Annotated in this window: 119 protein-coding genes (2 of these 119 running past the window's edge); 81 read left to right on the forward strand and 38 right to left on the reverse strand. The window is 71.3% G+C overall.

All coding sequences use genetic code 11. The features are described from left to right. From fliD to LLS1_RS01195, 18 genes are all read left to right on the forward strand, one after another. Window positions 1-50 carry the 3' portion of a flagellar filament capping protein FliD gene (gene fliD, locus LLS1_RS01110; protein ID WP_226653220.1) on the forward strand. The gene continues 1,336 nt to the left of window position 1, outside the view, so the window shows 50 of its 1,386 coding nt (coding positions 1,337-1,386); its start codon lies off the left edge, out of view; the stop codon is at window positions 48-50. Continuing rightward, window positions 47-475: a flagellar export chaperone FliS gene (fliS, locus tag LLS1_RS01115; RefSeq protein WP_226653221.1), complete on the forward strand. Its 429-nt coding sequence runs from the start codon at window positions 47-49 to the stop codon at window positions 473-475. The genes fliD and fliS overlap by 4 nt, the downstream gene beginning before the upstream one ends. Continuing rightward, on the forward strand, window positions 465-827 hold the full coding sequence (locus LLS1_RS01120; protein WP_226653222.1) for a hypothetical protein: 363 nt from the start codon (window positions 465-467) through the stop codon (window positions 825-827). The genes fliS and LLS1_RS01120 overlap by 11 nt, the downstream gene beginning before the upstream one ends. A gap of 88 nt (window positions 828-915) precedes the next feature. Then, window positions 916-2,895: a hypothetical protein gene (locus LLS1_RS01125; protein ID WP_226653223.1), complete on the forward strand. Its 1,980-nt coding sequence runs from the start codon at window positions 916-918 to the stop codon at window positions 2,893-2,895. Between the two features lie 576 nt (window positions 2,896-3,471). Next, the gene (locus tag LLS1_RS01130; RefSeq protein WP_223358623.1) at window positions 3,472-3,813 is read left to right on the forward strand and encodes a flagellar basal body protein; all 342 of its coding nucleotides are present in this window, start codon (window positions 3,472-3,474) and stop codon (window positions 3,811-3,813) included. A 14-nt stretch (window positions 3,814-3,827) separates the two neighbouring features. Next, window positions 3,828-4,220: a flagellar basal body rod protein FlgC gene (locus LLS1_RS01135; RefSeq protein WP_223358622.1), complete on the forward strand. Its 393-nt coding sequence runs from the start codon at window positions 3,828-3,830 to the stop codon at window positions 4,218-4,220. Then, a complete protein-coding gene (gene fliE / locus LLS1_RS01140) occupies window positions 4,220-4,525 on the forward strand; it encodes a flagellar hook-basal body complex protein FliE (protein ID WP_226653224.1) in 306 nt (101 codons plus the stop codon). The genes LLS1_RS01135 and fliE overlap by 1 nt, the downstream gene beginning before the upstream one ends. Beyond that, on the forward strand, window positions 4,525-6,111 hold the full coding sequence (fliF, locus tag LLS1_RS01145; protein WP_226653225.1) for a flagellar basal-body MS-ring/collar protein FliF: 1,587 nt from the start codon (window positions 4,525-4,527) through the stop codon (window positions 6,109-6,111). The genes fliE and fliF overlap by 1 nt, the downstream gene beginning before the upstream one ends. Then, the gene (gene fliG / locus LLS1_RS01150) at window positions 6,108-7,127 is read left to right on the forward strand and encodes a flagellar motor switch protein FliG (RefSeq protein ID WP_226653226.1); all 1,020 of its coding nucleotides are present in this window, start codon (window positions 6,108-6,110) and stop codon (window positions 7,125-7,127) included. Before fliF ends, fliG begins: the two co-directional genes overlap by 4 nt. Next, window positions 7,117-7,740: a FliH/SctL family protein gene (locus LLS1_RS01155; protein WP_226653227.1), complete on the forward strand. Its 624-nt coding sequence runs from the start codon at window positions 7,117-7,119 to the stop codon at window positions 7,738-7,740. Before fliG ends, LLS1_RS01155 begins: the two co-directional genes overlap by 11 nt. Further along, window positions 7,737-9,050: a FliI/YscN family ATPase gene (locus tag LLS1_RS01160; protein WP_226653228.1), complete on the forward strand. Its 1,314-nt coding sequence runs from the start codon at window positions 7,737-7,739 to the stop codon at window positions 9,048-9,050. The genes LLS1_RS01155 and LLS1_RS01160 overlap by 4 nt, the downstream gene beginning before the upstream one ends. Next, window positions 9,050-9,496 (forward strand): hypothetical protein, encoded by a 447-nt coding sequence (locus LLS1_RS01165; protein ID WP_226653229.1) that lies wholly within the window; start codon window positions 9,050-9,052, stop codon window positions 9,494-9,496. The genes LLS1_RS01160 and LLS1_RS01165 overlap by 1 nt, the downstream gene beginning before the upstream one ends. Further along, window positions 9,493-10,146 carry a C40 family peptidase gene (locus LLS1_RS01170; protein ID WP_226653230.1) on the forward strand — a complete coding sequence of 218 codons (654 nt, stop codon included), beginning with the start codon at window positions 9,493-9,495 and terminating at the stop codon, window positions 10,144-10,146. The genes LLS1_RS01165 and LLS1_RS01170 overlap by 4 nt, the downstream gene beginning before the upstream one ends. After that, on the forward strand, window positions 10,143-11,717 hold the full coding sequence (locus tag LLS1_RS01175; protein WP_226653231.1) for a flagellar hook-length control protein FliK: 1,575 nt from the start codon (window positions 10,143-10,145) through the stop codon (window positions 11,715-11,717). Before LLS1_RS01170 ends, LLS1_RS01175 begins: the two co-directional genes overlap by 4 nt. Before the next feature lie 39 nt (window positions 11,718-11,756). Beyond that, window positions 11,757-12,194, forward strand: a complete 438-nt coding sequence (locus LLS1_RS01180; RefSeq protein WP_223358613.1) for a flagellar hook capping FlgD N-terminal domain-containing protein — start codon at window positions 11,757-11,759, stop codon at window positions 12,192-12,194. A 46-nt stretch (window positions 12,195-12,240) separates the two neighbouring features. Further along, the gene (locus LLS1_RS01185; protein ID WP_226653232.1) at window positions 12,241-13,410 is read left to right on the forward strand and encodes a flagellar hook protein FlgE; all 1,170 of its coding nucleotides are present in this window, start codon (window positions 12,241-12,243) and stop codon (window positions 13,408-13,410) included. Between the two features lie 129 nt (window positions 13,411-13,539). Beyond that, window positions 13,540-13,812, forward strand: a complete 273-nt coding sequence (locus LLS1_RS01190; RefSeq protein ID WP_226653233.1) for a type II toxin-antitoxin system Phd/YefM family antitoxin — start codon at window positions 13,540-13,542, stop codon at window positions 13,810-13,812. Next, window positions 13,809-14,201 (forward strand): PIN domain-containing protein, encoded by a 393-nt coding sequence (locus LLS1_RS01195; protein ID WP_226653234.1) that lies wholly within the window; start codon window positions 13,809-13,811, stop codon window positions 14,199-14,201. Before LLS1_RS01190 ends, LLS1_RS01195 begins: the two co-directional genes overlap by 4 nt. Window positions 14,202-14,394: 193 nt before the next feature. Here the strand turns inward: LLS1_RS01195 and LLS1_RS01200 are convergent, their stop codons facing one another. After that, a complete protein-coding gene (locus tag LLS1_RS01200) occupies window positions 14,395-15,702 on the reverse strand; it encodes a sodium:proton exchanger (RefSeq protein ID WP_226653235.1) in 1,308 nt (435 codons plus the stop codon). Window positions 15,703-15,998: 296 nt separating this feature from the next. Then, window positions 15,999-16,439, reverse strand: coding sequence for a DUF2000 family protein (locus LLS1_RS01205; RefSeq protein ID WP_226653236.1), 441 nt, complete (start codon window positions 16,437-16,439; stop codon window positions 15,999-16,001). A 49-nt stretch (window positions 16,440-16,488) separates the two neighbouring features. Between LLS1_RS01205 and LLS1_RS01210 the strand changes: the two genes are divergently transcribed. Then, entirely contained in the window at window positions 16,489-17,232 is a 744-nt protein-coding gene (locus tag LLS1_RS01210; protein ID WP_226653237.1) for an AraC family transcriptional regulator, read from the forward strand. A gap of 9 nt (window positions 17,233-17,241) precedes the next feature. Then, window positions 17,242-17,991 (forward strand): ABC transporter permease, encoded by a 750-nt coding sequence (locus LLS1_RS01215; RefSeq protein WP_226653238.1) that lies wholly within the window; start codon window positions 17,242-17,244, stop codon window positions 17,989-17,991. A gap of 24 nt (window positions 17,992-18,015) precedes the next feature. Here the strand turns inward: LLS1_RS01215 and LLS1_RS01220 are convergent, their stop codons facing one another. Genes LLS1_RS01220 through LLS1_RS01235 form a run of 4 tightly spaced genes read right to left on the reverse strand, consistent with a single transcriptional unit; the run spans window position 18,016 to window position 20,193 of the window. Beyond that, a complete protein-coding gene (locus LLS1_RS01220) occupies window positions 18,016-18,249 on the reverse strand; it encodes a Txe/YoeB family addiction module toxin (RefSeq protein ID WP_226653239.1) in 234 nt (77 codons plus the stop codon). Continuing rightward, window positions 18,246-19,076, reverse strand: a complete 831-nt coding sequence (locus tag LLS1_RS01225) for a flagellar motor protein MotB (protein ID WP_226653240.1) — start codon at window positions 19,074-19,076, stop codon at window positions 18,246-18,248. The genes LLS1_RS01220 and LLS1_RS01225 overlap by 4 nt, the downstream gene beginning before the upstream one ends. A gap of 1 nt (window position 19,077) precedes the next feature. Continuing rightward, a complete protein-coding gene (locus LLS1_RS01230) occupies window positions 19,078-19,896 on the reverse strand; it encodes a motility protein A (protein ID WP_226653241.1) in 819 nt (272 codons plus the stop codon). A gap of 15 nt (window positions 19,897-19,911) precedes the next feature. After that, window positions 19,912-20,193, reverse strand: a complete 282-nt coding sequence (locus tag LLS1_RS01235; protein ID WP_223358601.1) for a flagellar FlbD family protein — start codon at window positions 20,191-20,193, stop codon at window positions 19,912-19,914. A gap of 135 nt (window positions 20,194-20,328) precedes the next feature. Here LLS1_RS01235 and LLS1_RS01240 point away from each other — a divergent pair, with 135 nt between their 5' ends. The 10 genes from LLS1_RS01240 to csrA all read left to right on the forward strand — a co-directional run bounded on the left by LLS1_RS01240 (window position 20,329) and on the right by csrA (window position 28,701). Continuing rightward, the gene (locus tag LLS1_RS01240) at window positions 20,329-21,207 is read left to right on the forward strand and encodes a flagellar motor switch protein FliM (RefSeq protein ID WP_226653242.1); all 879 of its coding nucleotides are present in this window, start codon (window positions 20,329-20,331) and stop codon (window positions 21,205-21,207) included. A 4-nt stretch (window positions 21,208-21,211) separates the two neighbouring features. Then, on the forward strand, window positions 21,212-21,931 hold the full coding sequence (fliN, locus tag LLS1_RS01245; RefSeq protein WP_226653243.1) for a flagellar motor switch protein FliN: 720 nt from the start codon (window positions 21,212-21,214) through the stop codon (window positions 21,929-21,931). 230 nt (window positions 21,932-22,161) lie between these two features. Then, complete coding sequence (locus tag LLS1_RS01250; RefSeq protein WP_226653244.1) at window positions 22,162-22,665, forward strand: flagellar biosynthetic protein FliO; 504 nt, start codon at window positions 22,162-22,164, stop codon at window positions 22,663-22,665. Between the two features lie 62 nt (window positions 22,666-22,727). Continuing rightward, on the forward strand, window positions 22,728-23,549 hold the full coding sequence (gene fliP / locus LLS1_RS01255) for a flagellar type III secretion system pore protein FliP (RefSeq protein ID WP_226653590.1): 822 nt from the start codon (window positions 22,728-22,730) through the stop codon (window positions 23,547-23,549). Next, window positions 23,549-23,824 (forward strand): flagellar biosynthetic protein FliQ, encoded by a 276-nt coding sequence (locus LLS1_RS01260; RefSeq protein ID WP_223358595.1) that lies wholly within the window; start codon window positions 23,549-23,551, stop codon window positions 23,822-23,824. Before fliP ends, LLS1_RS01260 begins: the two co-directional genes overlap by 1 nt. Then, window positions 23,824-24,585, forward strand: coding sequence for a flagellar biosynthetic protein FliR (locus LLS1_RS01265; protein ID WP_226653245.1), 762 nt, complete (start codon window positions 23,824-23,826; stop codon window positions 24,583-24,585). The genes LLS1_RS01260 and LLS1_RS01265 overlap by 1 nt, the downstream gene beginning before the upstream one ends. Further along, window positions 24,582-25,676 carry a flagellar biosynthesis protein FlhB gene (locus LLS1_RS01270; RefSeq protein WP_226653246.1) on the forward strand — a complete coding sequence of 365 codons (1,095 nt, stop codon included), beginning with the start codon at window positions 24,582-24,584 and terminating at the stop codon, window positions 25,674-25,676. Before LLS1_RS01265 ends, LLS1_RS01270 begins: the two co-directional genes overlap by 4 nt. Beyond that, a complete protein-coding gene (locus LLS1_RS01275) occupies window positions 25,673-27,730 on the forward strand; it encodes a flagellar biosynthesis protein FlhA (RefSeq protein ID WP_226653247.1) in 2,058 nt (685 codons plus the stop codon). Before LLS1_RS01270 ends, LLS1_RS01275 begins: the two co-directional genes overlap by 4 nt. Beyond that, on the forward strand, window positions 27,708-28,391 hold the full coding sequence (locus LLS1_RS01280; protein WP_226653248.1) for a hypothetical protein: 684 nt from the start codon (window positions 27,708-27,710) through the stop codon (window positions 28,389-28,391). The genes LLS1_RS01275 and LLS1_RS01280 overlap by 23 nt, the downstream gene beginning before the upstream one ends. Before the next feature lie 73 nt (window positions 28,392-28,464). Continuing rightward, window positions 28,465-28,701, forward strand: coding sequence for a carbon storage regulator CsrA (gene csrA, locus LLS1_RS01285; RefSeq protein WP_223358590.1), 237 nt, complete (start codon window positions 28,465-28,467; stop codon window positions 28,699-28,701). Window positions 28,702-28,810: 109 nt separating this feature from the next. Here the strand turns inward: csrA and LLS1_RS01290 are convergent, their stop codons facing one another. The 5 genes from LLS1_RS01290 to LLS1_RS01310 are packed head-to-tail and all read right to left on the reverse strand — an operon-like array spanning window position 28,811 to window position 35,842. Then, on the reverse strand, window positions 28,811-29,569 hold the full coding sequence (locus tag LLS1_RS01290) for an SDR family NAD(P)-dependent oxidoreductase (protein ID WP_226653249.1): 759 nt from the start codon (window positions 29,567-29,569) through the stop codon (window positions 28,811-28,813). After that, entirely contained in the window at window positions 29,560-30,774 is a 1,215-nt protein-coding gene (locus LLS1_RS01295) for an ATP-NAD kinase family protein (RefSeq protein WP_226653250.1), read from the reverse strand. The genes LLS1_RS01290 and LLS1_RS01295 overlap by 10 nt, the downstream gene beginning before the upstream one ends. Next, window positions 30,771-32,387 carry an aminomethyl-transferring glycine dehydrogenase subunit GcvPB gene (gene gcvPB / locus LLS1_RS01300; RefSeq protein WP_226653251.1) on the reverse strand — a complete coding sequence of 539 codons (1,617 nt, stop codon included), beginning with the start codon at window positions 32,385-32,387 and terminating at the stop codon, window positions 30,771-30,773. The genes LLS1_RS01295 and gcvPB overlap by 4 nt, the downstream gene beginning before the upstream one ends. Next, window positions 32,384-33,796 carry an aminomethyl-transferring glycine dehydrogenase subunit GcvPA gene (gene gcvPA, locus LLS1_RS01305; RefSeq protein WP_226653252.1) on the reverse strand — a complete coding sequence of 471 codons (1,413 nt, stop codon included), beginning with the start codon at window positions 33,794-33,796 and terminating at the stop codon, window positions 32,384-32,386. Before gcvPA ends, gcvPB begins: the two co-directional genes overlap by 4 nt. A 9-nt stretch (window positions 33,797-33,805) precedes the next feature. Further along, entirely contained in the window at window positions 33,806-35,842 is a 2,037-nt protein-coding gene (locus tag LLS1_RS01310) for a beta-galactosidase (RefSeq protein ID WP_226653253.1), read from the reverse strand. A 142-nt stretch (window positions 35,843-35,984) separates the two neighbouring features. Between LLS1_RS01310 and LLS1_RS01315 the strand changes: the two genes are divergently transcribed. Both LLS1_RS01315 and LLS1_RS01320 read left to right on the forward strand, forming a co-directional pair. Then, entirely contained in the window at window positions 35,985-36,644 is a 660-nt protein-coding gene (locus tag LLS1_RS01315) for a GntR family transcriptional regulator (protein WP_226653254.1), read from the forward strand. Between the two features lie 57 nt (window positions 36,645-36,701). Continuing rightward, window positions 36,702-37,061 (forward strand): ASCH domain-containing protein, encoded by a 360-nt coding sequence (locus LLS1_RS01320; RefSeq protein ID WP_226653591.1) that lies wholly within the window; start codon window positions 36,702-36,704, stop codon window positions 37,059-37,061. An 81-nt stretch (window positions 37,062-37,142) separates the two neighbouring features. Here the strand turns inward: LLS1_RS01320 and LLS1_RS01325 are convergent, their stop codons facing one another. The 5 genes from LLS1_RS01325 to LLS1_RS01345 all read right to left on the reverse strand — a co-directional run bounded on the left by LLS1_RS01325 (window position 37,143) and on the right by LLS1_RS01345 (window position 42,273). Next, a complete protein-coding gene (locus tag LLS1_RS01325) occupies window positions 37,143-37,376 on the reverse strand; it encodes a histidine ammonia-lyase (protein ID WP_226653255.1) in 234 nt (77 codons plus the stop codon). Window positions 37,377-37,438: 62 nt separating this feature from the next. Continuing rightward, window positions 37,439-39,115, reverse strand: coding sequence for an amylo-alpha-1,6-glucosidase (locus tag LLS1_RS01330; RefSeq protein WP_226653256.1), 1,677 nt, complete (start codon window positions 39,113-39,115; stop codon window positions 37,439-37,441). Then, window positions 39,112-40,005 (reverse strand): carbohydrate ABC transporter permease, encoded by an 894-nt coding sequence (locus LLS1_RS01335; protein ID WP_223358570.1) that lies wholly within the window; start codon window positions 40,003-40,005, stop codon window positions 39,112-39,114. Before LLS1_RS01335 ends, LLS1_RS01330 begins: the two co-directional genes overlap by 4 nt. Continuing rightward, window positions 40,002-40,967, reverse strand: coding sequence for a carbohydrate ABC transporter permease (locus tag LLS1_RS01340; protein WP_223358569.1), 966 nt, complete (start codon window positions 40,965-40,967; stop codon window positions 40,002-40,004). The genes LLS1_RS01335 and LLS1_RS01340 overlap by 4 nt, the downstream gene beginning before the upstream one ends. A 10-nt stretch (window positions 40,968-40,977) precedes the next feature. Continuing rightward, the gene (locus LLS1_RS01345) at window positions 40,978-42,273 is read right to left on the reverse strand and encodes a sugar ABC transporter substrate-binding protein (protein WP_226653257.1); all 1,296 of its coding nucleotides are present in this window, start codon (window positions 42,271-42,273) and stop codon (window positions 40,978-40,980) included. Between the two features lie 115 nt (window positions 42,274-42,388). On the opposite strand from LLS1_RS01345, the gene LLS1_RS01350 reads away from it, so the two are divergent. The 6 genes from LLS1_RS01350 (at window position 42,389) to LLS1_RS01375 (ending at window position 47,477) form a co-directional block, all read left to right on the forward strand. Then, window positions 42,389-42,979: a cysteine hydrolase family protein gene (locus LLS1_RS01350; RefSeq protein WP_226653258.1), complete on the forward strand. Its 591-nt coding sequence runs from the start codon at window positions 42,389-42,391 to the stop codon at window positions 42,977-42,979. 184 nt (window positions 42,980-43,163) lie between these two features. Then, window positions 43,164-44,738, forward strand: coding sequence for an MFS transporter (locus tag LLS1_RS01355; RefSeq protein WP_226653259.1), 1,575 nt, complete (start codon window positions 43,164-43,166; stop codon window positions 44,736-44,738). Between the two features lie 2 nt (window positions 44,739-44,740). Next, the gene (locus LLS1_RS01360) at window positions 44,741-45,964 is read left to right on the forward strand and encodes a sensor histidine kinase (RefSeq protein WP_226653260.1); all 1,224 of its coding nucleotides are present in this window, start codon (window positions 44,741-44,743) and stop codon (window positions 45,962-45,964) included. Further along, the gene (locus LLS1_RS01365; RefSeq protein ID WP_226653261.1) at window positions 45,961-46,602 is read left to right on the forward strand and encodes a response regulator transcription factor; all 642 of its coding nucleotides are present in this window, start codon (window positions 45,961-45,963) and stop codon (window positions 46,600-46,602) included. The genes LLS1_RS01360 and LLS1_RS01365 overlap by 4 nt, the downstream gene beginning before the upstream one ends. 4 nt (window positions 46,603-46,606) lie before the next feature. Continuing rightward, a complete protein-coding gene (locus LLS1_RS01370; RefSeq protein ID WP_226653262.1) occupies window positions 46,607-47,224 on the forward strand; it encodes a TMEM175 family protein in 618 nt (205 codons plus the stop codon). Between the two features lie 85 nt (window positions 47,225-47,309). Beyond that, window positions 47,310-47,477, forward strand: a complete 168-nt coding sequence (locus LLS1_RS01375) for a hypothetical protein (RefSeq protein WP_223358561.1) — start codon at window positions 47,310-47,312, stop codon at window positions 47,475-47,477. Window positions 47,478-47,482: 5 nt separating this feature from the next. Here the strand turns inward: LLS1_RS01375 and LLS1_RS01380 are convergent, their stop codons facing one another. Continuing rightward, complete coding sequence (locus LLS1_RS01380) at window positions 47,483-48,169, reverse strand: TetR/AcrR family transcriptional regulator (protein WP_226653263.1); 687 nt, start codon at window positions 48,167-48,169, stop codon at window positions 47,483-47,485. Window positions 48,170-48,250: 81 nt separating this feature from the next. Between LLS1_RS01380 and LLS1_RS01385 the strand changes: the two genes are divergently transcribed. Beyond that, the gene (locus tag LLS1_RS01385) at window positions 48,251-49,087 is read left to right on the forward strand and encodes an SDR family oxidoreductase (protein ID WP_226653264.1); all 837 of its coding nucleotides are present in this window, start codon (window positions 48,251-48,253) and stop codon (window positions 49,085-49,087) included. Window positions 49,088-49,127: 40 nt separating this feature from the next. Here LLS1_RS01385 and LLS1_RS01390 read toward each other — a convergent pair whose 3' ends face one another. Continuing rightward, a complete protein-coding gene (locus tag LLS1_RS01390) occupies window positions 49,128-49,349 on the reverse strand; it encodes a hypothetical protein (RefSeq protein ID WP_226653265.1) in 222 nt (73 codons plus the stop codon). A gap of 130 nt (window positions 49,350-49,479) precedes the next feature. Here LLS1_RS01390 and LLS1_RS01395 point away from each other — a divergent pair, with 130 nt between their 5' ends. Beyond that, on the forward strand, window positions 49,480-52,344 hold the full coding sequence (locus LLS1_RS01395; RefSeq protein ID WP_226653266.1) for a hypothetical protein: 2,865 nt from the start codon (window positions 49,480-49,482) through the stop codon (window positions 52,342-52,344). An 86-nt stretch (window positions 52,345-52,430) separates the two neighbouring features. Then, window positions 52,431-54,677 carry a glycoside hydrolase family 3 C-terminal domain-containing protein gene (locus LLS1_RS01400; RefSeq protein ID WP_226653267.1) on the forward strand — a complete coding sequence of 749 codons (2,247 nt, stop codon included), beginning with the start codon at window positions 52,431-52,433 and terminating at the stop codon, window positions 54,675-54,677. Window positions 54,678-54,758: 81 nt separating this feature from the next. On the opposite strand, the gene LLS1_RS01405 is transcribed toward LLS1_RS01400, so the two are convergent. Then, a complete protein-coding gene (locus LLS1_RS01405; protein ID WP_226653268.1) occupies window positions 54,759-55,745 on the reverse strand; it encodes a hypothetical protein in 987 nt (328 codons plus the stop codon). A 235-nt stretch (window positions 55,746-55,980) separates the two neighbouring features. Between LLS1_RS01405 and LLS1_RS01410 the strand changes: the two genes are divergently transcribed. Continuing rightward, window positions 55,981-56,193, forward strand: coding sequence for a hypothetical protein (locus tag LLS1_RS01410; RefSeq protein ID WP_226653269.1), 213 nt, complete (start codon window positions 55,981-55,983; stop codon window positions 56,191-56,193). Further along, on the forward strand, window positions 56,190-56,522 hold the full coding sequence (locus LLS1_RS01415; RefSeq protein WP_226653270.1) for a hypothetical protein: 333 nt from the start codon (window positions 56,190-56,192) through the stop codon (window positions 56,520-56,522). Before LLS1_RS01410 ends, LLS1_RS01415 begins: the two co-directional genes overlap by 4 nt. 86 nt (window positions 56,523-56,608) lie before the next feature. Here the strand turns inward: LLS1_RS01415 and LLS1_RS01420 are convergent, their stop codons facing one another. The 3 genes from LLS1_RS01420 to LLS1_RS01430 all read right to left on the reverse strand — a co-directional run bounded on the left by LLS1_RS01420 (window position 56,609) and on the right by LLS1_RS01430 (window position 57,495). Next, the gene (locus LLS1_RS01420; RefSeq protein ID WP_226653271.1) at window positions 56,609-56,806 is read right to left on the reverse strand and encodes a hypothetical protein; all 198 of its coding nucleotides are present in this window, start codon (window positions 56,804-56,806) and stop codon (window positions 56,609-56,611) included. A 68-nt stretch (window positions 56,807-56,874) separates the two neighbouring features. Beyond that, window positions 56,875-57,180: a hypothetical protein gene (locus tag LLS1_RS01425; RefSeq protein WP_223358551.1), complete on the reverse strand. Its 306-nt coding sequence runs from the start codon at window positions 57,178-57,180 to the stop codon at window positions 56,875-56,877. 102 nt (window positions 57,181-57,282) lie between these two features. Next, window positions 57,283-57,495 carry a hypothetical protein gene (locus LLS1_RS01430; RefSeq protein ID WP_226653272.1) on the reverse strand — a complete coding sequence of 71 codons (213 nt, stop codon included), beginning with the start codon at window positions 57,493-57,495 and terminating at the stop codon, window positions 57,283-57,285. Between the two features lie 144 nt (window positions 57,496-57,639). On the opposite strand from LLS1_RS01430, the gene LLS1_RS01435 reads away from it, so the two are divergent. Further along, the gene (locus LLS1_RS01435) at window positions 57,640-58,566 is read left to right on the forward strand and encodes a phosphodiesterase (RefSeq protein ID WP_226653273.1); all 927 of its coding nucleotides are present in this window, start codon (window positions 57,640-57,642) and stop codon (window positions 58,564-58,566) included. On the opposite strand, the gene LLS1_RS01440 is transcribed toward LLS1_RS01435, so the two are convergent. Further along, window positions 58,550-60,217 carry a stealth family protein gene (locus LLS1_RS01440; RefSeq protein ID WP_226653274.1) on the reverse strand — a complete coding sequence of 556 codons (1,668 nt, stop codon included), beginning with the start codon at window positions 60,215-60,217 and terminating at the stop codon, window positions 58,550-58,552. The two genes, LLS1_RS01435 and LLS1_RS01440, sit on opposite strands and share 17 nt — an antisense overlap. A gap of 75 nt (window positions 60,218-60,292) precedes the next feature. On the opposite strand from LLS1_RS01440, the gene LLS1_RS01445 reads away from it, so the two are divergent. The 11 genes from LLS1_RS01445 (at window position 60,293) to LLS1_RS01495 (ending at window position 69,195) form a co-directional block, all read left to right on the forward strand. After that, a complete protein-coding gene (locus LLS1_RS01445; RefSeq protein ID WP_226653275.1) occupies window positions 60,293-61,054 on the forward strand; it encodes an alpha/beta fold hydrolase in 762 nt (253 codons plus the stop codon). Between the two features lie 198 nt (window positions 61,055-61,252). Continuing rightward, complete coding sequence (locus tag LLS1_RS01450) at window positions 61,253-62,026, forward strand: hypothetical protein (RefSeq protein ID WP_226653276.1); 774 nt, start codon at window positions 61,253-61,255, stop codon at window positions 62,024-62,026. 82 nt (window positions 62,027-62,108) lie between these two features. Beyond that, on the forward strand, window positions 62,109-62,768 hold the full coding sequence (locus LLS1_RS01455) for a hypothetical protein (RefSeq protein WP_226653277.1): 660 nt from the start codon (window positions 62,109-62,111) through the stop codon (window positions 62,766-62,768). Between the two features lie 81 nt (window positions 62,769-62,849). Continuing rightward, a complete protein-coding gene (locus LLS1_RS01460; protein WP_226653278.1) occupies window positions 62,850-63,497 on the forward strand; it encodes a hypothetical protein in 648 nt (215 codons plus the stop codon). Window positions 63,498-63,511: 14 nt separating this feature from the next. Next, a complete protein-coding gene (locus LLS1_RS01465; RefSeq protein WP_226653279.1) occupies window positions 63,512-64,078 on the forward strand; it encodes a hypothetical protein in 567 nt (188 codons plus the stop codon). Next, the gene (locus LLS1_RS01470; protein ID WP_226653280.1) at window positions 64,075-64,725 is read left to right on the forward strand and encodes a signal peptidase I; all 651 of its coding nucleotides are present in this window, start codon (window positions 64,075-64,077) and stop codon (window positions 64,723-64,725) included. The genes LLS1_RS01465 and LLS1_RS01470 overlap by 4 nt, the downstream gene beginning before the upstream one ends. Continuing rightward, complete coding sequence (locus LLS1_RS01475; protein WP_226653281.1) at window positions 64,722-66,167, forward strand: hypothetical protein; 1,446 nt, start codon at window positions 64,722-64,724, stop codon at window positions 66,165-66,167. Before LLS1_RS01470 ends, LLS1_RS01475 begins: the two co-directional genes overlap by 4 nt. A gap of 110 nt (window positions 66,168-66,277) precedes the next feature. Next, complete coding sequence (locus LLS1_RS01480; protein ID WP_226653282.1) at window positions 66,278-67,819, forward strand: hypothetical protein; 1,542 nt, start codon at window positions 66,278-66,280, stop codon at window positions 67,817-67,819. After that, entirely contained in the window at window positions 67,819-68,235 is a 417-nt protein-coding gene (locus tag LLS1_RS01485) for an Ig-like domain-containing protein (RefSeq protein ID WP_226653283.1), read from the forward strand. Before LLS1_RS01480 ends, LLS1_RS01485 begins: the two co-directional genes overlap by 1 nt. Window positions 68,236-68,364: 129 nt before the next feature. Then, entirely contained in the window at window positions 68,365-68,700 is a 336-nt protein-coding gene (locus LLS1_RS01490) for a hypothetical protein (protein ID WP_226653284.1), read from the forward strand. 72 nt (window positions 68,701-68,772) lie between these two features. After that, complete coding sequence (locus LLS1_RS01495; protein WP_226653285.1) at window positions 68,773-69,195, forward strand: hypothetical protein; 423 nt, start codon at window positions 68,773-68,775, stop codon at window positions 69,193-69,195. Here LLS1_RS01495 and LLS1_RS01500 read toward each other — a convergent pair. Next, window positions 69,125-71,572 (reverse strand): HAD-IC family P-type ATPase, encoded by a 2,448-nt coding sequence (locus tag LLS1_RS01500; protein ID WP_226653286.1) that lies wholly within the window; start codon window positions 71,570-71,572, stop codon window positions 69,125-69,127. The genes LLS1_RS01495 and LLS1_RS01500 overlap by 71 nt on opposite strands. 25 nt (window positions 71,573-71,597) lie before the next feature. Continuing rightward, window positions 71,598-74,612, reverse strand: coding sequence for a glycoside hydrolase family 38 C-terminal domain-containing protein (locus tag LLS1_RS01505; RefSeq protein ID WP_226653287.1), 3,015 nt, complete (start codon window positions 74,610-74,612; stop codon window positions 71,598-71,600). Between the two features lie 203 nt (window positions 74,613-74,815). On the opposite strand from LLS1_RS01505, the gene LLS1_RS01510 reads away from it, so the two are divergent. Then, window positions 74,816-75,133 carry a hypothetical protein gene (locus tag LLS1_RS01510; protein ID WP_223358534.1) on the forward strand — a complete coding sequence of 106 codons (318 nt, stop codon included), beginning with the start codon at window positions 74,816-74,818 and terminating at the stop codon, window positions 75,131-75,133. A 42-nt stretch (window positions 75,134-75,175) separates the two neighbouring features. Here the strand turns inward: LLS1_RS01510 and LLS1_RS01515 are convergent, their stop codons facing one another. Beyond that, window positions 75,176-76,264 carry a hypothetical protein gene (locus LLS1_RS01515; RefSeq protein ID WP_226653288.1) on the reverse strand — a complete coding sequence of 363 codons (1,089 nt, stop codon included), beginning with the start codon at window positions 76,262-76,264 and terminating at the stop codon, window positions 75,176-75,178. 273 nt (window positions 76,265-76,537) lie between these two features. Between LLS1_RS01515 and LLS1_RS01520 the strand changes: the two genes are divergently transcribed. The 3 genes from LLS1_RS01520 (at window position 76,538) to LLS1_RS01530 (ending at window position 80,223) form a co-directional block, all read left to right on the forward strand. Continuing rightward, the gene (locus LLS1_RS01520) at window positions 76,538-78,895 is read left to right on the forward strand and encodes a M1 family metallopeptidase (RefSeq protein WP_226653289.1); all 2,358 of its coding nucleotides are present in this window, start codon (window positions 76,538-76,540) and stop codon (window positions 78,893-78,895) included. Between the two features lie 153 nt (window positions 78,896-79,048). Then, window positions 79,049-79,312 carry a Rho termination factor N-terminal domain-containing protein gene (locus LLS1_RS01525; protein WP_223358529.1) on the forward strand — a complete coding sequence of 88 codons (264 nt, stop codon included), beginning with the start codon at window positions 79,049-79,051 and terminating at the stop codon, window positions 79,310-79,312. Window positions 79,313-79,365: 53 nt separating this feature from the next. Beyond that, window positions 79,366-80,223, forward strand: coding sequence for a hypothetical protein (locus LLS1_RS01530; protein WP_226653290.1), 858 nt, complete (start codon window positions 79,366-79,368; stop codon window positions 80,221-80,223). 91 nt (window positions 80,224-80,314) lie between these two features. Here the strand turns inward: LLS1_RS01530 and LLS1_RS01535 are convergent, their stop codons facing one another. The 3 genes from LLS1_RS01535 to LLS1_RS01545 form a co-directional block, all read right to left on the reverse strand. Further along, the gene (locus LLS1_RS01535) at window positions 80,315-81,022 is read right to left on the reverse strand and encodes a hypothetical protein (protein WP_223358527.1); all 708 of its coding nucleotides are present in this window, start codon (window positions 81,020-81,022) and stop codon (window positions 80,315-80,317) included. Continuing rightward, window positions 81,019-82,599: an FAD-dependent oxidoreductase gene (locus LLS1_RS01540; RefSeq protein ID WP_226653291.1), complete on the reverse strand. Its 1,581-nt coding sequence runs from the start codon at window positions 82,597-82,599 to the stop codon at window positions 81,019-81,021. Before LLS1_RS01540 ends, LLS1_RS01535 begins: the two co-directional genes overlap by 4 nt. Before the next feature lie 73 nt (window positions 82,600-82,672). After that, complete coding sequence (locus tag LLS1_RS01545) at window positions 82,673-82,948, reverse strand: hypothetical protein (protein WP_226653292.1); 276 nt, start codon at window positions 82,946-82,948, stop codon at window positions 82,673-82,675. A gap of 171 nt (window positions 82,949-83,119) precedes the next feature. Here LLS1_RS01545 and LLS1_RS01550 point away from each other — a divergent pair, with 171 nt between their 5' ends. Next, window positions 83,120-83,731 (forward strand): flavodoxin family protein, encoded by a 612-nt coding sequence (locus tag LLS1_RS01550; protein ID WP_226653293.1) that lies wholly within the window; start codon window positions 83,120-83,122, stop codon window positions 83,729-83,731. Window positions 83,732-83,753: 22 nt separating this feature from the next. After that, window positions 83,754-84,551 (forward strand): putative protein N(5)-glutamine methyltransferase, encoded by a 798-nt coding sequence (locus LLS1_RS01555; RefSeq protein WP_226653294.1) that lies wholly within the window; start codon window positions 83,754-83,756, stop codon window positions 84,549-84,551. On the opposite strand, the gene LLS1_RS01560 is transcribed toward LLS1_RS01555, so the two are convergent. Both LLS1_RS01560 and LLS1_RS01565 read right to left on the reverse strand, forming a co-directional pair. Further along, window positions 84,523-85,533 carry a CPBP family intramembrane glutamic endopeptidase gene (locus LLS1_RS01560; RefSeq protein WP_226653295.1) on the reverse strand — a complete coding sequence of 337 codons (1,011 nt, stop codon included), beginning with the start codon at window positions 85,531-85,533 and terminating at the stop codon, window positions 84,523-84,525. The genes LLS1_RS01555 and LLS1_RS01560 overlap by 29 nt on opposite strands. Then, a complete protein-coding gene (locus LLS1_RS01565) occupies window positions 85,530-86,162 on the reverse strand; it encodes a DUF3887 domain-containing protein (RefSeq protein WP_226653296.1) in 633 nt (210 codons plus the stop codon). The genes LLS1_RS01560 and LLS1_RS01565 overlap by 4 nt, the downstream gene beginning before the upstream one ends. A 122-nt stretch (window positions 86,163-86,284) precedes the next feature. On the opposite strand from LLS1_RS01565, the gene LLS1_RS01570 reads away from it, so the two are divergent. From LLS1_RS01570 to LLS1_RS01580, 3 genes are all read left to right on the forward strand, one after another. Further along, on the forward strand, window positions 86,285-87,082 hold the full coding sequence (locus LLS1_RS01570) for a tryptophan-rich sensory protein (protein WP_226653592.1): 798 nt from the start codon (window positions 86,285-86,287) through the stop codon (window positions 87,080-87,082). A gap of 159 nt (window positions 87,083-87,241) precedes the next feature. Continuing rightward, complete coding sequence (locus tag LLS1_RS01575; protein WP_226653297.1) at window positions 87,242-88,639, forward strand: APC family permease; 1,398 nt, start codon at window positions 87,242-87,244, stop codon at window positions 88,637-88,639. A 74-nt stretch (window positions 88,640-88,713) separates the two neighbouring features. Next, window positions 88,714-89,838 carry an FAD-dependent oxidoreductase gene (locus LLS1_RS01580; RefSeq protein ID WP_226653298.1) on the forward strand — a complete coding sequence of 375 codons (1,125 nt, stop codon included), beginning with the start codon at window positions 88,714-88,716 and terminating at the stop codon, window positions 89,836-89,838. Window positions 89,839-89,849: 11 nt separating this feature from the next. On the opposite strand, the gene LLS1_RS01585 is transcribed toward LLS1_RS01580, so the two are convergent. Continuing rightward, window positions 89,850-90,404 (reverse strand): tetratricopeptide repeat protein, encoded by a 555-nt coding sequence (locus LLS1_RS01585; RefSeq protein ID WP_226653299.1) that lies wholly within the window; start codon window positions 90,402-90,404, stop codon window positions 89,850-89,852. A 10-nt stretch (window positions 90,405-90,414) separates the two neighbouring features. Next, a complete protein-coding gene (locus tag LLS1_RS01590) occupies window positions 90,415-91,104 on the reverse strand; it encodes a TOPRIM nucleotidyl transferase/hydrolase domain-containing protein (protein ID WP_226653300.1) in 690 nt (229 codons plus the stop codon). A 79-nt stretch (window positions 91,105-91,183) separates the two neighbouring features. On the opposite strand from LLS1_RS01590, the gene LLS1_RS01595 reads away from it, so the two are divergent. After that, the gene (locus tag LLS1_RS01595; protein ID WP_226653301.1) at window positions 91,184-91,465 is read left to right on the forward strand and encodes a hypothetical protein; all 282 of its coding nucleotides are present in this window, start codon (window positions 91,184-91,186) and stop codon (window positions 91,463-91,465) included. Between the two features lie 12 nt (window positions 91,466-91,477). Here LLS1_RS01595 and LLS1_RS01600 read toward each other — a convergent pair whose 3' ends face one another. Both LLS1_RS01600 and LLS1_RS01605 read right to left on the reverse strand, forming a co-directional pair. Further along, window positions 91,478-92,035, reverse strand: a complete 558-nt coding sequence (locus tag LLS1_RS01600) for a hypothetical protein (protein ID WP_226653302.1) — start codon at window positions 92,033-92,035, stop codon at window positions 91,478-91,480. Window positions 92,036-92,063: 28 nt separating this feature from the next. Beyond that, entirely contained in the window at window positions 92,064-92,339 is a 276-nt protein-coding gene (locus LLS1_RS01605) for a TetR family transcriptional regulator (protein WP_223358514.1), read from the reverse strand. A gap of 98 nt (window positions 92,340-92,437) precedes the next feature. Between LLS1_RS01605 and LLS1_RS01610 the strand changes: the two genes are divergently transcribed. Both LLS1_RS01610 and LLS1_RS01615 read left to right on the forward strand, forming a co-directional pair. Further along, window positions 92,438-93,367 (forward strand): aldo/keto reductase family oxidoreductase, encoded by a 930-nt coding sequence (locus LLS1_RS01610; protein WP_226653303.1) that lies wholly within the window; start codon window positions 92,438-92,440, stop codon window positions 93,365-93,367. 84 nt (window positions 93,368-93,451) lie between these two features. Continuing rightward, window positions 93,452-94,663 (forward strand): GDSL-type esterase/lipase family protein, encoded by a 1,212-nt coding sequence (locus LLS1_RS01615; protein ID WP_226653304.1) that lies wholly within the window; start codon window positions 93,452-93,454, stop codon window positions 94,661-94,663. Window positions 94,664-94,737: 74 nt separating this feature from the next. On the opposite strand, the gene LLS1_RS01620 is transcribed toward LLS1_RS01615, so the two are convergent. Continuing rightward, the gene (locus tag LLS1_RS01620) at window positions 94,738-95,646 is read right to left on the reverse strand and encodes a 5'-3' exonuclease (RefSeq protein ID WP_226653593.1); all 909 of its coding nucleotides are present in this window, start codon (window positions 95,644-95,646) and stop codon (window positions 94,738-94,740) included. Between the two features lie 117 nt (window positions 95,647-95,763). Here LLS1_RS01620 and LLS1_RS01625 point away from each other — a divergent pair, with 117 nt between their 5' ends. The 8 genes from LLS1_RS01625 to LLS1_RS01660 all read left to right on the forward strand — a co-directional run bounded on the left by LLS1_RS01625 (window position 95,764) and on the right by LLS1_RS01660 (window position 103,122). Continuing rightward, window positions 95,764-96,210: an SRPBCC family protein gene (locus tag LLS1_RS01625; RefSeq protein WP_226653305.1), complete on the forward strand. Its 447-nt coding sequence runs from the start codon at window positions 95,764-95,766 to the stop codon at window positions 96,208-96,210. A gap of 166 nt (window positions 96,211-96,376) precedes the next feature. Then, window positions 96,377-97,333: a ribokinase gene (locus LLS1_RS01630; protein ID WP_226653306.1), complete on the forward strand. Its 957-nt coding sequence runs from the start codon at window positions 96,377-96,379 to the stop codon at window positions 97,331-97,333. Beyond that, complete coding sequence (locus LLS1_RS01635) at window positions 97,330-98,334, forward strand: ABC transporter permease (protein ID WP_223358509.1); 1,005 nt, start codon at window positions 97,330-97,332, stop codon at window positions 98,332-98,334. The genes LLS1_RS01630 and LLS1_RS01635 overlap by 4 nt, the downstream gene beginning before the upstream one ends. Window positions 98,335-98,431: 97 nt before the next feature. After that, window positions 98,432-99,457 (forward strand): substrate-binding domain-containing protein, encoded by a 1,026-nt coding sequence (locus LLS1_RS01640; protein WP_223358508.1) that lies wholly within the window; start codon window positions 98,432-98,434, stop codon window positions 99,455-99,457. Window position 99,458: 1 nt separating this feature from the next. Then, complete coding sequence (locus tag LLS1_RS01645; protein WP_226653307.1) at window positions 99,459-101,000, forward strand: sugar ABC transporter ATP-binding protein; 1,542 nt, start codon at window positions 99,459-99,461, stop codon at window positions 100,998-101,000. 72 nt (window positions 101,001-101,072) lie between these two features. Continuing rightward, the gene (rbsD, locus tag LLS1_RS01650; protein ID WP_226653308.1) at window positions 101,073-101,528 is read left to right on the forward strand and encodes a D-ribose pyranase; all 456 of its coding nucleotides are present in this window, start codon (window positions 101,073-101,075) and stop codon (window positions 101,526-101,528) included. 50 nt (window positions 101,529-101,578) lie between these two features. Further along, window positions 101,579-102,289: a deoxyribose-phosphate aldolase gene (gene deoC / locus LLS1_RS01655; RefSeq protein ID WP_223358505.1), complete on the forward strand. Its 711-nt coding sequence runs from the start codon at window positions 101,579-101,581 to the stop codon at window positions 102,287-102,289. A gap of 68 nt (window positions 102,290-102,357) precedes the next feature. After that, complete coding sequence (locus LLS1_RS01660; RefSeq protein ID WP_223358504.1) at window positions 102,358-103,122, forward strand: GntR family transcriptional regulator; 765 nt, start codon at window positions 102,358-102,360, stop codon at window positions 103,120-103,122. A 19-nt stretch (window positions 103,123-103,141) separates the two neighbouring features. On the opposite strand, the gene LLS1_RS01665 is transcribed toward LLS1_RS01660, so the two are convergent. Then, window positions 103,142-103,501 (reverse strand): nuclear transport factor 2 family protein, encoded by a 360-nt coding sequence (locus LLS1_RS01665; RefSeq protein ID WP_226653309.1) that lies wholly within the window; start codon window positions 103,499-103,501, stop codon window positions 103,142-103,144. 56 nt (window positions 103,502-103,557) lie between these two features. On the opposite strand from LLS1_RS01665, the gene LLS1_RS01670 reads away from it, so the two are divergent. Continuing rightward, window positions 103,558-103,962 (forward strand): NUDIX domain-containing protein, encoded by a 405-nt coding sequence (locus tag LLS1_RS01670; protein ID WP_226653310.1) that lies wholly within the window; start codon window positions 103,558-103,560, stop codon window positions 103,960-103,962. Window positions 103,963-104,097: 135 nt separating this feature from the next. Here LLS1_RS01670 and LLS1_RS01675 read toward each other — a convergent pair whose 3' ends face one another. Next, entirely contained in the window at window positions 104,098-104,601 is a 504-nt protein-coding gene (locus tag LLS1_RS01675; RefSeq protein WP_226653311.1) for a MarR family winged helix-turn-helix transcriptional regulator, read from the reverse strand. Between the two features lie 97 nt (window positions 104,602-104,698). Between LLS1_RS01675 and LLS1_RS01680 the strand changes: the two genes are divergently transcribed. The 5 genes from LLS1_RS01680 to araA form a co-directional block, all read left to right on the forward strand. Then, complete coding sequence (locus LLS1_RS01680; protein WP_226653312.1) at window positions 104,699-105,268, forward strand: NADPH-dependent F420 reductase; 570 nt, start codon at window positions 104,699-104,701, stop codon at window positions 105,266-105,268. A 114-nt stretch (window positions 105,269-105,382) separates the two neighbouring features. Beyond that, entirely contained in the window at window positions 105,383-106,402 is a 1,020-nt protein-coding gene (locus LLS1_RS01685) for a LacI family DNA-binding transcriptional regulator (RefSeq protein WP_226653313.1), read from the forward strand. A gap of 171 nt (window positions 106,403-106,573) precedes the next feature. Next, on the forward strand, window positions 106,574-108,268 hold the full coding sequence (locus LLS1_RS01690; RefSeq protein WP_226653314.1) for a xylulokinase: 1,695 nt from the start codon (window positions 106,574-106,576) through the stop codon (window positions 108,266-108,268). After that, the gene (locus tag LLS1_RS01695) at window positions 108,265-108,987 is read left to right on the forward strand and encodes an L-ribulose-5-phosphate 4-epimerase (RefSeq protein WP_226653315.1); all 723 of its coding nucleotides are present in this window, start codon (window positions 108,265-108,267) and stop codon (window positions 108,985-108,987) included. The genes LLS1_RS01690 and LLS1_RS01695 overlap by 4 nt, the downstream gene beginning before the upstream one ends. Beyond that, a protein-coding gene (gene araA, locus LLS1_RS01700) for an L-arabinose isomerase (RefSeq protein ID WP_226653316.1) crosses the window boundary here: on the forward strand, window positions 108,987-109,539 show its 5' end (the start). The gene runs 980 nt beyond the window's last position; the window shows 553 of its 1,533 coding nt (coding positions 1-553); the start codon lies at window positions 108,987-108,989; its stop codon lies off the right edge, out of view. Before LLS1_RS01695 ends, araA begins: the two co-directional genes overlap by 1 nt.

Genomic DNA, 109,539 nt, shown 5'->3' on the forward strand with positions numbered 1-109,539 from the left:
CCAATTGGCTGACCGGCCAGCTCTCCTCCCTCTCATCGAGCTCCTCATGACCCTCCTGAACTCCGCCGCCGCCAAGCTCTCCGCCTACAACCGGGACAGCGTGCTCTCCGCGAGCCCCGCCCGCCTCCTGACGATGCTGTACGACCGTCTGGTGCTCGACCTGACCCGTGCGGAGAACGCCCTGGGCTCGGACAACTGGCCGATCGCGTGGGAGAACCTCCGCCACGCCGACCAGATCGTCGCGGAGCTCGCCTCCAGCCTGCGTGTCGAGCTGTGGAGCGGCGCGGACGGCCTCCTGCAGCTCTACACGTATCTCGCCGAGCTGATCGTCGACGTGACCATCGAGCGCGATGCGGCGAAGGTGCGCGAGGCGATCGAGCTCGTGGAGCCGCTCCGCCAGGCCTGGCACGAGGCCGCCGCGTCCATCCCGGCCGTGAACGCCGGAGCCGGCGGGAGCGACCTCGGTGTCGCCTGACCCGGAGGGCGCTGCCGAGGGGACCGGCTCCCCGGAGTTCCTGGACTCCTCCGAGGCCCCGGACTCCGCGGAGTCACTGGGCCCGTGGACGGCGGCGCTCGAGCGTATGGAGGGCGAGCTGCACAGCGCCCTCGCTGGGGCGGACCCCGTTCCGTGGCTCCCGCCGATCGCGCTCGGGCCGCTCCCGGCAGCGCTGCGCGATCGCGCGGCGCGGCTGCTGGAGGCCCAGCACCACACCATCCGCCATCTCGAGGACGTGCGGCAGACGACCGCGAAGCACCTCGCCGTGGTGAAGTCCGTCCCCCGGGCCGAAGATGGTCCGCGGCCGGTCTACTTCGACCTGCTCGGCTGATCGGAGCGGCGCTCTCTGCTCCATTTGGGGCATCTTGAAATCCGGGATGCTCCCGTAGCCTGGGCGCAACACCGGAAAGGGCGCGAGCATGTCGAATCAGAACCCCGTGAGCGCGTCGAGCGACATCGCGACGGCAACGCCAGCGATTTCCGGCCTCGACTATCAAGCCTTTTGGACGACGAGCGCCGGCGAAGGCTGGATGGAATTGGCCCTCGCTCAAGCCGGCGAATGGGTTCGGGATCGACTTGGTCTCGATGTCGACCTGACGAGGAACAACGAAGCGTCAAACCCCTCCCGCACCAAGCGAGTGCAAGTACTTCACAGGCAAGCTGGGCGAGAGGAGGGGGTGCGGCTTCGGGCGTGGAACACGAACCACGGGACCACCTTCACGGTGACCATCCTCGCGGTGAACGGGCCGTCCGGCGGCTGGTTGTTGGTTCAAGCGACATCGTCCGATCGGTCCCGCCGAACGGCTAAGCCCGCGGTAGCCGACCGGATCCTCAGCGTTGTGGACTTCTCGGACGTTGGTCCACTTCGCTCCACTACTCGCCATGTCGGTGCGAGCGGCCTCGATGACCTCGAGGATCTCATCGATGACCCTGACCGCAGGCTACCGGTAATCGTCGCTGCGCCGGTAGAGGGCATCGAGTTCGACCGTTGGATCGCGGCAGTCGACCGGTGGACCACGTACATCGCCGGAATCGCGCATGTTGTTTCGCTCGACCCGAACTCAGCCGCTGAATTCGCGCGCCGTCACGGTCGACGCGCGGTGTTGCCCGCCACCCTCCGAACCTATCCCCCGGGCTCCGACCTCGCCGACCCCGCTGTCGAACAGGCCTCGAAGTGGCTGACCCCTCGATCTCTAGCCGAAGACGATGTGCGCGTGTCGCGCAGCATCGAGACGTTCATCCGGCAGTACCAGGTGTCGCACCCGGTCGCCCTGCCGCCTGCGGTTCGCGAATGGTCGCGGGCTTTCGATCGCTTCGCGGCCCAGCAGCTCCGCGACGCGGTGAGCCCTGTGTCCGCAGAGCTCGACGTGCGCGTGGCGGAGCGTCAAGCGGCCCATCGGGCGCCGACTCGTGCGACTCCGCCTGCAATGCCGCCGGCTGCCAAGCGGATCCGAGAGCATGAGCGCGGTCACCGTCCCGTCGAGGAGATGGCGCGCCTCCGTGCCCAGTTGGAGGAAAGCGAGAGAGCCCGGCAGCTGCTGGAGGAGCAATTGGTGGGGATACAAGACTTCCTATCGTTGACCGACCTGTCCGAAGGCTCCCTTCTCGAGCTGCTGGACGCAGCCACCAGAACGCACCCTGATTCGGGAGCCATTCAGCAGCTCCTCGGAGACAACGAACGACTGCAGAGCCGGGTCGAGGAATTGGAGGACGCTCTCCTCCTGGAGCAGATCAACTACAGCGAATCGGTCGCCGAGCAGGATCGGCTCGAGTACTACTACGAACAGCGCGATCGCGAGGCCGCCTATCTGCGGTCGCGACTCGCCGAGTCCGACACTGCAGCAGCCTTCGGGTGGATCGACGACGGCGGGCCCTCGAACCCCCTCGGCGAGCCGCCAGCGGATTGGGATGCGTTCGTCGCTGATCCGCGCCTGGCGGACAACGGGATCGTCCTCACAGGCAACAAGCGGCGGACAAGGGACCTGGCGGGCCTGGACATCGACGGCTCGGCCCTTCAAGCCGCGTGGGACGCGATGGGAACGCTCGTGTCCTATCGCAGCGCACGGTTGGATGGGACGTGGGAAAGCGGCGTCCATTCATTCTGCGAGGCTGGGCCCCGAGGGGCATTCCATGTTCCGCCCAATCGGCATGCGCAGGATGAGTCGAGCATCACACGGAAGAACAAGAGGCTGGCTGACTATCGCCGCCTACCCGTTCCGGCATCGGTTGACTCGACTGAGCTCGTCCATATGTGGACGCACTTCAAGCCTTTCAGCTGGTCTGCCGACCAGAAGCTCCGGATCCACTACTACGACCAGGTCACCTCGGACGGTCATATATATGTCGGCCACGTCGGAATGCACCTCCCGTCCGGGTCGACAGACAAGATCCACCGATGAGCCGGAGCGGGCGCGCTCGAAGCCTGCTCGGCTGATCGGAACGGTGCGATCTGCTCATATGAGCAGTCGCCGATCCATCCTTCAGGCGCCCTCTCGGGCGTGTCCTCGCCGTCCATCGGGCATTCATGGGCCGTTCACCGCGCGGGGGTGGACCGACGCGTTCACCTTCCTCTGCTCCGCCCACGTTGTCCACCTGTGGATAACTCTGGGGAGAAGTGGTGGATGGAGGTGCGAAACGTGTGGAGGACACGCGCGAGATGTGTGGACACTCACGACACACAGGAAACAGAAATCACATCTGATCAGCAAAAACCTGGCAATTTCGCTCGCGTCGAACATCCCTTCGAAACCACATCCGTGTAATTCACACCCTCGTTCCAGTTGTGGATGAAGCTGTGGGTATACCGCTTCCGGGACCCGGAAATCCACTCTTTCCACACCGCGATCCGCAGGCTGTGGGCAATTGCGCGGACGTCGCTAACGAGCCGCTTCGAACGGCCGATAGAGCAGGCTGAGCACGGATAGCTCACCCACCAGGCCACGGATGCGCCGCCCCGACCCCGATGGAGTGCAGCTGTGCTCGAATCCGTGACCAGTGCCGCCCTGACGAGCGCCCTCGACGGCCTCGCCGCGCGGCAGCGGGCGATCGCGAACAACATCGCCAACGTCAACACCCCCGGCTACACGGCCGAGCGGGTCTCCTTCGAAGACGCCCTCGCCCGCTCGGTGGCCGAGGGCGACGGGCACACCACCGCGACGACGGCGCGCTCGCTCGAGCCGACGCGTCTCGACGGCAACAACGTCAACCTCGACACCGAGACCCTCTCGAACGTGGACACGGTCCTGCGGTTCCAGTTCGCCTCCCAGGCGGCGGGCAACCAGTTCACGGCGATCCGCTCCGCACTGCGGACGAGCTGACGGGAGCACCGGCGATGACATTCGACGCGATCGGGATCGCGGGCACGGGTCTCACCCTGCACCGCAAGTGGCTGGACGCCGTCTCGGACAATCTGGCCAACATCAACACCGCCAAGCCGACGGACGGCGCCGCTTTCCAGGCCCGCTACATCGTGGCGCAGGAGGGGCAGGGGGTCTCGGGGGCGTACGTGGCCGGAGCGGCCTACGGCAGCGCGGAGGGGCGCATGGTCTACGAGCCCGACAATCCAGTGGCGGACGCCGAGGGGTACGTCCGCTACCCCGACATCGACCTCTCGGAGCAGATGGGGGCGCTCATCATGGCTCAGCGCGGCTACCAGGCGAACGCCGCCGTGGTGGACCGCGCCAAAGAGACCTACCAGGCCGCCCTGCAGATCGGAAAGAACTGATGCCCATCTCTGCGATCTCCGCCGTCGGCTCGGTCGGCGGCACCACCTCCGCCGCGGCGGCCGCCGGTACGACCGCGAGCGGGGGAGCGGCCTTCGGCGACGCGCTCACGGGAGCGATCGACAACCTCCAATCGCTCCAGGGGACCAGCGACAAGCTCGCCATCCAGGCCGTCACGGGCAACCTGGACGACATCCATGACGCCACCATCGCCTCCTCCCGCGCCCAGGTGACCCTGGAGCTCGTCGCCGGCGTGCGCAACAAGGCCGTCGACGCGTTCAACGAGATCATGCGGATGCAGGCCTGATGCCCCAGCAGGTGACGAGCTTCTTCCGGAGACTCGGCGACACGGTCCGCGGGTTCTCGATCGCCCAGCGGGTGATCGCGATCATCGGCGTTGCCGTGCTGGCCCTGGGCGTCACCGGCATCGCGCTGTGGGCGTCGCAGCCGACGTACACGCCGCTGTTCTCGGGACTGCAGTCGTCCGACGCCTCGGCGATCGTCGACCAGCTGCGCACCGACGGCGTGCAGTACCAGCTGACCGACGGCGGCTCGACCATCCTCGTGCCGCAGCAGAGCGTCTACGACGAACGGCTCAAGGCGGCCTCGGCGGGGCTGCCGTCGTCGACCACCGGCGGGTACTCGCTGCTCGACAAGATGGGCGTCACCTCGTCGGAGTTCCAGCAGTCCGTGACGTACAAGCGCGCGATGGAGGGCGAGCTCGCCAACACCATCGGCGCGATGAAAGGCGTCAAGACGGCGTCGGTGCGGCTCGCGATCCCGGAGGACACCGTCTTCGCGGCAGAGAAGAAGGACCCGACCGCCTCCGTCTTCGTCGAGACCCAGAACGGCGTCACCCTCAGCCAGGACCAGGTGCAGGCGATCGTCCACCTGACCAGCGCCGCCGTCACCGGCATGCAGCCGACCGACGTCGCGGTCGTGGATGCGAACGGCACGGTGCTGAGCGCCGTGGGCACCGGCGCCGTCGGGGGAGCGGACAAGCAGGCCGGCGACTACGAGACGCGGGTGAAGAACGCCGTGCAGGACATGCTCGACAAGGTCGTCGGCCCGGGCAACGCCACCGTCGCGGTCGCCGCCGACGTGAGCAAGGAGTCCGCGCAGCGCACCGAGGAGTCGTACACCGCGCCGACCGATGCGCCGTCGCTCAGCGAGACCAGCCAGAAGGAGACGTACACGGGCTCCGGCGGAAGCGCCGCGGGTGTGCTCGGGCCCGACAACATCGCCGTGCCCAACGGGACCAACGGCAACGGCACCTTCAACTCCGAGTCGTCGACCAAGGACAACGCGGTCGACAAGGTGACCGAGCAGCGCACCATCCCGGCCGGCGCGATCAACCGGCAGACCGTCTCCGTCGCGCTCAACTCCGACGCCGTCGGCAGCGTCAGTCCCAACGAGATCCGCAACCTGGTGAATGCCGCGGCCGGCATCGACACCAAGCGGGGCGACTCCGTGAGCGTCGAGATGGTGCCGTTCAGCAAGGCGGGCGCCACCGAGGCGGCCAAGGCCCTGCAGGAGGCGAAGGACGCGGCCGCCGCCGACCAGCTGACCGGCATCATCCGCACCTCCATCATCGCCGCGGCCGTGCTGGCCGCTCTGATCATCGTGTTCGCCCTCGTGCGCCGCGGCCGTCGCAAGGCCGCGGAGCAGAGCGAGCTCGAGGAGGAGTCCGTGGCGTTCGAGGCCTCGCCGTTCCCCCTCCCGCTCGAGCAGGCCGCTCCGACCGTGCCGATGCAGCTCGACGCTCCGGACCCGGACGGCCCCGAACTGGAGGCGGAGCGTCGACGCTCCGAGATCGAGGCGCTCGCCGAGCGCGATCCGCAGAAGACCGCCGAGTACCTGCGCAGCCTGATGGATGATCGGGCGGCCGTATGACCGACGCGAAGACACCGCTGACCGGCCCGCAGAAGGTCGCCGTCGTGCTGATGAACATGGATCAGCAGCGCGCAGCCCAGGTGATGAAGCAGTTCTCCGACGAGGAGGCCGACGAGATCACCGCGGAGATCCTGCGACTGCGCCGCGTGGACCCGGGGGTCGCCGAGAAGGCGATGACCGAGTTCCACGACCTCGCGACGCGCGGCGCCGTCTCCACGCGTGGCGGCCGCGAGATCGCGGTCGGGCTGCTGGAGGCCTCCTTCGGCGCCGAGCGAGCCACGGGAGTGATGAACCGTGTGGCGTCGAACATGGCGGGCAAGCAGTTCGAGTTCCTCGACACCGTGGAGCCCGGCCAGGTGCAGATGCTGCTGGCGGGGGAGCTGCCGCAGACCAGCGCCCTCGTGCTCGCGCACCTGCGCGCGGACCACGCCTCTCGCGTGCTGAGCGGCCTCGACGACGAGGCCCGCACCGAGGTCGCGCACGCGATCGCGACGATGGGCTCGCCGAGCCCGGATGCGGTGCGGGTCGTCGCGGACACGCTCAAGCAGCGGGCGAGCGCGGTCGTCGCCGCCCGCACCGCCAGCGACGCGGTCGGGGGAGTGCAGCCCCTCGTCGACATCATCAACCGCTCCGACGCGAGCACCGAGAAGGCGCTGCTGGAGGCGCTGGAGCGCCGCGATCCCGAGCTGGCCGAAGAGGTGCGCTCGCGCATGCTCACTTTCGACGACATCGTGCGCCTGGAGGCCCGTGACGTGCAGCAGGTGCTGCGCGGTGTGGACGTCGCCGTGCTCGCTGTGGCGATGAAGGGCGCGGTACCGGCGGTCGAGGAGATCATCACGGCCAACCTCTCGGAGCGCAACCGCGAGGTGCTCGCCGACGAGGTGCGGATGCTCGGACCGGTCCGCCTCTCCCAGGTCGAGGAGGCACGTGCCGCGGTCGTGCGTGCCATCCGCGATCTGGAGGCGACCGGCGCGATCACCGTGCAGCGCGGCGACGAGGACGCGTATGTCGACTGAGACCGCCTTCGAGCCGCTCGCGATCCCCGTGCTCACGGAGACCGAGCAGGAGCATGCCGCGCTGACGTCGGCGCGCTCCCGCGGCTACGCGACCGGCTACGCGGACGGGCGCAGGGCGGCCGCCGAGGAGCAGCGCGCGTGGCAGGAGGCGGCGGAGCGGTCGCGCGCCGAGCAGGAGGAGCGTGCCGCGCGGCGGATCGCGGTGCTCGCTCAGGCGCTGCGTGCCGCGGCCGTCGAGCTGGGCGAGGCCACCGTGCCGGTGCTCGCCGAGGTCGAGGATGTGCTGGTCGAGGCCGCTTTCGAGTTGGCCTCCGCGGTGGTGGGGGAGGCGCTGGCCGACCGGGTGTCGGCCGCGCGTGCCGCCGTGAGCCGCGCGCTGGCGGCCGAGACCGTCGGAGCGGTGGCCGTCGTGCGACTGAACCCGGAGGACTTGGCTCTCCTGACGGAGGCGGACGCGGGAGCGGGGGGCGCGGCGGCCGGGCCCGCTGCGGCGCCGCGGCTCGTGGCGGATCCCGCGCTCGCGCCCGGCGACGCGATCGGCGAACTGCCCGCGGGCTGGCTCGACGCGCGCGTGTCGACCGCGCTAGCCCGCGCGAGGCAGGCGCTCTCGTGACCGCGACGCTGCCGCGCTGGGCCCGGGCCGTGCGCGAGGCCGCGCCGGAACGCGTCGGCCGGGTGAAGACGGTCATCGGACTGGGCGCCGAGGTCGAGGGTGTCGCCGCCGCGATCGGCGACCTGGTGACCATCGGGGAGGATCCCGGCGTGCACGCCGAGGTGGTCGCGACGACCGCGGACTCGGTGCGCGTGATGCCTTACGGCCGCGTGACGGGCATCGCCGCAGGGGCGCCGGCGCGCGCGGTACGCACGCCGCTGCTCGTCCCGACGGGCCGCGGGATGCTCGGCCGCGTGATCGACGCGCTCGGCCGTCCCATCGACGGCAAAGGCCCCGTCGAGCCCGACGGCTTCGTGCCGCTCGACAACCGTGCGCCCGACGCGATGCGTCGTGCGCGCATCCTGCACCCGCTGGGCCTCGGCGTGCGTGTGCTCGACACCATGGTGAGCGCCGGCCGCGGTCAGCGTCTCGGGCTGTTCGCGGGGTCCGGTGTCGGCAAGTCGTCCCTGCTGTCGATGATCGCGCGCGGCACGGAGGCCGATATCTCGGTCATCGCGCTGGTGGGGGAGCGCGGCCGCGAGGTGCGCGAGTTCCTCGAGGACGACCTCGGCGCGGACGGGCTCGCCCGCTCGATCGTGGTGGTCGCCACGTCCGACGAGCCGGCGGTGATGCGCCTGCGCGCCGCATTCGCCGCCACCCGTATCGCGGAGTCGTTCCGCGACCAGGGCGCCGACGTGGTGCTCATGATGGACTCGCTCACCCGCGTGGCGATGGCGCAGCGCGAGATCGGCCTCTCGGCGGGCGAGCCTCCGGCCACGCGCGGCTACCCGCCCTCGACGTTCTCGCTGCTGGCCCAGCTGCTCGAGCGCGCGGGGACCGGCGAGACCGGCTCGATCACCGGGCTCTACACCGTGCTCGTCGACGGCGACGACCACAACGAGCCGATCGCCGACTCCGCCCGCAGCATCCTCGACGGTCACGTCGTGCTCGACCGCCGGCTCTCGGTCGTCGGCCACTTTCCGTCGGTCGACGTGCTCGGCTCCATCTCGCGGCTGGCCTCGCGTGTCACCACGCCCGAGCAGCGCGCCGCCGCGACCGCGCTCCGTGCCGTGCTCGCCGCCAAAGTGGCCGCGCAGGATCTGCTCGATGTCGGCGCCTACAAGCCGGGCACGAACCCACGGGTCGATGCCGCGGTCGCGAACGAGGACGCCATCAACGCGTTCCTCCGGCAGAGCATCGGCGAGCCGGCGCCGTCGGCGGAGTCCTGGGCACGCCTCGGCGCGCTCGTCGCGACGATGGGAGGGGTGTGATGGCACGCACGTTCCAGCTGGCCGGACTGCTGCGCCTGCGGCAGATCGAGAAGGACCACGCCGCGAGCGACCTCGCGGCGGCCAACGCGCTGCGACGCGATGCGGGGGAGCGGCAGGTGCGTGCGATCGCCGCCCTGCACGCCGTCCCCGTCGAGGCGACCGACGCGAGCACGCTGTTCGCGCTCGCCGCCGCCCGTGCGTCCAGCCGCAGCATGCTCGCCGACCTGACCGCGCTCGCCGCCCAGGCGGAGGCCGACGCCGCGGCGGCGCAGGAGGCGTTCACCGAGGCGAAGAAGCGGGCCGTCGGCCTGGAGAAGCTGGAGGCGCGCCACGCGGCGGAGGTCGTCGCCAGCGATCTCGGTGCGGAGCAGGCGGCCATCGACGAGATCGCGACCGGCGCCTGGCAGCGCGACCGGTCCGCCGACGGACGGGGGAGCGGGTCATGACGGTGACGGACGCGATCGGACGGATCGCGCAGATCCAGGCGACGCTCGTGCAGCTCGACAGCGTCACGACGGGGACGGCGACGCCCGCCGCCTCCACCCGCTCGTCGAGCGGCGCGACCGACTTCGCCTCCGCCCTCACGCAGGCCCTCGGCGGCACGGGCGCCACGACCGACGCCACCACCTCGAGCGGGGGAGTGACCGGTGCAGACGTCGTCGCCGACGCGAAGAAGTACCTCGGCGTCCCGTATGTCTTCGGCGGCACCTCCGCCTCCGGCCTCGACTGCTCCGGCCTGGTGCAGCGCGTCTTCAAAGACCTCGGCATCGACGTCCCGCGCCTGGTCTCCGGTCAGTCGACGGTGGGTACCGAGGTGCCCTCGCTCGCGCAGGCCCAGCCCGGCGACATCATCGTCTGCAACGGCGGCGAGCACATCGTGATCTACGCGGGCGACGGCAAGGTCATCCACGCGCCGAGCGAGGGCCGCAACGTCAGCCTGGTCGACAACTGGCTCAGCGACTCCGACATCGTCACGATCCGCCGGGTGGTGCCGCAGGCGAGCACGGCCGCGTCATCCGCGTCGTCGCTCTCCACGGCTCAGACGGACGCGCTGCGCTCGCTCTTCACCTCCATGCTGCAGGGAGGCTCGCTGTGAGCCCCGCGGCGGTGGGGTCGGCGCCGATGGCGGCGGGGAGTGCTCCGGGGGCCCCGGGTGCCACGTCCGCCCGCTCGGGCACGGCCGGCGGCGACGCGTTCGCCGCGCTCCTCAGCGGTGCGTCTGCGCGGGACGCCGGTCGAGGTGCGCGCGACGCCGCGGGGTCGCGGGATGCCGCCGGCACGCGGGAGGCGCGTCCGTCGCACGAGGCCCGTGCCGCCCAGCATCGCCCCGCCGGGCGCGCATCGTCCCGCGCGGGAGGGCCGGCCGAGGGAGCGGCGTCCGCGACCGCACACTCCGGCGACGTCGGCGCCACGACGGAGGCCGCCGCCGAGCCGGCCGCGGCCTCATCGGGCGCGGCGTCCTCGGCCTCGGCGACGTCGGACGGCCTCGCGGCCCCGTCGCCGATCGCCGCGGGCGTGGCGCTGATCCCGGCTGCGCCGGCGCCGGTCGCGGAGCCGGTCGCGTCGCCTGCCGTTGCCGCGGACGCGGCGAGCGGCGCGACGACCGCCGCCGAGATCGGGGGCAGCGCTGCGGGGGCCACCGGCGAGGCCGCCCCGAGCACCGCCCCGGCCGGGGCACAGGTGCTCGCCGCGTCGGGCGCGGTGTCGTCGACTCGTGATCTCGCCGCGGCGACGTCCCCGGCCGCCGGCGCGCTGTCGTCCGCGGCTCCGGGAGCGCGGGCGGCACACGGACCGACTGCGGACGCGGCCGGGCGCTCCGGCGAGCTGTCCAGTGCCCAGCTGCCGAGCGACCAGCTGTCCACCCCCCAGCTGTCCGGCGCACCGAGCGCCGCTGCTGCAGCGTCCCCGAGCACGCCTGCGCCCGCCATCGCGACACCGGCGACGAACGCGGGCACCGGCCCCGGCGCCGGACCGGCCGGGACCCCGGCGGACGCCGCCCTCGTCGCGGGAGCCCGCACCGGCGAGGGGGTCCAGCGTGCCGTGTCCGCCGAGCCGGCTGCGCGCCCGGGGACCGAGACCGCGCGCGGTGCCGACCCGCAACCCGCACCGGCGGCCGCCTCGCCGGCCCCCGCCACCACGACACCGACGGTCGCCCCTCCCGTGGCCGCACCGCAGCCTCCCGCCGCCACTCCGGCCGCTCCGGCGCCGACCCCCGCCCCGCACACCCCGGCACAGACACTCGACGCGCAACTCGCGCGGCCCGTGTTCACCCTCGCCGCGGCGGGCACGGGCGAACACGTCATGACCGTGCACGTCACCCCCGACACGCTCGGGCCGGTCACCGTCCGCGCCCACGTCGGCGCGGAGGGCGTGCGGGTGGAGCTCTTCGCGCCGACCGACGCGGGACGCGACGCAGTGCGGGCCATCCTGCCCGACCTGCGCCGCGACCTGACCGGCGCGGGACTCAGCGGGTCGCTCGACCTCTCGTCCCAGAACCAGCCGCCGCCGCAGCAGGACTCCTCGCCGCGCGACGGCCTGCGCGGCGGTCCGGCCACGCAGACGGAACCGCCCGGCCGCACCCGCGCCGCAGCCGACCAGCTCTCGGCGGCGATCGCGACCGGCGCTCCGCCCGACGGCCTCGCCCACTCGATCGACCTGATCGTCTGAACCCCGAACCGAACCATCCGCCACCAGAAGGGAGCCACCGTGGTCGACGCCGTCACCGGAACCGACACCGCAACCACGAGCGGGATCTACACCACCGCGCCCACGCGCACGCCCAAGCAGACACTCGACGGCGAGGCGTTCATGCAACTGCTGGTGACCCAGCTGCGCAACCAGGACCCGAGCTCGCCGATGGACACCAACCAGATGATCTCGCAGACCACCCAGCTGGCCGTGATGGAGAAGCTCACCAACATGGACACCACGAGCCAGGAGGGCTTCGCCCTGCAGATGCGCTCCGCCGCGGCCCAGCTCATCGGGCACACGGTCAGCTACCTCGACAAGAACGGCGACACCCGGACCGGCGTCGCCGGCTCCGTCTCGTACGCGGGGTCGGTGCCGATCGTCACCGTCGGCGACGCGAAGATCAACCTCGACGCGATTCTGGGTGTGGTCGCCCCGACGTCCGCCGCCTCCTGAACACCTCCGACTCTCCGCCCCGCAGCATCCACAGAAAGGCAGCGTCATGCTCCGCTCTCTCTACTCCGGAATCTCCGGCCTCCGGTCGCACCAGACCATGCTCGACGTTACGGGAAACAACATCGCCAACGTCAACACCACCGCCTTCAAGTCGTCCGCCGTGCAGTTCCAGGACACGCTCTCGCAGCTCGTCCAGGGTGCGGGCGGCCCGCAGGCGCAGACCGGCGGCACCAACCCGGCGCAGATCGGACTGGGTGTGCTCGTCGCCGGCATCTCCACCAACTTCACCCAGGGTGCCGCCCAGGCGACCGGCCGCTCGACCGACATGATGATCAACGGCGACGGCTTCTTCGTCACCAACGTCGGCGGCGAGACCGTCTACACGCGCGCCGGCTCCTTCGACCCGGACGCCCTCGGCCGCCTGGTCGGCCCCGGCGGCGCGATCCTGCAGGGCTACAACGCGGTCAACGGTGTCATCCAGCAGGGCGGTGCGCTCAGCGACATCACCATTCCGCTGAAGGCCGTCACCCCGGCCTCCGCGACCACCGCCGCGAACGTCAACGGCAACCTCCCCTCGGACGCCGTGACCGGCGACCAGCTCGTGCGCGACATCTCCGTCTACGACGCGAACGGGACGGAGCGCAAGCTCACCCTCACCTTCACCAAGTCCGCCACGGGGTGGGACGTCTCCGGCACCGACGGCACCGCCACGACGACCGGCGCGATGACATTCAACAACGGCGTCCTGGCGACGGGAGGCGCGCTCACCGTAGGCGGCGTCAACGTCAACCTCAGCACGGTGACCGGCTACTCCGGACTCTCGACCGTGGCCTTCAAGGACCAGAACGGCCGCGCCGCCGGCACCCTCGAGTCGTTCACGCTCTCGAAGGACGGCACGATCATCGGCCTCTTCTCCAACGGTGACAAGCAGGCCGTCGCCCGCATCGCCCTCGCGACCTTCGTCAACCCGGGCGGCCTCGAGAAGGCCGGCGGCTCCACCTACCGCGCCACCATCAACTCCGGGGCCGCCCAGATCGGCGGCCCCGGAGAGGACGGCCTCGGCAACATCCAGGGCGGCTCCCTCGAGATGTCGAACGTCGACCTGTCCCAGGAGTTCACCAACCTGATCGTCGCGCAGCGCGGCTTCCAGGCGAACGCCCGCATCATCACCACCTCCGACGAGGTGCTGCAGGAGCTCACGAACCTGAAGCGCTGACCTCTCCGTCGCTGAGGTTCACGACGTTGCGGTCATTCCGACCGGAATCACCGCAACGTCGTGAACTTCGAGCTTCGCTCAGTGAGCGGTCTGCGTAGATATATGTCTACGGTCGCGTAGGATGGAGGCATGACAGCCACGATGGAACGCACGGAGCGAAACATCACGGTCGGGCAGCTCCGCCAGAACCCGACGCGGATGCTGGCCGACGTACAGAACGGAGAGTCGTACGTCGTCACGAGCCACGGTCATCCGATCGCCGACGTGGTGCCGCACACCGACGGAGCGTGGGTGCCGGTGGAACGAGCGCTCGCCGCGCTCTCGAGCTCCGATGCGATTGGCTGGGCCGAGGAGCTCTCCGAGCAGCGCGCCTCCCAAGACCTCCGGGACCCGTGGGGATGAGGGCGGTCGTCGACACCAACGTGCTGATCACCGGCCTGCGCGCAGTACCGCCAGAGATCACGGAGATCGCCGTCTCATCCATCAGCTATGCCGAACTCGAACAGGGGCTCGTGAACCCCGACGTCGCGCCGACGGTGTTGGTCGAACGTCGGCTGCACCTGCTCGAGATCCGGCGTACGTTCGGCCGAGGCCTGCCCTTCGACGACACCGCTGCCGAGTACTTCGGCCGGGTCGTCGAGGCCGTCCACGCCGCGGGGCGCTCGCCGCGCGGTCGGATAGCCGATTTGATGATCGCCGCGACGGCGCGCGCACACGACGCGGTCGTCATCACGCACAACACGGCCGACTTCGCAGGACTCGAACGGATCGTCCGCGTCCTCCCCGCTTGATGACAGCACCGCGGACGACCTCGAAAAGTAGTTTTGAGACGATCCGGCGGGTGCGGACACTTCTTGAGTAGGAGCGGCCCGACGGGCCAGCCCACAGTGTCCCGGACGGCATTCGGCTAAATTCCACCCGGGATGCCGCGTGGGGCCGCGCATCCCGACCGGGGGGTTGTCGGATGCGCGGCCCACGCCTTCCTCAGCCCGCGGCGACCTCCTGCCGGGGGCCGCCGTGCGCGTCGGCGCCGATGTCGTCGTCGTGCGGGAGCGCCCGCCGGAACGGGGCCCGCAGCGTCGGCCACAGACGACGCCACTGGAAAGCGAAGAGCGCCACGGCCAGAACGGCATAGACGCCCGACACGATCCAGCGGGCCTCGGTGCCCGTGAAGACGAACGTCGCGGCGAACAGCACGAACAGCGCGGTCGCCCAGCGGCCCGAGAACCGCAGGCTGAGCAGCATCGCCACACCGAGCAGGGTCTGCGTGGCGGTCAGGACGAACTCCTCCACCTGGCGGCCGTCCATCGGCAGGGCCCAGCCTCCGCCGCCCAGGGCGTGGGCGATCGGCAGCGTCCCCACCAGGGCGGTCCACTGGTTGACCTTGCTCGCGAGCAGGATTCCCACGCCCATCGCCGCCTTGCCGCGCATCGCGAAGATGATCGCGATGACGAACTCCGGCGCCTCCGAGGCGAGCGGCGCGAGCCACTGCACGAGCAGGAAGTCGTCGATGCCCGCGGCGCGACCGCCCTGGATGAGGCTGTGCGCGAACGGCTCGGCGAGCAGCAGGATGACCGCGGCCGACAGCGCGAAGATCGCGATCACCGTGGTGCGCCGGGCGATCGTCGACAGTCCGCCGATCGCGGCCGGGACGCCGACCAGCTCGGGCTCCTCGCTCTCGCCGGTCGAGACCTTCCACAGGTAGTAGACGAACAGGGCGAGGAGCACGACGCCCAGCAGGACGTGGATCTGGCCGGTGAGCGGGATGGTCAGGGTGAGGACCGAGGCGATCATCAGCAGGCCGAGCTCCACCCGGTTGTCGCCGGGGAGGCGCACGGCGAAGGGCCGGCGGGAGACATCCGGGTCGACCGGGCGCTTGCGTGCGCGCGCCGCCCGGTAGACCAGGAAGGCCACGAGCAGGATGAACGGCCAGCCGAAGCCGAGCAGCAACCGGTTCGATCCGGTCATGTTGGCAGCGGCGTACTGCGCTTGGCTCGGGTCGCTGCCCGCGGTGAACGCGAAGTAGAGGTCGATCGCGTACTCGGGCAGGATCGCGATGATCGCGAGCAGGCCGACGGCGAGCCCGCCGGAGATGTCGACCTCGGCCGCCTCGCCCGCCCACGCCAGGGCGAACGCGGCGGCGACGATCGCCAAGCCGAACATGACGATTCCGACGACGGGCGCGGGCTCGATCCCGCTGAGGCGCAGGGCGACGCCTTGCGCCGCGACCAGTCCGACGATCCCGAGCGGGATCACCAGGCGTCGGGCGAGTCCGGTCGTTCGCGTGCTCATGTGGGGCCTTCCGATCGTGACGACCGGGCAGGTACGACGGAGGGGCCCGGCCATCGTGTGCTGATGACCGAAGGTCTCGCTCGCCCAAGAGCTGGGAGGCACGCCGGGCCGCGTCTTCGCGAGCCAGTATGTCGACGTGCCGCGCACCCGGAACCGGATGCTGAGCTACTCCCCTTCGCCCGTCAAATCTGGCAGAAGAGCGCACCCCGATCCCAGCCGGAGAGGCGGATTCCCAGCGTTTCGCGCCCCCTAACTCGCGCGGTAGGCGAGGGGACGGAGAATGTCAGGAGGAGTCTTCATCCGTGCAGGCGAGCGCCCTTCACGATGCGGTCGACGGTGTTGCGTGGCCCGCGGACGGCGATCCCCACCAGGTCGAGGGCGTCGGAGGCGACCGCGGCGACGGCCTCCCGGTTCGCCTCGTCGTGCCCGGTGGCGAAGAGGTCGCGCGTGTAGACGGCGGGCGTGACGTCGCGGGAGGCGGCGCGGACCCGGGCGGCCGCGAGCACCTCGGCGTCGCCGGTCATCACGACGACCGGCTGACGCAGCATCGGGAGGTACTCCGCGCCGTCGCCGTCGCGGTAGGGCTCACCGACGAGGTCGGGGGCGCTGGTCGCGATCCCGCTGATCAGGAAGGCGGTGACGTTGAGCTCCTGCCAGGCGGCGAGATCGTCGGACAGCAGCACGACGATCTTGGTGTCGAACCGGACGGCGGGGGTGGCGGCAGCGGCGGAGGACATGCGTCCAGCCTCCGCCCGCCCCCACACCGTCGTCTTGTACATTCCTTGCATGGTCGAGTCCGTGCGCGCCTGGCATCCGGCGGTGCCGCACGTGCGGGAGGTGCTCCACGCCGATTTCGACCATGCCTACCCCGCCCACACCCACGATGCCTGGACCGTCCTCCTCATCGACGCGGGGGTGGTCGACTTCTCGCTCGGCGGCTCCGAGCACCGCGCCGCGCCCGAGTCGATCGCCCTCCTGCCGCCTGGGATCCCGCACGACGGGCACTCCGCGATCCGCGACAACGGATACCGCAAGCGCGTGCTCTACCTGGAGCCGGACTGGCTCCCGCCGCACGCGCCGTCCGCCGCGGTCGGCCGCCCCACGGTCGTCGCGCGCACCGGGGTCGCCGCCGAGCACTGGATGCTCGCCTTGCGTCACGGCTTGCTCGGCCACCTCGGCGCCGCGCCGGCCGCCACCCCGGATGCCCCGCTCGCCCGCCGGCTGCGCACCCTCCTCGACGATCGGCTGACCGAGACGTTCACGCTCGCGGAGGCGGGGGAGGCCCTCGGCGCGCATCCCAGCCACCTCGTCCGGGCGTTCTCGCACGCCTACGGCATCGCGCCCCACCGCTACGTGACCGGGCGTCGCGTCGACCTCGCGCGTCGACTCCTGCTCGAGGGGCGGACGCCCGCGGACTCGGCCGCGCTCGCCGGATTCCACGACCAGGCGCACCTGACGCGGCACTTCCGCCGCACGCTCGGGGTCACCCCGGGCGCGTTCGCGCGGGCGGGCGGTCCGGCGGCCGCATAGGCTCGGCTCGTGCCAATCGTCCGCGAGCTCGCCCCCACCCTCCTGGGCCTCGCCGTGCTCGCGCTCATCGCGACGGCCGTGCTCGCCCTCTACCGCGTGCCGCACCGCTGGGCGCCGGTGCTCGCGATCGTGCGGGGCGCAGCACAGCTCGCCGTGATCAGCGTGATCCTCTCCGGGGTGATCACCAGCCCGCTCTGGGTGTCCCTCGCCCTGCTGGTGATGTTCGGCGTCGCCGCAGCGACCGCGACGCACCGCGTCGGGTGGAGCGCCGAGCACGCCGGAATGATGGCGGCGGCGATGGCGATCGGCGTCGGCACGACCCTGGTCGTCGTCTTCGCCACCGGCGCCATCGAGCTCAGCGCCCGCTACGCGCTCGCGATCGGCGGCATCGTGATCGGGAACGCCATGAGCATCGCCACCCTCGCCGGCCGCCGCTTCACCGAGACCGTCGACGACCGCTGGGACGAGGTGGAGGGCTGGCTCGCCCTCGGCGCGACCCCGCGCCAGTCGACGCTCGAGCAGGCCCGCGCGGCGGTCTACTCCGCCCTCATCCCCTCCGTGGACCAGACCAAGACCACCGGACTCGTCACCCTTCCCGGCGCCTTCGTCGGCGCGATCTTCGGCGGGGTCTCGCCGCTCGAGGCCGGCCGCTTCCAGGTCGTCGTGCTCGCCGCGATCATGTGCACCGGTGCCCTCACCGCGGTGATCGTCGCCGCCTGGCTCGCCCCGGTACGGGTGCGCCCGGCGCGGCTGCGATAGGGGCCGGGAGGGGAGCACCCGCTCTCACGGGACGTAGTGGTACCGACACTGGGCGATCGGCACCGCATCCTCCGTCACCGTGTAGACGAGCCGATGCTCATCCGTGATGCGCCGCGACCAGAACCCCTGGAACCCGTGCTTGAGCGCTTCAGGCTTGCCGATCCCGGTAGTGCCGGTGCGCCGGATGTCCACCAGGAGCTGGGTGATGCGCTTCAGTACGCGACGGTCCTGCGCCTGCCAGTAGAGGCCCGCGGTCACCCGCCCGACGACGTCGTCCCCGCTGGAGCGGCGCCCGGCTGCAGAGCCTGGGGGAGCAGCTCCCGGATGCGCTCGGGTTGCGACGACAGCACCACGACATCCACGCGGCGGTTCACAGCGAGATCCTGGTCGGAGGTGCTGGTCGCGGTGGCGAGCGGGCGCGCCGAGCCGTAGCTGACGGCCGCGATGCGCTCGGCAGGAAAACCGTTGGACTCCACGAGGTGGCGCAGCACGCTCGTCGCGCGTCCCGCGGAGAGCTCCCAGTTCGTCGGGTACGGAGCCCCCGGCTGGCGCATGTCGGCGTGACCCTCCACCGAGACCTGGTACGCCTCCGGGGCGATGACCGGGCCGATGTCGTCCAGAACGCGGATCGCGGTGGGGCTCAACTCGGCGTGGTTGGAGTCGAAGAACGTGGAGCTGCCGACCAGGCCGATGGTGAGGCCGCGCTCGTCGATCTTCATCTGCACGGCATCCTGCAGCCCGTCGCGGGTCAGCGCCGCCTGGATCGCGTCGCGGATGCGCTCCAGGTTCTGCGCCTCCTGCCTGGCGAGCTGGAGGTCGGTGGTGTCGCCCTTCTGGTCGACCTGCGCGGGCGGGACGACGACACCGCTCGCCGTGTCGATCTTCTCGGTCTTCACCTGACCGAAGCCGGTCGCCAGCGAGTTCTTCAGCGCTTCGAACTTCTTCTGGTCGACGGTCGACATCGCGAAGAGCACGATGAACATGCACATCAGCACGGTGACCATGTCCATGTAGGAGGCCATCCAGCGCTCTTCGTTCTCGTGCTCCTCCGGCTCCTCCTGCTTGCGCCGGCGACGGGCGGACACGTCAGGCCGCTTCTTCGGCGGGGGCCTTGGCCGACGTCTTCGCGGGCTTCGCCGCCTTCTCGGCCTTGGCATCCGCACCGCCCGGCACCATCGCGCGCAGGCGCTCGCCGAGGAGGCGCGGCTGGCTGCCGGCCTGCACTGCGAGAACACCCTCCATCAGCAGGTTCATGCGCTCCACGTCGAGCTCGGAGAGCCTCCGCAGCCGGGCGCCGATCGGGAGCCACAGGAAGTTGGCGGACAGCAGGCCCCAGAGGGTGGCGACGAACGCGCTGGCGATCATTGGGCCGAGGTGGCCGGGGTCGTCGAGGTTCTCGAGCACGTGCGTCAGCGAGACGACCGTGCCGATGATGCCGATGGTCGGCGCGTAGCCGCCCATCGACGAGAAGAACTTGGCGGCGACGCGGCTCTGCGTGGAGCGCGTCGCGATCTCGTCCTCGAGCAGGATGCGCAACTCGTCGCCGTCGGTGCCGTCGGCGATGTTCTGCAGGGCGCCCTTCAGGAAGGGGTCGCTGACGTTCTCGGCCTCCTGCTCCATCGCGAGCAGGCCGTTCGAGCGCGCGGTCTCGGCGAGGCGCACGACCTCGTCGATGACCTGCTGCGGCGGGTCGATCTTGCCGCGGAACGCGCTCGGCAACGCCTTCACCGCGCTGAGGAAGTCCTTGATCGTGCCGCTGGCGATGCCGACGGCGATGGTCGCCCCGAACACCAGCACCATCGGGGCGGGCAGCAGGAGGGCCGTGAGGTGCCCGCCCTCCAGCGTCACCATGGCGACGACGGAGCCGAACGCCAGGACGATGCCGATGATGGTTGCCGGATCCATGGGGGTTCTTCCTCGCTACTTCTTGCGTGCGTGCAGCGGGACGGCCCGCAGGCCCTCCTGCTGCTCCGCGGGGGAGGGCACCGGTCGGGGGCCGGCTGCGGGCAGGTCGTGAGCCAGCGCGATCACGCGGGCCCGGTAGGCGGCGATCTTCTCGATGACCTCCGCCATCGACTCGGTGACGATGAACTTGGCACCGTCCACCATCACGAGAGTCGTATCGGGGCTGGCGTGGATGCGCTCGATCAGATCCGGGTTGACCGCGAACTGGGTGTCGTTCAATCGGGTGACGACGATCATGGGCGCGAATCCTGGTCTCGGCTCCGGGTGAGCCGTCACAGGGGCACTATCGGCGCACCAGCCGTGCACGTTAGAGGACCCACAGGATGCGCACGGTGCCTAACGCCCGCCCCGCGCCTGCCGATAGACCCTCTCGTGACCACCCTGCCCGCCTCCCTCGCGCCCGAGGCGCCGGTGTACGACTTCCGGCGGCCGACCACGCTGGCGCGGGAGCACTCGCGCGTGCTCGAGCTGGCGTTCGAGACGTTCGCGCGGCAGTGGGCGACGCAGCTGACCGCGAAGGTGCGCGTGCTCAGCCAGGTGACGTGCATCTCGGTGCAGATGCAGTCGTACGACGAGTACGCCGCGGCGTTGCCCGCGACGACCGCGATGGTGCTGTGCGAACTCGACGGAGTGGCACCGAAGGGCGTGATCCAGTTCCCGACCGTCGCCGCGCTGTCGTGGGTGAACGCGATGCTCGGCGGGACGGGCGTGCCGATCGCGAACGAGCGGACGTTCACGCAGGTCGAGCACGCGCTCGTGCGCCGGCTGATGGACGACGCGCTCGAAGACCTCCGCTACTCCCTCGGATCCCTGCTGGTCACCCCGATCGCCGTGGACGCCATCCAGTACAACTCGCAGTTCGCGCAGGCCGCGGCCACCGCCGAGCTGATGATCGTGGCGGCGTTCGAGCTGCAGGTGGGCGAGAGCCTCGCCGAGGCGACCGTCGCGCTGCCCGCCGTCGTGCTCCTCCCGCAGCTGGGCGAGACCAACCCGACGCACAGCGCCGAGAACGCCCGGGAGCTGGTGGATGCGCAGCTCGCGCGCGTCCCCGTCGACGTCTCCCTGCGTCTCGCCCCCGCCAGCGTCAAGCCGAGCGTCGTGCTCGGGCTCGCGGTCGGCGACCTGCTGCCCCTCCCGCATCCGCACCACCGACCGTTCGATCTCGCCGTCGGGGGCCACCCCGTCGCCGGAGCAGCGCTGGGCTCCAGCGGCTCCCGTCTGGCGTGCGTGATCGTGAAGACAGAGGACTGAACCGATGAACATCGCCACCGCAACCGGCGCCGCGCTCTCCCTCGCACAGGCGCAGACCGCCGCGCAGGCGCTCGCGGGCGTGCTCCCGACCGGCGCGCCGCTCAGCCCACTGCTCGAGACCGATGGCGCCTTCGCCGGCCAGACCGGTTCGGCCGTCGTCGCCAGTTTCGTGGGCGCGTTCTCGGCCGACCTCGCGGTCGTGCTGCTGGAGGCCCCGGCCCTCGTCGACGAGGGGGCCGACGGCTCGCCTGTCGTGGCGCTGCAGGACGTGCTCCAGCCGGCTCTGGAGGCGGCGAGCGACACGCTCGGCGCCGGCGTGCTCGACGACGCCCGCGTCGAGGAGGCCGGGGAGCTCTTCGCCGACGCCGCGACCACCGTCTTCGCCCTGCACGGGGCATCCGGAGTCGCGGGATGGTTCGCGATCCGGGGACGTGCCGCGCTCGCCGAGCGCCCGCTCGGGTCGGCGGCCATCGCCGGCAAGCTCGCCCGCATCAGCAACGTGGAGATGGCGCTGACCGTGGAGATCGGCCGCACCCGCATGGCCGTGCGCGACGTGCTCGCGATGGAGCCGGGGGCCGTCATCGAGCTGGACCGCTCGGCCGGGTCGCCTGCCGACGTGCTCCTGAACGGCCGCCTGATCGCCCACGGCGAGATCGTCGTCGTCGACCAGGACTACGCCGTCCGCATCACCAAGATCCTCGACGCCGCCGAAGAGCTCGACTAGCGAACATCCCGCGCACCCCTCCTCCCGCGCCGCCGAGACGGCTCGAAATCGCACCAAAAGCGCCGAGACGGCTGACAATTCGCCGCCTCGATGCCGGCGCGGGGCAGCGGCGGTGCGAGGGCGGGGAGATCGGCGGGGGGAGGTGCCTAACGGGTGGAGGAGGGCGGCCGATAGTGCGCTGCGTGACCCTCCGCTGCCCCTCCTCGTCGATCGACGCACGGGGGTAGGCCGTGGAGACCGTCTTCATCGCCCTGCGCGTGCTCGTCGTGCTCGCCGTCATCGTGCTGGTGCTCTGGTACGTGCAGCGACGCGTCACCACGGGCCGCGGCGCCTCCCGGCGCACCAATGCGGTGAACGTCGTCGGCCGTCAGGGTGTCGGGCCGAAGGCGTCGGTCGTGGTGGTGGATGTGGACGGCCACCGGTTCGTGCTCGGGGTCACCGAGCGGCAGGTCAGCGTGCTCCACGCGGGGGACCGTCCGCAGGATGCGGACGTCACCCCGCTGAAGCCCGTGCGCAAGACGTTCGCCAAGGAGCTCCCGGTGCGGCAGGATGCCGCCGAGAGCACCACGAGCTCCACCAGTTCCACCAGCTCCACCAGCACGGACACCAGGCAGGATGCCGACTTCCTCACGGCGCAGGGACGCGCCTCGCTCTTCGACGAGGCACTCAAAGGCTCGATCCTGTCCCCGGCCACGTGGCGGCAGGCGAGTTCGGCGGTGCGGCCCAAGAAGTGACGGCCGCCGCCGACGCGCGCGCCCTGCGTCCGCGTCCCGTGCCCGGTGAGGAGGTCCGCACCGTGCCGCGCGTCCCGCACCTCACGCGCATCCTCGTCGCCGCGCTCCTCGTCGGGCTGATCGCTGCCGCGTTCGTCCTGCTGACCGCCGCGACCGCCCACGCCGAGCCGACGCCCGTCCCGACCCCGAGCGGCCCGGCCGGCCCCGGCGGCACCGGAGGCATCACCGTCGACATCAACGGCCCGAACGGCACACCGAGCGCGGCCGTCCTGACACTGCTCGGCATCACCATCCTGTCCGTCGCGCCCGCGCTGCTGCTGATGATGTCGTCGTTCACGAAGATCTTCGTGGTGCTCGCGATCACCCGCAACGCGCTGGCGCTCCCCTCCATCCCGCCGAATCAGGTGCTCGCCGGGCTGTCGCTGTTCCTGAGCCTGTTCATCATGAGCCCGGTGCTGATCGACATCAACAACCTGGCGGTGCAGCCCTACCTCGCCGGCCACGTCGACTTCACGGCGGCGGTGCACGCGGCCGAGGGCCCCCTGCGCGGTTTCATGGCGGCGCACACGCGGGAGGAGGACATCGCGCTCATGACGCGCGCGGCGGGGCGCCCGAACCCCGAGAACGCGTCGTCCGTGCCGATGCTCACCCTCATCCCGGCGTTCATGATCTCGGAGCTGCGGGCCGCGTTCATCATCGGCTTCGTGATCTTCGTGCCGTTCCTCGTGATCGACATGGTGGTCTCGGCGGCGCTGATGTCGATGGGCATGATGATGCTCCCGCCGGTGATGATCTCGTTGCCGTTCAAGATTCTGCTGTTCGTGCTCGTCGACGGCTGGGGGCTCATCGTCACGAGCCTGATCACGAGCTACCGGGGCGGCTGATGAACGCCAACGCCGTGCTCGACATCGCCATGCAGGCTCTCCTGGTCACGGCGAAACTGGCCGCGCCCATCGTGGTGACGGCGCTCGTCGTCGGGTTCGCCATCTCGCTGATCCAGTCGATCACGCAGATCCAGGAGGTGACGCTCTCGTTCGTGCCGAAGGCGGCGGCGGTCGCCATCGCCCTGATCGTGTGCGGCCAGTGGATGATCGCCGAGCTGATCAGCTTCACCCACGTGCTGTTCGAGAAGATCCCGTCCCTGCTCGGCGGTGGCTGATGTTCATCCCGATCGACCTGGCGATGATCGAGGCGGTGGCGCTCGCCTCGCTGCGGATGGTCGCGTTCCTGATCATCGCGCCGCCGTTCTCGTACAACGGCTTCCCGGCGCAGGTGAAGGGGATGCTGGCGATCGGTCTCGCGATCGCCGTGGCCCCGCGCGTGGGCGCCGGGTACCAGTCGGGTGAGATCGGTGCCTTCCTCCTCGACATGGTGCGGGAGCTCGCTGTCGGAGCGACGCTCGGGTTCCTGGTGTTCCTGGTGTTCGCTGCGATCCAGTCCGCCGGCGCCTTCATCGACCTCTTCGGCGGGTTCCAGCTCGCGCAGGCATTCGACCCCCAGTCGATGATCAACGGCGCGCAGTTCACGCGGCTCTTCCAGTTGACGGCGTTGGCGCTGCTGTTCGCCTCCGGCGGCTACCAACTGATCATCGGCGGACTGGTGCGCACGTTCGACGCCATCCCGCTGGCCGGCGGCGTCGACCTGGCGGATCCGGCGAAGGAGATGGTGACCGGCCTCACGCAGATGTTCATCGCGGCGCTGCAGATCGCAGGGCCGCTGATCGTCGTGCTGTTCCTCGCCGACGTCGGGCTCGGCCTCCTGACCCGCGTGGCACCCGCCCTCAATGCGTTCGCGCTCGGGTTCCCGCTCAAGATCATGCTGACGGTGGTGCTCGCGGGCATCGTCGTGGTGGCCCTGCCGGGCGTCGTCTCGAGCCTCACCGACACCGCGGTCAAGACCATGCTGGGGGTGGGCCGGTGAGCGACGCCCAGGAACGCACCGAGCAGGCCACCGAGAAGCGGATGAAGGAGGCCCGCGAGAAGGGCCGCCTCGGCAAGTCGACCGACCTCACCGCGTGGGTCGGCGTCGGCGCGGCCGCGGTGATGCTGCCATTCACCATCCAGCTCGGCACCACCGCGGCGATCGACCAGATGTACAGCGTGCGCGCGGTGATCGAGGCGCCCGACCCGGCCAAGGCGGTCGCCGCCCTCGGCGCCGGGCTCGGCAGCATCCTGCCGACCATCGGCGCGCTGCTCGTCGTGGGCGCCGTGGCGATCGTCGGTGCGGCGGCGGCGCAGGGCGGCATCCACCTCAAGAAGCTCGAGGGCAAGTACGAGCAGTTCGACATCGTCAAGGGCGTGGGCCGGGTGTTCGGGATGCGCGCCCTGTGGGAGGGGGCCAAGACGCTCCTCAAATCGGCGGTCGTGGCCATCGGCCTCTACCTCGTGGTGCAGGGGCTCATGCCCGTGCTGCTCCTGGCCGGGAGTCTGCCGCTCTCGTCGCTGCTGGAGGCTGCGCAGGCCGGGGCCGGCGGTCTGCTGCAGGCGGCGATCGGCGCCGGACTCGTGCTCGCGGCGCTCGACGTGCTCGTCGTGATGCGACGCAACCGCAAGCAGACGCGCATGACCAAGCGCGAGGTGCGCGACGAGAACAAGAACTCGGACGGCGACCCGCTGATCCGGTCGCAGCGCCGTGCCCGCCAGCTCGCGATGAGCCGCAATCGCATGATCTCCGCGATCGGCGGATCCGACGTCGTGCTCGTGAACCCGACGCACATCGCGATCGCGATCAGATACGAGCCGGGCAAGTCCGCTCCGCGGGTCGTCGCCAAGGGCGCCGGCGTCATCGCCCAGCGCATCCGCGAGAAGGCGGAGGAGGAGCGCGTGCCGATCGTCAAGGACATCCCGCTCGCCCGGGCCCTGCACGCGGGCTGCGCGCTCGGCGACGAGATCCCGGTCGAGCTCTACAACTCGGTGGCGCGCGTGCTCGCCTTCGTCATGTCGCTGAAGGCGCGCGGAGCGGCCACCGGAATCCACACGATGACCCCTGCACCGATAGGAGGGCTCACATGAAGTCACGCAACGGACTGGGCGCCAAGGTCGCCGTGCCGATCGGCGTCGTCGGCATCATCATGCTGCTGGTGGTCCCCGTGCCCGCTTGGCTGCTGGACACCCTGATCATCGTGAACATCATGCTCGCGCTGGTCATCCTGCTGACCACGATGTTCGCCAAGAAGCCGCTCGACTTCTCCGTGTTCCCGTCGCTGCTGCTCGTCGCGACCCTGTTCCGGCTCGGCCTCAACGTCGCGTCGACCCGCCTGGTGCTGGGGGACGGCTTCGCCGGGCAGGTCATCCAGGCGTTCGGGCACGTGGCCGTCGGCGGCTCCATCATCATCGGCGCGGTGGTGTTCCTCATCCTGGTCGTCATCCAGTTCATCGTGGTGACGAAGGGGGCGGAGCGCGTCGCCGAGGTGGGCGCCCGCTTCACCCTCGACGCGATGCCGGGCAAGCAGATGGCGATCGACGCCGATCTCAACGCGGGCCTCATCACCGAGGAGCAGGCGCGTCAGCGCCGCGCGGAGGTCTCCGCCGAGGCCGACTTCTACGGAGCGATGGACGGCGCCAGCAAGTTCGTCAAGGGCGACGCGATCGCGGGCATCCTGATCATCATCATCAACGTGGTCGGCGGCATCGCGATCGGCATGATCCAGCGCGGGATGGAGATCGGCGACGCCGTGAACACCTACACGCTGCTGACCATCGGCGACGGACTCGTGACGCAGATCCCCGCGCTGCTCATGGCCGTCTCGACCGGCATGATCGTCACCCGCTCCAACGCGGAGAGCGACATCGGAACGACCGCGAGCGGCCAGCTCAGCCAGTCGCGCAACGCCTTGACCATCGCGGGATGCGCGGCGATCGTGATGGCGCTCATCCCGGGCATGCCGCCCATCCCGTTCGTGCTCGTCGGAGCGTTCCTCATCCTGGCGGCGCAGCGGCTCAAGACCCGCCAGGCGGAGCAGAAGAAGGCCGAAGCGGCCAAGAAGGCCGTTGCAACGGCCGGAACCGGCGAGACGACCGAGGACCTCATGGACCAGATGCGCGTTCACGCGCTCGAGATCACCCTCGCGCCGGACCTCGTCGACATCGTGAGCGGCGCCTCCGACGACCTCCTTGCCCGGGTGCGGGCGTTGCGCCGCAAGATCGCGCTGGAACTGGGCGTGATCGTGCCGCCCGTGCGCACGCGCGACTCGGCGGAGTTGCCGTCGTCGACCTACGTCATCAAGATCGCGGGGGTGGAGGCCGGGCGGGGCCAGGCGCCCTCCGGCCGGGTGCTCGCGCTCGGCGAGGCCCTCGACGCGCTCCCGGGCACGCCGACCATCGAGCCGGTGTTCGGCCTCCCCGCCAAGTGGATCCCGAGCGAGATGCGGCACAGCGCCGAGCTCGGCGGCGCCACGGTCATCGATCGTGTCAGCGTGCTGATCACCCACCTGTCGTCCATCATCACCGCCAACGCAGGCCGACTGCTCACCCGGGAGGACGTGCGCCAGCTCACCGAGGGTGTCAAGCAGGTCAACCCTTCCGCCGTGGAGGAGCTGGTGCCCGGTCTGCTGTCGCTCGCCGAGGTGCAGCGCGTGCTGCAGGGGCTGCTCGCCGAGCAGGTGCCGATCAACGACCTCCCGCGCATCCTGGAGGCGCTCGCGCTCCGGGCCAAGGTCTCGAACGATCCCGAGGGGCTCGTCGAGGCGGCGCGCTCGGCGCTCGGCCCCGCGGTGGTGGCCCCCCATCTGGACGGCGACCTGCTGCGGGTCATCATGATCGACCCGGTCGTCGAGCAGTCGATGCTGGAGGGGTTGCGGCCGTCGGAGGCGGGCACGCAGATCGTGCTCGACCCGGCCCGCCTCGAGGCCGTGATGGGCTCCATCAAGCAGACCGCCGGCCAGCTCGACGACCTCGGCGTCTCCGCGGTGCTCGTCTGCGCTCCCGCGCTGCGCCCGGCCATCCGCCGGCTCGTCGCCGGTCAGGTGAGCGGGCTCGCCGTGCTGTCGTACCAGGAGGTCACGGCCGTGCAGGCGAACATCGAGACCGTCGGGGTGGTGAGAGGTGCCGAGTCGATCGCGGCCTGAATGGCTGGGACCCGAGACGGACGACATCACGCCCGCCGTCTCGACGTCGTCGCACGCCTTCCAGGCGATCCTCGACGACCTCGTCCGCACCGTGGACCTGCCGATGCCGTCGATGGATCCGGTGGCGCCTGCGGCAGCACCGTCCGCCTCCATCGGCCTCGACGACGTGACGCCCGCCGGGCTCCCGTCGCCGGCGGAGGCCGACGACGCCGCCCTCGTGGGGCCGCCGCCCGCCCGGTTGCAGGGCAAGGGCGACCTCACGCTGGTGATCGGCTTCGGCCCCGACGCCCGGGAGGCCGCGCGCATCCTCGCCGACGGCGTCTCCGGCGACGTGCGTCCGGTCGCCGACCGCCGGGATGCGCTCGCCGCCCGCGCCGACGGCGTGCGCCGGGGCTGCGCGGTCGTGGCCCCAGTCGAGCTGGACGCCGTCGACGCCGTGCCCGCCCTCGCGGCGCGCCTCGCCGCCCTCGCTCCCGACCAGGTCTGGGTCGCCGTCGATGTCTCCCGCCGCCCCGAGGACACGCTTCGCTGGGTCGCCCAGGTCGACGCCGTGCTCGCTGTCGACGCCATCGCCGCCACCGGCGCCCGCCGCACCGCGGGTTCGCACGGCCTCGCCTCCCTCGCCCGCCCCCTCCTCTGGCTAGAAACCCGCGAAGGGTGAGTCGTTGCGGGTATTTGGGGGGAGTACCCGCAACCACTCACCCCTCGAAGGCGCACCCGGCTAGGCTGAAACAATGCTGGTACTGACGCGCAAGCCGGGCGAGCGGGTGCTCATCGGCGACGACATCGTCGTGACGATTCTCGACGCGCGCGGCGACGGCGTCCGCATCGGGATCGACGCCCCGCGCGGCATCCGCATCCAGCGCGACGAGGTGGTCAAGGCCGTGACCGAGGCCAACCAGGAAGCCACCGAGCAGGCCGCGGGCACGGCCGATCCCGAGGCGCTCATCAAGAAGTCCCTGGGGCTCTGAGCCGGCGGCGGACGGAGGATGCCGCGGCCGACACGCCGCGGGCAGACGGGAACGGAGGAGTTCCGGGTCATCACGCCCCGAAACTCCTCCGGTGGACACCGGCCGATCGCTACGCGATCCCGCCCCCGTCGACGACCATCGCCGACCCCGTCACGTACGACGACTCGTCGCTCGCGAGCCACACCACGGCCGCGGCGATCTCGGTCGGCTCGCCCATGCGGCGCAGCGGGCGGTCGGCGGCCTCGGCGAGGAACGATCCGGTCTCCTGCCCGAGCTGACGGGCCTCGTCGCGCAGCATCCCGGTGTTCACATCGCCCGGGTTGACCGAGTTGACGCGGATGCCCTGCGGGCCGTGGTCGATCGCGAGGGCGCGGGTCATGTTGACGACCGCGCCCTTCGAGGCGCAGTAGGAGATCGCCTGGCCGCCGCCCTTGAGGCCCCAGCCGCTGCCGGTGTTGATGATGGAGCCCTTCCCGGCCGCCGCCATGACGGGTACGACGTGCTTGCACATGAGGAAGATGCCGCGCACGTTGACGCCGAAGACGCGGTCCCACTCCTCGACGGTCGTGTCGACCGCGGTGGTGCGGCGGATGATGCCGGCGTTGTTGAACGCGATGTCGAGTCCGCCGAAGGCCTCGACCGCGGCGGCGACCGCGCGCTCGACGTCGGCCTCGGCGGAGACGTCGGCCGCGATCGCGACCGCGTCGCCTCCGGCCGCACGGATCTCGGCGGCGACGGCCTCGGCCGCCTCCTGCTGCAGGTCGACGACGGCGACGCGGGCACCCTCCGCGGCGAAGGCGAGGGAGGTGGCGCGGCCGATGCCGCCCGCTCCTCCGGTGACGATGGCGGACTTGCCAGCTAGACGCATTCGGGATCTCCTTCGATGGGGGCCGCGGTGGCGGCACTGACAGGGTAGATGCTCGCCGCGGCGGGCCCGGTGACCACCGTCAGGTGGCCGGCCAGCCGCGCGTCGAGCGCGGGGTCGCCGGTGTCGACCAGCAGGGGCCGGCCGGCGAGGTCGATGAGTTTCTGCTCCGTGGCGACCACGAGCAGGGGATGCGGCCCGAGCGCCGCGACCACGCGCGGGGAGAGCTGCTGGTTGCCACGGCCGAGCACGAACCCCTGGCCGCCGATGACGGTCACGACGGCCCGGGCGGTGTGCCCGGCGATCGCGGCGAGGGCCTGGTCGGCGGTCACGTCGCGGGCGAGCATGCGGCCGTCCTCGATGACGTCGACGCCGAGGGGTGTGGTGTCGAGGCCGAGCACGCGGCCCACCTCGGCTGTGGTGCTTCCCGGGCCGAGCAGATAGCGCGTGCCCGGCCGCAGCTGTTCGACGGCCCCGACGGCGGCGCGGTGCACCGCCTCCCGCTCGCTCGCGGGGGTGGAGGCTTTGCGCGCCTGGGTGCGACCGGGCGCGGCGGGAACCGGAACGAGGGCGAAGAGCCGCGGGTCGGGCCGCCCGGCGCGCAAGGTCTCCTCGTCGAGATCGAGCACCTCGGCCTCAGCGGTGGGGAGGGGATGGTCGGTCCAGGCGGCGGCCAGCGCCCCGGCCGCGGCGGGCCCGACCGCGAAGCAGCCCGAGTACATCTTGACCCCGGCCGGGATGCCGAGCATCGGGACTCCCGCCGGCACGCCGCGCGCCACATCCCGGGCCGTGCCGTCGCCGCCCGCGAAGAGCACGAGGGTCGCCCCGGCGGCGCCGAGGGCCATCGCCGCGCGCGCCGTGTCCTCCCCGGATGTCCCGCCGTCCAGGGGCGACTCGTTGCGGTCATCCGCGCCGAATGACCGCAACAACGCGCCCCTCGACGCCGGGACAGGTCGCGAGTACACGACTCGAGGGGTCAGGCCGGCGGCGCGCACCGCGTCCTCGCCCATCGGGCCTGCGGCCGTGAGCACCTCGGTGCCGGGATGCGCCGCCGCGAGCACGGCCAGCGCCTCCCGCGCCCGCTCGGACGCGCGCGGACGGCCGCCGCGGCGCAGCGCCTCCCGCTGCACCGCGGCGCCGTCGCTCCCGGCCAGACCCGCGGGCCCGCCGATCCCCGCGATCGGGTTCACGACGAGCCCGATGCTCACGCGGCGGCGTCCTCGTCGGTGGCCGCGCCCGCGGGAGCGACCGCCGTCTCCCCGCCGAAGTACTTGCGCTGGTACGCCCGCCAGGTGACCGCCCAGCGGGCCGGGTCGTCCAGGTCGTCGTGGTGGGTGTGGTGCACGGTCTGGTTGTGCGGGGCGGTGCGGACGACCTCCGGGGTCTCCCGGGCCTCCCGCGCCACCTCGGCCAGCACGGCCGCGTACTCGTCCAGCTCGGCCATCGAGTACGACTCGGTCGGCTCCAGGGTGAAGGGCTGAGGCACCACGTAGGGGTGGTGGCTGGTCCAGTAGTGCATCCCGAAGTCGGCGGCGCGGATGCCGATCTCCTCTGAGCTGATGCCCGTCTCCTCGAACAGCTCCTGCCACGAGTAGCGCACCTGCTCGATGCGGCGGCGGCCGGTCGCGTAGGGGGCACTCGCTCCCGGGATCTCCAGGATGCGCTTCATCAGGTAGTTGTTGTTGAGCACGGCGGTCTCGGCCACCGCGCGCAGCCCGGGGGCGCCGAGCGCGCGGATCCAGGCGTAGGTGCGCACGATGTTCGGGATGACGCCGTAGAACGGCGCGACGGAGCCGATGGACTGCGGCCGGTCGCCGTCGAGCACGTACCGGTCGCCCACTTTCTCGACCACCGGCCCCGGCAGGAACGGCACGAGCGCCTCCGACACCGCGTTGGCGCCGGACCCCGGGCCGCCGCAGCCGTGCGGAGTGCCGAAGGTCTTGTGGAGGTTGAAGTGGCACACATCGAAGCCGGCGTCGCGCGCCCGCGTGATCCCGAGGATGCCGTTCGCGTTCGCCTGGTCGTAGGAGGCGAGGGCCCCGACCGAGTGCGCCAGCTCGACCCACTCGCGGATGCGCGGGTTGTAGATGCCCGTGTCCTCGGGGTTGGTGACCATGATCGCGGCCGTGCGGGGCGAGATCGCCGCGCGCAGCGCCTCCACGTCGGGGTAGCCGTCGGCGTCGGGGAAGATCGTGATGACCTTGTAGCCGGCCATCTTCGCCGCCGCGGCGTTCGAGGGGTGCGAGAAGATCGTCGTGATGACCTCGTCCCGCTGCTCGGCCTCGCCGCGCGACGCGTGGTAGGCGCGGATCATCGAGATGTTGGCCCAGATCGCCTCCGAGCCGCCGCTGGTCTGCAGCGAGACGCGGCTCATCCCCGAGATCTCGGCGAGCATCCGCTCGGTGCGCCAGACGATCTCCAGCACCCCCTGGGCCGACGCCGGGTCCTGCAGCGGGTGCAGGTCGGTCAGGTCGGGGGTGCGGATGATCGTCTCGTTGACCTTGGGCGCGTACTTCATGGTGCAGGTGCCCTGGCCCACGTCGACGTTGAGGTCGGCGCCGAGGTTCTCCTGGCTGAGGCGCAGATAGTGCTTGAGCACGCGCATCTGGCCGATCTCGGGGAGGGCCGGGGGCGCGCTGCGGCGCAGGGAGGCCGGGAGGGCGGAGACGACGTCGCCGACGGCCTCCCGCACCTCGGGCTCGACCTGCGAGGGCATGACGCCGCGCTCGCCGGGGGTGTGCAGCTCGAAGACGATCGGCTCGTCCCAGCGCGCCTGGTGGAACCGGCGCAGGGCGGGCTTGGGGGCGATGGGGAGGCTCATGCGGCGTGCTCCTCGGTGGTGGTGGCGGTGGTGGATGCTGTGGATGCCGTCAGCGCCGCGCCGAACGCGGCCGCGAGGTCGTCGATGTCCGAGCGTGTGTTCTGCTCGGTGACGCACACCAGCAGGCGGGCGTCGTCGAGCGCCAGCCCGGGCTCGAACCCCTCGACGCGCAGTGCGGCGACGACCTCCGGAGCCGTCAGCGCGGCATCGTTCAGGTCGAGCACGAACTCGCGCAGGTGTGCGGCGCCGTCGCTGTCACGGACTCCCGGGAGCGCGGTCAGCGCCTGCCGGGCGTACGCCGTGCGGGCGAGGAGCGTCTCGCCCAGCTCGGCCATGCCCTGCGGGCCCATCAGCGCTAGGTGCACGCCGGCGGCGATGCCCCAGAGCGCGGCGGCCGTGCCGACCCACTCCTTCCCTTCCTCGCGCAGTGCGAACGAGGTGCGGTCGTAGGCGACGTCGCCGAAGCCGTACTCGCCAGGGACGTCCGTCGACGCCAGGCCGAAGAGGCGCGACGGCATCTCCATCACGAACCGGGTGTCGTCGCGCACGGCGATGAACCCGGCGTGCGCGCCTCCGTACCAGGGGTGGAGGCCGAGGGACTGGATGTCGCCGTGCACGATGTCGGCGCCGGCATCCGCGGGGGAGGCGAGCACACCCAGCCCGACCGGGTCCGTCCCTGCCACCAGCAGGGCGCCTGCGGCGTGGGCGGCCTGCGCGAGCTCCGCGACTGCCGTCTCCAGGGCGCCGTGGAAGCTCGGGGTCTCGACCCACACCGCGGCGGTGTCGTCGCCGATCAGCGCGCGTGCCGTGGCGACATCGGCGACGCCGTCCACGGTCGGGACGATCGTCAGGTCGGCGATCGGCTGCACATAGTCGCGCACCTTGCTCAGCTTGTCGGGGTGCGCGTCGCTGACCAGCAGGATGCCGCGGCGCCCGGTGATGCGCGTCGCCATGGCGAGCGCCGTCGCCGCCGACTGGTAACCGTCATAGGTGGGCACGTTCACCACGTCGAGGTTCAGCAACTCCGCCATCAGCGACTGATACTGGAACAGCGCCTGGAAGCGCCCGTGGTCCTCGTACGGCTCTCCGGCGTAGGCGGTGAGGAACTCGCTGCGGTTGATGATCTCGTCGACGACGGCCGGCACCGCGTGGTTGTACGTGCCGGCGCCCAGGAAGAGGCGGCCCGGCTCGACCGCGCGGTTGCGGCGCAGCAGGCCGCCGACGTGGCGCACCAGGTCCTGCTCGGCGACCAGCGGCTCCGGGAGGTCGAGGTCGCGGCCCAGCCGCAGGTCGGCCGGGACGTCCGCGTAGAACTCCTCGACGCTCGCCGCACCGACGGCGTCGAGCATCGCCTGCCGCGACGCGGGCGCCGTGTTCGGCACATAGGGGTGGACGAAGGGGTGGGTCATGCTTGCCTCTCAGTTGGTCGCAGGGCGGTTCGCGGGATGCGCCACCACGGCGACGCCGAACGCGTCCAGCGGCAGGCCCGCCCCGGCGTCCGCGCCGGTGAGCAGGTCGGTGCCGCCCGGGATGCGCGGCGCGTTGCGCGCCTCCCGGCCGTGGTTGAGCACGAAGGTGTAGTCGGTCTCCCCGTCGGTGCGGGTCACGATCTCGAGGGCGCTGTCCGGTTCGCGGGCCGCCAGCCCGGCCGCGGCGAAGACGGAGGAGAGCACGGCGCGCATCCCCTCGTCGTCCAGTCCGGCTGCGAGGTACCAGGCGGCACCGGCACCGTGGGAGCGGCGGGTGACCGCGGCCAGCCCGGCGAGCTCGCCGTCGGCGAAGCGGCCGAGCACCTCCGTGCCGTCCGCAGTCTCGATCCATTCGCCCCAGACCCGGGTGGAGTGCACGACACCGCCGAGCTCGACGGTGCGGTGCCCGCCGTCCGGCAGCGGCCACCACTCGTCGACCTCGACACCGAGCAGGGCACGCAGCGGGCCGGGCGCCCCTCCCGGGTGGACCTGTTCGCGGTGGTCGACGACGCCCGAGAACGGGCCGACGACCAGCTGGCCGCCCGCCGCGACGAACGCCTCCAGCGCCGCCGCCTGCTCCTCCGTGGCCGCGTAGAGGTTCGGGACGAGCAGCACGCGGTGCTCGCCGAACGGTCCGGTCGCGCGGGCGACGTCCACCGGCTGTCCCAGGGCGAACGCTGCCGCGTGCCAGGCCCGCGTCTCCGTCAGCCAGTCGAGGCGCTGCGACGGCATCGACTCGCTCTGCGTCAGTCCCCACCATGCGTCCCAGTCGGCGACGAGCGCGACCTCGGAGCGGACGCGCGCGCCGCGCACCGGCTCCAGCCGCTTCAGCTCCGCGCCGAGCGCCTTCGTCTCCTGGAAGCTGCGGCTGCGCTCGCCGCGGTGGCCGAGCATCGCGGAGTGGAACTTCTCCGGCCCGAACTTCGCCTGCCGCCACTGGAAGAACATGACGCCGTCGGAGCCGTGGGCGACGGCCTGAAGGCTGCCGAGCCGCATCTGCCCGGGCGCTTTCGGCACGTTCACGTCGCGCCAGCTGACCGCGCTCGGCGCCTGCTCCAGGAGCAGCCAGGGGCGGCCGTCCTTGAGGCTGCGCATGAGGCCGTAGTTGAGGGCGGCGCCGACGTGGGCGAGGGGATCGGCGGGGTCGGGATACGCGTCGTCGGTGACGAGGTCCTCCGCGTCGGCGAACCGCCAGTAGTCCAGCTCGCGGAACAGGCTCATGAAGTTCGTGGTGACGGCGATCTCGGGCGTGACCTCCCGCAGCACGTCGACCTCCGCCTGGAACAGCTCCAGCAGTGCGTCCGACGAGAACCGCTCGAAGTCGACGAGCTCGGCCGGGTTGATCGGGCCGGTCGCTGTGCGCGGGGGCTCGATCTGGTCGAAGCTCAGGTAGTTCTGGCCCCAGCAGCTCGTTCCCCACGCCGCGTTGAGGCCCGCGATGTCGCCGTAGCGCGCTTCCAGCCAGCGGCGGAAGTGGCGGGCCGACTCCGGGCACCAGCACCGCGAGACGTGGTCGCCGTACTCGTTCGAGACATGCCAGAGCGCGAGTGCGGGATGCTCGCCGTAGCGCTCCGCGAGGGCTCGCGTCAGTCGCAGGGCGGCCTCCCGGAACACCGGCGAACTCGGGCAGTACGTCTGCCGTGAGCCGAACTCGAGCCGCACGCCGTCCGCGTTCCACGGCAGCACCTCGGGATGCTCGCGCACCAGCCAGGCCGGCGGCGTCGCCGTCGCGGTCGCCAGGTCGATGCGGATGCCGTGCGTCCAGAGCAGGTCGATCACGCGGTCCAGTCCCGCGAAGTCCCACACTCCCGGCTCCGGTTCCAGCAGCGGCCACGAGAACACCGGCAGCGTCACCAGGTTGACCCCCGCCTCCACCATCAGCCGCGCATCCTCCGCCCAGACCTCTTCCGGCCACTGGTCCGGGTTGTAGTCGCCTCCGTAGGCGAGCGCGTCGAGCCGGATGCTCCGGGGTGCGGGGATCGTCATCGGTCTCCTTGGACGTCGGTCGGGGGCGGTCTCTTGTGTCGATTCAGTGTCGACTGTATTCTGTATACAGTAACGCTAAAGCGATCGTCGCGGCGGGTCAACCCCTAAGCTGGCGACCACGAGTCCGGCCGGGAGGGGTCACATGGCGATCGAACGCAAGAATCTGCGTTCCCAGGTGCGGGAGGAGCTCATCGCCCGGATGCGCGCGGGGGACGTCCACCCCGGCGAGAGCATCAACGAGGTGCAGCTCGCCGCCGAGCTCGGCGTCAGCCGCACCCCGCTGCGGGAGGCCCTGATCGCCCTCGAGAGCGAAGGCCAGATCGAGAGCGAGAACGGCAAGGGCTTCCGTTTCGTTCCCCTCAGCGCCCGCGAGTTCGAAGAGCTCTGCCCGATCATCGTCACCCTCGAATGCCTCGCCCTCGACCTGTCGCCCCTCGACGACCTCGCCGCCCTCGGCACCCGTCTCGCCTCCCTCGCCGCTGACTTCTCCGACGACGTCGCCCAGCACGCGGTCGTCAACCGCAAGGACGACGAGTGGCACAACCTCATGCTCAGCGCGTGCCCGAACCGCACGCTCCTGGAGCAGATCACCCAGGTGCGCAGTGCCATCCACCGCTACGAGTCCCTCCTCGTCGGCGGGGAGGTCCTCGTGGAGCGCTCCGCCGCCGAGCACGCCATCATCGCCCGGCACCTCGTCGAGCGCGACGTGCCCGCGGCCAAGGCGGCTCTCGCGGAGAACTGGACGAACGGCGTGCGGCGGCTGCTGGCGGACGCGGGGATCAAGTGGGAGCGGTTGGGGTAGGGGCTGTCCGAGTACCCGATCGCTGAGTTCGGCTTCCCCGGCCCCACGAGGGACCGCCTGGTTGCCGCCATCCTCGCCGGCGAGAAGACGGCGACCACCTCGCTGCTCATCGAGTACGAACGTGAGAGCGAGCCGCTTCCGGAGGTCGGAGACCGTCAGGCGGTCATCGACTCGGAGGGCGTCGTGGTCGCGACGATAGAGATCACACGCGTGGACATCCTCCCGCTCGGCTCCGTACCTCTCTCCCACGCCGTCGCCGAGGGCGAAGGATGTCTCACTGTCGAAGAATGGCGCGCTCAGCACGACGCCTTCTGGTCGAGCGCGGAATTCCTCGACGGCCTCGGTGCGCCGTGGCCGGTCATCGACGACGACGCAGTTTCCGTGCTGGAGCGGTTCGCTGTGGTGGCGCGGGCGTGAAGGTGTGGACCGGGGTCGCATGCTGCAGCGACGAGTCGCGCTCGCGGTGCTGATCGCTGCAGCTGCTGCCGCCGGCCCCCGTCAGTCCGCCGGACTGCCCGGAGCGAACGCGTTGCCGGGCCCGTGGATGCGCCCCGTGGAGGGGTCGACCCAGTTGCCCGACCCGGTGGCTCGGTGCCAGCGTTTGTGGAAGGCGAGATCGGTATCGGCGGCGTCGACGACGGCCGCACCGCACAGGTCGCAGATGCGCAGGATGACGATGTCGCCGTCCGCGGTCGTGACCGAGACCGTGCCTTCCGGGAATGCGACGCCCATCGAGTCCCCCTGTCTGTGACCGACCATCGTGGTCAGGTTCCGAGACTGCCACAGCCGGAGCTCTACCGCGACACCTGCACCGCCAGATCCACGAACAGCGCCGCCGACCACCCGAACGCGGTCGTGGCCGTGCGCGCCTTCTGTCCCGTCGCCGGGTTGAAGTACTCGTGCGGCCCGCCGCCGTGGATCACGAGCCGCAGCGTCTGCTCGATCAGCTCCCGCGCACGCTCGGCCTGCCCCGACACGGCGAGCCCCTCGGCCAGCAGCGCGTTGACGTTGAGCCATACCGGGCCGCGCCACATGCGCTCGTCGGAATATGACGGGTCGCGGCGCGCAACGGTCGGCACGCTCCAGGTCGTCGCGAAGCGGTCGGGGTCGTCGAGGGCGGCGAGGATGCCCGTGACGTACCGGCCCGGAAGTCGGCCCGTGAGCAGGGGCAGCAGGGAGACGACCGCCTCCGCCTCGACCGGCGTCCCGGCGCCCGCCGAGCGGAAGAACCCGGCCGACTCGTCCCACATGCCCTCCAGCAGCTCCAGGGTGCGCGCCGAGCGGACGGCATGCCGGGAGGCACCCGCGGCGTCGCCGACGGACCGCGCGCGCGTCGCCAGCAGGTCGTCCTGCAGGATCAGGTAGGCCGCGAGGTCGGGGGAGGCCACGGGCAGCTCGGCGTCGAAGACGGGGCTGTCGTCGAGACCGGAGGAATAGGGGTGGCAGTACTCGGGCATCCCGTCGCCGTCGAGGTCGGAGTGCGCGAACCACCAGTCCTGGCTGCGCGCGACGGTCGCCCAGGCGGCGTCGAACCAGGCCGGGTCGTCGACGAAGGCCTCCAGGCGGCGCAGTGCCCAGGCGGCGAGCGGCGGCTTGGTCAGGGGGATGGGCGCGGACGGGTCGGCGATGGCGGAGCCGGCGCGGCGCAGGTTGTCGCGGTCGCCGGGCGGGAGGTCGTCGCTGGAGGCGAGCACGCCCTCGTCGTGGACGACGTCCGGCAGCTGTCCCTCGGCGGTGGGGAAGGCGAAGGCGAGCTCCAGCTGCTCGCGGGCGAGCTCGGGGTCGCCGTGGCGGAGGCCGGAGGCGATGAAGTAGGCGTCCCACTGCCACAGGCCGACGTACCCGATCTTCGACGGCACCACGGCGCGCGCGCCGCGGCCGGGCAGCGACACGATGTTGGCGCCGAGCACCCACCAGCAGAAGGCGGTCATGTCGGCGAGGTCGTCGCGCACGACGGGTGTGCGCGCGAACCACGCATTCCACACCCGCGCCGTCTCATCGAGCGCCCGCGCATGTCCCTCGGCGTCGGGATGCTCCGAGACCTGTGCCACGAATCGCGCGCCCGGTCGGAGCTCGGTGGAGGCCGGAACCACGGCGATGCGCACCGCGGAGGACGTCCGCACGGCCGGGGCGAACGGGAGGTCGAGCTCGGCCGACCAGGCGACCGTGCCGTCGCCGCCGAGACTGAGGGCGTCGGGGCCGTCGAAGGTCAACGTGACTCCGGCCTCCCCGAACTCGACGCGGTCGGGGTGCACGGCGGTCACCGCGGCCGCGCGGCCGGACGGCCCGAGAACGCGCAGGGTGCGCACGAGCACGCACTCGTCGAGGCGACGCTCGTACTCGGCCAGCCGCACCGTCACCCCGTCGCCGGCCCGCTGCACCAGGATGCGCGAGCCCGGCAAGGTGAACGGCGCCGACTCGAGGTCGAGGAACGGGGAGACGCGCGCAGCGGTCGCGGCGGCGCGGCTCATCGGCCGCCCAGCCCCGACGCCGCCATCGAGTTCAGGATGCGGCGCTGGCCGATCACGAACGCGATCAGCATGGGGATGGTCGCGATGGCCGAGGCGGCCATGATCAGCCCGTAGTTGACCGATCCGTACTGGCCGCGGAAGCTCTGCAGCAGCAGCGGAACCGTGAACAGGTCCTGCGAGTTGAGCAGCACGAGCGGCAGCAGGAAGTTGTTCCAGGTGCTCAGCGCCACGATGATCGCGAGCGCGCCGAGGCCGGGCTTCAGGTTCGGCAGGATGATACTCCAGAAGATCCGCCAGCGGCCCGCGCCGTCGACGAGCGCCGCCTCCTCCAGCTCGCGCGGCAGGGACAGCACGAACTGGCGCATGAGGAACACTGCGAACGGGTTCGCCAGCGCGGCCGGCACGATCAGCGCGAGGTGCGAGTCCACCCACCCCAGCTTCGCCATCAGAAAGTAGAAGGGGATGAGCGTGACCTGCATCGGGATCATCTGCGTCGCCAGGAACAGCACGAAGAGCACCTTGCTGCCGCGGAACGGGATGCGCGCGAACGCGTACCCGGCCATGGCGGCGGTGACGAGGGTGCCGACGACGACGAGCACGGCGATGTAGATCGTGTTCCAGTACGCCTGCCCGAACGGCACGTCGTTCCAGGCGTCGACGTAGTTCTGCAGCGTGAACGGCTGCGGCCAGACGCTCAGCGGGTCGTTCAGCAGCTGCGGGAGCGACTTGAACGAGGTGATGAGCATCCAGAGGAAGGGGAACACCATCGCGAGGCCGCCGAGCAGCAGGACGACGTGCAGCAGCGCCTTGCGGGTGCGGGAGGCCGCGCGGCCCGGGTGCGCGTCGGGGATGCGGGCGGGGGACTCGGTCGGGGCCGTGGCCGTGGTCATGCGGCACCATCCTCGTAGTGGACGAACTTCTTCTGGGCGGCGAACTGGATGCCCGTGATCACCAGCGTGATGATCAGCAGGATGATCGACGCGGCGCTGGCCGGGCCGAACTGGAACTTGCCGAAGCCCAGGTCGTAGATGTGGTAGACGATCGTGCGGGTCGCGTTGTCGGGTCCCGCGTTCGCGGTGAGGATGAACACGGTGTCGAACGTCTGCAGCGAGCTGATGAACGCGATGACGGTCGAGAAGAAGATGATCGGTGACAGGAGCGGCAGCCGCACGCGGAAGAACAGGGTGATCGCGCCCGCGCCGTCGAGCCGGGCCGCCTCGATCACGGCCGGCGAGATGTTCTGCAGTCCCGCCAGGAAGATGATCACGTTCAGGCCGACCGACGACCAGATGGTCACGATGCAGACGGCGATGAGCGCGAGGTGGGGGTCGCCCAGCCAGTCCGGCGGGGCGGTGTGGAACACGTTCGCGATGAACCCGCTCAGCACGCCGTCCTTGCGGAACAGCTGCTGCCAGATCATCGCCACCGCGACCGACGACGTGACGACGGGCGCGAAGAACAGGATGAGGTAGAGCGTGCGCGTCTTCAGCTTCTCCAGCGCGACCGCCAGCACGACGGCGAGACCGAGCCCGATCGGCACCGTGATGAGGGCGATGAGGAGCGTGTTGACGATCGACCGTCCGAAGAGCGGGTCGCTCAGCTCGGTGCGGAAGTTGTCGAAGCCGACCCAGCTGAGGTCGTTCAGGCCGTCCCACTGGGCGAACGCCAGCACGAGGCTCGCGATGAACGGCACGACGACGAACAGGGCCATGCCGAACAGCTGCGGGCCGACGAAGACGTAGCCCCAGCGGCGGTCGCGACGCCGCCAGGCGGACTCCTTGCGGAGCCCGCCCGGCGTCGCGGGAGGGGTCTCGGCCTCGGGGGCGACCAGTGCTTCCCTGACTGCGCTCACGCTCGATGCCTCACTTGCCGCCGGTCTTGTCGGCGATCATCTTCGCGACCTCGTCGAGCGTCTCCTTCGTGGAGGCCTTGCCCTGGTAGAGCGCGAGCATCTTGTCGCTGATGTCGCTCGAGAGGCCGGGGACGGAGGCCTCGGTGGCGTAGTCCTCGAAGCCGATGTCGCGCATGTCGAGCAGGGTCTGCGCGTGCGCGGGGTAGCCGTCCAGCACCACCGAGTCGGCGCCGCTGATCGACGGGACGGCGTTGCCGCCGCCCTTGAGGCGGAACGTCTGCCCCTGGGCCGAGAGGAAGTTCGTCCAGAACTCGAACGCCGCATCCTTGTTCTTGGTCTTCGCGTTGATGGCGAGGTAGCTGACCGCGACGCCGGTGGGCGCGGCCTTGCCGCTCGGGGTCGGCCACGGGGCGACGTCGTAGTTCTCGGGGTCGCCCGCGGCCTTCACCGTGCCGATCGTGTAGCGGCCCTGGATGAAGAAGCCGGCCTTGTGGGTGACGAACACGCTGTCCGCGCCCGCGCCCTCCGGGAGGGTGTCGGCGACGACGAACGTGCCGTCCTGGAAGTTCTTGGCCAGCACGTCCATCGCCTTCACGCTGGTCGGGTCGGTGTTGGCGACGAACTTCCCGGAGTCGTCGAACGCCTTGCCGCCCTGGGACGAGATCCAGCTGTAGTGGGTGGACCAGTAGTTCCAGAACATCGAGCCGGTGAGGCCCGCGTCGTGGAGCTTGGCGTTCATGTCGAGGAACGCCTCGGTCGTCCATTTGCCCTCGGCGGCGAGCGTCGCCGGGTCCTCGGTGATGCCGGCCTTCTTCAGCGCCTCCTTGTCGTACCAGAGGGCGTCGGGGTTGGAGTCGTTGGGGGCGGCGTAGATCTCGTCGCCCTTCTTCGTCGCGCCGAACAGGCCCTGCGCGAAGTCCTCCGGCTTGGTCTTGCTGGCCGACGAGTTCATGAGCGACGTCAGCGGCATGAGCGCCTTGGAGTTGACGAACTGGCCGATCTTGTCGTCGCCGATGTAGAACACGTCGGGGGCGGTGCCGGAGGCCAGCTGCGCGAGGAGCTTCGTGTGGTAGTCGCCGTAGTCGGCGACCGGCTGGAGCACGACCTTGATGTCGGGGTGCTCCTTCATGAACTGGGTGTCGAATTCCTTGTACCTGGTCAGTTCCTCGGGGGTGCCCCAGGTGGACCAGACGACGGTTTTGGTGCCGCCTCCGCCCGATCCGGAGCACGCGGCCATGCTGAGGGCCAGTGCGGCGGCCGCCGTGATGGCCAGCGCCCTTCTCACCGTTGAGTCGACGCGAGACATGAGTACCTCGTTCCTTGAGAGTCTCTGCTGTGGTGGTCTGTATTCTGTATACAGTAGGCAGCGAGGGGATGCAAGCCTTCCCGGCAATCCACCGGCGGCGAGGTAGTTTATGCATGTGAACGATTTGTCGCTGGACCCCTCCCGTACCGCGCTGCTCCTCATGGATCTGCAGCCCACCATCCTCGCCTCCCACCCCGACGCCGACACCTTCCTCGCCGAACTCGGGCGCGCCCGGGAGGCCGCCCGCGCGGCCGGAGCCACCATCGGCTACGTGCGCGTGGCCCTCTCGGAGGAGGACGCCGCACGCGTCCCCGCCCACTCCCGTTTCGCCGCCGCCGCCGAGCGCGTGCGCGAGATCGGCCCCGACCACCCCGCCGTCTCGGTGGATCCGCGCATCGCCCCCGCCGACGGGGAGATCGTCGTGCGCAAGTCCCGTTACGGCGCCTTCAGCACCACGGACCTGCACGAGCAGCTCCAGGCCCGCGGCGTCGACACGCTCGTGCTCGCCGGCATCTCCACGAGCGGGGTCGTGCTCTCCACCGCGCGGGACGGCGTCGACAAGGACTACCGCATCGTCGTCCTCTCCGACGGCACGTTCGACCGCGACCCCGAGGTCCACCGGGTCCTCACCGAGAAGGTCTACCCGGCGCAGCAGGCCGCCGTCGTCACCATCGACGAGCTGATCGGCGCGCTCGCAGCGGTCTGAGCCGGCGACCGCTGCGCTTCGGGACGTCCGCGGTCGTGCGCCGCACCGCCGATGTCCCGCGGGACCGCGGTCGTCTCCTGGGTCGTGGGCGCGCGGCGAGCGATGCCGTGTCCACCGATCGGCGGACACGGGTGACCACCGTCAGCCGGTGCCGCGCCGGGCCGCCGCCCGGGAGGCTGGGAGCATGTCAACCTCCTCGTCCCGTCTGGCCCTCGCCGGGCTCATCCTCGCCGTCTCCATGACGACGATCGATCAGACGATCGTCGCCCTCTCCGCGCCCACCATCCAGCAGAACCTCGGGCTCAGCCACGACGGGATGCAGTGGGCGGTCAATGTCTACCTGCTCACCACCGCCGCGTTCTTCCTCCTCGGCGGCCGCGTCGCCGACGTCGTCGGTCACAAGCGGATGGCCCTTGTCGGCATCGCCGGCTTCGGCGTCACGTCGCTGCTCTGCGGTCTGGCCCCGGCCGGCGACTTCGCCGAGTCGTGGCTGGTCGCCGCCCGCGCCCTGCAGGGCGTCAGCGGCGCGATCATGTTCCCGGCCGCGATCGGCATCGTCGTGGAGGGTTTCGCGCGCGAGAGCCGCGGTCGCGCCATGGCGATCTTCTTCGCGATCACCGGGGCGATGACCGCGCTCGGCCCGATCGCAGGCGGCTACCTCACGCAGTGGACGTGGCGCGCGATCTTCTGGGTCAATGTGCCGATCGCGGTCGCCGCCTTCGTCATCGTCGCGATCGCCGCGCGTCCATCGGCCCCTCGGCACGAACGCATCGACAGGCTCGGCGCGGTCGTCGTCGCCGCCGGGATGGGGCTGATCGTCTTCGGCTTGCAGCAGGCGAGCCCCTGGGGCTGGGCGAACGCGGCCGTCATCGGTTCGCTGATCGCCGGCGCCGCCCTGCTGGTGGTGTTCGTGCTCCTCCAGCGCCGCACAGCCCAGCCGCTGGTGCAGCTGGCCGCGTTCCGCGACCGCGGTTTCACCCTCTCCACCCTCGCCACGCTCTTCTCGTCGGTCGCCTTCATCGCGACGTTCTTCTTCCTCAGCGTCTACGGGCAGGTGTCGCTGGGCCTCTCCGCCGGGCTGACGGGCCTCCTCTTCCTCAAGTTCTTCATCGGTTTCGTCGTCGCGAGCCGCATCGGCTCGGTGCGGTTCGACAAGTACGGCGCCCGCGGGGTGGTGCTCGTCGGCGGCCTGGTCGGAGCCATCGGGTTCGGCTGGCTCGCGCTGAAGGCCACCGACCTCGACTTCGACGCGACGTCGTTCTTCAACCAGCAGACCTGGCCGATCATCGTCGCAGGCGCCGGAATCGGCCTGATGTTCTCCGCCGTCTCGACGGATGCGGTCAACCGGGCGATCGGCGCGAGCTACGGCGAGGTCACCGCGATCTCCCAGACGATGAAGAACTTCGGCGGCGCGCTGGGCCTGGCCGTCTTCACGACGATCGTCACCTCGCGCCTCACCGACCTGCTCACCGCCTCCTTCGAGAAGATCGGCGGAACGGCGGCGGACGCGCAGAGCGCGGTGGACCGCATCAGCGGGGCCTCCGGCGACGGCGCCTCCCTCGCGAAGGTGCCGACCGCGGTGCGCGATCAGATCATGCACGCCGTCGCCTCCGACTACGCGGGCGCGGTGCAGTGGGCCTTCTGGGGGATGGCCGGGGCGATGCTCGTCGTCGCCGTGATCGGCGTGCTCTACCCGGCGGGCCGCACGTCGGTCGCCGAGGCCTCCGCGGCCGAGGCGGAGCGAGCGGCTACAGTCTGACCGTGCAGCAGCAACCACGTGACGGGCAGTTCTTCGAGCTCCGCGCCTGGATCGCCTACTCGGCGGCCGCGACCGTCGCCACCGTCGTGATCATCCTGGCGAACCCGTACACCGGGTTCGCCAGGTCGGTCGCGTCCGCCGCGATCGTCCTCATCCTGTTCCCGCTGTTCTGGCTGGTCGTCCGGCTCCGCCGCGACGGCGACGACGGCCCGTGGGACGTCGGCTACTGCCTGCTCGCCGCGGCCGGCTACCTCTTCGCCCTCTCGATGAACGACTGGGCCAACGTCGCCCTCTTCGTGCTGTCGCCCCAGTTCTTCCTGCTGCTCTCGATGGTTCCGGCGTCGATCGCGATCACGGTGGTGAACGCGGGAGGCGTCGTCGTCCGCTGGGCGATCGGCGACCTCCCCGGAGACTCCATCGTCGACGCCGGCGCGATGACCCTGCTCGTCATCGCCTTCTCGATCTTCTTCGGCCACCGCATCGCCGCCGTGAGCAAGCAGAGCGCCGAGCGGGGGAGGCTGATCGACCGCCTCCGCCAGCAGCAGAAGGAGATCGCCGAGCTCTCCGAGCAGCAGGGCGCCGCGAGCGAGCGGGAGCGGATCGCGCGCGAGATGCACGACACCCTCGCGCAGGGCTTCACCAGCATCGTGACGCTCGGGCACGCCGTGCAGGGGGAGCTCGATGCGGATCCCGCCGCCGCGCGCCGCCACGTGGAGCTGATGACCGAGACCGCGCAGGAGAACCTCCAGGAGTCACGGCGCATCATCGCCGCGATGACGCCGGGCCGGCTCAGCGGCTCCGCCCTGCCGGAAGCGCTCGAGCGCGTTGTCGCCCGCTTCGCGGAGGAGACCGGGGTCGGCGCGGGCTTCGTGGTCGACGGTGACGCCCGGCCGGCCCCGCCCGCGGTCGACGTCGTCGCCCTGCGCGTGCTGCAGGAGTCGCTGTCCAACGTCCGCAAGCACGCTGCCGCCCGCACGGTCGATGTCGAGCTCGCCTACCTGCCCGACGCCCTTCGCCTCCGCGTGACCGACGACGGCCGCGGCTTCGACCGCCATTCCCCGCGCGACGGGTATGGACTCGACGGCATGGCCGCCCGTGTGCGCGAGGCGGGAGGCGCCTTCAGCGTGGAGTCGTCCCCCGGCGCCGGCACGGGAATCACGGTCGAGCTGCCCGCGCCGGCCATCGGCGCCGCGTCGGCGTCCGCATCCACCGAGGAGCCCGCATGATCCGCATCGTCCTGGCCGACGATCACCCCGTCGTGCGGGAGGGCATCCGCGGCATGCTGACCGGCTACGACGACATCGACGTGGTAGGGCAGGCCGCCAGCGGTCCGGAGGCCGTCGCCCTCGTCGCGACCCTCAGGCCCGACCTCGTGCTCATGGACCTGCGGATGCCCGGCGGCGACGGCGTCGCGGCCACCCGGGCGATCGCGGCCGCGCACCCCGCCACCCGTGTCGTCGTGCTGACGACGTACGAGACAGACCAGGACATCCTGCGCGCGATCGAGGCCGGGGCCAGCGGCTATCTGCTCAAGGACATCGCCCCGGCCGAGCTGGCCCGTTCCGTGCGCGCGGCGGCGGCGGGGGAGACCGTGCTCGCGACCTCGGCCGCCACCGCCCTGCTCGGCAGGCTGCGCGGCGGCGGCGCGCCGCCCCCTCCCGCGCTGTCTCCCCAGGAGGTCAAGGTGCTGCGGCTCGCCGCCGACGGCCGCACCAACGCCGCGATCGGCGCGGAGCTGTTCATCGGCGAGGCGACGGTCAAGACCTATCTCAGCCGCGCCTACGAGAAGCTCGGCGCCTCCGACCGGACCTCGGCCGTGCGGCGTGCCCTGGAGCTCGGACTGCTCGGCGACGCGCCAGAATGAGCGCATGACAGTGGTGAGGACCGAGCGCGGGCTGGACCGGCTCGTCAACTTCTCGGACGCGACCGTCGCGATCGCGATCACCCTGCTCATCCTGCCGCTGGTGGATGAGGCGGGCCAGGCCGCGAAAGAGGGAGTCGGGCCGTGGTACCACGACCACTACTGGGACGTGATCTCCTTCGCCATCTCCTTCGTCGTGATCGCCCGGTTCTGGATCAACCACCACCGCATCTTCGAATGGGTCACGGACTACACCACCGGGATCATCTGGCTGAACTTCCTGTGGCTGGCCGCCATCGTGGTCATGCCGTTCACCACCAACCTCCTCTCCGGCAGCGACCAGCACGACGGCGTCGTCTACGCGGTGTACATCGGCAACATGCTCGTGGCCTCGCTCACGATGCAGGCGATCGCTGAGATCCTCCGGCACTCTCCCGAGCTCGTTCGTGAAGACGCCCGCCCGGCCATGAACGAGTCGCGGGGCTGGTTCGTCGACATCCTGATGGCGGCGGCTCTGGTGCTGGCGGTGGTGTTCCCGCAGATCGGCATCTGGTGGCTGCTGCTGCTCTTCCTGCAGGGTCCGCTGTACGCGGTGACGCGGGCGCTCCGTCGACGCACGCCCTGACCCGGTTCCGTGCACCGCGCGGCGCGGGGTGGTGCGACGGCGGCCTCCGGTCTACTGTCGGCCCAGACGGACTCAGGAGGACCGGATGCGCTTCAAGACTTTTCTCGTTCTGATCGCGATCGCCACGGCTTACGTGCTCGGCTCGCGGGCCGGCCGCGAGCGCTACGAGCAGATCGTCGGGGCGGTCAGCTCGTTCTGGAACGACCCGAACGTGAAGAAGACGCGCAAGAAGCTCAAGAAGGCGACCCGCTAGGCCGGTCAGGGAGCGGTGCGTTCGATTCCCGCGATGAGCGCGCGGATGGCGAAATCGCGCCGCGTCCGCTCGTCGGGACCGGTGAGGAGCGCGGCCTGTCGGCGCACGCGCGGAAAGCGCTCGGGATCGGCGTTCTCGTAGGCCGAGAGAACCTGCTGACGCTCGCCGGCACCGCGGTCGCCGCTCGCGCGTACGGTGCGCTCGATCGCGGACGAGGCGGCGAACTGCGCGATGAGGTCGACGCCGAGCGCGGCGCGCTCACCCGGAACGCCACCGTGTTCCATGAGGGAGAGCTCGTGTTCGGCGAGCCTGAGCGCACCGGGAAGCACGGGGATCGTGCCGAGTGCGACGGAACCGAGCCCGGCGTAGCGCTCCAGGGTCGTGATCGTGTTCGCGATCGTGTCGGCGAGCGCCTCGCGCCACCCGCGCTCCCGGCCGTCTGCTTCGACCAGTTCGACCTGCGCGTACGCGGCATCGAGCACGTGTTCGAGCAGCGCGTCGCGGCCGGTGAAGTACGCGTAGAGGGATGCTGCTCCGGTCTCCACCCGCTCCGCGACGTGCCGGAGGGCCACCGCGTCCGCGCCGCGCTCCTCGATCAGACCCAGGGCTGCCTCGACGATCGATCGGGAGGTGAGGGGGGCCTTCGCTGATCGTCCCCGTCGGGCGCCGAGGGTGTCTGCGTGATCGGACATGGCGGAAGCCTATCAGTTGACACGAACGACATTCGTAACGAATACTGTTCGCGAACGTTGTTCGTTGAGTGGGAGGTTGTCATGGCGGTACTGGTCGTCGGTGCGAGCGGAGCGATCGGAGGCGCGGTCGTCGCCGGGCTGATCGAGCGGGGTGTGGATGTGCGCGCGTCGAGCCGCACGCCGGCGAAGCTGTCCCTGCCGGAGAGCGTCCGGGTGTTCGCGGCGGACCTGAACGAGCCCGCATCGTTCGCCGCCGCGCTGGAGGGCGTCGACCGGGTCTTCCTCTACGCGGATCTCGAGCATCCGGATGCGCTGGTCGCGGCGTTCGTCGCGGCCGGGGTGCGGCATGTTGTGCTGCTCTCGTCCTCGTCCGTGACGTTTCCCGGCGCCGCGGAGGACTTCAACGGCTCCCGATTCCTGCGTGTCGAGCGGGCGATCGAGGAGTCGGGGGCGGCGTACACGTTCCTCCGGCCGGGCGGGTTCGCGAGCAACGCCGCGCGGTGGAGCTGGAGCGTTCAGCGGGAGAGCGCCGTGCCCCTGCCCTATCCGGAGGCGGTGCAGGTGCCCGTGCACGAGCAGGACATCGCCGATGTCGCCGTCCTCGCCCTCACCGGCGACGCCCTCATCGGCGAGAAGCCGGTCCTGACCGGTCCCGAACGACTCACGCTGCGGCAGCAGGTCGACACGATCGGGGCGGTCATCGGTCGCCCGGTCGTCGTGATCGAGCAGACGGAGGCGGAGTCGACGGCGCTGCTCTCGCAGTACGTGCCCGAGGTGTGGGTGCGGCAGATCGTGAAGGACTGGCGGGAAGCCGTCGGCGCGACGCCGGCCATCTCGCACGAGTACGAGCGCCTCATGGGCGCGCCGTCCCGCAGCTTCCGCACCTGGGTCGAAGACAACGTCCACCTCTTCCGGTGAACGTCTCTCCGAAGCGCCCCACTGGCCGCGGGTCGGCGGCCTACGGCTCGTCGGTGTCGGTGTACTCGCCCTGCGGCGCGTCGGCGGCTTCGTCGACGTCCGTGTAGGTGCCCTCGATATCGGTCTCGGGCCCGGGATTGTCCTCGGTCTCGGTGTACTGGCCGTGGACGGTGCGCTCGTGGGGGGCCTCGCCGTCGACCTCGGTGTAGCTGCCCTCGAGGTCCTCGCGCGGCGTGTCGGCCGGGTCTGCTGGGGTGCTCATGATGCAGACATTACGCCCGGCGGGCCGCCAGGAGTAGAGCGCCGCCGATTCGGCACGGAATCCCAGGCTGGCCGCACATCGTCGCGGAGCGGTACCCTGCGCGCGCGAGGGTCTGCGCGAGAGGGGTCTCATGGGCTGGTTCAGCACGCTGTTCGGTGCGCGCCGCGGGGGCGCCCCCGAGCAGGACATCCTCGAACTGCGCATCCACGGCATCAAGAACACGCCCCCCGCCGAGATGCTCGGCGTGCCCCCGGGGGAGGTGCGGCCGGATCAGGCGGATGAGAACGGCGGCTTCTTCGTGCCGACCGTCGACCCTGTCGACCCGACCGATCCGGCGTACCCGCCGAGCCGTATCCGCCGCGAGGGGTACTCCTGGGGACTCATGGCCCGGTACGGCGGCGGCGCGCTCGTCGTCGTCGGGCAGTTCTTCGTCCAGCTCGCGTGGTTGCTCATCCTGCCCTTCGGGCTGTGCAACACCGCGTACTGGACGCGCCGCATCCCCCGGCAGACCGTGGCCGGAGAGTGGCGGGCCGGGCGCGGCGCAGCCTCACTCCGCGTCTTCGCACTCTGCCTGACCCTGCTCTACGTCTGCGCCCTGGCCTCGGTGGCGCTCGACCTCATCGGCTCGCAGTGCCTGGCCGGCACCGCCTCCTGCCCGTCGATGCCGGGCTGGCTGAACGACTTCTTCGCCCTGCCCGATTTCGACCGCCGGGGAATCCGGCTGGCGATGCTCTCCCTCGTGCCGGTGCTGGGAGTCGTCGTGCTGCTGGTGGTCTCGCACACGGCGCGCACACGCTACGAGGCCGGGATCTTCGGCACGGTCGACAAGATGCGCCACGCGGAGGAGCGCGGCGGCGCGGCGGCGGCCGATCCGAACGGCCGCACGCCGCTGGCGACGGAGGGGTTCTGGGGGATGACGAGGGTCAGGCTCCCCTCCGAACTGCTGCACCTCGCCGGCTCCCTCTTCCTCGTGAGCATCCTGCTCGGCTGGGACGACGTGTTCGCGGCGTGCTCTCGCGGCAGCAGTCGCATCCCGGCGGCGTGCTGGGGCGGGGAGCCCGCTCCGCTCGCCCGATGGTGGGTGTCGGCGGCCGTCCTCGCGGCGATCGTCGGTCTCGTGGTCGCGATCGCCCGTGTCATGGCCGACACCGACACGGTGACCAGGCCGTCGCGGACCGTCTCGACCGCCGCGCGCCGCAATCTCGTCCGCCGCAGGCTGCGGCTCCGGGAGAGGTGGGCGGGATGGACGCTCCTCGTGTCCGTCGCCGTCTACGTCGTGGTGTTCGTGGCGGTCGCGGTGCCCGACCCGCACCTGAACTACGCGCGCATCCCGTTCCTCGGACTGGTGATCTCCCCCGCCATCGTGACGGGCGTGCTGCTGGCGATCGCACTCTCCGCCCTCGGCTGGCGGAGGCTCCCGGAGTGGCCGAGGTCCGCGGCGCGCGTGCGCGAGTGGTTTCCGGCGGTCGCCTGCATCGCGCTCGTGGTGGTCGCCGGGCTCGCGGTGGCGCTCGCGGTGCTCCTCACCCCGGACGGGAGTCCGCCGGAGCCGCCCTCGATCATCGCCTACTCGGTGAGCCTCGGCGCCCTCGTGCTGCTCGCGCTGGTCATCGCCTTCCAGCCGTCCCGGGCCCGGCGACGGGAGGTGCTCCGCTACGAAGGCTGGGGCGGCACCGGCCCGGGCGTCGTCCTGCTGCTCTCGCTGGGAGGCGCGATGCTGCTCTCGACGCTGGTGGTGCTCGGGGCGCAGTGCTGGCTCAGCTCTCCCGGCGCGGTCCCGATCTGCCCGCTCTCGCCGGGGGACGCGGCCCTGATCACCCCCGGTGCGTACCGCAACTTCGGCAGCACGGTCCCGGTGCTCGCCGTCCTTCTCCTCCTGCTCGTGGCCGTCGTCGCGGTGGCACGGATGCGCACCACGCCCCAGTTCACGACACCGCGGACCGAGGGCGGCCGTCCGCTGCTCGCGCCGCTGCGCAGCTACCGCGACGGGCACGTGCCTCTGACGACGACCTCCGGCAAGCTCACCACCCGGATGCTGCACGCCCGCCGGTTCGCCGGGCTGTTCCACCGCGGCGAGCCGATCCTCGGTGCCCTCGCGGGTCTCCTCGCCGTCGGCTGCGTGGTGGCGGTGTCGTTCCCGGACACCTGGCGCCCGACCGCGCTGCTCGACTTCGCGCTGCCCGCGCTCGGGCTGATCGCGGTGTCCGCCATCGTCACCATCGCCGAGAACGCCATCGCCACGAAGGAGCGGCCGATCGGGGTGATGTGGGACCTGATGTGCTTCCTGCCGCGGGCCGGCCATCCCTATGGCCCGCCGTGCTACGCCGAGCGCGTCATCCCGGAGCTGCGCGGCCGCATCGTCGCGTGGCTCGAGACGGATCTGCTGGCGGGCAGGATCGTCGACGGTCGCGACACGCGCTCCGAGCTCGAGAGGGCCGACGACGAGCTCGCCGCGCTCGGCACGCCGCAGCGGCGCAAGGTCATCCTGAGCGCGCACAGCCTCGGCGGAGTGCTCGCGGTCTCGTGCCTCTTCACGCTGGGGGCCGACACGTCGGGCGGCCTGCGCAACGTCGGCCTCCTCACCTACGGCACCCAGCTGCGGGCGTTCTTCGGCCGTTTCTTCCCCGAGCTGTTCGGCGGCGAGGTCCTGGGAGTGCGCAGGAGCGCCGGGCCATCGCTGTGGAGCGCCGACCCGTGGCTGCGGCAGGTCAATCGCGACCAGGCCGACCCTCCGGTCGAGCGGCCGGGGGACGGCCCGGAGCCGACGCTCCGCGAGCTGCTCACCCAGCCGGACGGCGAGATCGCGTGGATCAACCTCTGGCGCCGGACGGACTATCTCGGCTTCCCCGACGACTCCTACGACGACAACGACATCGACCGCGGCGCCGACGAGTTCGGGCCCGCCCGCTACCTGGTCAAGGTGGCGACGCATCCCGGGTATCCCGCGTCGGCGCAGTACATGACGGCTCTGCGGGATCTCTCCCGGCGCCTCTGACGTGAAGTCCCTGAGAACCCTTCCGCCCTTAAAACCGAGTGATGTAAGGTATTGTCACCGCTCGCCGACCACATCGAAGGAGAACCATGGTCGACCGTCTCGTCCGCGCACCCGAACTGACCACTGAGGAGAAGGCGTCGATCACCTCCGGCGCGAGCTTCTGGGAGACCGAAGCGGTGCAGCGCGTCGGCATCCCCTCCATCTACCTGACCGACGGCCCGCACGGCGTGCGCAAGCAGAGCCAGGGCGGCGACCACCTCGGCATCGGCGACAGCGTGCCCGCCACCTGCTTCCCGCCCGCCGTCGCACTCGGCTCCTCGTGGGACGCCGACCTGCTGGAACGCGTCGGCCGCGCCCTCGGCGAGGAGGCCAAGGCCGAAGGCGTCAGCGTGCTGCTCGGCCCGGGCATCAACATCAAGCGCTCGCCGCTGTGCGGCCGCAACTTCGAGTACCTCTCCGAGGACCCGATCATCAGCGGGCGTCTCGGCGCGGCCCTGGTGCGCGGCCTCCAGTCGCAGGGCGTCGGCGCCTCCCTCAAGCACTTCGCCGCCAACAACCAGGAGACCGACCGGATGCGCGTGAGCGCCGACGTCGACGAGCGCCCGCTGCGCGAGATCTACCTGCGCGGGTTCCAGCGCGTCGTCCAGGATGCACAGCCCTGGACGGTCATGTGCTCCTACAACCGCATCAACGGCGTCTACGCCAGCGAGGACCCGTGGCTGCTCACGACGGTGCTGCGCGACGAGTGGGGCTTCGACGGCCTCGTCGTCTCCGACTGGGGTGCGGTCAACGACCGGGTCTCGGCGCTCATCGCCGGCCTCGACCTCGAGATGCCCTCGACGGGCGGCTCGACGGACGCGCAGCTCGTCGCCGCCGTGCGCGACGGCTCGCTCGACGAGGCGGTGCTCGAGACCGGCGCGCAGCGCGTCATCGACCTCGTGCAGAAGTCGGTGGACAACCTCGATCCCGAGGCGACCTACGACGTGGATGCGCACCACGCGCTCGCCCGAGAGGTCGCCGGCCGCAGCATCGTGCTCCTCAAGAACGACGGTGTGCTGCCGCTCGCGGCCTCAGCGGGGCGCCGCATCGCCGTGATCGGCGAGTTCGCCCGCACTCCGCGCTACCAGGGCGCCGGCTCGTCGCAGATCGTCCCGACCCGCCTCGACAACGCGCTCGACGAGATCCGCGCGCTCGCCGGTGACGCCGAGGTCTCCTTCGCCGCCGGCTACGCGCTCGGCAGTGAGGGCGACATCGCCTCCCTGACGGCGGAGGCCGTCGCCGCGGCGACCTCGGCCGACGACGTCCTGCTCTTCCTCGGTCTCCCCGGCGAGGACGAGTCCGAGGGCTTCGACCGCGAGCACATCGAGCTTCCCACCGCACAGACCGCACTGCTGGAGGCGGTGCTCGCCGCCAACCCGCGCGTCGCCGTCGTGCTCTCCAACGGTGGCGCGGTGCGGGTCTCGGGATGGGCCGACCGCGTTCCCGCGATCGTCGAGGGCTGGCTGCTCGGCCAGGCCGGCGGCGGCGCGATCGCCGACGTGCTCTTCGGTGTCGTGAACCCGTCCGGCCGCCTGGCCGAGACGCTGCTGCTGCGCCTCGAAGACTCCGCCGTGTCGCTCAACTTCCCGGGCGAGAAGGGGCACGTCCGCTACGGTGAGGGCCTGTTCGTCGGCTACCGCGATGTCGACGCGCGCGAGGTCGCCGTGAGCTTCCCGTTCGGGCATGGCCTCTCGTACACGACCTTCGACTTCGGGGCCCCTGCCGTGGAGGCCACGGCCGAAGGTGGCATCCGCGTCACGGTCGACATCTCCAACAGCGGCGCCCGCGACGGCCGGGAGGTCGTGCAGGTCTACGTCGCGCTCCCGGGCTCGGCGGTCACCCGCCCCATCCGCGAGCTGAAGGGCTTCGCGAACGTCGCCGTCGCCGCCGGTGAGACCGAGACCGTCGTCATCGAGATCCCCGCCGACGATCTGGCGTACTACGACATCGACCTCGGCGGCTGGATCGTCGAGGGCGGCGACTACGAGGTGTCGGTCGGCGCCTCCTCCCGCGACCTGCGCGGCACCGTCACCCTCGCGCTCGCCGGCGACGGCACGTCTGTCCCGCTGTCCGCCGAGTCGACGCTCGGCGAGTGGCTCGACCACCCGGTCGGCTCCCAGCTGCTCGGCGCCGCGCTCGCCCAGTCGGGCGACGCCGCCATCTCGGGCCTGCTCGCCGACCCCGGGATGCGGCGCATGGCCGAGGCCATCCCCCTCGTGCGCGCCGCCGCCCTCTCGGGCAACGCCATCACGAGCGACCAGCTCGACCAGCTGGTCGCCGCGGCGAACGCCTAGAGCCGGGCCGGGATCGTCGGTCCGCGGGAGCGCGGGAGGCAGCGGACCCTTCGCGCATCCCCCCCCGGTGAGGCGCTGAGCCTACGCCGGGGGCGGTTGCAGGGTGGAGGCGACCGTGGGGATGCCACGGGTGCGGGCTTCGGCGAGCGGGTCGCCGAAGCCGCCGAACTGCACCCCTGCGCCACGCCCGAGTCCGGCGGGCGCCCGATCGATCGGATACACCTCGAGTTCGACGGACTCGCGTCCGCTCAAAACGACCCGGCCGTCGAGCGTGTCGACGTCCTCCCACCGGAACCTCGACAAGCCCCCGCCCTGCCAGTCGGGGCCGACGAGGCGGTGGTCCAGTCGCAGACGGTCGCCGTCGGCGATGTCGTGGGGGAAGACCCCGGTACCGGCGACGAGCGCATCCGCACGATTCCAGCAGTGGGCGGGCACGGCACGGATGAGACGGTCGAGTGTGGTCACGCGGTCGCGGATCGCGGCGGCATCCCACGGCTCGAACCCGTAGGCGAGGATGACGCCGGCGCGGATGACGATCGCGGAGCAGGGCGCCGCCGCCTCCAGTGCGGCCATGAAATCCGCTGTCAGCACGTCGGAAGCGAAGGCCGGCAGGAACCCCTCGGCGGACCATCGCGCCCCCGCCTCCCCGGGCGCGGTCGCCGCCGGGAGCCGGATGCCGGCGTCGTCCTGGGTGCCGCTGCGGTCGACGAGACGGATCTCGGGCAGTGCAGCGGGAAGCGGGGACCAGACGATCGTCGTCTCCGTGAGGTGACCGAATACCGTCCCGTCGTTGGTGGTGCCACGGGCATACCCCGCCAGGCGGCCGGCGACGAAGGTCCGGTCGCCGACGGTTCCGCTGACGCCGTCGGCGAGCCCGACCGTCCAGACGGGCTGGATGCCGTTCGTCCAGGGCAGGCCTGCGCGACGTGTGCCGCGCAGCGCCGCCTCGCAGATCTCCTGCGGTGGCGGCGGGGTCGGGCCCTGCCAGACCCACCCGGCCGCCTGGGCGTCACGCGCGAGCGACGCGCGCGCCGCTGCCGCCTGCTTCTTCCTACTACCGTCGAACATCACGCGGTCACCTTATCCTCGCCATCGATGACGATGCTCAGGAAGACTTCACCAGCGCCGGCTCGGCATCGGCGATGAGCAACCGGAATCCCGACCCGCCACCGAGGCTCTCGGCCCGGCGAGGCTCTCGGCGATCAGTCGCGATGTTCATCAGACACGGCGCAAACCTACGCCGCTCCTCCGACTCGGTGAACCCCCTTGCGAGAGCGAGGGGGTTCGGCGTTTCGTGGGCGTCATGAGCGATCCGACGGAGCAGGAACCGATCGTCGGCCATGACCCCACCAACGGACTGGCCGGCGATCTCGAGGGCGACGACGGCGGCTCCGCGGAGCCGACCGCCGACCAGAACGTGATTCAGGAGGTCGTTCGCGACCTCGACCGCGACCGGGTGGACGATGCATCCGATGACGAAGCGGTCACTCCGTACAGCGAGGAGGGCACGCCATGAGCGACACCAGCGGACTGCAGAACGCCGACGCCGAGGGGGTGCCCGCGGAGGAGCGCCCCGAGCGCTTCGAGGCCCGCTCCACCGCCGATGCCGCCGATGCCGCCGATGCCCAGGCGGCCGAACCGCCGGAGACCGCGCCCGGCGAGGACGGTACGTCGGACGACGTCAGTGAGCCCGGCGAGACCGGTGTGTCTCCCGAGGGTGCGCAAGACGTCACGACCGCAGACACCACGGGAGGGGACGCGGCCGAGCCTCCGCCCGCCGACTTCGACCCGGCGCAGCAGCCGTCCAACCCCGATCTCGTGCAGAACACCGAGCCTCCGGACTGATCCGCGCACCACTCCGGCCGCCGAGGCGGCCGAAAATCGCACGAATCGCGCCGAGGCGGCGCAGAATCAGCCGTCTCGGCGCGCGCCTACGACCGTTCGCGGGACGACAGGAACCAGCCGGTCCCGACGATGAGTCCGCCGATCAGCAGGCCGACACCGACGGTCAGGACCGAGATCGTGCCGCCCGCCCGCGGCACGATGAGCCCGACGACGAAGAGCAGCGCGCCGACGTTGAGGAGCACCGCGGCGATCCAGCCGAGTGTCCTGCGCAGCGCCGCGTTCATCCCGGGTATCGTACTCGCCGCACCTGCCCGCGGGCTGACCGTGATCGGCGGGAGTGCGCGTGGAGCGATCAGGAGCCCCCGAGGTTGCCGGTGCCCGACGGCTCGGCGTCCGCGTCGATCGCCTCGTTGATGATCGACGACACGAGCGTCTTCCAGTCCGACCCCTCGCGCAGCGTCTCCGTCTGCCCGGGCGGGACCGTGCCGAAGACCGGCTCGTGCTCCTCGCCCTCCGGTGCGACCCGCACCAGCGTCCCGAGTTCGGCGTGAGACTCGTCCAGCACCACCCACACCCCCGGCGCCTTCTTCTCGACGTGGAAGACGCGCTCCCGGTACGGGAAGCGGACGCTGGACATCTCGAGCTCACTGGCGGACATGCTGCCCCCTTCGTCGGTTGCCGTTCTCTCAGCATCCAACGCCTGCGAGGGCTGCCTTGGCAAGACGCGCCCCGCCGCAGGAGGTCGGCCCGAGGGGCGCGATCAGTTGAAGATCGCCCACTCTTCCCGGCTGATCCGGGTCGGCTCCCCGTCGAGGACGACGTGCCAGCTGGTGTCGTCCCGGTGGAGATACTCGGCGAGGAGGGTGGTGTACGTCCACTCGTCCGCGTCCTTCGTCCAGCGGATCAGCGAGATGAGCTGACCCTGGCGCAGGGAGGGCACGGCGATGTACTCATCGTGCGTGGTGGTGCTCATGGCTGCATGCTAGCCCGAGGCGCGAACAGCTGGACAGAGCATGAAATGAAGAAGATCGCGTTCCACTGCCCCTTTCGGGGGTCAGGGAATCGCCACGCCGCGCGCGTTCACGGCTCGTTCAGGCTGGGGTGGTGGACTGTGCGCGTGAAGACGCGAATCGCGGAGTACCCGCGGCCCGACCACTTCCTGCTGCACATCAGCGACACCCACCTGCTCGCAGGTGGGGAGCGCCTCTATGGCTCGGTCGACAGCGACGCCCACCTGCGCGCCCTGCTGGCCGAGGTGGAGGCGTCAGGAGGCCGCCCAGAGGCGATCGTGTTCACGGGCGATCTCGCCGACCGCGGCCAGCCCGGCGCCTACGCGCGGCTGCGGGAGCTCGTCGAGCCCGTGGCCGAACGGCTCGGCTCCCGGATCGTCTGGGTGATGGGCAATCACGACGACCGCGGAGCCTTCCGGTCGGGGCTGCGCGGCGATGCGCCCACCGGCGAGCCGGTCGACGAGGTGCACTGGATCGGCGGCCTGCGGATCATCGTGCTCGACTCGAGCGTCCCCGGTCACCACTACGGAGACGTGAGCGAGTCGCAGCTCGATTGGCTGGCCGCCGAGCTGGCGACCACCGCCCCCGAAGGCACCATCCTCGCCATGCATCACCCGCCCGTGCCGAGCGTCCTCGACCTCGCCGTCTCCGTGGAGCTGCGGGACCAGGCGCAGCTGGCGGAGGTGCTCGAGGGCAGCGACGTCCGCAGCATCCTCGCCGGGCACCTCCACTATTCGTCCACGGCGACGTTCGCGGGCATCCCCGTCTCCGTCGCGTCGGCGAGCTGCTACACGCAGGACCTCAACGTCCCGGTCGGCGGCACCAAAGGTCGCGACGGTGCGCTCGCATTCAACCTCGTGCACGTGTACCCGACGACCGTGCTGCATTCCGTGGTCCCGCTCGGCCAGTACCCGACTCTCGACTACATCGACGCGGAGGAGTCGGCACGCCGACTCGCCGCTGACGGCATCCGCATCCCGCCGGCGCGCCCGCGCCTGGACGCGCCGACCGAGCCGGTCACGCTCCCGGTGTGATCGCCTGCGGCGCCGTGATCTCCTGCGGCCCCGTGACCTCCTGCGGAGCCCTGACCTCCTGCGGCGCCCTGACCTCCCATGGCGCCGCGAACGGGAAGTAGCGCTCGAGGAAGTCGGTCACGACGCGGGTGCGCACCTCCGCCGGGATCTCGGGCTTCGACCCGTCGTTCAGGCAGAACATGTCCTGGTCGCGGCGTTTCAGCAGCCGTTTCATCATCTCGGGCGCCTGCCGCAGCGTCGTCTCGATGTAGAGCACGCGCGCCTGCGTCTGCGTGACCGCGCGGCCCGACATCAGCGCGTAGTAGTGATACAGAGAGTTCGTGACCGAGATGTCGGTCGCCGAGCGGAACGGGCTGGCCGCGGTGCGCCGGAACTCCTCGGCGAACTCCCGCTCCATCTCCTGCAGCACGTCGACCCGCAGCGGAGCCGCGCAGTGTTCCAGGTGCCGCGTCGTGACGGCGCCGAAGCGCTCCCAGAGCAGGCGGCGGTTCACCCGGGCGGCGTTCTCGAAGCCGCTCCGCGCCGGGTCCGACTCGCCGAGCCCGATGCGGGTGCCCGCCTCGACGAACTTCGTGATGCCACCGGGCGAGAAGAACACGTCGGGGGAGATCGGCCGGCCGAAGAACATGTCGTCGTTCGAGTACAGGAAGTGCTGCGAGATGCCCGGGATGTGGTGCAGCTGGGCCTCCACCGCGTGCGAGTTGTGCGTGGGGAGGGTGGAGGTGTCGGCGAAGAAGTCCTCGCTCCGCATGATGTGGATGCGCGGATGCTCCGCGTCGAGCCATGCGGGCACGGGCGAGTCGGTGGCGATGTAGATGTTGCGCACCCAGGGTGCGAACATGTGGACGCTCCGCAGCGCGTACTTCAGCTCGTCGATCTGCCGGTACCGTGCCTCGTTGTCGTCGCCCTCGCCGACGACGTAGGCGGCCATCTGCGCGGCACGCTGGCGTTGGTACTCGGCGCTCGATCCGTCCACCCACGAGAAGACGATGTCGATGTCGAACGCCACGTCGCTCGCGAGCGGGTCGAACATGTGCTGCAGGGAGCGCCAGCGGCGGCCGTAGAGCTCCACTTCGGCCTCCACGGCCTCGCTGCGGGGCAGGCGCGTGCGCATGAGGGCGTTGGGGCAGGGGGCCTCGATCTCGTCGTCGCCGAAGCGCCAGAGCTCCAGCTGGAAGGCGGTGTCGGAGCCGTAGCGCAGCCGGCCGACCGGTTCGAGGCGCGGGCGGTAGAGGCGCAGGATGTCGGCCTTGCGCCGGGAGAGGCGCCCGTCCGCGATGAGCAACGCCTCATCCCCCGGGCGGCCCTCGGCGTCGATCGGGCGCGCGTAGAACGGCTCTCTCGCGAAGGCGTCGGCGAGCACGGCCTCCAGCTCCTTGCGCCGGCGCCGGTCGACGGCGACGATGAGACGACCGTCGTCTCCGCGCACCAGCAGGAAGTCGAAACCGGCGGCCTCGAGGGCGTCGTGCACCGCCAGCAGGTCCTCGATCATCGACTCGCGCGGTGTGAACGGCCCGGAGACGAGCGTGAAGAGGCCCTTGCGGCGCACGACATCCCCGCGCTCGAAGCGGGTGAGGGACGGGTCGGAGCCGCCGGTGACGACGACGGGCTCGGGCTGGGCGGAGAGGGAGGCGGGCGGATGCTCTGTCATACGCTCCCCACTCTAGGCGGCGGCGACGACAGCGGCAGGGGGTTGCGTTCCGCGCCAGGGGTGTAGCCTTCCCGCGTGATCCCGAACGCGCTGCATCACGAATGGCACGGCGACCCGGACTCGCCGAACCCGCCACTGCTCCTTCTCCACGGCGGGGGCTCGACGATCGCGTCGAACTGGGGGCTGCTGCTGCCGCGACTGGCGCCGACCCGCTCGGTGCTCGCCGTCGAGCTGCAGGGCCACGGCCGCACGGCGACCGGCGACGGCCCTGCCTCGTTCGAGCGCTCGGCCGACGACGTGGCCGCGTTGCTCGCGACGCTGCACTGCGGACCGGTGGACGTGCTCGGGTTCAGCAACGGCGGCCAGGTCGCGCTGCAGCTCGCCGGGCGGCATCCAGCAGCCGTGCGGCGGCTGATCGTGGCGTCGGCGCCGTTCCGCCGCTCCGGGATGGTGGAGGGCTTCTGGGAGGGGCTGGCCGCCGGAACGTTCGACGACCTCCCCGCTCCGTATCGTCGGGCGGACCTGGCTGTGAGCGGAGATCCGGATCACGCACGGAGGATGTTCCACCTCGATCGCGACCTCATGCTCGGGTTCCAGGATTTCCCGGACGAGCTGCTCGACGCCGTCACCGCGACGACCCTGGTGGTCGTGGCCGATCGCGACGTGGTGCGGGTGCAGGAGGGGGTGGAGCTCGCGTCCCGGCTGGCCGACGCGCGGCTGCTCGTCGTCCCCGGGAACCACGGGGACTATCTCGGCGAGGTGCTCGCGTCCGGTGGGGATGACGCGGCACTGCGTCGAGCGCTTCCCTTCCTGGTTGCCCACCTCGACGCGAGATAGTGCTTTTAAGCCTCATTTGACTACGCAGCCCATATATAGGCATTCCGGAGATGCCGCAGTTGGGCCGCTGTAATGGCGTGAGTTCTCCTGCATTGCCGTTCGGCCGGTGCTTGGTTGGTCATGTCCTCGACGATTCCGCATGTCACATGCAGTACAGCCGGGGTCATCCCGAACCGCATCGATCGCCCCGGAGCCCGCATGGAGTCCCTCAGCCGCACACGTCGTGACCTGCGGCGCCGCGCGACCCGCCGTCGTATGCTCGGTGCGCTCTCCGTCTGCGGCGCCCTGGCCGTGGCCGCGACCGCCGCGATCGTCGTTCCCGCCGTCACGGGCACGGTCGCGGCGTACACGGACAACGCGTACCTGAATCTGGGAGCCGGCGGAGGCAAGCCGATCGGGACGGGCGTCTACGATCTCGTGTTCCGGTGGCGGCAGACAGGCGACTGGAGCGTCGGCACGGAGCTCGGCGTGACGTCGTGGATCCAGGCGGACGACGACAGAGGGCAGGAACTCACCCTTCCCGCCGGAGCGTGCCCCCTTCCTCTGCGTCCGCAGTCCGATGCCTCGGGATCAAGCGCGTGCCGCATAGAGATCCATGTCGCCAACCGTAGTCCCGGTATCGCATCCACGCTGCAGGTGCGCGTCGATGCCGCACCCGGATCGGATGCGACGGCGGCCTCGGCGCTCAAGTACTCGGTGTACTCCGCCTTCCCCGCATCCGACAACGCGTCCGATCGACGCCTCGAGGCCTCCGTCCGATCGATCGGCGATGTCGTGCCGATCCGGGGTGCAGACGCCGGCCGTCCGCCACTTGCGCCCGGTCCCGCGGTCATGGGGGTCCCCGTGGTCGGGGGTCGTCTCGAGTTCGTCTTCTACCTCTCCGACCGGGGCGCCGCGCTCAACGCGGCGGTCGTCGGCAAACCCGTGAGCCTGCAGATCAAGCTTCACGGCCGATCCGTTGTCTCGCCCTAGCGAGCCACCCACACACGTCCGCGACAAGCAGCGGTACGGGTGCTCCCACCCCGGGACGCACCGAACTCACGAAAGGAACATTGTGCAGAAGACCAAGCACAACGGTCGCCGCCGGGCGATCATCGCGGGCGGTGCCCTCCTGGGCGTCGCGGCCCTCACCACGGCTGCGTTCTACACCGACAATGCCTTCCTCAACCTCGGCGGTGCCGGAGCGGGCAACGGCGGGTTCTCCACGGAAGGCAGCTTCAACATCCTCGTGGTCGACACCAACGCGGACTTCACCCCGAAGGCCGAGACGTTCGCCGCGGCCAATACGAACGACTACTGGCAGGAGGCCAACGACCCGGACGGCGTGTCGATCGCCATCGTCGGGTCGGATCGTCTCATCCCGGGCGACCCCATCAAGAGTGTCAACATCCCGTTCAAGAACGACAGCGAGCGCTCGGGCGCAAAGCTCGATGTGACGCTGGTGGACCGTGCGACCGGCGGCGCGGACACCACGCTGCGCGACAAGCTCCGTTTCACGGTCTCGCTGAACGGCGCGGTCCTCCCGGGCCTCAGCAATGTCAGCTACAGCGCGGTGTCGTCCGCGATCATGGGCAGCACCGTGCCGGCCGGTCAGGGTGGAGTGCTCACCATCGGCGTGACGGTTCCCGACCAGGGGACCGAGGCGGCCAACAACGCGCTGGCGGGCAAGACTGCGGCCATCCAGGCCAAGATCCACGCCCAGTCGATCGACTAAGCGCCGCGACTCCGACGGCGGGCCGGACTCGCTCCGGCCCGCCGCTCCCCTCCAGACCGCACACGTCGAATGGAACAGCGAGTGACCTCCCCCTCCCCGTCCGCGCGCGTCGTTGCGCTCCGCGGCCGTAAACGTGCTCTCCTCAGCGTGGGCGCCCTGCTCGGCATCGGCGCTCTGTGCACCACCGCCGCGCTCACCGACTCCTCGTCCGTGCTGACCCACCTCGACGGGCGTAGCAACTACGTCGCCCTCCAGACTTCGGCGGCCGAAGCCGACACCGAGCTCCCGGTCTGGCCGAGCGAAGCCGAGAACGCCTCGTTCACTCTCGACCTGGGCGGCGACCGGCTCCTCGAGCCCGGCGTTTCGCACACCTTCCGGATGGCGGTCCGCAACGCGAGCCCCCGGCTCGCCACCGACGTCACGATGGCGATCACTCGGCCCGCCTCAGAAGCCGCCGATGACGGAGACTCCCTGCGCCTCTTCCAGGCCTTGCGGTTCACCGTGCGCGAGGGCGGTGCGGTCGTGATCGACCAAGCCGGCGCCGCCACGGTGGCCGAGCTCACCCGCCGCCTGCCCGACAGCGTCGACTCCGGAGGCGTCCGACTGTTCGAGATCGATGTGACTCTTCCCGCGGACGCTGCCGACGATCTGGCCGGCCTGCGCACCGCCGTGCAGGTCGCCTTCACCGGAACGAGCACCAATCCCGCCGCCCGATCGGCCTTCGAATGAACAGGAACGTCGCGATGCGCTTCATCTCTCGTGTACTGCTCGGGCTCGGGGTCGGCGCTGCTGCCCTCGCGCTTCCGTCGGCGGCGCACGCCACCGACCCCCTGCTTTCGGTCGAGAGCACGACGGTCACCATCCAGTCGCCCGCGCCGGGCGAGACCTGGTCGCAGACCTACTCGACCCGAAACGTGAGCGGGTCGCCCGTGCGCGTGAGCGTCGCCGTCACGGACCGGAGCGGCCGCATCTGGGAGGGACCGCACCCGGTCACGGTGTCGCACGGCGACACCGTGGTGGGCGAGGGGTCGATCGATCTCGGTTCGGTCGACTCGGGCGACAGCGCCCGTGTCACACTCGACTTCGCCCAGTCACACGACGCGGGCAACGAGTACGCCCGTCACAGCGGCGACCTCACCGTCGTGTTCACTGCGGTCGCCGAGGGGGCGAGCGAACCGGGGGACGGCGACCTCGCCCGCACCGGCGGAACCATCGCGACCGCCGCAATCGGTGTGGCAGTCGTGCTGCTCGCTGGCGGCGTGCTCGTGCTCGCGTTCTCCCGGCGGCGTTCGGAAGCCCGGCGAGGATGAGCCTCGGCTGGCGGATCTATGCGGTCGCCCGAAACATTCTCCTCACGGTCGGCGCGGTCGTCGGCGCCGCGTGCGTGGTGATCGTCGCGATCGGCCTGTTCCTCGGTGCCAAACCGGCGATCGTGATCTCGGGCTCGATGGAGCCGACCATCCCCGTGGGCGCGATGACTTTCTCGCTAGACCGGGCTGCGGTCGACCTCAAGGTCGGGGACGTCGTGATGGTCGACCGTCCAAACGACGAGGGACTCGTCACCCACCGCATCGTGTCCCTGGAGAAGTCGGGTGGTCGCATAGCCCTCACACTGCAGGGCGATGCCAATGCCGTGACCGATCCCGAGCCGTACGTCGTGAAGAACGCCGCCGTCGTGGTGTTCACCGTTCCTTACTTGGGCTACGTCGCCGACTTCCTGCAGCGCCAGGGGATCCTCGTCGGCATCGTCCTCGTGTGCCTGATCGGCGCGCTGCTCGTGCTCGACCCCGCGAAGTTCGCGCGACGCCCCGACGAGTCCGGTCCGGTCGGCCAGTCCGATCCGGTGGCCGACAACGCGGCAGACAGCCGAACCCTCGCCGATGAAGCGGGCCCCGACACCGCACCCGAGCCACTGAGATCCGGGCGACGAGCCCTGCGCAAGGAGTCCGCCCGATGAGCAAGCCTTCTCCCGTCCGGCGGCGGCGCCTGAAGCCGGCACTTCTCGGCCTCGGCGGAGTCGCGGTCGTCGCCGCGCTGATCACCGTCGGGGCGACAGGCGCCGATTTCACGGATCGCGGCCAGTTCAACTACCTGGTCACGATGGGGGCGTCGACATCGTCGCCGACCTCCACTCCGACCCAGACACCGACCTCCACGCCGACGCAGACGCCGACGACCCCTCCCGGCTCCGGCAACGGTGTGCCGACCCAGAACTTCTCGAACGTCCACTCGCTGGCGCGCGCCGGCGGAACGCTCTACGGTTGGGCCGGCGGCCAGGCCTCCGGAGTCGGCACGTACTCGGACTCGCTGCAGCAGGTCCGCGTACCCGCGGGGACCACGTTCACGGAGATCGCCCTCGGCCCGAAGCACAACCTCGCCATCGACCAGAACGGCGACATCTGGGGGTGGGGCTACGGGCAGACGGGTGCGCTCGGCTCCTACACCGACCAGCCGACCCCGGTGAAGATCGTCTCGACCGCGACGAAGTACCGCAAGGTCGCGGCCGGCGGGTACATCAACCTCGGCACCGGGCAGAACCAGACCAGCACGAGCTACGCCATCGACACCAACGGCAACCTCTGGAGCTGGGGCGCGTGGAACGGCGGGGCACAGACGAGGTTCCATGTGCTGGGCGATTCGGCCAGCGTCAACCGGAATGCGCCCAAGCAGATCACGACCGGCATCGACTTCGTGGACGTGTCCGTCGGATGGGACAAGAACATGGCCGTCGCTCGCGACGGATCCGTGTACGCCTGGGGCAGCAACCACATGGCAGGGCTCGCCCTCTCGGACACCTACTCGACCTCCGAGGTCGTCACGCCGACGCGATCGCCCTACCTCTCCAACATCGTCAAGGTGGCTATGGGGGGCCGCACCGCCTATGCGCTGGATCGCGACGGCTACGTCTGGTCCTGGGGCTCGAAGAGCGGGACCCAGTCGAACACCACGCTCGGGTTGAATCCGACCACCGCGCAACTCTGCAAGTGGTCGAACCAGTCCGAGCAGAGCACCGCGCTCTCGGCGGTCTGCAAACCGCTCCGGGTCGGACGCGCGGCCGGGCAGGCCCCCTTCACCAACATCTCGGCGGGCGAGTCGCACTTCTACGCGCTCGACGCCAACGGCGCCGTGTGGGCGTGGGGCGGCAACCGCTTCGGCAACACCGGCATCGGAACGACCAGCAATGGGACCTCGGCGCAGGACACGCTCTCGCCGACCAAGGTCGATTTCAGCGTGAAGATCGCGGCTGTGGCCGCCGAATACTTCGGCGGCGTCGCGGTGGATGTGAATGGCGGCGTCTGGGCTTGGGGCCGGACCAACATGAACACCATCAACCTGCTCGGCGACGGCCGCAGCTCGTGGTCGTCGAATGCCCAGACAACCCCCAAGAAGGTGAAGTGATGCGACGCCCCACGGCTCTCAGCTCCCTCCCTGCACTGCTCATCGCAATGGTGCTCGCCCTTATTCCGGCCGCGTCAGCGACGGCAGGAGACATCTATCAAGAAGTGGCGATGTATCGCTGGGGAGACGAGAACGCGACGCAGGTCGCGATCTCCGGCGATCTGATCGCTGTCACTCACGCCAGGACCGTCGACGTGATGCGCGTGGACGAAACGGGGGCGATCCTCAAGGCCGCAGAAGTCCGTGCTCCGGACGGCGCACTCTCTTTCGGCAGCGCGATCGCGCTCGACGAGGCGGGCGGCCGGATGTATATCGGCGCGTACGGGAACTCGCAGGCGTTCGAGTACCTTCTGGACGAATCCGGAGGTTACTGGAGGTGGCACCTGGCACGCACGTTCGTGCCACCCGGCGGCATCAACGCGCGTGGTTTCGGTGAGGCGCTCTTCCTCCGGGGTGATGAGCTCGCGATCGGCGCCTTCGGAGCCGACGGCGGCTCTGGTGCCGTCTTCCTCGTCGACCTCGCCGCGGGAACCGTTCAGCGCGCGGGAGTCACGGGTCTCTACACCGACGCGCTGCTCGGCGACGAGGTGCTGCTGACCGACGACTACCTCATCGCCGGCGCTCATGGCACGCGCAAGAAGAACCCGGCCGGGCAGCGCGTGGAGACCGGCGGCGTCTACGTGTGGGATCGTCACGACCTCTCCGCACCGAAGGCCTTCATCGATCACCCGCTCTGGGACGTACCGGAGAACGAGCGCAAGACGTTCTACAGCGGTGCCACGGGTGGCTCGTCGGGCGGCTTCGGCTATCAGATCGCCGCGACCGAGACGGACCTCTTCGTCTCTTCGCCGGGTGAGATCAGCTACACCGCGGACGACACTGCGGACCCGAACGGCGGAGCCAACAATCCCTCGATCGACAGCGGGACCTCGACGCAGGGCGCGGTCTACCGATTCTCGCTTGCCGACCTGCAGCCGATCGGGTCCAAGATCGTTCCCCCTCCCCACACGAGGAAAGCCGGTCTCAACATGGTCGCCGAAGGGAACGCGCTCCTTCTCTCGGGGCTGACCCGAAACGACGGCTCCCGCGGGCAGATCCAGGTCTACGACATCTCGACCCTCGCGACCTCCTCGTCACCGGGTGACCTGATGCGACAGCAGCCTGAAGCAGTACAGGTCCTGGAAGGGTCCGACGTAGAGCCGGACGACGAGTTCGGTGGCAACATCCTGGCGGGTGCCCTCCGGGTCGAAGGCGGCCGAGCGATCATCGCGAGCAGCGGAGCCGTAGGGAACAAGCCCGGTAAGGCCTACCTCTTCTCCCCGATCATCCCGAACGTCACCGAGTGGCCGATGACCGTCGACGCACCGTCGATCGTGTACGGGCAGGAGGGGCGCATCGCGGCGAGCGTGCCGGGGCTGGGCGTGCCGGTGACCGTCCAGCTCGAACTGAACGGGGAGCAGCACGAGGCCGGGACGGACGCGTCCGGAACGGCGGTCTTCGACTTCGGGCCGGCGGAGCATCCGGCGGGGACCTATCCGGCGGAGGTGTCGTTCGTCGCTCCGGGCGGCCGTGACACGGGAACGGCGACGACCGACTATGTGGTCGCCAAGGCCCCGACCGCCGTGGTGGGCACGAATGTGGAGGTGCGCTGATGATCGCGACGACGCTCACCCGACTCGCGGCGCTGGGACGGTCGGCCGTCGGCCTGTTGATCACGGCGGCAGTCGTGTGCGGGATGCTGCTCGCCGGCGGGTTCGGTCCGGTACAGACGACGGCCGGGTACAACGACAGCGCGTACCTGAACCTCTCGATGAAGGTCATCGATCAGCGCACGGCCGTCATCACCGGCCGGATCGAGGCGCAGTACGGAACCACCCCGACGGGGACGGTGACGCTCGTTCGCGGTGCCGACACGGTGGGGACGGCGACGCTCGACGGCGGTGCGTATCGGTTCGAGCTCGCGGTTCCGATGACCTGGTCGGGCGACGTACAGCTGGACGTCGTCTACGGCGGCGACGCGAACCACGAGCCGAGCCGGGACACGATCACCGTGCGGCTGGGCGCCTGAATCCGCCGCCGCAGCGCGGGCAGCGGCGGAGGAGACGGAGGCGCGTCGGACCCCCGGCGCGCCTCCCGGCATTCTCGGAGCATGACGCGGTAAGATGTCAGATTCGTTTCGAGAATCACGGAGGTTGCCATGAAGACGTTCGTTCGTCGTGTCGGCAAGCTGAGCGCGGACGAGATCGCCCGCCTCGTCGAACTGCAGCTCGCCGCCCAGCGCGGAGGCCGCGCCACCCTGGAGAAGGCCGCGCGCGTCAAGGTCTCGCGCCTCGACGCCGAGCACGACCTCGTCGCAGAGATCGACAGCGCCTTCCTCGAATCCGCCCGGTCGGTCGGCTACGTCGGTGCACGTCAGGCGGCACAGTCCGCCGTGCGCTGGGCGGGATTGGGGGAGGCCTACAAGGATCAGCTGGAACCCGACGAGGTCGAAGCTCTGCAGGCGGTCTGGACCGCGGCGATCGCGAAGCGCTGACACGCATCGCCCCACCGCAGCAGTCCAGGCCCGCACCCAGCGGGCCTTTTTCGTACCCCGTATGATCCGAGCATGACGCGTGCGCGAGCGGCGAGGCCCCCGGCGGAGCTGGTGGTCGCGATCGTCCTGTCGTACGTAGTCGGGATCGGGCAGATCCTGGTCGGGATCGCGCTCGTCTTCGTGCGCTATCTGCCCGATCTCGACGGCACGGACCGTTTCGTCGTGACGTTGATCGGTGCACTGACGATGCTTCTCGGGCTGCTCGTCGTGTCGTTGGCCTCCGGTCTCGGGCGGGCGCGTCGGGATGCGCGCGTCCTGCTCACCGCGCTGATGGGCGTCTCCGCGGCGCTCGGCGTCTACGTGCTGGTCACCGCGGGCGACGACGTGTGGTTCCGCGGCATCGACGTGGCGATCACGGGCGCCGTCATCGTTGTGCTGTGGACCGGGCGAGTGGCGCGGTTCTTCGCACGAAGCGACGGTGCGCGAACCGGATGATCTCGATGGCGCCGATGGTCGCCGCCGACACCACCAGCACGAGGGCCGCCGTCACGAAGGACGGGTCGGCGAACTGCACGAAGTCGTAGACGATCGGCACCGAGTAGACCAGCACGAGGCCGACCATCATCGCGCCGATGATGAGGATCTTCCAGCCGTCGATGGGGCGTGAGAGCACCGTCAGCACCCACAGGCCCACGATCGTCAGGATGAGTGTCGAGCCCGTGCGGAGCTCCTGCTCCGGGATGCCCGATGCGGTCGCCGCCCACGCGTACAGCCACAGGGCAGCCGCGATCACGAGGCCGGCGGGAACGGCGAAGCTGAGCGAGCGGCGCAGGAAGCCCGGGCGGTAGCGCCTCGCGTTCGGCATGAGCGCGAGGAAGAACGCGGGAAGTCCGATGGTGAGGCCGTCGATGACGGACAGCTGGCGCGGGAGGAAGGGGAACTGCATCAGCGTCGCCCCGAACAGCACCGCCAGCGCGGTCGCGTACGCGGTCTTGGTCAGGAACAGCATCGAGACGCGCTCGATGTTGGCGATGACCTGCCGCCCCTCCGCCACCACCGACGGGAGGTGCGAGAACTTGCCGTCGAGCAGCACCAGCCGGGCGACGGCCTTGGTCGCGGGGGAGCCGGTCTCCATCGCGATGCCGATGTCGGCCTCTTTGATCGCGAGCGCGTCGTTGACTCCGTCGCCGGTCATCGCGACGGTGCGACCGGAGGCCTTCAGCGCGAGCACGATGCGCTTCTTCTGCGTGGGGGTGACGCGTCCGAAGACGGTGTGCGCCTCCAGCACGCTCGCGAGCTCGGCGTCGTCCGCCGGCAGCTCGCGTGCGTCGAAGCCGTCGGGTGCGTCGAGGCCGACCTCGCGGGCGATGGCGGCCACCGTCTGCGGGTTGTCGCCCGAGATGACGCGCACGGCGACATCCTGCTCGGCGAAGTAGCGGAGGGTCTGCGCGGCGTCGTCGCGCACCTTCTCGCGGAACGTCAGCAGGGTGACGGGTTCGAGCGCGGCAGGCAGCCGCTCGGCGGCGACATCGTCCGGCGCGAGCACGGCCGGGGAGTGGGCGAGCACGAGGGTGCGGCGTCCGGTGGCGGCGAGCTGCACCGCCCGCGCCCGCAGACGGCCGCCCGCATCGCCGACCCCGCCCGCCGGGAACACCATCTCCGGTCCGCCGAGCACCCACGTGCCTTCCGCCTCCCCGCCCGCCGGGAAGGCGACCGCACTCCATTTGCGGGCGGAGGAGAACGGGATGCGTCCGCTGGGCGGCGCGGCGACAGGCCGTGCGTATGCGGCGGCGAGGCAGCGCGCCGTCGCGTTCGCATCCGGGTCGGTACCGTTCCAGGCGAGCACGGCCTCCCAGTCGGCGGGCGGCGCGGCCGTCGGATCGTCGGCGAGGGGATGCGCGCCGTCGAACACGATCTCTCCCTCGGTGAGCGTCCCTGTCTTGTCGAGGCAGATCGTGTCGACGCGTGCGAGTCCTTCGACCGCGGGGAGCTCCTGCACGAGCACCTGCTGACGGGCGAGCTTCACGGCGCCGACGGCGAACGCGATGCTCGTCATCAGCACGAGGCCGAGCGGGATCATCGCGACGACCGCAGCGATCGTGTTGACGGCGGCCTGCTGCCAGCGCCCGTCGGCGACCGCGTGTGCCCACCCGCCGAGCGCGATCATCTGGGCGTTCAGGACCAGGAGGGCGATCGGGCCGACGATCCAGGCGATCCAGCGCAGCACGCGGTCGATGGAGGAGCGCAGCTCGCTGGTCACGAGGGAGAACCTCTTCGCCTCGCTCGCGAGCCGGTTCGCGAACGAGTCGGCCCCGACCGCTGCGATGGTCGCCGCCCCCTCGCCGCCCACGACGATCGACCCCGAGAGCACGCGGTCACCGGGTGCCTTGTCCACCGCGTCCGACTCGCCCGTCAGCATCGACTCGTCGAGTTGGAGGCGTGACGACGCGGTCACGACACCGTCGGCGGGCACCTGGTCCCCGGCGCGCAGCAGCAGGACGTCGTCGAGCACGACCTCGGCGACGGGGATCTCGCGCACCTCGCCGGCTCGCCGCACCCGGGCTGCGGGGGCGTGCATCAATGCGAGCTTGTCCAGCGCCGCCTTGGCCCGGAACTCCTGCACCGATCCGATGATCGTGTTGGCCAGCGCGCTGATTCCGAACAGCGCGTCCTTCCAGTGACCGAGCACCAGCAGCACCAGGAAGCACGCGGCGATGATCGCATTGAACAGCGTGAAGACGTTCGCCCGGACGATGCTCCACGCGCTCCGGCTCGACGCGGCGTCGTAGGCGTTGGTCTGCCCGCGTTCGACGCGGTCGCGCACCTCCGCCTCCGTCAGCCCAGCGGACTCCGCGACCGCCTGCTCGACCATGCGTCCCTCCGCTCCCGCGTCCGTGTCAGCGTACGACAGGCGCGAAGCGCAGCGTCCGCACCTCGAACGGCGAGAGCGCGAGGTCGAACGACCCGTCGACGGCGGTCTCCAGGCCGGCGAGGGGCTCCTCGAGCAGCGTCGCGGTGTGCGCGCCGGTCACCGCCGCATCCACCCGGAGCCGTGCCGTGGCGCGCTGCCCGGCCGGCTCGTACAGGCGGACCACGAGGTCGCCGCTCCGGTCGTCCGCCAGCTTCACCGCGGAGAGCACGGCGCCGCCCTCCACCGTCACGAGCGGAGCCACCTCCCGGCCGCCGGTGAGGGGACGCGCGTCCTGGTTGAGCAGGATGCCCGCGTCGGTCGCGCTCGCCAGGGTCGCTCCGATCAGGAGGCCGTACCGGTGCGTCTGGACGCCCTGATCCGTCTCGGGGTCCGGGAAGCGCGGGGCGCGCAGCAGTGAGAGGCGCAGCGTCGTGACCACGTCGCCGTCGGTCACCGCGCGTTCCGTGTCGTAGCCGTAGACCGAGTCGTTGACGAGGGCGACGCCGAAACCGGGCTCCTCGACGAGCACGAAGCGGTGCATCGACGTCTCGAACTTCGCGGCCTCCCACGACGTGTTCGTGTGCGTCACCCGTTTCTGCGCCCCGAACTGCGTCTCGGCGATGGTGTGCTCCGCACGGACATCGAGCGGGAAGGCGACCTTGAGGAACTTCTCCGTCTCGTGCCAGTCGGTCGACTGGGCGATCTCGAGCGTCCGCGAGGCCGGCGCGAGCGACAGCGTCTGCTCGACCGTCGACGCGGAGAACGACCTCCGGACGACGACGCGGGCGACGCCGTCGCTGCCGACCCCGGCGTCGATCGCGTCGACGTCGCGGATGTCCTGGACGCGGTTGCGGTAGAAGCGGTCCACGTCCCATGCGTCCCACATGTTCGGGAAGTCCTGGTGCAGTTGCAGGAGGTTCGCCTCGTGTCCGGGCGCGATCGCGTCGCGGCCTGTGGCGAGGTCGACGGCCGAGGTGACGAGCCCCTCCCGGGACACGGCGACGCGCACGAGCGCGTTCTCCAGCACGAAGCCGTCCGCGGTATCGGCGAGCCGCACGGCGGGTCCGCCGTCGCCCGCCGGGGCGATCCCGTACGGCGCGACCGTTCCGAGCGCGGCCGCCGCCGGGTTGGCCACGAGCGGGACGTCGCCCTCGCCGATGAGGGCGTTCAACGCGGTTCGGATGAGACCCTGCAGCTCGGACACGACCTGCGCGTAGGTGGCGACGGCCTCCCGGTGCACCCAGGCGATGGAGGTGCCGGGCAGGATGTCGTGGAACTGAAGCAGCAGCACCTGCCGCCACAGCGCGTCCAGCCGTTCGTAGGGGTACGGCTCGCCCGTTCGGAGAGCGGCGGCCGAGCACCACACCTCGGCCTCGACGAGCAGGTGCTCGGCGCGGCGGTTGCCCTGCTTGGTGCGGTGCTGCGACGTGAGCGTCGCGCGGTGCAGCTCGAGGTAGAGCTCGCCGACCCACACCGGGGGAGCGGGGAGTTCGGCGCGCGCCCGGTCGAAGAAGGCGTCGGGGTGCTCCCAGCGCACGCGGGCGCTGCCCTCGAGGTCGGCCAGACGCGCGGCCTTGCCGACCATCTCGCGGGTGGTCCCGCCCCCGCCGTCGCCCCAGCCGACCGGGGCGATCGACCCCGTCGCGCGGCGGTTCTCGCGGAACTGCCGCGACGCCTTCGCGACCTCCTCGCCGGAGAGCCGCGAGTTGTAGGTGTCCATCGGCGGGAAGTGCGAGAACACCTGGGAGCCGTCGATCCCCTCCCAGAGGAAAGTGTGGTGCGGGAACGTGTTCACCTGGTTCCACGAGATCTTCTGGGTGAAGAACCACTCGAACCCCGCCCGGCGCATCAGCTGGGGAAGGGCGGGCGAGTAGCCGAAGCTGTCCGGCAGCCAGACGCCCTTCGGGGCGATTCCGAACTCCTCGCGGAAGAACCGTTGCCCCTGGGTGAACTGCCGCACCAGGGCCTCCCCGGTCGGCATCACCGTGTCGGACTCCACCCACATGCCGCCCAGCGGGAGGAAACGCCCGGCGGCGACCGCGGCCACGATGCGCGTCCACACCTCGGGCCGGTGCTCCTTCACCCACGCGTACTGCTGCGCGCTCGACATCCCGTAGAGGAAGTCGTCGGTCTGGTCGATCAGGTCCGTCATGGACGATGTGGTCCGTGCCACCTTGCGCACGGTCTCGCGCACCGGCCACAGCCAGGCCGAGTCGATGTGGGCGTGGCCGATGGCGGAGATCCGGTGGGCGGACGCGTCGGCCGGCGCGGACAGCGCGGGGGCGAGCGCCGCACGTGCTGCGGCAGCCGTCTCGGGGATGCGCTGCAGATCGAGCGCGTCGAGCGCGTCGTCGAGCGCCTGCAGGATGCGCATGCGGCGCGGCCCCTCCGGCAGCTCGGCCTGCAGCTCCAGCAGCACCTCGACATCCAGCGCCAGCTCGTGCACCTCCGACTCGAAGACGGCCACGTCGATGCGCCGGGTCGTGTAAAGCGGAGCGCGCGACGAGGTCAGGATGTCGCCCTCCCGCGTCGGCAGGAACGGGTGGTAGTCGAGCAGCACCGGGTTGGCCGCCGCCTCCACGTACAGCTCGACGGTCTCGCTGCCGACGGCCTCCTCCGCGATGAGGATCCACTGGTTGCGGGGGTTGAGTGACTTCACCGGGGAGCCGTCGGCGCGGAAGACGAGACCCTCGCACTGGAACCCCGGCATGTTCACGTCGAAGCCGAGGTCGGCCACCACCTCCACACGACGGCCCGCCCACTCCGCGGGCACCGTGCCGGTCAGCCGGAACCAGGTCGTGCTCCAGGCCGGCCCCCACGGGGTCCCGAGCGCATACGGCGCGTAGTCCAGGGCCAGGCCCTCGGCCGGCGGGATGGGCTCACCGGGCAGCGCGTTCCAGGCGACCTCGAGCGGCACGGAGACGCCGTGCACGGCGGGGAGGATGCGCTCGTCGAGCACGCGGCGGGCGCGGCCCGTGGTGAGGGGGATGTCGTCGTGCATGGGTGCCTTCGGCTTCGGAGAACGTGCCCTGCGGGTCCTTCGGGCCGACCCTCCTGCCGAGGCTATCCGCCCGACGCGTGAGCGATCAAGGGCCGCCGCGTGCGAGGCGTCTCGTCCGTTCGCAAACCACGAAGACGCCCCGCAGTCAATCCCCCTGACAAACGCACCTGAGCGTGGCATCTGTGAGGCACACTATGAACATCATGGGAAAACTCCTCTACGGCTCAGGTCAGGAATACGACCTGGATGATCGCGTGCTGAGTCACGTCAAGCTCGCGATCGTGGCCAAGCTGCGCCGGCACGAGAGCTTCCTCCTCAACTGGGACGTGCCGGTCGAGCAGGGCTCCGGCCGGGTCTCCCTCTGGATCAGCCGCGAGGTGCCGCTGGCCTTCCACTTCAGCGGCAGCCGCCCTCCGGCGATCAACACCCAGTGGCTGGAGGCCCTCATGCACACCTCGCAGCGCACCGGCGGCATGGTCGTCATGGCCGAGGACGAGATCGGGCAGCACCTGCCGGGCTGAGCGCGCCCGGCCCGGCTGAGCGTGCCCGGCCCCTGACCTCCTCTACCGGAACATCATCTTCTCGTAGAGGGTGCGGCCCGTGACGTGGTCCGTGAGGTCGTCGAGGGCGATGTCGAGCTCGAGGTCGGCGTTGAAGTCGTAGTACATCGGGTGCTCGCCGGCGTGGAGCGCCTTCGAGAGGCCATGGCGCGGCGTGCGCATGTCGAGCGACTCGATGAGGGTGGGGTTCGTCGCGGTCATCGTGATGGTGCCGCGCTCCGACGACCAGGTCCATTCCATGCGGGTGGGGTAGGTCTGGTGGCCCGGGCCGTCGACGTCGGCGCTCGTGGTGAGGCGCAGCGGGAGCAGGTCGTCCGTGATGATGCGGTCGGCCGTCGCGAGGTAGAAGGTGGGGATGTTGATCTCGCCGAAGCCGAAGAGGCCCTTGGTGGTCATCCGCACGTAGACGACGGTGTAGTCGCCGACGTGCGCGCGACCCCAGTACCAATGGTCGAGGAACGAACCCATCAGGTGGTTGCCCCAGTTGTGGTCGTGGTATGCGCTGCCGGTGAGGGAGGCCGTCGTGCCGTTCTGCGCGATCGTCGCCGAGACCGTCCCGTACGGCACCGGCACGACCCAGGCGAGGAAGTGCGTGCGTGCGGAGTCGAAGTAGCTGATGCCGGCGCCGGGGCGCCACGAGGGCGCCGCACGGTCGATGGTGACGTCGGCGGTGATCCCGTCGGCTTCGATGTGGATGTCGTAACGGTCCAGGTCGCCCGTCACGGTGTTGGGGCCGATGCGCACGTCGCAACGGTCGGCGGCGGCGCTGAACTCGGTCGCGTCGAAGTGCGGCTCCAGGTGCAGTCGCGTGCCGTCGGCGAGCTGGCGGATGATGAGCACGGTCGGGGTGAGCGGGCCGGACGGGTCGGTGTGCGGCTTGTTCGAGAACGTGACGACCAGGGTCGATCCGTCGTCGAACTGGCAGTCGAAGTACCACCACTCGAAGGTGCTGTCGGCGGTCCCGGTCGCACGGTACCCGTCCTCCCACACCTCGATGGTCGGCGTCAGGCCGAGAGCGGTCATGCCCTCCACCTGGCCGGCGGCCATCTTCTCGCGGACCTCAGCGGTGTCAGGGATGTCGTGAGCGGTCATGCAGCCAGGGTCGTGGATGGGGCGGCGCGCGGACAAGGACCGCAAGAGGGGGTCGCAGGAGCCACGAGGCGCGCTCCCTGAGAGAAGACTCATGTTCGTAACAAACGTCCGATACGGTGCTCCTCACCGAATGTTCACGCTCGCATGCAACGACCGTGCGTGAAGGCGAGACTCCTCGCAAAGAACCCCCGCCACAAGCGCTCAGCACCTCCCTGCCCCACCCGTGCGGTCGCCCGACCGCGCGCTCGGACGACGCATCCCCTGGAGGACCCGTTGGAACCCCGGAACACCCCCACGCGACGGAGGCTGGCACGCTCGCTGGCCGCCGTCTCCGCGGCCGCGCTGATCGGCGCGACCCAGATCCCTCTCGCCACCGCGGCCTCGGCCGCCGACGGAACGCCGGGCGCGACCGCCATCGGCGACTCGCTCTTCCGCGGCATCGGCAACGGCGGCTACGACGTCACGCACTACGACGTCTCCCTCGCCTTCAATCCCGACAAGTCGATCACGGCGACGACCGTCATCAGCGCGACGGCCACCCAGGCGCTCTCCTCGTTCTCCCTCGACTTCGAGGGCCTGACGGTGTCGTCCGTGCTGGTGAACGGCACGCCCGCCGCCTTCACGCGCACCAGCGACCCGAGCATCAGCTCCTACAAGCTCGTCATCACGCCGACCTCGACCCTCACCGGCGCCTTCACGGTGGCGGTGGCGTACGCGGGCACCCCGGTCACCCACGTGGACCCGGACGATTCGAGCGAGGGATGGGTCGCCACATCGGACGGGGCCACCGCGATCGGCCAGCCGGTCGGGAACATGACGTGGCTCCCGAGCAACAACACGCCCGCCGACAAGGCCACCTACGACATCACGATCGACGCGCCCACGACGATCGACGGCGTCTCGGCCGCGGCCGTCAGCAACGGCGAGCTGGTCTCCAAGACCCCGAGCGGCGACGGCACCCGCACCTCCTGGCACTGGCGGCAGAGCCGGCCGATGGCGACGGAGCTCGCGATGATCACCATCGGCAAGTACCTGGTCTACGAGTCGGACATCGCCCTCGCGGTCAGCGGCCGCACGATCCACGAGTGGACGTTCGTCGATCCGGCCGTCAGCACCGCGAACCAGGCGACCATCCAGACCCGCCGGGCGGCGCTGCCCGAGATCCTCAACTACCTCGAGTCGAAGTACGGCGCCTACCCCGGCGGCAGCACCGGCTTCGTCGTCGACATCACGAGCCTCGGATATGCGCTCGAGACCCAGGACCGCCCGTACTTCGAGCGGTCGGTCTCCGCGAACACGTTCATCCACGAGCTCGCGCACCAGTGGTTCGGCGACTCGGTGACGCCGGCCGACTGGAACAGCATCTGGCTCAACGAGGGTCCCGCCACCTTCATCCCGACCCAGTACAGCCAGGACCACGGCAGCGCGACGACCACCGCCTCCAGCCTCTTCGGCACCTGGAACTCGACGGCCGCGAGCAGCGCCCGCTGGACCATCCCGCCGGCGGCGATGACGGACCCGGCCGATCTGTTCGACTGGCAGGTGTACACGCGCGGTGCGATGACGCTGGAGGCGCTCCGGCAGTCCGTCGGCCAGACCGCCTTCGACGGCATCATGAAGACGTGGGTGCAGCGCTACGCCGGACAGAGCAAGACGACGGAGGACTTCATCGCCCTCGCCCAGGAGCTCTCGGGACGCGACCTGACCGCGTTCTTCCAGGACTGGGTGTACGACGCCGACAAGCCGGCGTGGCCGTCCGTCTGGACCCTCGGGCTCGCCTCCGACCCCGCCGACGGGCAGGTCGCCCCCGGCCAGACGCTGACGTACACGCTCACGGCGGCCAACACGGGGCAGATCGCGCTGAGCGGCGCCACGGCATCCGTCGACCTCGCCGACCTGCTGGACGACGCCGCGATCGACCCCGTGACCCTGCCCGCCGAGCTCGCCCTGAACGGCACGACGCTCACCTGGAGCGTGCCGGACACGGCGACCGGCGCCACGGCTTCCATCGCGTTCGAGGCCGTCGTCTCCGCGACCTCCTCGGGCGGCACGCTCGCCGTCACCGCGTCGGCCGGTGCGCTGGGCGCCAGTTGCGCGACCTGCGCCTCCACACTGAGCACTCCGGTGATCCCGGAGCCGGACCCGATCGAGGAAGGCGACCTGACGGACGCCACCCGCGGGCCTGTGCGCGTTCCCGACACGGCGGCGCCGGGGAGCACGGTGAATGTCACGATCATCGGCGGTGCGAACGAGGGCGAGACCGTCACTCCGGTGCTCTTCTCGGCCCCGCGGGCGCTTGCGACCGCCGTCGTCGAGGGTGGCGCCTTCTCCGTCACCATTCCGGCGGATGCGCCCCTCGGCGCTCACAAGCTGGCAGTGGTCGACGCGCAGGGCGCGCTGATCGGCTGGGACGACCTGACCCTCGTCGCGGCGGCCGGCTCCGACGACCCGGGGTCGCCCTCGACCGGGGCGGCGGGCGGCGACGCTCTCGCCAGCACCGGGTCGTCCGTGACGCTCCCGCTCGGCGTCGCCGGCGCGGTGCTGCTCGCCGGGGTCGCGGCCCTTCTCGTGGCCGCCTGGCGCCGCCGCGTGGCCGCCCGGATCGTGGTCGAGGGCTCTGAGCAGGAGTAGCCCTCGATCGCAGCAGACGCGCCGTCCGGTCACCCGACCGGGCGGCGCGTTCGTGCGCGCTGGGCGGTCAGGCGTCCGCCGCCCGGGCTGACCCCCTGACGATCGCTCCGTCGCGGGGTACCGTGCCCGTCGGGACAACGGAAGGAGTGCCGCATGCCAGGACGACAGCCGACGCTGAAGGACGAGGAGCTGTACGAGAAGCTCCGCGACGAGGGCAACTCGAAGGAGAAGTCGGCGCGCATCTCCAACGCCGCCGCGGCGCGCGGGCGGAAGTCGGTCGGCCGGAAAGGCGGCGAGTCCGGGTCGTACGACGATTGGACGGTGCCGGAGCTGAAGAAGCGTGCGAAGGAGCTCGGCCTGACGGGCTACTCGAAGAAGACGAAGAGCGAGCTCATCTCCGCGCTCCGCGATCACTGACCCTCTCGATCGCCGAGCCCCTCGGCTCGGGTCGCCGCGCGTATGCTCGCGGCATGGATCTGAGGGAGGTCGCCGAGGAGCTCTACGCGAGCGCGCCCGCCGCGTTCGTCGAGCGCCGCAGCGCCGCGGCCCAGGAGGCCGACGACCGTGACCTCGCCCGGCGGATCCGGGCGCTCCGCAAGCCGACGGCCTCCGCAGCCGCCCTCAACGCGCTCGTGCGGGACGATCCGGACGCGGTCCACGACGTGCTCGAAATCGGCGACCGCCTGCGCGACGCCTTCGCCGCCCGTGACCGTGCGGTGATCCGCGAGCTCACCCGCGAACGCCAGCGCCTGCTGCAGGTGGCGACCCGCGGCCTCAGGCTCAGTGCTGCGGTCGCGCGGGAGGTGGAGGAGACCCTGCAAGCGGCCGTCGTCGACCCGGCGGCCGCGGCGGCGGTGCGTAGCGGCATGCTCCTGCGTTCCCTCGAATCCACCGGTGTCGACGAGGTGGATGTGTCGGACGCCGTCGCGCTCCCCGTCGACACGAGCGCGGCGCCTTCGCGTCGCCCGCCCCGCTCGGCGAAGCAGGCCGCCGTGAAGCAGGCCGCCGGCCAGAAGGCCGACGAGGCGCCGCGCGAGACGGCGAGCGAACGACGCGAACGCCAGCGCCGCATCCGCACCGCCGAGAAGGCGCTGGAGCGCGCACGTGCCGACGCAGACGGCCTCGACGACGAGTTGGATGCGGAGGTCGACCGCCGCACTGACCTCGAAGGAGAGCGGGACACCCTCGAACGGCGTCTGGAACGCACCACCGAGGAGCTCGCGGAGGCGCGGGCCGTCGAGCGGGATCTCCGCAGGCGCATCACGGCGGCGCAGGCCGCCCTCCGCGACGCCGAGCGCGCCCTCCGCGACGCCCGCGCCGACGCCTGACCCGCGCTCCCGCGCTCGGCGAGACGGCTCGAAATACGCGAAAAAGCGCCGAGGCGGCCCATAATCGGCCGCCTCGACGCTTCGAGGAGGGTCAGGCGCGCGGGGCCTTCGACGCCTTGACGGCGGCGAAGTACTCCGTCGAGGGGCGCAGCCAGAGGAGCACCACGGCGACGATCGAGGCGACGACCTGCAGCGCGCCGAGGCCGTAGCCGGCGAGCAGGTTGAGCAGGGAGAGCGCGGTCAGCACGGTGAGCACGATGCGCGCCCAGTTCGCCCCACGGCGGGCGAAGAACGCGAACAGCACGAACACGATCGCCCAGAAGATCAGGGTGACGATCGCCCACGTGATCCCCACCGCGATCGCGCCGTCGACGAACTGGTCGGTCGTCACACCGCGCAGATCGGTGGAGCTGCTCCGGAGGCTGTCGATCAGCTGCTGGCGCGTGTTGCCGACGACGACCACGGTGATGATGCCGCTGATGACGCTGAAGAGCGCCGATGCGACATACAGCCAGAACGCCGTGTTCACGGTGGTCGGCGGCGCACTCGGCGCGGCGACGGGAGCGCCCGGGGTCGCCCCGTAGGCCGGGAAGGCCGGCGGTGCGGGGGGAGCCGGGGGCAGATCGGCGGCCGGAGCGGCGGGCGCGACCGGCTCGGCCGGGGGCACGGGTGCCGGCGCGGCGGCCGGCTCCGGAGCCGCGGGAGCCGGCGGGACGGGCGGTGCCGGAGGGACGGCGTCCGAGCCGGCGGGGCCGCCCGCCGGCTGCTGGGGCGTGTTCTCGTCGTTCGGAATAGTCATGCGGCGACCATACTGCGGGATGGACGCATCTGCCTAGCCTTCTGCGCGGGGTGCCGCATCCTGGTCCTCCCCCGCGTGGCCCAGCGGCGTTGCGACCGCGGCGAGCGGAGCCGTGGCCGGGCCTTCGAGCACCGAGCCGTCCGTGCGAAGCGGGAGCCGTGCAGCGGACAGTCCCAGGAGAGTTCCGCGTCGTTCCAGCGGACGACCCCTCCGAGGTGCGTGCAGACACCGGACACCGCGCACGACGCACCGCCCACCGTGGAGACCGCGACGGGCTCTGCGCCGCGGCGGCCGACCCTCCCGGTGCCCTCAGCGGGCGCCGCTGCGTCGGCGATGTCGGGGGAGGTCTCGGCCGCGGTCCACGCCGCGGCGGCGGAAGCGCCCGCGGCGGCGTTGATGCGGGCGCCTTCGGCGAGGTCCCCGGGCCTGGTGACCCGGTGGTGGAGCACGCGCGCCCAGTCGATGGTCTCGCCGGTCAGGTCGGCGGTGAGGCTCAGGGCGGCGGCGACCGCGTTCGTCATGCCCCACTTGGCGTACCCGGTCGCGAGGAACAGCCTCCCCCGTCCGCGCGGCAGCCAACCCACGAACGGCACGTGGTTGGCCGACCGGTAGTCGTGCGCGGCCCACCAGCGTGTGCGCCGCGCCCCGGGGAAGTGCTGCTCCGCCCAGGCCGTCAGCTCGGCGACCTTGCGGGCGGGCGAGCCGGCGCGGCCGGTCGGATGCCCGTTGCCGCCCACCAGCAGCAGGTCGCCGTCTCCGTCCGCGGCCTGGCGGAGGGACCGCACCGGCGACTCGGCGGAGAGGTGCATGGAGCGGGGGATCGGGCCGGGCACGCGGAACGCGGCGAGGTACGAGCGCTCCGCGGCGGTCTTCGCGAAGTAGAGTCCGCGGTCGAGGATGGGGGTGCCGGTCGCGATCACGACGTGATCGGCCCGGGTGCGCCCGGAGGCGCTCGTCACGACTGCGGGGTCGGCGGCCGACACGTGCGTCACCCGTTCGCCTTCGATGAGTCGCCCGCCCAGCCGGCGCAGCTCGGCCGCGAGCGCGGCGAGAACCCGCATCGGGTCCACTTGTGCCTGACCGGCGAGTGCCAGGGCGCCGTCGACGGGGAAGGGCAGCTCCGAGATCTCCGGTCGCGTCGCCGGCAGTCCGGCGGCGTGGAGGGCCGCGAGCTCGGCGTCGAGGAGGTCGATCCCGTGCCGCGTGGTCGCGTAGGTGACCGCGTCCCGTACCTCGTAGGGTGTTCCCTGGGCGTCGAGGAAGTCGAGCAGCCAGCCCTGCCCGGCGACATTGCCGTCGACGTAGGCGGAGAGCACACGGTCGGAGGTGCGGCGCCGGATGCCCGCGAGGGTCGTGCCCTGCAACAGGCTGACCTTGCCCGTCGAGCCGCCGGTCGTCACCGCGCCGACGGTGCGCGCCTCGAGCACGACGACCCGCATCCCGGTGCGCGCGAGCATCACCGCGGTCGCGATGCCGGTGAGGCCGGCTCCGACCACGATCGTGTCGTAGCGGCCGTCTCCCTCGAACGCGTCGGTGGGGATGACCGGGGCCGTGTCGTGCCAGAGAGTGGTCGTCATGCGGGGCAGCATCCTCCCGCATCCCGCGCTCGGGAAGCGGTTGACAGCGGGCGCGGCCCGAGGGTGCCCGGGCTCAGGAGAGCGAGTCGAAGTCGAACCAGAAGGCGTCGTCCTCGTCTTCCCCCGCGGCGTGAGCGGCGGGTTCTCGGGGGATGGTCGCCGTCTCGATCCGCACCTTCGTCTGACTGGTGACGAACACTTCGGTCGGCGGCCGGCTGGACTGCGTGATCGCGACGAAGTCGCCGTCACTCCTGCTCGCCTGCACGACCAGCCGCTTGAGCTCGTCGACAGGGGCCCGATCGACGAACGTGAAGCGCAGCTCGTCGATGTAGACGTGGAACACCTGCATGCCTCTGCCGCTCGCTCTCCGTCGGTCGTCTGCCTCACCCGGGGCCGTCCCGCCCGATAGTACGCGGGGTTGGATGTTTCGCCAGTGCAGTTCTGCATCCGCGCCGTTCGTCCAGGGCGGAGTCGTGTCAACCCGGTTGTGTCCGGCCGCGGTGAGGGGTTGCGTGCGGGCATGACAGACAGCACACGAACCCTCAGCGCTCTGGCCCTCGTCTGCACCCTCAAGCCGTCGCCGGCCGAGTCGAGCAGCCAGCTCCTCGCGACCCAGCTCCTGGACGAGCTCTCGGCACATGGCGTCACCGGGACCGCGGTGCGCGTCGCCGACTACGACGTCAGGCCGGGCGTGGGGCTCGACGAGGGCGAGGGTGATCAATGGCCGCAGCTGCGGCGTCAGATCATCGACTCCGACATCCTCGTGATCGTGTCGCCCACGTGGATGGGGCATCTCTCCTCCATCGCTCAGCGCGTGCTCGAGCGCCTCGACGCCGAGCTCTCGGAGACCGACGACGACGGCCGGCCGCTCGTCGAGGGGAAGGTCGCGATCGCGGGCGTCGTGGGGAACGAGGACGGCGCGCACGCCATCATCGCCGACCTCTTCCAGGGGCTCAACGACGTCGGCTTCACCGTCCCGTCGCAGGGTGCGACCTACTGGAACGGCGAGGCGATGCAGGCCGTCGACTACAAGGACCTCGACGAGACCCCGGAGGCCGTGGCGGGTACCAACGCGACGGCCGCGAAGAACGCCGCGCATCTCGCGCGGCTGCTGGCCGAGAAGCCGTACTGAACTCCGCGGCTAGCATGGCGGGGTGACCGGATCCGAGGCGCGTCCCCGCCCCGCACTCGTCGCCCGGCTGCGGGCGGCGGGCTGCGTCTTCGCGGAGGAGGAGGCGGCGCTCCTGATCCAGGCCTCTGCGGGATCGGCCGCCCGTCTCGAGCTCCTCGTCGCGCGCCGGGTGGCCGGTGAGCCTCTGGAGCCGCTGCTCGGCTGGGTGGAGTTCGCCGGTCTGCGACTGCACGTCGAGCCCGGCGTCTTCGTCCCGCGGCGGCGGACCGAGAGGCTGGCGGAGCGCGCCGCGGCCGAAACCGTCGCCCGGGCGCCGGCGACCGCCCTCGACCTCTGCTGCGGCATCGGCGCGATCGGAGCCGTGATCGCCGACCGGGACCCGGATGCCCGGCTCATCGCGGCGGACATCGACCCGGCCGCCGTGCGCTGCGCCCGGGTCAACCTCCCGCACGCCACGGTCGTCGAGGGAGACCTGTTCGCGCCTGTGCCGCCGCACCTGCGCCGACGGTTCGATGTCATCGCGGTGAACGCCCCGTACGTCCCTACCGGCGCCATCCCGAGCCTGCCTCCCGAGGCCCGCGACCACGAGCCCGTGGCCGCCCTGGACGGCGGGGACGACGGCCTCGACCTGCATCGCCGTATCGCCGCCGAGGCGGAGGCCTGGCTCGCCCCCGACGGACTCCTCCTCATCGAGGCGAGCGCCGACCAGGCACCCGCGAGCGCGGCCCTCTTCGCCGCCGCCGGCTTCGCCGCAGCGATCGAACGCGACGACGAACGAGGCTCGACCCTCGTCACCGTGCGGGCAGCGGCGCCCTCCTGACCAGCGTCGGCTGGCGGCGGAACTGGCCGCAGAGCACGAGCACGACGGCGATGGCGGTGCAGACGATCCAGCCGGTCCAGCCGAGGGGGAGCAGAGCGGCGGGCGAGGCCGGGGATCCGGCGGCGAGCAGCAGAGCGCCGACCCCGGCGGACGCGTTGAAGGCGCCGTGGGCGAAGACGGCGGGCCACACGGATCCGGAGCGGAGGCGGAGCCAGCCGATGAGCACGCCGTAGGCGGTGCAGCCGAGGGTCATCAGCAGCACGCCCAGGAGGTTCGGCTCGCCGAAGTTGTAGCCGAGCAGGATGATCGGACTGTGCCAGAGGCCCCACAGCGCGCCACTGATCAGGAGCGCCGGCCAGGTGCCGAGCGGGCGGAGGCTGGGGAGCAGCCAGCCGCGCCAGCCGAGCTCCTCGCCGACGGTCGCGACGCTGTTGATCAATGCGCCGAACGGGATCGTCAGCAGCTGGACCAGCACGAGGACGCCGATCGGTAGGGGCAGTTCCTGCTGCACACCGGCGGCGGCGAGCTGGGAGTGCAGCAGCTCGGAGAAGCCGGAGAAGCCGGTGAGGTCGAGCCGGACGGCACCGAACGCCGCCGCCAGGAACACGGCGGCCACCGAGACGAGGATGGAGCCGAAGATGCCGGCGAGCGAGAGGCCGATGAGCCGCCAGGCGGGGCGCAGGGGCCACATCCCCAGGTATTCCGGCACCGATCGTGGACGCGGGCGCTGCACGAGGAACACGGCGACCAGGGCGCCGATGGTCGGGGTGAACATCATCGCGATCAGGAGCACGCCCGCGAACGAGGCGGTGAGGCCGCCGCCGAGCCAGAGCGGCAGAGTCACCAGCCAGGCGAGCCCGAAGGCGACGACGACATAGGCGACCACGGCGAGCCACGGCACCCGCGGCGGGCGATCGGGGCGTGCGCCTGCAGCGGCTCCGGTGACGCCGTCGACGGCGGCGGCGGGCTGCGCGGCGCTCATGCCACGCCTCCCGACGACTCGGCCAGCTGCGCCGGGTCGAGCACGAACAGGCCGCCGACCCGCCGGTCGGGATGCAGCGACACCCGTCCGACCATCTCGCCCGCCTCGAAGCGGAGCGGCACGTCGACCACCGTCAGATCGCCCATCCGGCGCGCCACGGGCTCGTCCGCGGCGTCGAAGGCCCCGACCGCGCTGGCGATCTGCGCCCAAACCGCGCCCAGTCCGGCCGCATCCAGCCCCTCCGCCATGTGTTCGTCGAAGCGTGCGACGACGGCGTCGTACCGGCCGGCGGCAAGTTCGCCGAAGATCTCGGTCGCCAGCGCGTCGGCGCCGGCCAGTGGTGTCGTGTCCATGGGTTCTCCTGTCCGCGGATCCACGGGATGCCCGAAGCGCTGGAAGGCCGCCTGCCTGCTCGTGCCGAGCGTGCGGCCGAGGTCCTGCCAGGTCGCCCCGGCGGCGCGCGCCGCGTCGACCAGGGCGGCGAGAGCCGCGTCGGCGTCGGCGCGCAGGGCGACCGCATGCGCGACCAGCTCGAGCCACTGCCCCCGGTCGGCCGCGTTGCCCGCCTGCTCGGCCAGCGTCCTCGCGGCGGCCGCGAGCGCGGCCACCGTATCCCGCTCTGCTCTCATCGTGTCAAGGCTACCTTGACACGCGCGCATCCGCATCAGCCTTCTCGGGAGCCCGGCTGCGGTCTACTGTGACGGGCGTGAGCACCCTGACCGCGCGCGATGCCGGATCCGCGACCCGACCGATGGCGGCCGACCGCGTCCGTCAGATCGCGGTGATCGCCGCCGCGGCGGCGGCCGTCGTCGGGGCGGCGGTGGGTTCCGGGCTCCTGGGCGGGACCTCCATCGCCCGCGCGGCCGGCGGCGCCCTGAGCGCCGACGCGACGCTCGTCGCGCCCGCCGGGCCCGCGTTCGCCGTCTGGTCCGTGATCTACGCAGGCCTCGTGCTCTACGCGATCTGGCAGGCGCTCCCCTCGCAAGCGTCGCGCGCGCGGCAGCGGGCCGCCGGCTACTGGATGGCCGCCTCGCTGCTGCTCAACGCCGCCTGGATCCTCGTGGTGCAGGCGGGCCTCCTCGCGCTGAGCGTGGTCGTCATCGCCGCGCTGCTCGTGGTGCTCGTCGTGACGTTCGCGCGCCTGCTCGCCCGGCCGGGCGGCACGACCGCCGACGCGGTGCTGTTCGACGGCGTGGCGGGCCTCTACCTCGGCTGGGTGATGGTCGCCACGGTGGCGAACGTCGCCGCGGGGCTCACGGCGGCCGGGTTCGACGGGTTCGGCTGGAGCGTGCACGCGTGGGGCCTCGCGGTCGTGGGGGTGGTGGCCCTGCTCGGCTGTGCTCTCGCGCTCTGGGACGGCGGGCGACTCGCCCCCGCCGCATCCTCCGCCTGGGGTCTCGCCTGGATCGGGGTCGCCCGCCTCGACGGAGCCCTCCCGTCGGCGCCTGTCGCCGCGGCCGCGTTCGCGGCGGCCGCCCTGATCGTGCTGGTGGCGGTCGCGGCGCGGGTGGCCCACCGCTCCCGGCCGTCCCGCCGCACTCGACGCTGAGAGTCCTCACAGACGGATTCCGCCGTGAAATCGCTGAATCACGGCGTTTTCAGTGGTGATTCGCCGATTCTGCAATGCGATCAGTCGAGATTCGATTCGCCGATCGCTGCGCGCCGTGCGTACTATGGCTCGTCTCGTCGACTGAGCGAAGGAGCTCGCGTGCCCTCACCCACCGCACCCACGTCACTGCGCCGGTCCCTCGGGCTCTGGGCGATCGTCGGGCTCGGGCTGGGGTACATGACGCCGATGACCGTGTTCGACACGTTCGGGATCGTCACCGGCGAGACGAACGGGGTGGTGCCCTCCGCCTACCTCTTCGCTCTCGTCGCCATGGTGTTCACCGCGCTGAGCTACGGGCGGATGACGCGGGTCTACCCGTCGGCGGGTTCCGCGTACACGTACGCCTCCGAGACCATCCACCCCACCGTCGGCTTCCTGGTCGGCTGGTCGTCCCTCCTCGACTACCTGCTGCTGCCGCTCGTCAACGCGCTCATCGTGCGGCTGTACCTCGAGTCGTTCTTCCCGCAGGTCCCGGGGTGGATCTGGGTGGTCGGCTACGTCGCCGCCATCACGGCCATGAACCTGTTCAGCATGTCGTCCACCTCCACGGTCAACGGCATCCTCGTCGCCTTCCAGATCGTGCTCATCGGTGTGTTCGTCGCCCTGACCTGGGCGGCGCTCAACTCCGGGGCCGGCACGGGCACGGCGTTCAGCCTGGCGCCGCTGTTCCACTCGGGCGTGCACCTGACGGCCGTGATCGGGGGCGCGACGGTCGTGTGCTTCTCGTTCATCGGCTTCGACGCGATCACGATGTACACGGAGGAGGCCAAAGACACCCGGACGGTGCCGCGCGCGATCGTGCTCGCGCTCCTGATCGGCGGAACGATCTTCTTCGTGGCGGCATGGTTCGCGCAGTCGCGGTTCCCGACGATGGCGGGCTTCGACTTCACCGATGACACCCTGCCCGAGATCGCCCTCAAGACGGGCGGACTGCTCTTCCAGATCCTCTTCATCTCCGCCGCGGTCGCGGCCGCCGTGGCTTCGAGCCTCGCCTCTCATGCCAGCGTCTCCCGCATGATCTTCGTGATGGCGCGCAACGGCAGCGGACGCATCTCGCGCTTCCTCTCCTACGTGCACCCGCGCTTCCGCACCCCGTCGACGGCCGTGCTCCTCGTCGGCGCCGTCTCGCTGCTCGCGGCGGCGTTCACGCTGGAGTTCGTGTCGTCGATGATCAACTTCGGTGCGCTGATCGCCTTCACCGTGGTGAACGCCACCGTCATCATCCACTTCGCGTTCCGTCGCAAGGAGCGGCGCGGCGCGGCGCAGATCCTGCGCAACATCGTGCTGCCGGGCATCGGGATGGTGCTCACTGGCGTGCTCTGGGTCAACCTCCACCTCGACGCGCTCGAGTACGGCCTCGTCTGGCTGGCGATCGGCATCGTCACCCTGCTGGTGCTGACCCGCGCCTTCCGCAAGCCGCTGCGCGTGAAGCTGGACGAGGACGGCGACGCCGCCATCATCACTCGCGAGGGGGCGCCGGCGGAGAAGGCGCGGTAGCCGCGTGCGCCGCCGTCGGCGGGCGACGTGACGCGCTCAGTGTCCGCGAGACCGCGGCCGGTAACGTGTGGCCCATGACCGTCGACACCATCGTCATCGGAGCCGGCGTCGTGGGCGCCGCAGCGGCTCGCTCCCTCGCCGAGGCCGGCTCCCGCGTGCTGCTGCTCGAGGCGTTCGACCGCGGGCACGACCGCGGCTCGTCGCACGGCGCCAGCCGCATCTTCCGCCACGGCTACGACGCCGCGGACTACGTACAGCTCACCGTGCGCGCCGCCGCGGGCTGGCAGCGGCTGGAGAGGCAGACGGGGCGCACGGTCTTCGATCGCACCGGCGCCCTCGACCACGGCGATCCGCGTGCGCTCGACGCCATCGCCGCCGCCATGACGGCGGAGGCCCTCCCCTCCGAGCGTCTGCGGGGCTCCGAGGCGGCGGAGCGCTGGCCCGGATTGCGGTTCGAAGACGACGTGCTGTTCAGCCCGGGCGGGGGCAGGCTGCGCGCTGCGGACGCGATCGATGCGCTCCTCGACACGGCCGCGGCGGCCGGAGCAGACCTGCGCTTCGGTGTGCGGGTGGCGTCCATCGCCAGCGACGGGGACGGTGTCGTCGTGACGGCGGACGACGGCGTGCACCATGCCGCCCGTCTGGTGATCGCCGCGGGCTCGTGGACACCGGGGCTCGCGGGCGGATGGCTCTCGCGCAACGGTGCCGCGCTCCCCGACCTGCGCGTGACCGAGGAGCAGCCCGCGCACTTCCCGCTGCTGCCCGGCCCCGCATCCGACGAGGGCGTCTGGCCGAGCTTCGTGCACCATCCCACCGACCCCGAGGTTCCGAGCGTCTACGGCCTGCTGACCCCGGGCGAGGGGGTCAAGGTCGGCGTGCACGGCGGCGGCCCCGTCGTCGACCCCGACGACCGCGACCGCACCATCGACCTGGTGCGCTTGGAACGCCTGCAGAGGTACGTCGCCGAATGGGTCCCCGGTGTCGACGCGTCCCGCCCCGCCTCCATCAGCTGCCTCTACGACACCACGCCCGACTCCGACTTCGTGCTCGACCGCGTCGGCCCGGTCACGGTCGCCGCGGGTTTCTCGGGCCACGGGTTCAAGTTCGGCCCCGCGCTCGGTGACGTGCTCGCCCGGCTCGCCCTGCACGGCGAGCGCGCGCCGGAGCGGTTCCGGCTGGCGGTGGCGTCGCCGGGTTGAGCGGGCGGAGGTCAGTGCCGGTGCGCCTGCTCGGACGCGGTCGCCGCCGCGTCGCCCCGCTCCCGGTCCACTCCGCGCAGGTGCTCCGCGTTCCCGCGCAGCGCCTGCTCGTAGCGCAGGAGGTCGGGGGTGCGGATGCGGTCGGCGGCCAGGTCCATGAGCGCGGCGACCGCGGCGTCGCTGCGTCCCGCGGCGTGGAGCGACAGGGCCTGCCAGACGCGCACCGACTCGGAGTCGGGGAACTCCGCGAGGGCGCGGTCGAGCACAGCGAGCGACTCGTCGAAGCGGCCGAGGTTGCGCAGGGTGCTGCCGTACTGGAGCAGGCATCTGCGCAGGGTCTCGCCGTCGAGGCCCGCAGCGAGGGCGCGTTCGTAGTAGCCGGCCGCGGTCTCCTCCTCGCCGGCCGTGTCGTACGAGCCGCCGACCTCGTACAGCACCCGCGCGTCGTCGGGATGCTCGGCGAGCACCTGCAGGAACGCGGCGATCGTGGGGGCCATGCGCGTGCGATCGCGGGCGGAGAAGATCGTGGCGAGGCGTGCGTCGAGGGCGTCGTCGGCTGCGGGCATGCGCTCCACCCTACGCGCGCGCGTCCGAGCCCTCCTCGTCGCCCAGCAGGGCGGAGACCAGCGGGGCGGGGAGGCGCTCGGCCGTCAGCGCGGCGGTGAGCGCTCGGCCGTACCGCTCCTTGCGGCCGGAGGTCGTGCCGAAGAACCGGTGCAGCTGCTGCGCCGGCGTGCGGGCGCGCTGCGCTGGTTGGTTCTGGAACGTGCGGAACAGCCGCAGGTCCCCCTCCTGAGCGAGCACCTCCTCCGTGCCGGCGATCCCCAATGCCTCGATCAGCTCGCCCTCGAGATCCGGACGGCACACCGCGATGGCGGGGTCCGGGATGCCCGCGCGCTCGAAGAACCGGCGCTCGGCGGCGTCGCACAGGCCGCGCACCTCGGGGCGGTGTGCGGTGGCGGGGGCGTCGTCACCGCCGGTGGGACGCCGCGGCCCGAGTGCCTCCGCGAATCGTCGAGCGCTCATCGCGCCGCCCATCGGCACGACGGCGACCCCTTCCATGCCGAGATCGCGGCCGAGCAGAACTGCCGCTGTCAGCACGGCTGCGCGGTCGCTCGCGCCCTCGACGAGGAGCACGACGCGCACGGCGGAGACTGCGTCGGCCGACGGCGTACCGCCGCCGGCCGCCCAGTGCGCCAGCGCGCTCTCGAGCTCCGCCGCGGCTGAGGCGGCGGCCTCCCCTCGCCGTGGTGCGGAGCCGGTCACGCAGCCATTCTGCTCCCCGCGATCCCGGGCATCCGCAAGCCCCTGTCACGTCGGCGATGGCGCGCGTACGGTACCCGGCATGAAACTACTCATCTTCGTCGCTGGGGTCGCCGTCGGATTCGTCATCGGGTCGCGGGCGGGACGCGGGGCTTACGACGACATGCGCAAGAAGCTGCGGGGCTTCACCGAGTCGGCCCCCGTACAACAGGTCAAGGACGATGTGAAGGACTTCGCCTCCCGCGCAGCCTCCGACATCGGCGAGACCGTCGGCGACGCCGTCGGCAAGGCCACCGACAAGGCGGCGGCCGCGATCGACGACCTGACGGGCAAGAAGAGCGGCGGCGCGGCGACGGCGAGCTGAGGGGCGGACTCCTCACGCCCCCTGCGGCGGGTGCGCCAGCAACTCCACCCGCTCCGCCAGGTAGCCGAGCGCGTCGCGGGCGTCGGTGTCCGCGACCGCGGTGCTCCAGCGCACGCGCACGACGCCGTCGCTCAGGAACAGGGGGCCGCGTCCGGTGCGCGCTGCGTCCCGGAGGGTCTCCACGTCGAGCGGCACCGGGTCCGCGTCGAAGTCGACGGTCTCGCCGTCACGGAAGTGACCCCGCTCGGCCGCGGCGCGGTAAGCGCGGCGCGTCTCGGCCGAGACCGAGACGTACTGCGTGCGCCCCGGTTCGGTGGCCCGGATGACGGAGCCTGTCGCGTGCAGGCCTCCGTCCGCGTCGAGCAGCAGCACGCCCAGGCGCCACACACGCCCGGCCGGTCGCAGCACCGGCTCGCGCATGATCAGGAGCTTGCGCTGCCGGGCCTCGTAGACGGCCAGCGCCTCCGTGCGGGCGCCGGCCTCCGTCAGACGCGCGACGGCATCGTCGACGGCGGCGCGGAACTCCTCCACGGCCAGCGCGTCGTCCTTCCCGACCTCCGCCTCGCTCACCCTCCGAGCGTAGGACGACCCCGCACCGCTACGCCAACGTGCGGATGCTGAACGAGTTGTCGTCGGTCACGAGCAGCAACTCGACGCCCTCCTCGTGACGCAACACGACGAGGGCGGAGCTGTCGTCGTGCGCCACCCGCTCCACCTGGCGCACGAAGATCTGCGCCATCTCGTCGCTGACCCGGAAGTCCCTGCCCAGCGCGTGCACCACGTAGCGCGGCCGGGCGGGGGCACGGCGGGCGCCCAGGTCGGTCTCGGCGCGGAAGTCCTGTACGGCAAGCTGCATCTCCGGTGTCATCGTCATGGGACGTCCTCCTGTTTCGCGCATGGACCTTCAGGATCCGCACGCTAGCCCCGCTCCATGCGGCCGGGGAGGGGGTTGACGGGAGGAGGATGGGAGGCATGCGAACTCTCACCTTCCCCGGCGTCGGCGTCGGCGCGTCCAACATCGTCCTCGGTCTGATGCGCATCGAGCCCCTCTCCGACGAGGAGATCCGCGCACTCGTCCGCAGCGCCCGGGACGAGGGCGTCACGGTCTTCGATCACGCCGACATCTACGGCGACCGGCGCCACGGCAGCGAGCGGCGGTTCGGGGATGCGGGAGCGATCCCGGCCGCCGAGCGCGACCAGGTCGTCATCCAGTCCAAGGTCGGCATCCGCGACGGCTATTTCGACTTCTCGCGCGAGCACATCCTGGCCACCGTGGACGAGTCGCTCGCGGCCCTCCGCACCGACTACCTCGACCTCCTGCTCCTGCACCGTCCCGACACGCTCGTCGAGCCGGAGGAGGTCGCCGCCGCCTTCGACGCACTGCAGGAGTCGGGCAAGGTGCGCGCGTTCGGCGTCTCGAACCACACGCCGGGGCAGATCGACCTGCTCCGCCGGTACGTCGTGCAGCCCATCGTCGCCAACCAGGTGCAGCTCAGCATCACGCACGCCCCGCTCATCGCCCAGGGTGTCGCCGCCAACATGGCGGGCCTGCCGCAGTCCATCGACCGCGACAACGGCATCCTGGACCACGCGCGCCTCCACGACATCACCCTGCAGGCCTGGTCGCCGTTCCAGAAGGGGTTCTTCGACGGCGTCTTCCTCGGCGACCGCGAGCAGTACGCGGAGCTGAACGATGTCATCGACGAGCTCGCCGCCGACTACGGAGTCACGCCCACCGCGATCGCCACGGCCTGGATCACCCGGCACCCCGCCGGCATCCAGGTCGTCCTCGGCACCACCAACGCCCAGCGCGTCCGCGACGCCGCCGCCGGGTCGGAGCTCCCGCTCACCCGCGAGGAGTGGTACCGCCTGTTCCGCGCGGCCGGGCACACGCTGCCCTGAGCCCGCCGCTGGCCGTCATACATTCCGGGTGAGTCGGCGAGCCGCCGCTAGGCCGAACCGGTATGCCGGGATACCGTCAACCGGGTGAATGCTGAAAGCCTGAGACCGGGGCTCCGCCTCGCGACCCGGGCGCGGCTGCTGCAGGTCGTCAACATCCGCACCAGGCTGGTGCGCCCGTCGGATGCGCCGCAGGGCTTCGTCGCCGGGCGGCGGAACATCCGCGTGCTGCTGGTGGGCTCGGGACCGGTGGTCGGGTGGGGTGTCGGCAGCCACGATCTCGCGCTCCCCGGAGCCGTGGCGCGGGCGCTGGCCTCGTCGACGGGGCGCGGCGCCGTGGTCGACGTGGTCGCGCATCCGTCCGCCGGTGTCAGGAGGCTGCGATCCCTGGTGCGTGCGGCCACGCCCGAACGCTACGACGCCGTGGTGCTGAGCGCTGCGCTCGCGGACTCGCTGCGCCTCCCCGACCCGGGGCGGTGGGGCGAGCGGATGCGTGCCGTCCTCCGTGAGGTGCTCGCCGCCCGCGGCGGGGCGGCGGCCGTGGCCTGGCTGGGCGCGCAGCCCATCCTGGCGTCCGCCACGGACGACGTCGGTCCGGCCCGGATCGCCGAGGAGCACGGCGAGCGGCTCAACCGGGTGGCCGAGCGGGTGTGCCGGGAGGAAGGCGCGCATTTCGTCGCCCTGGCGGCCCCGCCGCACGCCGAGTCCGCCCGGCCCCACGGCCCCGCCGCCTACCTCTTCTGGGCCCGCAGCATCGCCGACGCCCTCACCCCCGTCCTCGGCTCGCTTCCCGCGGAGCAGCCGCCTTCGCCGCAGTCGGCCGCCGAGCGGGTCGAGGCCATCGACCGGTTGCGCCTGGCCGAGCGTGGGCGCGACGCCCGGCTCGACGGCCTGGTGGGCACGGCGCAACGCACCCTCGGCACCGAGATCGCGATGTTCACGATCCTGGACGACGAGAAGGAGTGGCCGATCTCCGCCGTCGGGACCACGCCGCGCGAGATCCCGATCGAGCAGTCGGCCTGTCTCCACACGATCGCCTCGTCCGACGGGATGGTCGTCACCGACGCCGTCGACGACGAGCGCTTCGCCGCCAGTCCGCTCGTGACCGGTCCCGCCGGTCTGCGCTACTACGCCGGCTACCCCGTCGAGGCACCGGACGGCACCCGCATCGGCGCGCTCTGCGTGTTCAGTCGCACGCCGCGTGACGCCGAGACCGGCGAGTTCGACCTCGACGTGCTCCGGGAGCTCGCCCTCCTCGCCCAGCGCGAACTCTGGCGCTGGCAGCCCGACGCCGTCTGAGCCCTCGAGGCGGCCCATTGTCAGCCGTCTCGGCGCCCTGCACCCGATTTCGAGCCGTCTCGGTGCCTCCCGGGTCAGTCGGGGAGCGCCGCCAGCAGGCGGTCGAGCGACCCGCCGAGACCCCAGCGCGCGGCCAGCGCGTCGAGCGCCTCGCGCTGGTGCTCCTGCGGACGGCGCAGGCGCGCGTCCACGGCGGGCAGCTCGAGGTCACGCACGACCTCGACGACGCGCGGGGCCACATCCAGGTAGTCCGCCGCCGCCAGGAACCGCGCCCGCACGGCCGGCTTCATCGCGCTCGAGGCGTCAGCCGCGGCGGCCCGGATGCCGTCGAGCGACCCGTACTCGGCGAGAAGCGCGGCCGCGGTCTTCTCGCCGACGCCCGCCACTCCGGGCAGCCCGTCGGAGCTGTCGCCGCGCATGGCGGCGAAGTCCGCATACTGATCGGGCCGCACCCCGTACTTGCCCGCGACGACCTCGTCGGTCAGAACCTCGAGGTTGCTCATCCCGCGTGCGGTGTAGACAACGCGGACGTCGTGGGCGTCGTCCACGAGCTGGAAGAGGTCTCGGTCGCCGGTCACGACGTCCGCCGGTCCGGTCCGCCGAGAGGCGAGGGTGCCGATCACGTCGTCCGCCTCATGCTGCGCGACCCCGACGATCGCGATCCCGAGCGCGCCCAGGACCTCCCGGATCACGGGTACCTGCGCGACCAGCTCCGCGGGGGTCTCCTCCACGTCCACGCCGCCCGGAACCTCCCGCGCCACCCGATGCGCCTTGTAGCTCGGGATGAGGTCGACACGCCACCGGGGCCGCCAGTCGTCATCCCAGCACGCCACGAGCGACGCGGGTCCGAAATCGGCGACGAGACGGGCGATGATGTCGAGGAAGCCGCGTACCGCGTTGACCGGCTCGCCCTCGGGGGAGCGCACCGTGTCGGGCACGCCGTAGAAGGCGCGGAAGTAGAGCGACGCGGAGTCGAGGAGCATCGTGCGCCCCGAACCGGGTGCGGTGTCGGCCGCGGGTGTGTGCTGTGGCATGGGAACCTCCGCCTGCCACGTTACGCAGGGGGTCGCACCGAGGGCCAGAGGCGCTACCCTGACGACATGGCCGGAACGATCGTCGTGGAGCGCACTGTCCGCATCGCCGCGACTCCCGAAGAACTGCAGCGCCGCCTCGCCGACCTCCCCGGCTGGGTCGACTGGTCGCCGTGGGAGGGCCTCGACCCCGCGCTGGACCGCGACTACACGGGCGAGCCGGGTACGGTCGGCTCCGGCTACGCCTGGTCGGGCAACCGCAAGGCGGGCGCCGGGCGCATGCAGGTCACCGCGGTGGACCCCGACGGTGTCGGGATCGCGCTGGACTTCACCAAGCCGTTCCGATCGAGCAATCGCATCCGCTTCGTGCTCACCCCGGAGGGGGACGGCACCCGCGTGACCTGGCGCATGGAGAGCCCGAAGACGTTCCTGTCGCGCGTGTTCAACATCGAGAAGCTGGTCGGCAAAGACTTCGAGAAGGGGCTGCGCCAGCTCAACCAGGTCGTGGAGGGGTAGCCCCCTCCATCCCGGAGTCGTCGCGCCCGGGTCCGTCGCCCGCCGGCCGGACCCGGGCGTTTCCGCGTGCGCGCGAGAAGGTGGCACGCAACAGTTGACAACTAGACAACTATGAACATACGCTGCTCATGTTCATAGTTGTTCACGTACAAGGAAGTACCCGTCAATGACGCTCGAATCGATGAAGATCGCCGTGGTCGGCAGCTACGGCGCCGGGCTCACCATGCGCGTCCCACGCTCGCCTGAGGCCGGCGAGACCCTCAGCGGAGGCGTGTTCGACTCCGGACCGGGCGGCAAGGGCTCCAACCAGGCGGTGGCGGCCGCGCGTCTCGGCGCGCAGGTCAGCCTCCTCACCGCCGTCGGAGCCGACGACTTCGGCCGCGCCGCTCACGTGCTGTGGGAGCGCGAGGGAGTCGACGCGAGCAAGACGCTCACCGGGCGCGGTGCCACGATGGTCGGCTTCATCCTCGTCGAGCCGTCGGGCGAGAACCGCATCGCGATCGCCCCCGGCGCGCTCGACGAGCTCGACACGGCCGCGGTCGACGCCTTCCGGGACGAGATCGCCGCCGCCGACATCCTCGTCGTGTCGATGGAGATCCCGCTCGACGCCGTCGTGCACGCCCTCCGCGTCGCACGGGAGGTCGGGACCCGCACGCTGCTCAACCCCGCGCCGGCCCGCGCCCTTCCCGACGACGCGTGGGAGCTGATCGACATCATCACGCCCAACCAGACGGAGGCGCCGGTGCTGCTCGGCCGCGCGCCCGGCGACGGAGCGACCGAGCGCGACCTGGTCGCCGCCCTGCGCGCCCGCACCGGCGGCGCCGTCCTCCTCACCCGCGGGGCCTCCGGAGCCCTCCTGGCGGATGCGGACGGGGAGCACGAGATCGCACCCGTCGCGCCCACGGCGGTCGTCGACACGACCGGCGCCGGGGACGCCTTCACGGCGGCCCTCGCCGTCGCGGTCGCGGCGGGCGCCCCGCTCGCCGACGCGGCCGCGTACGCCGCCCACGCGGGCGCGCACACCGTCGCCGCGGCGGGCGTCGTCCCCGCGCTCCCCACGGCCGATCAGCTCCCGGCCCTCCCTACCACCCCGACCCCCGGCTCGATTGGACCCGCCCGATGACCGCCACCACCACCGCCCCCGCGCGACGCAGCGCACCCGACTTCCGCACGCTCCTGCACGCCCGCGAGGCCGGTGTCTTCGCGGCCCTCGTGCTGCTGGTGGTGCTCGGCACCGTGCTCTCGCCGAGCTTCCTGCAGGCGGGGAACCTGCTCTCGGTCGGCCAGCAGGTGTCCCAGATCGGCATCATGGCCATCGGCGCCACCTTCGTCATCATCAATGGTGAGATCGATCTGTCGGTCGGTTCGATCTACGCGCTCTCGGCGATCGCGACCGGTATGGCGATCGCGGGCGGAGTCGCGTGGCCGCTCGCGATCCTGATCGGTCTCGCGGTCGGTGTGGTCGCCGGCCTCGTCAACGGGCTCGCGGTGGTCCTGCTCGGAGTGCCGTCGTTCATCGTCACGCTGGGCAGCCTGAGCGTGTTCCGCGGCGTCGCGCTCCTGATCTCCGACGGCAAGCCGATCTCGCTGAGCACCTCCCAGGCCGGAGTCGCCGACTTCAACCTGCTCGGCCAGGGGCGCCTCTTCGGGGTCGTGCCCATGCAGCTCATCATCTTCGCCGTCATCATCGTGCTGGGCGTCGTGCTGCTGTCGCGCTCACGCCTCGGCTTCAACACCTACGCCGTCGGCGGCAACCGGGAGGCCGCCCGCCTCGTCGGCATCAATGTCGGCGCGGTGAAGCTCACCGCGTTCGTCCTCTCCGGATTCACCGCGGCGGTCGCCGGCGTGCTCGGCCTGTCGTTCCTGAGCTACGTGCAGGGCGTCACCGGGACCGGCCTGGAGCTGACCGTCATCTCGGCCGTCATCATCGGCGGCGCAGCCCTCTTCGGTGGTTCCGGCACGATGTGGGGAACCGTCATCGGCGTCCTCTTCATCGGCATCCTGCAGAACATCCTCAACATCAACGGCATCTCGTCCTTCTGGCAGACCGTCGTCACCGGTCTCGTCATCGTCGCGGCTGTCGCCGCGGACACCTGGCAGCGCAAACGCAAGACGCGCGCCTGACACTGCGCGCCCCGCCCGCCCGACCGGCGCGCCGGACCCCGCGCACACCGCATCCCCCATCGCACCAACCCGAGCACATCACAACGAAGGAGTATTGATGTCTTTCCGCACCCTCACGCGCCGCGTGCTGACGGCCGCCGCCGTCGCCACGACGGTCGCGCTCACCGCCGCCGGCTGCGGCGCGATCACCAACGGCAGCGCCGCCGACGCCTCGGGCGGGTTCCACCTCGCCGAGTACATCCAGAAGCGTGTCGACGGCGGCGAGAAGCTGCGCATCAAGCTCAGCTACCACGACCCCTCCCTCGCGTTCGCCACCCCGATCCGCGAGGGCATGGAGAAGGCGGGCGCCGAGTTCGGCGCCGACGTGCAGCTGATCGGCCCCACCGGCGGCGACGCGGCCAAGCAGGTCGCCGAGCTGCAGACGCTCATCCAGCAGCAGGCGGTCGACGGACTGGCGGTCTCCTCCGCGAGCAGCGACGCGCTCAAGCCGGTCATCGCCCAGGCCTATGAGGCGGGCATCCCGATCATCTCGTTCAACACCGACAACCCGGGCTCGAAGCAGATGGGCTTCGTGGGCCAGGACCTCGCCGCCTCCGGCGAGTCGGAGGCGAAGGAGCTGCGCACCGCGCTCGGCGGCACGACGTCCGGCAAGGTCGTCGTGTTCTCGCTCGACACCGGCGCCGGCTGGTCCAACGACCGCTTCGGCGGGTTCCAGAAGGGAATGGAGGGATCCGGCTTCGAGGTCGTCGGTCCGGTGAACGTGGGCAACGAGCCGAACGCGGCCTACAACACGGTCGACTCGACCATGTCGGGACAGTCGGGCGTCGTCGCCATCGCCGGCCTCGACTGCTGCAGCACGACCGCCGCGGCCAAGTGGGTCCAGCAGTCGGGCAACTCCGGAAAGATCACGATGGTCGGCTTCGACCTCCTCCCGCAGACGGCCGAGTTCATCACCCAGGGTGTCGTGACATTCACGATCAGCCAGAACCCCTCCGAGCAGGGCTACCAGGCGGTCAAGGTTCTCGCGGACTTCCTGAAGAAGGGCACCGAGATCACGGGCGTCGACACGGGAGCACAGATCATCGACGCCAAGAACCTCTCCGACGCGACGGTGGAGGGCTGACATGACGCTCCCGACGCTCGACGCGGCAGAGCCGGCCATCCGCATCACCGGTCTCAGCCGCCGGTTCGGACCCGTCACCGCGCTGGCCGACGTCACGATGGAGGTTCCGGAGGGGCGGGTGACCGCCCTGCTCGGAGAGAACGGCGCGGGCAAGTCCACCCTCCTCAAGATCCTCGCGGGGCTGCAGCCGCCGAGCGCCGGGAGCGTCACCGTGCACGGGGTGGAGGTGCAGCGGTTCGACCCGCACTCGCTCCTCACCGAGCACGGCGTGGCGATCGTGCCGCAGGAGCTCTCGCTCCTGCCGGAACGCACGGTGGCCGAGAACATCCTGGTCGGGGTCGAGCCCGGGAGCCGCTGGTTCCCGTCGCGGCGCCGGATGCGGCAGCGCGCCGCCGAGCTGCTCCGCACGCTCGACCTCGACCTCGACCCGGGAGCCGCGGTCGGCGGTCTCGACCTGGCCACGCAGCAGCTGGTCGTGGTGGCGCGATCGATCGCCCGCGGCTGCCGCATCCTCATCCTGGACGAGCCCACCTCCGTGCTGACCCCGGCGGAGTCGGAGCGCCTGTTCGCGCTGATGGACACGCTCACGAGACAGGGCACGACCCTGCTGTACGTCTCGCACCGGATGCCCGAGGTGTTCCGCCTCGCCGACCAGCTCGAGGTGCTGCGCGACGGCCGGCACGTCGCCTCCTGGGCCCGCGAGGAGACGACGCCGGAGCAGGCCGTCGCCGCGATGGTCGGCCGCGAGCTCGGCGACGTCGCCCGCCGGTCGGACATCGTGCGCGCCGAGCCGCTCGACGCTCCGGTGCTCACGGTGCGGGAGCTCGCCGGCCGCGGGCACCGCGCCGTCTCCTTCGACCTGCACCCGGGCGAGATCCTCGGCATCGCAGGCCTCCCCGACAGTGGACGCGTCGAACTGCTCCGCAACCTCTTCGGGGCCGACCGCGGCACGGGAGGACGTGTCGTGCTCGACGGTGCGCCGTACGACCGCCGCGCTCCGGGAGAGTCGGTGCGCCGCCGCCTCGGCTTCGTACCCGGTGAGCGCCGTGCCCAGGGCCTCCTGAGCTCCCTCGGTGTCGGCGACAACATCGGCGTGCTCACCCTCGGGCGCCACACCACCGGCGGACTCGTCCGCCGCCGCGCCCTCGACGCGGAGGCCGGCCGGCTCTCCACCGCCCTCACGGTGAAGACGGCGTCGCTCCAGACGCCCATCGTCAACCTCTCGGGCGGCAACCAGCAGAAGGCCATGCTCGCGCGCTGGCTCGCGATCGAGCCGCGCGTGCTCATCCTCGACGAGCCGACCCGCGGCGTGGATGTCGGAGCCAAGGCCGAGATCTACGAGCAGCTGTTCGCGCTCGCCGAGGCCGGTGTCGCCATCCTGTGCTCGTCGTCCGACCTCCCGGAGCTGCTCACCGTCACCGATCGCATCGCCGTCATGACGGAGGGCCGCATCTCGACCGTGCTGCCGACGGCGGAGGCGACGGAGGAGAACATCATGGCCGCCGCGACCGGCGCCGTGCCCGCCGCGACCGCTGTCGCCTGAGCGACCCCGGCCGGCCCGCCTACCTCGACCATCCCGGCCGCCTCGACCATCCCGACCACCGAAAGAGAGACCATGAAGAAGAACGGCATCCTCAACGCCGAGCTGAGCGGAGCCCTCGCCACGCTCGGCCACACGGACCTGCTGCTCGTCGTCGACGCCGGGTTCCCCATCCCGCGCGACGCTCACCGCATCGACCTCGCGATCGCCGAGAACCTGCCCGACCTGCGCACCGTGCTCGGCCTCATCGCCGACGAGCTGGTGGTGGAGGGCGTTGTGCGCGCCGACGACGTCGTCAGCAACAACCCGCGCCTCGACGAGTGGCTCGCCGACCGGTTCGCCGGCGCCGAGTTCAGCACCCGCGCCCACGCCGACCTGCTCGGGCCCGTCGCCGCCCAGGCCAAGGTCATCGTGCGCACCGGAGCCTTCGAGCCCTGGGGCAACATCGGCCTGATCTGCGGCGTCGACGTGCCGCGCTGGTTCGGCGGGGACGGCGTCGTCGCCCCCGCCTACTACGCCGACCGTCTCTGACGGCCGGCCCCACCCTCCCGCACCCCGCGGTCCATGCGAAAGGAACAACCGTGACCACCACCGAGACCTCCGGCGAGAAGACCCTCGCCCCGGCCGAGCTCGCCCCGTACATCCAGCACACAAAGATCGAGGTCGGGCTCACGCGCGACGAGATCGTCGCTCACGCTCGTGAGACGGTCGAGCACGGCTTCAACGCCGCGATGGTCCCGGCCTCCTGGGTCGACGTCGTCGCGGCCGAACTGGCCGGCACCGGCGTGGGCATCGCCACCGCGCTCGACTTCCCGACCGTGGGCGTCACCACGAGCGCGGGCAAGGCCGCAGAGGCCGAGTCGATCGCCCGCCTCGGCGCCACCCAGCTCGACATCGGCGTGCAGGTCGGCTGGCTGAAGTCCGGCATGTACGACGCCTTCCGCGACGACATCGCCGGTGTCGTGCGCGCCTCCGGCCTTCCGGTCAAGGTGATGCTCGAACTGCCCCTCCTCACACCCGACGAGCGCCGCGCCGCGGTCGAGCTGTCGATGGAGGCCGGCGTCGCCTACCTGAAGAACGCGTCCAGCGGGCAGATCGAGACGGCCAACCCGGAGAGCGTCCGCTACCTGGTCGGCCTCGCCCGTGACGGCGTCCTCGTCAAGGCGTCCGGATCGATCAAGAGCTACCCGCAGGCGCTCTCACTGCTCGAGGCCGGCGCGAGCCTCCTCGGTACGAGCGCGGGGCTGGCGATCATCAGCGACTCCGGCGACGAGAACACCACCAGCTACTGATCAGCGCCGCCGCCGTCCCGGTGAACTAAGGTCGGGACGGCGGCGCACGCCAGGGAGGACACACGACGGTGACCGTGAACCAGGAGCTGTTCGACGAGGGGGATGTCGACCGGGAGGCCCCGATCGCCCTCCACGCGCAGATCTCGGAGCGCATCCGAGGGCGGATCGCGACAGGGGAGTGGCCGGCCCACTATCGGCTGAAGAGCGAGCCCGAGCTGGCGCACGACCTCGGCGTGAGCCGCGGGACGCTGCGCCGCGCCCTCACCACGCTCATCGAGGAAGGCCTGCTGCGCCAGATCCGCGGCAAAGGCACCTTCGTCACCTCGACCACCATCGAGCCCTCCATCGCCCAGAAGCTCAGCACCCTCTCGGAGGACTTCGCGAACCAGGGCATCGTGACCGAGACCGATGTGCTCGAGTGCGTGCTGCTCGAGCCGCCGCGGCCCGTCGCGGCCCTGCTCGACACCCCTCCCGGGGCCAAGGTCCTCACCCTCCGGCGCCTCCGCCGGACCGCAGACGGCCCCGTCGCCCTGCTCGCCAACTACGTCCGCGCCGACCTCGTCCCGGGCCTCGAGGACACCGACTTCACGTCGTCCAGCCTGTTCGGCACGCTGGAGGGCCGCTTCCAGCTCAAGATCGGGAGCGCCCGCCGCACCTTCTCGGCGGAGGCGGCGGACGCGCCCACCGCGGACGCGCTCGAGCTGCCGCCGGGCGCGCCCGTCCAGTACCTGCAGCAGGTGACCTACCTCGCCGACGGGCGTCCGATCGAGTACTCGGACGTGTGGATCCACTCCGGCCGCCTGCGGGTGACGTCGCTGCTGTCACGGCGGTAGCGCGCCCGGGAGCAGCTGCTCAGGCGGCCAGGTATGTCCCGTGCCCGCGCACGATCGTGTCGCCCGCGAACTCCAGCACTTCGCAGACCACCCCGCCGGCGTGATTGCGATACCGGATCACGAGGGTGTCCACGCCGACGTAGTGGTCGAGTACGTCGAAGCGCAGGTCGGGGAGCGCCGCGAGACCGGCTGTCCAGTACTCCCGAAGCGCCGCCTTGCCCTGGGCGACCCCACCGCTCCCCGGCAGGAGCCGGTCGGCGAGGGGCGAGGTGAAGACGACGTCGTCCGCGTAGTGCGCGAGCAGAGCGTCGAGGTCGTGTGCGTTCCAGTCGGCCAGCCATCGGTCGACGAAGCTGCGGGCGGAGTCGTCGCTGATCATCCGACCAGCATGGCACCGCGCGGCGACCCGAGACCCGCATCCCCTACCGTGGAGGCATGACCCTCCCTCCCCTCCAGGTCGCCGCCATCGCGCTCATCCGCGACCGCACGGTGCTGATGGTCACGGCTCGCGGGCGCGACGTTCACTACATGCCGGGCGGCAAGATCGACCCGGGCGAGACGGCGGCCGAGGGGGCGGCGCGGGAGGCGCTCGAGGAGGTCGCCCTGACCCTCGACCCCGCCGCGCTCGAGGAACTCTTCGAGGTACGGGCCCTCGCCCACGGGCAGGCGGAGGGGCGGATGGTCCACATGCGCGTCTTCCGTGCGCACACCGACGCCCGGCCCGCACCGTCCGCCGAGGTCGGCGCGCTGCACTGGGTCACCACCGCGGACGCCGATCGCTGCCCGCCTGCCGGCCGCGAGGTGCTGCGCCTCCTCGCCGCCCGCGACCTCATCGACTGAGCCGCCGTCTCCCGCGCGCCCTTTTCCGTTCCCGCCCGTCGAGTGCGCGAACACTCTGCATCCTCGACGGCTTCGCCTCGAGTTCTTGCGCACTCGGGGGCTGTGGGGTGAAGAGGGACGCGAGGCGGGCGAGGCTCAGGAGGTCGCAGCGACGATGGAGGCGCAGGCGTCACTGGGGCGGCGCGCGGGGTCGATGGCGCCGACGATGGATTCGGAGATCGCCGCCAGCTGCTCCACCTGTTCCGGCGTGAGGGCGGCGAGGACGCGCGAGCGCACGGTGTCGAGGTGGCCGGGCGCCGCTGTCGCCACGAACTCGGCGCCGGCATCGGTGAGCACGGCGTTGGTCGCCCGGCCGTCCTCCTCGCACGGCATCCGCTTCACCAGGTCGCGCGCCTCCAGGCGGGTGATCACGTGGCTGAGACGGGAGACGGACGCGTTGGTCGCGGTCGCGAGCGCGCTGAGCCGCATACGGCGCCGGGGTGACTCGGCCAGGCGCGAGAGCACGAAGAACTCGTAGTGCGTGGCGGCGGAGTCACGGGAGAGCTGGCCGTCGATGACGGGAGGGAGCAACTGCGTGAGCGCGACGAGTCCCAGCCAGGCGTCGCGTTCGCGTCCGGCGAGGTCCTCGTTCGTCGTCATACGGGCCATTCTAGCAAAACACTTGACGCGTCAACCAATGCGTCGTAGATTAGTTGAAGCATCAACTAATCGCGGCGTTCAGCCGGAAAGGACTCTCATGAGCACGGTCAGCATCATCGGCAACGGAAACATGGCGAAGGCCATCGGCGGCGTGGCTGCCGCCGGCGGCAGCGCCGTCGAGTACCTGGGCCGCGAGGGCGGAACGGTGAACGGCGAGGTCGTCGTCTTCGCGGTGCCCTACCCCGAGGTGGATGCGGTCATCGCCACCTACGGCTCCGCACTGGCGGGCAAGGTCGTCGTCGACATCACCAACCCGGTCGACTTCGCGACGTTCGACGGCTTGGCGGTTCCGGCCGACAGCTCCGCTGCCGCGGTGATCGCCGCCAAGCTCCCCGAGGCGACCGTGCTGAAGGCGTTCAACACCAACTTCGGCGCGACCCTCGTCTCCGGCACGGTCGGCGAGGAGACCACGACGGTCCTCATCGCGGGCGACGACGACGCGGCGAAGGCGGCTCTCGCGGGGATCGTGACCGCGGGCGGGCTGAACGCCGTCGACGCCGGTTCGCTCAAGCGTGCGCGCGAGCTCGAGTCCCTCGGCTTCCTGCAGATCACGCTGGCGGCCGCCGAGCGCGTGTCGTGGACCGCGGGATTCGCGCTGGTCGCGTAGCGGCGCCGCGTCGTCGGTCACGACACGCCGTCGGCTCTACTGGAGCTGCGGCGTGTCGTGACCGGTGGGGGTGCTTCCCGCGATGCGGGACTCGCGCCGCATTAGGGTGAGGGGATGACCGAGAGCGGACGGGCCCCTGGCGTGCGGGAGGTCGCCGCAGCGGCCGGCGTCTCCCGGCAGACGGTCTCGCGCGTGCTGAACGACCACCCCAGCATCCGCCCGGCCACCCGCGAGCGCGTGCTCGCCGCGATGGCCGACCTCAACTTCCGGCCGAACCGGGCCGCGCGCATGCTCACGACGGCGCGGTCCACGACCATCGGGGTGCTCGCCGCCTCCACGTCCTCGCTGTTCGGTCCGGCCTCCAGCATCGACGCCGTCGAACGGGCGGCGCGCGACGCGGGCTACTTCGTCACCGTCGCGCACACGTCCGCCCTCGACAGGCCGTCGATCGAGGCGGCCCTGGACCATCTGCTCGCGCAGGCCGTCGAGGGAATCGTCGTGATCGCCCCCCAGCAGCGGGTGCAGGATGCGATGGCCGCGGTGTCGCTCGCCGTTCCGTCGGTCACCCTGCACGGGGCCGGTTCGGCCGGTGACGACGGCGTGTTCGTCGACCAGGTCGAGGGCGCGCGCCTCGCCACCCGCCACCTGCTCGACCGCGGCCACCGGCGCATCGCCCACCTGTGCGGTCCGGGCGACTGGACGGAGGCGCGGGCGCGCCGCGACGGGTTCCTCGCCGAGATCGCCGAGCGCGGGGCGGACGGCGTCGTGACGCGCGAGGGTGACTGGACCGCCGCCTCCGGCGCGGAGATCGCCGCCGCCCTGCTCGCCGACGAGTCGGTGACCGCCGTCTTCTCATCCAACGACCAGATGGCCCTCGGCGTGCTCCACGCCGCCCGCCGCGCCGGCCGTCGCGTCCCGGAGGAGCTCGCCGTCGTCGGGTTCGACGACATCCCCGAGGCGGCATTCTTCGCCCCTCCCCTCACCACCGTCCGCCAGGACTTCGCCGAGCTGGGCCGCCGCTGCGTCGCGCGCCTCGTCTCGCTCATCGAGGGCGGGGAAGCCGGCCCGGATGGCGGCGGTATCGCCTTCGCCGCGCCGGTCGCGCCGGTGCTGGTCGAGCGCGCGTCCGCGTAGCGACGCTGCCCTCCTGCCAGAGAGGGGCCGCAAACTGCCGCTCAGGCCAGCCCTTTCCGGCGATATGGGACCCCTGTGGTGGCGCATCGATCGGGTGATGAGTTGACGCGCGGCGGAAGCGGACGCATACTGGACTCAAGTTGTGACCGGTCACAAAGTGGTGAGGAACAGATGACGGCATCCGAGCGCGCGAATGGGCGCGACGCCATCCGGGACGGACGCACGGCGCTGGGCATCGAGTTCGGCTCGACGCGGATCAAGGCCTGCCTGATCGACGCGGACGACCCGTCCACGGTGCTGGCCGTCGGCTCGCACGAGTGGGAGAACGAGCTCGTCGACGGGGTCTGGACGTACTCGCTCGACGCGATCTGGTCCGGAGTCCGGGCCGCCTACGCCGCCCTCGTCGCCGACGCGGAGCAGGCGCACGGCATTCGGCCGACGACCTACGGCGCGCTCGGCATCTCGGCGATGATGCACGGTTACCTCGCGTTCGACGCCGCCGGCGAGCTGCTCGTGCCGTTCCGCACCTGGCGCAACACGAGCACCGGCCCGGCGGCGGCCGAGCTCAGCGAGCTGCTCGGGGTCAACATCCCGCTGCGCTGGTCCATCGCACACCTCCACCAGGCCGTCCTCGACGCGGAACCCCACCTCGCCGACCTCGACCACCTCACCACCCTTGCCGGTCACGTCCACGAACGCCTCACCGGACGTCGGGCGCTCGGCGTGGGCGACGCCTCCGGCATGTTCCCCATCGACCCCGCCACCCGCGACTACGACGCCGGCCTCGTCGCACGCTACGACGCCCGGCTCGCCGCCGCGGCGCCCGCGCTGGCCGGCCGCCTGGCATTGCGCCGCATCCTGCCCGAGGTGCTCGTCGCCGGTCGGGACGCGGGCGCGCTCACCCCGGAGGGCGCGGCCCTCCTGGACCCGTCGGGCGCCCTCCAGCCCGGCGTCCCGCTGTGCCCGCCGGAGGGCGACGCAGGCACCGGGATGGTGGCGACCAGCTCGGTCGCTCCCCGCACCGGCAACGTCAGCGCCGGCACCAGCATCTTCGCGATGGTCGTGCTCGAGCGGCCGCTCGCGCGCGCCCATCACGAGCTCGACGTCGTGACCACCCCCGCCGGCGACCCGGTCGCGATGGTCCACTGCAACAACGGAGCGAGCGAGCTCGCCGCCTGGGTCGGGATGTTCGGCCGGTTCTCCGCGGCGGCAGGTGCTCCGGTCGACCCGGACACCGCTTACGACGCCCTCTTCCGCGAGGCGCTCACCGGCGAGCCCGACGCGGGCGGCGTGCTCGCGTACAACCACCTCGCGGGCGAGCCGATCGCCGGGCTCGCCGAGGGCAGGCCCCTCGTCCTGCGCACACCGGACAGCCGCCTCACCCTCGGCAACTTCATGCGCGCGCAGCTCTACGGGGTCTTCGGCACCCTCGCGCTCGGCATGCGCGTGCTCGCCGGCGAAGGCGTCGCCCTCGACCGGATGTTCGCCCACGGCGGTATGTTCCGCACGGCCGGGGTCGCCCAGCGCTTCCTCGCCGGCGCCCTCGACGCTCCCGTCTCCGTCGCCGACACCGCGTCGGAGGGTGGCGCATGGGGCATCGCGGTGCTGGCCGCCTATCGGGAGGAAGCCGCGCGAGGAGTCGCCCTCGACGACTACCTGCACCGGCACGTCTTCGGCGGCTTCGCCTTCGAGACGACCACGCCGCATCCCGACGATGTCGCCGGGTTCGCGAGCTACATCGAGCGGTACAGCGCCGGCTTGGCGGTCGAGCGGGCGGCGGTGGAGGCCGTGCCCGTCGCCGCTTCGCCCGTGTCCGCGCCGCCGGCCGCATCCGCTCCCGCCCCCACGGAAGGACCCACCACGTGACCCCCGCCGACACCGCCGCCGCCCCGCATCCCGAGACCCCCGCCGTCCGCCGCGTGCGCGAGCAGGTCGCCGCGCTGCACGCCGAGCTCGTGCGCTATGGACTCGTCGTCTGGACGGGCGGAAACGTCTCCGGCCGTGTCACGGGTGAGGATCTCTTCGTCATCAAGCCGAGCGGCGTCGACTACGACGATCTCGCGCCCGAGAACATGATCCTGTGCACGCTCGACGGGGAGGTCGTCGCCGGCTCGCTCGGATGTGACCGGTCCCCTTCCTCCGACACGGCCGCGCACGCATACGTCTACCGCGAGATGCCCGAGGTCGGCGGCGTCGTCCACACCCACTCCACCTACGCGACCGCCTGGGCTGCCCGAGCCGAGCCCATCCCGTGCGTCATCACCGCCATGGCGGACGAGTTCGGCGGGGAGATCCCGGTCGGCCCGTTCGCGATCATCGGCGACGACTCCATCGGTCGCGGGATCGTCGCGACGCTGGCCGGGCACCGCAGCCGCGCCGTCCTGATGCAGAACCACGGCGTGTTCACCATCGGCACGGACGCCCGTGACGCCGTCAAGGCCGCCGTCATGGCGGAGGACGTCGCGCGGACCGTGCATCTCGCGCGGCAGGGCGGCCCGCTCGTTCCCATCCCGCCGGAGGCGATCGACCGCCTCTTCGACCGCTACCAGAACGTCTACGGACAGAACCCGGAAGGTGCCTCCTGATGCCGAAGCTCACTCCCTCCCCGAACTCCGCCACGCTCGACGGCTACGAGATCTGGTTCCTCACCGGCAGCCAGCACCTCTACGGACCTGAGACCCTCGCGCAGGTCGCCGAGCAGTCGCGCGGGATCGCCGACCAGCTGGGCGCATCCGCCGACGTGCCGGTGCGTGTGGTCTGGAAACCGGTGCTCACCGACTCCGACGCCATCCGCCGCGTGATGCTGGAGGCCAACGCCGACAACACCGTCATCGGTCTCGTCGCGTGGATGCACACCTTCAGCCCCGCGAAGATGTGGATCGCCGGCCTCGACGCGCTGCAGAAGCCGCTCCTCCACTTCCACACGCAAGCCAACGTCGAGCTGCCGTGGGGCGAGATCGACTTCGACTTCATGAACCTCAACCAGGCCGCGCACGGCGACCGCGAGTTCGGGTACATCCAGACCCGGCTGAGCATCCCGCGCACCACGGTCGTGGGCCATGTGAGCGACCCGACGGTCACCGCGCGCATCGGCACGTGGACCCGTGCAGCAGCAGGGTGGGCGGCGACGCGCTCCC

The organism is Leifsonia sp. LS1 (assembly GCF_020521355.1).
GTDB lineage: Bacteria > Actinomycetota > Actinomycetes > Actinomycetales > Microbacteriaceae > Leifsonia.

Coding starts and splice junctions, on each gene's coding strand:
- fliS (WP_226653221.1), top strand. CDS start 47: ATGACCCTCCTGAACTCCGCCGCCGCCAAGCTCTCCGCCTACAACCGG.
- LLS1_RS01125 (WP_226653223.1), top strand. CDS start 916: ATGTCGAATCAGAACCCCGTGAGCGCGTCGAGCGACATCGCGACGGCA.
- LLS1_RS01135 (WP_223358622.1), top strand. CDS start 3,828: ATGACATTCGACGCGATCGGGATCGCGGGCACGGGTCTCACCCTGCAC.
- fliE (WP_226653224.1), top strand. CDS start 4,220: ATGCCCATCTCTGCGATCTCCGCCGTCGGCTCGGTCGGCGGCACCACC.
- fliF (WP_226653225.1), top strand. CDS start 4,525: ATGCCCCAGCAGGTGACGAGCTTCTTCCGGAGACTCGGCGACACGGTC.
- fliG (WP_226653226.1), top strand. CDS start 6,108: ATGACCGACGCGAAGACACCGCTGACCGGCCCGCAGAAGGTCGCCGTC.
- LLS1_RS01155 (WP_226653227.1), top strand. CDS start 7,117: ATGTCGACTGAGACCGCCTTCGAGCCGCTCGCGATCCCCGTGCTCACG.
- LLS1_RS01165 (WP_226653229.1), top strand. CDS start 9,050: ATGGCACGCACGTTCCAGCTGGCCGGACTGCTGCGCCTGCGGCAGATC.
- LLS1_RS01170 (WP_226653230.1), top strand. CDS start 9,493: ATGACGGTGACGGACGCGATCGGACGGATCGCGCAGATCCAGGCGACG.
- LLS1_RS01185 (WP_226653232.1), top strand. CDS start 12,241: ATGCTCCGCTCTCTCTACTCCGGAATCTCCGGCCTCCGGTCGCACCAG.
- LLS1_RS01190 (WP_226653233.1), top strand. CDS start 13,540: ATGACAGCCACGATGGAACGCACGGAGCGAAACATCACGGTCGGGCAG.
- LLS1_RS01195 (WP_226653234.1), top strand. CDS start 13,809: ATGAGGGCGGTCGTCGACACCAACGTGCTGATCACCGGCCTGCGCGCA.
- LLS1_RS01200 (WP_226653235.1), bottom strand. CDS start 15,702: ATGAGCACGCGAACGACCGGACTCGCCCGACGCCTGGTGATCCCGCTC.
- LLS1_RS01205 (WP_226653236.1), bottom strand. CDS start 16,439: ATGTCCTCCGCCGCTGCCGCCACCCCCGCCGTCCGGTTCGACACCAAG.
- LLS1_RS01210 (WP_226653237.1), top strand. CDS start 16,489: ATGGTCGAGTCCGTGCGCGCCTGGCATCCGGCGGTGCCGCACGTGCGG.
- LLS1_RS01230 (WP_226653241.1), bottom strand. CDS start 19,896: ATGGATCCGGCAACCATCATCGGCATCGTCCTGGCGTTCGGCTCCGTC.
- LLS1_RS01235 (WP_223358601.1), bottom strand. CDS start 20,193: ATGATCGTCGTCACCCGATTGAACGACACCCAGTTCGCGGTCAACCCG.
- fliN (WP_226653243.1), top strand. CDS start 21,212: ATGAACATCGCCACCGCAACCGGCGCCGCGCTCTCCCTCGCACAGGCG.
- LLS1_RS01260 (WP_223358595.1), top strand. CDS start 23,549: ATGAACGCCAACGCCGTGCTCGACATCGCCATGCAGGCTCTCCTGGTC.
- LLS1_RS01265 (WP_226653245.1), top strand. CDS start 23,824: ATGTTCATCCCGATCGACCTGGCGATGATCGAGGCGGTGGCGCTCGCC.
- LLS1_RS01275 (WP_226653247.1), top strand. CDS start 25,673: ATGAAGTCACGCAACGGACTGGGCGCCAAGGTCGCCGTGCCGATCGGC.
- csrA (WP_223358590.1), top strand. CDS start 28,465: ATGCTGGTACTGACGCGCAAGCCGGGCGAGCGGGTGCTCATCGGCGAC.
- LLS1_RS01290 (WP_226653249.1), bottom strand. CDS start 29,569: ATGCGTCTAGCTGGCAAGTCCGCCATCGTCACCGGAGGAGCGGGCGGC.
- gcvPB (WP_226653251.1), bottom strand. CDS start 32,387: ATGAGCCTCCCCATCGCCCCCAAGCCCGCCCTGCGCCGGTTCCACCAG.
- gcvPA (WP_226653252.1), bottom strand. CDS start 33,796: ATGACCCACCCCTTCGTCCACCCCTATGTGCCGAACACGGCGCCCGCG.
- LLS1_RS01310 (WP_226653253.1), bottom strand. CDS start 35,842: ATGACGATCCCCGCACCCCGGAGCATCCGGCTCGACGCGCTCGCCTAC.
- LLS1_RS01315 (WP_226653254.1), top strand. CDS start 35,985: ATGGCGATCGAACGCAAGAATCTGCGTTCCCAGGTGCGGGAGGAGCTC.
- LLS1_RS01325 (WP_226653255.1), bottom strand. CDS start 37,376: ATGGGCGTCGCATTCCCGGAAGGCACGGTCTCGGTCACGACCGCGGAC.
- LLS1_RS01330 (WP_226653256.1), bottom strand. CDS start 39,115: ATGAGCCGCGCCGCCGCGACCGCTGCGCGCGTCTCCCCGTTCCTCGAC.
- LLS1_RS01335 (WP_223358570.1), bottom strand. CDS start 40,005: ATGACCACGGCCACGGCCCCGACCGAGTCCCCCGCCCGCATCCCCGAC.
- LLS1_RS01345 (WP_226653257.1), bottom strand. CDS start 42,273: ATGTCTCGCGTCGACTCAACGGTGAGAAGGGCGCTGGCCATCACGGCG.
- LLS1_RS01355 (WP_226653259.1), top strand. CDS start 43,164: ATGTCAACCTCCTCGTCCCGTCTGGCCCTCGCCGGGCTCATCCTCGCC.
- LLS1_RS01365 (WP_226653261.1), top strand. CDS start 45,961: ATGATCCGCATCGTCCTGGCCGACGATCACCCCGTCGTGCGGGAGGGC.
- LLS1_RS01370 (WP_226653262.1), top strand. CDS start 46,607: ATGACAGTGGTGAGGACCGAGCGCGGGCTGGACCGGCTCGTCAACTTC.
- LLS1_RS01375 (WP_223358561.1), top strand. CDS start 47,310: ATGCGCTTCAAGACTTTTCTCGTTCTGATCGCGATCGCCACGGCTTAC.
- LLS1_RS01380 (WP_226653263.1), bottom strand. CDS start 48,169: ATGTCCGATCACGCAGACACCCTCGGCGCCCGACGGGGACGATCAGCG.
- LLS1_RS01385 (WP_226653264.1), top strand. CDS start 48,251: ATGGCGGTACTGGTCGTCGGTGCGAGCGGAGCGATCGGAGGCGCGGTC.
- LLS1_RS01390 (WP_226653265.1), bottom strand. CDS start 49,349: ATGAGCACCCCAGCAGACCCGGCCGACACGCCGCGCGAGGACCTCGAG.
- LLS1_RS01395 (WP_226653266.1), top strand. CDS start 49,480: ATGGGCTGGTTCAGCACGCTGTTCGGTGCGCGCCGCGGGGGCGCCCCC.
- LLS1_RS01400 (WP_226653267.1), top strand. CDS start 52,431: ATGGTCGACCGTCTCGTCCGCGCACCCGAACTGACCACTGAGGAGAAG.
- LLS1_RS01405 (WP_226653268.1), bottom strand. CDS start 55,745: ATGTTCGACGGTAGTAGGAAGAAGCAGGCGGCAGCGGCGCGCGCGTCG.
- LLS1_RS01410 (WP_226653269.1), top strand. CDS start 55,981: ATGAGCGATCCGACGGAGCAGGAACCGATCGTCGGCCATGACCCCACC.
- LLS1_RS01415 (WP_226653270.1), top strand. CDS start 56,190: ATGAGCGACACCAGCGGACTGCAGAACGCCGACGCCGAGGGGGTGCCC.
- LLS1_RS01420 (WP_226653271.1), bottom strand. CDS start 56,806: ATGAACGCGGCGCTGCGCAGGACACTCGGCTGGATCGCCGCGGTGCTC.
- LLS1_RS01425 (WP_223358551.1), bottom strand. CDS start 57,180: ATGTCCGCCAGTGAGCTCGAGATGTCCAGCGTCCGCTTCCCGTACCGG.
- LLS1_RS01430 (WP_226653272.1), bottom strand. CDS start 57,495: ATGAGCACCACCACGCACGATGAGTACATCGCCGTGCCCTCCCTGCGC.
- LLS1_RS01440 (WP_226653274.1), bottom strand. CDS start 60,217: ATGACAGAGCATCCGCCCGCCTCCCTCTCCGCCCAGCCCGAGCCCGTC.
- LLS1_RS01450 (WP_226653276.1), top strand. CDS start 61,253: ATGGAGTCCCTCAGCCGCACACGTCGTGACCTGCGGCGCCGCGCGACC.
- LLS1_RS01465 (WP_226653279.1), top strand. CDS start 63,512: ATGCGCTTCATCTCTCGTGTACTGCTCGGGCTCGGGGTCGGCGCTGCT.
- LLS1_RS01470 (WP_226653280.1), top strand. CDS start 64,075: ATGAGCCTCGGCTGGCGGATCTATGCGGTCGCCCGAAACATTCTCCTC.
- LLS1_RS01475 (WP_226653281.1), top strand. CDS start 64,722: ATGAGCAAGCCTTCTCCCGTCCGGCGGCGGCGCCTGAAGCCGGCACTT.
- LLS1_RS01480 (WP_226653282.1), top strand. CDS start 66,278: ATGTATCGCTGGGGAGACGAGAACGCGACGCAGGTCGCGATCTCCGGC.
- LLS1_RS01485 (WP_226653283.1), top strand. CDS start 67,819: ATGATCGCGACGACGCTCACCCGACTCGCGGCGCTGGGACGGTCGGCC.
- LLS1_RS01490 (WP_226653284.1), top strand. CDS start 68,365: ATGAAGACGTTCGTTCGTCGTGTCGGCAAGCTGAGCGCGGACGAGATC.
- LLS1_RS01495 (WP_226653285.1), top strand. CDS start 68,773: ATGACGCGTGCGCGAGCGGCGAGGCCCCCGGCGGAGCTGGTGGTCGCG.
- LLS1_RS01500 (WP_226653286.1), bottom strand. CDS start 71,572: ATGGTCGAGCAGGCGGTCGCGGAGTCCGCTGGGCTGACGGAGGCGGAG.
- LLS1_RS01505 (WP_226653287.1), bottom strand. CDS start 74,612: ATGCACGACGACATCCCCCTCACCACGGGCCGCGCCCGCCGCGTGCTC.
- LLS1_RS01510 (WP_223358534.1), top strand. CDS start 74,816: ATGGGAAAACTCCTCTACGGCTCAGGTCAGGAATACGACCTGGATGAT.
- LLS1_RS01515 (WP_226653288.1), bottom strand. CDS start 76,264: ATGACCGCTCACGACATCCCTGACACCGCTGAGGTCCGCGAGAAGATG.
- LLS1_RS01525 (WP_223358529.1), top strand. CDS start 79,049: ATGCCAGGACGACAGCCGACGCTGAAGGACGAGGAGCTGTACGAGAAG.
- LLS1_RS01530 (WP_226653290.1), top strand. CDS start 79,366: ATGGATCTGAGGGAGGTCGCCGAGGAGCTCTACGCGAGCGCGCCCGCC.
- LLS1_RS01535 (WP_223358527.1), bottom strand. CDS start 81,022: ATGACTATTCCGAACGACGAGAACACGCCCCAGCAGCCGGCGGGCGGC.
- LLS1_RS01540 (WP_226653291.1), bottom strand. CDS start 82,599: ATGACGACCACTCTCTGGCACGACACGGCCCCGGTCATCCCCACCGAC.
- LLS1_RS01545 (WP_226653292.1), bottom strand. CDS start 82,948: ATGCAGGTGTTCCACGTCTACATCGACGAGCTGCGCTTCACGTTCGTC.
- LLS1_RS01550 (WP_226653293.1), top strand. CDS start 83,120: ATGACAGACAGCACACGAACCCTCAGCGCTCTGGCCCTCGTCTGCACC.
- LLS1_RS01560 (WP_226653295.1), bottom strand. CDS start 85,533: ATGAGCGCCGCGCAGCCCGCCGCCGCCGTCGACGGCGTCACCGGAGCC.
- LLS1_RS01565 (WP_226653296.1), bottom strand. CDS start 86,162: ATGAGAGCAGAGCGGGATACGGTGGCCGCGCTCGCGGCCGCCGCGAGG.
- LLS1_RS01570 (WP_226653592.1), top strand. CDS start 86,285: ATGGCGGCCGACCGCGTCCGTCAGATCGCGGTGATCGCCGCCGCGGCG.
- LLS1_RS01580 (WP_226653298.1), top strand. CDS start 88,714: ATGACCGTCGACACCATCGTCATCGGAGCCGGCGTCGTGGGCGCCGCA.
- LLS1_RS01585 (WP_226653299.1), bottom strand. CDS start 90,404: ATGCCCGCAGCCGACGACGCCCTCGACGCACGCCTCGCCACGATCTTC.
- LLS1_RS01595 (WP_226653301.1), top strand. CDS start 91,184: ATGAAACTACTCATCTTCGTCGCTGGGGTCGCCGTCGGATTCGTCATC.
- LLS1_RS01605 (WP_223358514.1), bottom strand. CDS start 92,339: ATGACGATGACACCGGAGATGCAGCTTGCCGTACAGGACTTCCGCGCC.
- LLS1_RS01610 (WP_226653303.1), top strand. CDS start 92,438: ATGCGAACTCTCACCTTCCCCGGCGTCGGCGTCGGCGCGTCCAACATC.
- LLS1_RS01620 (WP_226653593.1), bottom strand. CDS start 95,646: ATGCTCCTCGACTCCGCGTCGCTCTACTTCCGCGCCTTCTACGGCGTG.
- LLS1_RS01625 (WP_226653305.1), top strand. CDS start 95,764: ATGGCCGGAACGATCGTCGTGGAGCGCACTGTCCGCATCGCCGCGACT.
- LLS1_RS01630 (WP_226653306.1), top strand. CDS start 96,377: ATGACGCTCGAATCGATGAAGATCGCCGTGGTCGGCAGCTACGGCGCC.
- LLS1_RS01635 (WP_223358509.1), top strand. CDS start 97,330: ATGACCGCCACCACCACCGCCCCCGCGCGACGCAGCGCACCCGACTTC.
- LLS1_RS01640 (WP_223358508.1), top strand. CDS start 98,432: ATGTCTTTCCGCACCCTCACGCGCCGCGTGCTGACGGCCGCCGCCGTC.
- LLS1_RS01645 (WP_226653307.1), top strand. CDS start 99,459: ATGACGCTCCCGACGCTCGACGCGGCAGAGCCGGCCATCCGCATCACC.
- rbsD (WP_226653308.1), top strand. CDS start 101,073: ATGAAGAAGAACGGCATCCTCAACGCCGAGCTGAGCGGAGCCCTCGCC.
- LLS1_RS01665 (WP_226653309.1), bottom strand. CDS start 103,501: ATGATCAGCGACGACTCCGCCCGCAGCTTCGTCGACCGATGGCTGGCC.
- LLS1_RS01670 (WP_226653310.1), top strand. CDS start 103,558: ATGACCCTCCCTCCCCTCCAGGTCGCCGCCATCGCGCTCATCCGCGAC.
- LLS1_RS01675 (WP_226653311.1), bottom strand. CDS start 104,601: ATGACGACGAACGAGGACCTCGCCGGACGCGAACGCGACGCCTGGCTG.
- LLS1_RS01680 (WP_226653312.1), top strand. CDS start 104,699: ATGAGCACGGTCAGCATCATCGGCAACGGAAACATGGCGAAGGCCATC.
- LLS1_RS01685 (WP_226653313.1), top strand. CDS start 105,383: ATGACCGAGAGCGGACGGGCCCCTGGCGTGCGGGAGGTCGCCGCAGCG.
- LLS1_RS01690 (WP_226653314.1), top strand. CDS start 106,574: ATGACGGCATCCGAGCGCGCGAATGGGCGCGACGCCATCCGGGACGGA.